Origin of the sequence: Flavobacterium sp. W21_SRS_FM6 (assembly GCF_052119645.1) — a bacterium.
Lineage (GTDB): Bacteria > Pseudomonadota > Gammaproteobacteria > Enterobacterales > Alteromonadaceae > Paraglaciecola.
Genome location: NZ_JBGQOM010000001.1, coordinates 1 through 115,343, shown reverse-complemented (window position 1 = coordinate 115,343; position 115,343 = coordinate 1). Strand labels below are relative to the sequence as shown.

The following is a 115,343-nucleotide window of genomic DNA, read 5'->3' as shown; positions in this document are numbered from 1 at the left end:
AGCGATTGAAATAGCAGCACAGCAATGCACGGAGCACGACTTTATTTTAGTCGCGGGTAAAGGACATGAGGATTATCAAATCATTGGCCACCAGAGCCAAGCTTACGACGAACGAGCGTTTGTAAAACAGTTTCAACAGGGGAAAACATCATGATCCCAGTTTCACTTTCATGGGTGGCTGAGCATATTCGAGGGCAGCTAGTTGATGCAAAAACGCAATCTATCGTGATTGAAAGCGTCAGCACCGATACCCGTAATATTGAAAAGGGTGCCTTATTTATTGCCTTACAGGGGCCTAATTTTGATGGGCATCACTTTGTTAAACAAGCCCATGATTTGGGCGCTATCGCGGCTATTGTCAGTCATCCAGTAGATGTTGATATTGCTCAGATCGTGGTTGGCGACACAAAATTGGCCTTGGGACATCTTGCAGGCGCAGTCAAACATCAGCTATCTCCCCTAACGGTGGGTATCACCGGTAGTAGTGGTAAAACCACGGTTAAAGAAATGGTTGCGGCTATTTTATCTCGCCGTGGCAAAGTATTGGCTACCAAAGGCAATTTTAATAACGATATCGGCGTGCCCTTAACCTTGTTGCGCCTTGAGGCTGAGCACGAATTCGCAGTGATTGAAATGGGTGCTAATCACCTAGGTGAAATTGCCTACACCACCGAACTTGTTAAACCTGATGTCGCCACTATCGTCAATGTCGCCGCTGCCCATTTAGAAGGTTTTGGCAGTTTATTGGGCGTAGCGAGAGCAAAAAGTGAAATTTTTAACGGCTTATCAGAACACGGCGTTGCAATATTAAATGCTGACACCCAGTTTTATGATTTTTGGAAAGGGAAATTACGCTTAAATAATGTCCAATGTTTCTCTAGTGAGAAACAGGTGGAGTTCTATGCGCAAGATACGGTCTTAGGCCTTGATGGCTGTGCTCAATTTGACATGGTTACGCCTCAAGGTCGGGTTAATGTATCTCTTTCTTTACCAGGTATGCATAACGTTAGTAATGCCTTGGTGGCGTCTGCCTTAGCCTTAGGTGTAGGGGCGAGTCTTAATGATGTTGCCGAGGGCTTGCGCAATATGCCCCATGTTGCTGGTCGTTTGCATGTCAAACAATTGAGTAACCAAGTTAAGGTACTCGATGATACCTACAACGCTAACGTAGGCTCGGTTAACGCCGCAATCGACTTACTTGCGAGTTTTGCAGGACGCAGAATTCTGATCTTAGGTGATATGGCTGAATTGGGTGAAAAGGCCCGCTATTACCATGAGCAAGTGGGCGAATACGCCCAACAAAAAGGCATAGATGAGTTATTCACTCTTGGTGTATTAAGCCAAAGCGCCAGCGCGGTATTTAATGACAGCGGTAAACATTTTAGTGAAATAAGTCAATTAACTGAGTTTGTATTACAGCAGCTAGGCACTGAAAAACGCGACATCACTATTTTGGTGAAAGGCTCTCGCAGTGCAAAAATGGAAAGAGTAGTTAAGGCATTGGAGGATTCTGGCTTGGGAAAGTTTGAAAGGGTTAGGGAGTTGATGGCATGTTAATTTGGCTAGCCGAATGGCTAAAGCAGTTTGATGCTGGATTTAATGTATTTACTTATCTAACCCTGCGGGCCATTTTGAGTACGTTAACCGCGTTATTGATTGCCTTGATTATTGGGCCAAAGATGATCCGCTGGTTGCAGCACTTGCAAATCGGCCAAACTGTCAGAACTGATGGTCCTCAAACCCATTTGGTTAAATCGGGCACCCCTACTATGGGAGGCTTATTAATTTTGGCGGCTATCATTACTAGTGTATTGCTGTGGGCCGACCTATCAAACCGCTACGTGTGGGTGACACTCTTTGTTGTAACCACCTATGGCATCATTGGATTTATTGACGACTATCGTAAAGTCATTCGCAAAGATCCCAAGGGCCTAATTGCCCGTTGGAAGTATTTTTGGCAGTCGGTGATAGCGATTGCGGTGGCGTTTTATTTATATGCTAGTCAGCAAAATCCCGCTGAAACCGCTCTGCTTGTGCCGTTTTTCAAAGAAGTAATGCCTCAAATGGGTTTGTTCTTCTTGGTGTCTACTTACTTTGTCATTGTCGGTACCAGTAATGCCGTTAATTTAACAGATGGTTTAGACGGTTTAGCGATTGTGCCGACCATATTAGTTGCTGGCGCCTTTGCTATTTTTGCTTACACCACCGGTAACGTTAATTTTTCAGCTTACTTAAATATTCCCCACATTCCGCTTACCAGTGAGTTGGTTATTGTGTGCACAGCCATTGTGGGCGCAGGGTTGGGTTTTTTGTGGTTTAACACCTATCCAGCTCAAGTCTTTATGGGTGATGTTGGCTCTTTAGCGCTGGGCGGTACCTTAGGCATTTTGGCGGTACTCGTGCGCCAAGAAATCGTATTGATCATTATGGGGGGGGTGTTTGTTGCAGAAACGCTGTCAGTGATATTGCAAGTGGGCTCCTTTAAATTACGCGGGCAACGCATCTTCCGAATGGCACCTATTCATCATCATTACGAACTAAAAGGCTGGCCAGAACCGCGGGTAATTGTGCGCTTTTGGATCATATCGTTAATTTTAGTATTAATTGGTTTAGCGACCTTAAAACTCAGATAACAGGAATTGATACTCGACATGGCAAGCATCAACTTGGCAAATAAAAACATTGTGGTAGTAGGACTGGGCCTGACCGGCTTGTCCTGCGTGCAGTTTTTATTGGCTCAAGGGGCCAAGGTAACAGCCATGGATAGTCGAAGCGCTTTGCAACATGCCTTAGATATTCCAGTCCATCTTGGTGAATTTGATGCTGAAATATTAAGCCAAGCCGACTTGATTGTCTTAAGTCCTGGCGTAAGCCTGCAAACACCAGCGATACAACATGCTATTGCCCTAGGCGTTAATGTTGTCGGCGATATTGAATTATTTGCACGTTTTAATACTTTACCGCTGATTGCGATTACTGGCTCAAATGGCAAATCCACCGTGACTCACTTAGTGGTCGAGATGTGTAAAGCATCAGGTTTACAGGTGTTAATGGGCGGTAACATCGGTGTACCTGCACTCGCGCTGCTCAATACACCGGCAGACATCGTGGTATTGGAACTATCAAGTTTTCAACTCGAAACAATGAGCTCTTTAAAAGCGGTATCGGCGACGGTGCTGAATATTTGTGATGATCACCTTGATCGTCACGGTAGCGTAGAAAATTATAAGAACATCAAACACCGGATTTATGATAATGCCGAATTTGTCGTGGCCAGCCGCGATGAATCGGCTACTCAACCTAGTAACAGAGCAGTGAATATCACCTTCGGCCTTTCGGCCAGTGAACATGATTTCAGTTGGGATAACGACACCAGCAGTATTCTTTATCAAGGTCAGCACTGGTTAAGCAGTGCCGAATGTTTGTTAGTGGGTGCGCACAATATGCTGAATATTCAAGCCGCTAGCGCCTTATCCTTGCTTGCTGGTGCCACTATGGATGGCATAAAACAAGGGGCAAAGTGTTTTGCCGGTTTGCCGCATCGCTGTCAAACCGTAGCGATACATGATCACGTGCGCTGGATCAATGATTCTAAAGCCACCAATGTAGGCGCAACACTTGCGGCTATTGAAGGCTTGGCCAGTACCTGTGCGGGTAAAATGATTCTTATTGCTGGTGGCCAAGGTAAGGGCGCTGATTTTAGTCCTCTTGGGCTAGTATTAAATGAAAAAATAGACTTTCTGATTACTCTGGGTCAAGACGGCGGACACATCGCCGCGTTGAAAGCGGGTAGTTGTCAAGTGACGAGTTTAGAAGAAGCGGTAAGCGTTGCTGCCCAGCATGCACAGAAAAACGACATCGTTTTGTTGTCTCCTGCCTGTGCAAGCCTTGATATGTTCAACAATTACCAACACCGTGGAGATTGTTTCGCCCAAGCGGTCCAGCAAGTTGTGATGCAGGAGTGCACGGTATGACAACCTTAGTGCAGTCAAAGATGGATACCCTGCGTCATCTATTTGTGAAAAAACACGATAGTGCGGCACCTTCAAAAAGCGCTGAATCGCCTAAAACTTATGATGCGGTGCTTTTACTGGTTGCTTTAGCCATACTATCGATTGGTTTTATCATCGTCACCTCAGCATCTATGCCGGTGGCTGATAGGCTTTATGACAATCCTTTTTATTTTGCAATTCGCCATGGTATCTACATTTCATTGGCTATTATCACCGCCTTGTTAGTTATCCAAATACCCATGCGCTGGTGGCGGGTGAGTAACCCCTGGTTGCTGCTTTTAGCTATCGGCCTCTTGATTGCGGTTTTGATCATAGGTCGCAGCGTTAACGGCAGTACCCGGTGGTTAGTTATCGGCCCTATTACCATTCAAGCTGCTGAGCCGGCTAAGTTGTTTTTCTTTTGCTACCTAGCCGGATACTTAGTTAGGCGATTCGAAGAAGTGACTGAAAACTTAAAAGGGTTTATCAAACCGCTTATCGTTTTTGGCGCCCTGGCGTTTTTACTATTAATGCAGCCAGATTTAGGGACTGTGGTAGTGATGTTATTTACCACTGTTGGCCTGTTATTTTTAGTCGGTGCTAAACTATGGCAATTTTTTGGCTTAGCCATTACAGGCATTTTAGTTATTGTCGCGCTGATCATCATAGAGCCCTACCGTATGATCCGTGTTACTTCGTTTTTGGACCCGTGGGCTGATCCATTTGGCAGCGGCTATCAATTAACGCAGTCACTGATGGCTTATGGTCGAGGCGATTTATTTGGTCAAGGCTTAGGTAATAGCTTACAAAAACTGGAGTATCTTCCTGAAGCACATACCGACTTCATCATGGCCATATTGGCGGAAGAGTTTGGTTTTGCCGGTGTGCTCACGGTGCTCGTTTTGATGTTTGTCATCGTGATGAAGGCCATGCGTATGGGAAATTTAGCCTTGCGTAAAGAGCGGCCTTTTGATGCCTATTTAGCCTATTCCATTGGCATATGGTTTAGTTTACAAACTGCTGTAAATGTCGGCGCAAGTGCCGGTATTTTACCCACCAAAGGCTTGACCTTTCCTCTACTCAGTTATGGTGGTTCTAGTTTAATTATCATGGCAATTGCAGTGGGTATTTTAGTGCGCATTGATTTTGAACTTCGTGTTGATGGCATACAAGCCATGAATAAGGGGTCTGGTAGTAAAGGAAATCGTAAGCCCTTACAGCAACAAGATGATCCTCAAGCCGCCGGTAAAAATCGTTTGAGCCAAGTACTTGAAAGCTTAAAAAAACCAAAGAGCAAAAAATACACTGACGGAGGCTTACATGACTAAGCGTTTGTTAGTAATGGCTGGCGGTACTGGCGGACATGTATTTCCCGGCTTATCAGTTGCTCAGCTTCTTGCTGATAAAAACTGGCAGATTCATTGGTTGGGTACGAGCGAAAGAATGGAAGCACAGCTAGTGCCTCAGGCGGGTTTTCCAATTAGTTTTATTGACGTCGTAGGGGTTAGAAATAACGGCTTACTGCGCTTAATTGCTGCGCCTTTTAAAATTATTAAATCAGTTCTACAAGCCAAAAAGATTATCAAGTCTTTTGAGCCTGATGTGGTCTTGGGCTTGGGCGGCTTTGCCAGTGGTCCAGGAGGTATTGCTGCGTGGTTAGCGAATAAACCCTTAGTTGTGCACGAGCAAAATGCAGCCCCCGGTATGACTAACCGTATTCTGGCGCGTTTAGCCAAGAAAGTGTTAACCGGTTTTGCTAATACCTTTGAAGCTCAGCAAGCTAGTAATAATACAAACGATGAAAAATACCAGTGGGTCGGCAACCCGGTGCGTGCTGCCTTTGCCACCATCCCTGTGAAGTCCGAAGTCACGTTGCCGCTTAACATCTTAGTTGTTGGCGGTAGTTTAGGCGCGCAAATTCTCAATCAGGTCGTGCCTCTTGCTCTTGTAGCAAATGCATGTGTAAACGTGCGCCATCAAACGGGTAAAGGCCACTTGGATGAGGTAACCCGTGTTTATCAGCAATCTTTGAATGGGCAAGACAATTGGCAACTTTCTGAATTTATCGATGACATTCCAGCCGCGTACGCATGGGCAGATTTAGTGATTTGCCGAGCCGGTGCATTGACCGTGGCAGAAGTTGCAGCAGCAGGTGTATGCGCAATATTTGTGCCCCTGCCGCATGCGGTGGATGATCATCAAACTAAAAATGCCCAGGTGCTCGCTGATGCTGGTGCTGCTTATCTATTACCGCAATCGGGTTTCACAGTGGATGCACTGCAGAATCTGATTACTCACTGTTTATCACAACCAGAAAAATTGATTTTAATGAGCCAAAAAGCAAAAACACTGGCATGTTTAGATGCCGCACAACACGTTGCTACAATTTGTGAACAACTAGCGGGGCGCTGTCATGACTAAACCCTCCGTAATGAATTATCATGTACCAGAAATGCGACGCATTAAGCATATCCACTTTGTGGGTATTGGTGGTGCCGGTATGGGCGGGATTGCCGAAGTCTTGCTGAATGAAGGTTACCAAGTGTCTGGCTCTGATCGTCAAGAAAACGGCATGACTTCACGCTTACAAAATTTAGGTGCGCGCATATTTATTGGTCATCAAGCCAGCAATATTGAACTGGCGAACGTGGTTGTAGTATCAAGTGCGATTGACCCTAGTAATGCCGAAGTTAGCGCGGCGATAGAATTACGAATCCCTGTTATCCGACGGGCTGAGATGTTAGCTGAGTTAATGCGGTTTAGACACGGTATTGCCATTGCGGGCACCCATGGAAAAACCACTACTACCAGTTTAATTGCGACTATTTTTGCGCAAGCAGAGCTCGATCCCACCTTTGTGATTGGTGGGCTGCTTAATAGTGCAGGCACTAACGCTCGTTTAGGGGCGAGTCGTTATTTGATTGCTGAAGCCGATGAAAGTGATGCATCGTTTATTCACTTGCAACCAATGGTGAGTGTTGTCACTAATATTGAAGCCGACCATATGGATACCTACCAAGGTGATTTCCAAAAAATGGAAGACACCTACATCGACTTCCTGCACAACTTACCTTTTTATGGCTTAGCGGTCATGTGTATTGATGATCCTGTGGTGACTAAGTTGTTACCACGCATTGGCCGTAAGTATGTGACTTACGGATTATCTGAGCATGCAGACGTACGCGCTATCGATGTCAAGCTTGGCTTTAATCAAAGTGAATTTACCGTGCTCCGTGCTGACTTAGCGCCGCTAAAAATTCGATTAAATATTCCAGGTAAACACAATGTATTAAATGCATTGGCTGCGATTGCAGTGGCCACTGATGAAAATGTGGCTGATCAGGCGATAGTTGACGCCTTGGCGAGTTTCTCAGGTATTGGCCGACGTTTTGAGCTATTAGGTGATTTCACAACGCAAAAAGGGCAGGTGGTTCTGGTAGACGACTACGGTCATCATCCTACCGAAGTCGCTGCCACCATTGCGGTCGCGCGCAATAACTGGCCCGACAGGCGCATCGTTATGGCCTATCAACCCCATCGTTACACGCGTACTCGCGACCTGTACGAAGATTTCGTGCAAATACTCTCTCAAGTAGACGTATTGCTACTACTAGAAGTGTATTCTGCTGGCGAAAGTCAAATCGACGGTGCCGACAGCAAAGCCCTTTGTCGTTCGATTCGCCAGCGAGGCGAGTTAGAGCCGATTTATGTTTCTCATGTAAATGAATTACCAAAGTTATTAGCAGAAATTCTGAATGATCAAGACATATTAATGACCCAAGGTGCTGGCAACATTGGTCAAATAGCCAAATATTTGCAAGCCAGTAAATTAGACATGGATCAACTCGCTAAGGGGAATGTGCAATGACGAATGTTAATCCCCTTGCTCCGTCAGCATACGGCAAAGTGGCAGTCATGTTCGGTGGAAAATCCGCAGAGCGTGAAGTGTCTTTGTTGTCAGGCAACGCGGTCTTAAAAAGCCTCTTGTCGTTAGGTATAGACGCGCATCGTTTTGATCCTGCTGAACAAGCCATCACAGAATTGCTTAAACAGCAGTTTTCTCGGGTAGTAATTATGTTGCATGGCCGTGGCGGTGAAGACGGTACGATGCAGGGCGCCTTGCAATTACTGGGTATTCCTTACACTGGCAGTGGTGTTTTGGGCTCCGCTTTGTGTATGGATAAAATTAAAAGTAAGCAGATTTGGCAAACCTTAGGTTTACCCACTGCTCAATATGAAATTGCTGTTAAAAGTTCCTTTGATGCGGGATCTTGCGAGGCTATAATGGCACGCTTGGGGAATGAGGTAATGGTTAAACCTGCGCAAGAGGGATCAAGCATAGGTATGACCAAAGTAAATAGTGCACAACAATTAGCAACAGCCATTCAAGATGCGTTTAAATATGATGAACACGTCTTGATCGAGCAGTTCATTCAAGGTTCTGAATTTACCGTCAGTCTGTTAAATGGTCAGGCTTTGCCTTCTATTCGCATGTCCACACCTCGCGTTTTTTATGATTACACCGCCAAATACCAAGCGGATAGCACACAGTATTTTTGCCCCAGTGGCTTAAGTGCTGAGCAAGAACAAGAATTAGGTACATTGTCGATAAAAGCCTTTAGTGCACTGTCTGGCAGTGGGTGGGGACGCATAGATTTCATGCAAGATAAAGGCGGCAATTTTTATTTGCTAGAAGCGAATACTGTGCCGGGGATGACTGAAAAGAGTTTAGTGCCTATGGCGGCAAAGCAGGCCGGTATGCGATTTTCAGATTTATCATTGGCTGTGCTGCAGACATCGATGGAACGCGGCTAAAGCCATGACTAACCAAGCTCAGTTACCAGCACCACAAGCGCGTTCACAAATGATTATAGGATTGTCATTTCTGCTGTGTTTGTCATTGGTTTTGATGCTTGGCTTGGTGAAGTTACTTAATTGGTTGGATGATGAGCAACGCGCTCCTTTGCAAAAAATTATTATTTCTGGGCAACGTCAGTTTATTGATGATGCGAACATAGAGAAGTTGGTAAGGCAGTCTCAGCCTGGCAGTTTTTTTGAGTTAGACGTGAGTCAAACTCACCAGATGATTGAAGCATTACCTTGGGTTTATCGTGCTTCAGTGCGCAAACGTTGGCCAAATGGTTTGGAAATTTATGTAGTTGAGCAAGTACCTGCGGCGCGGTGGAATGACGATTTACTGTTAAACCAGCACGGTGAAGTATTTGACGGAATAGAAGTGGCTACTCGTGAAAATATAAGCTTACCCAGTTTATTTGGGCCTGGGGGCAGCGAACAAACGGCCTTGCAAGGCTATCGCAATATGCAATCTTTGCTGGAAGTGACGCATTTACAAATTAGTGAGTTGTTTTTAAGTGAACGGTTTGCTTGGAATTTACGCTTGGCAAATGGCATAAAATTGAATTTAGGGCGCAGCGAGTTTATTGACCGCTTGCAGCGATTTGTGGATATTTTTCCACTGATTTCTACGCAAGACAAGACGGTTGATTATGTTGATTTGCGTTATGACACGGGTTTAGCTGTAGGGTGGGCAAAGGCTGACACTACAGAATCGAATAAAAAACAGCGAGAGAGCTAATTAAAGTGAGTGGAAAATACAATGTCTAAGGTCGTAGAACGCAAACTTATCGTTGGCTTAGATATAGGCACCAGCAATGTTAAAGCAGTGGTGGGCGAATTACTCGATGACAATAATATTAGTATTGTTGGCGTGGGCAGTCATTCATCAAAAGGTATGGATAAAGGCGGCGTAAATGATTTGAACTTAGTGGTTCAATCGGTTAAACGCGCGGTCCACGAAATGGAGCTTATGGCTGATTGCCGTGTGTCTTCTGTGTTTATGTCAATCTCTGGGCGTCACGTTAAATGCCAAAATGAAAGTGGCATGGTGCCGATTAACAATCAAGAAGTGACGCAAGAAGACGTTGACAATGTGGTGCATGCTGCGCGCTCAGTACCGATCGCGGCTGAACGTAAGCTATTACATGTACTGCCACAAGAATTTACCATTGATGTGCAAGAGGGGATTAAAAATCCAATCGGTATGTCGGGTGTGAGAATGGAAGCTGAAGCGCACATCATTACGTGTGCGGATGATATGGCGAAGAATTTAGTCAAATGCGTTGAGCGTTGTGAACTTACCGCTGATCACATGATATTTTCTGCCTTGGCATCGAGCTATGCCGTTTTAACTGATGATGAGAAAGAACTAGGTGTCTGTGTTGTTGATATCGGTGGTGGTACCATGGATATCGTTATCTACACCGATGGTGCAATACGCCACACAGCAGTTATCCCTGTCGCGGGAAATCAAATCACCAGTGATATAGCGAAAATATTTCGTACTCCGCTTAATCATGCAGAAGAGATAAAAATTAACTACGCCTGTGCTTTAAAAGACATGGTAAGTATGGAAGAAAGCATTGAAGTACACAGTGTGGGCGGCAGACCGGCCAGAGCCATGTCACGTCATACTTTGGCTGAAGTCATTGAGCCCCGTTACCAAGAATTATTTGAATTGGTGCATGATGAAATTCGCACAAGTGGTTTTGAAGAGCAAATTGCAGCCGGTATTGTGTTAACGGGTGGTACAGCAAAAATGGAAGGCGCGGTAGAGTTTGCTGAAGAAATATTTCAAATGCCAGTCAGAGTAGGTGTACCTCTTGGTATTAAAGGGTTGTCTGAATATGTTGAAGATAGCAAGTTTGCAACAGCGGTGGGTTTGCTGCAATACGGTAAAAATCATTTGTTAAGCAAGTTAGCAACAAAAACTAAAGCCAGTGATGGACCCTGGCAACGAATACAAAGTTGGTTTAAGGGTGAGTTTTAGCCGATTCATTTTTAAACTTTATAATTTGCAGCAACTAAGGAACAAGGTTGCCTGCTTGGATGTTAAGACCGGAGAGATAGAATGTTTGAATTAATGGATAGTCATAGCGAAGAAGCAATAATTAAAGTCATTGGCGTTGGCGGTGGCGGTGGAAATGCCATAGAACATATGGTGAAACACTCTATAGAAGGTGTTGAATTTATTGCCATCAATACCGATGCCCAAGTATTGCGTAGTTCAGCGGCCAACGTCACTTTACAGATTGGTTCTGGGGTGACGAAAGGTTTAGGTGCAGGTGCAAACCCGAATATCGGGCGTCAAGCGGCAGAAGAAGACGCAGAAACCATTCGTCAAAGTCTTGAAGGCGCTGACATGGTATTTATTACGGCTGGTATGGGCGGCGGTACTGGTACCGGTGCGGCACCTGAAGTTGCAAAAATTGCCAAAGAAATGGGTATTTTAACCGTTGCGGTTGTGACTAAACCTTTTCCCTTCGAAGGACGTAAACGAACAGAGTTTGCAGAGCAAGGTATTGCCGAATTATCAAAATATGTTGATTCGTTAATTACTATTCCCAATGAAAAATTGTTAAAAGTACTGCCTAAAGGCACGCCTTTGTTGCAAGCATTTAGTGCAGCTAACGACATCTTACGTGGTGCAGTACAAGGTATTGCAGAGTTAATCACTCGTCCAGGTTTGATCAACGTGGATTTCGCCGACGTAAGAACGGTTATGTCTGAAATGGGTACTGCCATGATGGGTAATGGTTGTGCAAGCGGCGAAGATCGTGCTGAAGAAGCGGCAGAAATTGCCATCGCGAGTCCATTATTGGAAGACATCGATTTGTCAGGTGCTCGTGGTATTTTGGTTAATATTACTGCTGGACCAAGCTTCTCTATTGATGAGTTTGAAACCGTCGGTAATGCCGTGAAAGCCTTTGCATCAGAAAATGCAACTGTGGTTATCGGTACGGTTATCGATATGGATATGACTGACGAATTGCGCGTTACTGTTGTTGCTACTGGTATTGGTACTGAGCGTAAACCTGATATCTCATTAGTTTCTAACCGTGCACCGCGTGTCACACATGAGCATAGTGAATTTCGCTTAACCGGCAACGGTGCGCCAGTCGCATCAAATAGTATTACCTCTGAAAGTTTGCGTTCTTCAGCACAAGAAGATAAACACGAAAGTGGCAGCGACTTAGAGTATTTGGATATTCCGGCCTTTTTACGTAAACAGGCTGATTAATTGGCGGGCTAAGGGAATTTTAGGATTAATTATGTTGTCTCTATATTGCATCCTTCAATAAACGGCATATGCTGGTTATTATTGAAATGTGACAGTATTTTGACAAGGCTAAGCATTTTTAGTACTATACGTGCCCATTTTTATTACGTTTTGGCAATAGAGCAAAAGGTAGATGATTAAACAACGTACAATCAAACAATCTGTTCAGGAAACTGGGATAGGTTTGCATAAAGGTGACAAGGTCACAATGACTCTCCGGCCAGCGCCGGCAAATACAGGTATCGTATTTCGCCGCGTTGACCTTGAGCCTTATGCAGATATTCCGGCGCGCGCGAACGCGGTTGGCGATACCATGTTGTGTACTTGTGTCAGCAATGAACAAGGTGTCACTATTTCTACGGTTGAACATTTAGCCTCGGCCCTTGCGGGTCTAGGCATAGATAATATTATTGTTGAAGTCGATAGTAATGAACTGCCCATCATGGATGGCAGCGCGAGTCCTTTTATCTTCTTGTTGCAGTCTGCAGGCATTGAAGAATTGAATGCGCCAAAGCGGTTTATTAAGATCACCAAACCAGTAAGAGTGAAAGACGGCGATAAATGGGCAGAACTTCGCCCTTACGATGGTTTCAGAGTGGATTTTCGCATTGACTTTGATCATCCCGTAATCAGTCAAACGCGTCAGCATATGGTGCTTGATTTTGATTCGAACTCATACGTAAGCGAAGTAAGTCGTGCCAGAACTTTTGGTTTTATGAAAGACATCGAATACATGCACGCGCACAATCTCGCCTTAGGCGGCAGCATGGAAAATGCGGTTGCTTTAGACGAATACCGAGTGTTGAACCCAGAAGGTCTTAGATACAGTGATGAATTTTTAAAACATAAAATTCTCGATGCTATCGGAGACTTGTACCTAGGTGGACACAGTATCATTGGCGAGTTGGTTGCCTACAAGACTGGTCACGGCTTAAATAACAAGCTATTAAATGCTTTGTTAAATGATACAAAAGCGTGGGAATTTGTGGGCTACGACACACCTGAAGAAATGCCCATCAGGTTTGCTTCGCCAATACTGGCAAACTAATTTCTATTTTTAAAAAATGCCGCAGCTTTGCGGCATTTTTGCTTTTAGCCACGTTTCTTTTTTCAAGTTTTGAACTATTAAAAGCTTGTGGTAATCTCAGCCAAGAACATGAAGGTTGAAATAGCTTGCCTAACTGCAAATCACTGGCTCTGACCGCGTGTTAGAGTGGAGTCTTAAGTCGGGAAATATTCGCATAACAGTATTAGTGCCAACAACGGTGATACTGCAGTACAGAGGTCAATTTAAATAATGAATATCACTTTGCTTGTTAAAAGCGAGAAAACACGACTTAAAATTAGCATTGATAAACAAAAAATACTTATCGCCCTGTTACTGATCAGTGGCGTGTTTTTGATATCAAGTCGCTCTACTCAAAGTATTGACGAAAAAGTAGATCGCATAAATTATGCGAAAGCGGGTTTTGAGCAACAACAAAAAGAAGTCACCGAGTTAAAAAATACCGCAGAGCAACAACTTATCAGCATGACAATGAAGTTGGCTGAAATGCAGAGTCATCTTTTACGTCTAAATGCGCTAGGCGCTCGCTTAGTTGAAGAGGCGAATCTGAGCCCGCAAGAATTTAGTTTTGACGAAGGTCCTGCTATGGGCGGTCCAATGGAATCAACAGAACTTGCTATTCCCATAGAAGATAGTTTAATCAATAAAATGGACGGTTTGTTGGCCCAAATTCAACATAAGACTCAACAACTTAATGCCCTTGAATCTATCATGTTGAGTCACCATATCAAGGATGCTAGCAGACTTGCTGGCAGACCCGTTACCTCTGGTTGGTTGTCGTCACATTACGGTGTGCGAAAAGACCCTTTTAATGGCCAAGCTGCGATGCATAAAGGGGTGGATTTTGCCGGTAAAGAAGGTGATGCGGTGCTTGCGACAGCAGCAGGTGTTGTAACATGGGCAGATGAGCGTTACGGCTATGGAAATCTAGTTGAGATAGATCATGGTGAAGGCTTGGTCACTCGTTATGGGCATAACAAGCTTCTTAATGTTAAGATAGGCGATGTGGTTACTAAAGGGCAGATTATTGCCGAAATGGGGAACACGGGCCGTTCAACTGGCGCACATGTTCACTACGAAGTGTTGCGAAAAGGGCAACATCTTGATCCACTTCCCTACGTTTATCGGGATTAGTGTTGATCAAAAAAGCGTTTATATAGAGCGCGACGTGGAATCATTGATAATCGGCTCCTTGTGAGCCGATTGTTTTATTTTTATCCTGTTAGTTAGTCATTGTGCTAAGTAAAACTAATAATTAGATTGGAAGCTGTAAGTTGATGTTTTCGAGTATTCTCACCAAAATTTTCGGTAGTCGTAATGACCGCATTCTCAAAAAGTTAAATGTGGCTGTTGAGCAAATTAATCTAGTAGAAAGCCAATTAGAGGCATTGTCTGATGACGAGTTAAAGGGCAAAACCTCGGAGTTTTCGCAGCGCTTAGTTGATGGTGCAAGTACCGATGACATCTTAGTTGAAGCCTTTGCTGTTGTCAGAGAAGCCAGTAAGCGCGTATTTAACATGCGTCATTTTGATGTGCAAATGTTGGGTGGTCAGGTTCTTCATCAAGGTAAAATTGCCGAAATGCGCACGGGTGAAGGTAAAACACTGACGTCGACCCTACCAACGTATTTAAATGCCGTTAGCAAAAAAGGTGTCCACGTCATTACCGTGAATGACTACTTGGCTAAGCGTGATGCTGAATGGAGTCGTCCCTTATTTGAATTTTTGGGTTTGTCTGTTGGCTGCAATGTGCCCGGCATGAATCATCAACAGAAAAAAGAAGCTTACGCCGCTGATATTACGTACGGAACAAACAACGAATTTGGTTTTGATTATTTGCGTGACAATATGGCGTTTAGTCCTGAAGACAGAGTACAACGTTCTCTGCATTTCGCCGTTATTGATGAAGTTGACTCTATCTTAATTGATGAGGCCAGAACCCCACTGATCATTTCTGGTCAAGCTGAGGACAGCTCAGAGCTTTACCGTAAAATTAATGTGATTATTCCTGAGTTAATCAGACAAGAAAAAGAAGACGAAGAAGGCAAAGAAGGCGAAGGTGATTTCACCATCGATGAAAAATCAAAGCAAATCCACCTAACCGAGAAAGGGCAATTACACGTTGAAGAAATTTTGCAACGTGAGGGTATTTTGCCTGCTGATGAATCTTTATTTGCTGCCGCTAATATATCCTTTTTACACCATGTAAACGCCGCCCTACGTGCCCACAAAATGTTCAGTCGAGACGTAGATTATATCGTCAAAGAGGGGCAAATTGTCATTGTTGACGAGCATACGGGTCGTACAATGGAAGGCCGTCGTTGGTCAGAAGGTTTACACCAAGCGGTTGAAGCAAAAGAAGGGGTTAACATTCAGAATGAAAATCAAACCTTAGCGTCAATTACCTTTCAAAATTATTTCCGTTTGTACGAGAAGTTAGCAGGCATGACAGGTACTGCTGATACTGAAGCCTTTGAATTTCAGTCTATATACGGGTTAGAAACTGTGGTTATCCCCACCAATCAACCGATGGTAAGAAAAGATAAAGCGGATTTGATTTATCTGACAGCAGAAGAGAAGTACGAAGCGATAGTCGAAGACATCAAAGACTGCGTTAAACGCGGTCAACCGGTTTTAGTTGGTACGGTATCCATCGAAAATTCAGAGCTTATTTCGGGTATTTTGAAAAAATCTAAAATCACTCATAAGGTGTTGAACGCAAAATTCCACGAACAAGAAGCGGACATAATTGCTCAGGCCGGTAAGCCGGGTGCCGTGACTATCGCAACTAACATGGCTGGCCGAGGTACGGATATTGTTCTAGGTGGGAATTGGCAGGTTGCGGTTGATAAAATCAATGATCCTAAATTGGGTACGGTTGAAAAAATCAAACAAGAATGGAAAGCTGATCATGAAGCGGTCCTAAAAGCGGGTGGTTTACATATTATTGGTACTGAGCGTCATGAGTCTCGCCGTATCGATAACCAGTTACGAGGCCGTGCTGGTCGACAGGGTGATCCTGGGTCATCGCGTTTTTACCTATCATTAGATGACGCTTTAATGCGCATTTTTGCTTCTGAAAAAATGGGCAATATGATGAAGCGCTTAGGGATGGAACGTGGCGAAGCAATTGAGCATCCTTGGGTGACACGTGCAATCGAAAACGCTCAGCGCAAGGTAGAAGGCCGTAACTTTGATATTCGTAAACAGTTACTTGAATACGATGATGTGGCGAACGACCAGCGTAAGGTAATTTACCAGCAACGCAATGAACTGCTGGATGAAGGCGATATCAGCACTACCATCGAGGCCATTCGTGTTGATGTACTCAATGGGGTTATCGATCAATATATTCCACCGCAATCGTTAGACGAAATGTGGGATATCGACGGCCTCGAAGAGCGTTTTAAAAGCGACTTTTTACTCGATTTACCGGTTAAACAATGGCTGGCAGAAGACAATAAGCTGTTTGAAGAAAAACTACGTGAACGCTTAATTGCGGAAGTAGTGGGCGCGTATAAAGCCAAAGAAGAAATCGTTGGTGCGTCGGTGATCCGTCATTTTGAAAAAGCGGTGATGTTGCAAAACCTTGATAGCCATTGGAAAGAACATTTGGCTGCAATGGATTACTTGCGTCAAGGTATTCATTTGCGCGGCTTTGCGCAAAAAAATCCAAAACAAGAATACAAACGTGAGTCATTTGAATTGTTTTCTCAAATGCTCGAAACCCTCAAAGTAGAAGTCATTACCATTTTGAGCAAAGTACAAGTCAAAGCAGAATCTGAAGTTGAAGCGATGGAAGAAAAACGCCGTATCGCCGAGCAACAACGAGCCAAAAGCTTTGAACATGAATCGCCAAGCGAGGCTAAGGTGCCAGCGCCTGCCCAGGCATCAGCGCCTGCCAGTTCTGGGTTACGCCAAGGGCCTAAAGTGAGTCGTAATGATTTGTGCCCTTGTGGTTCAGGTAAAAAGTACAAACAATGTCACGGTAAATTAAGCTAAATTTCAGTAAAAAGAGAAGTAGTAAGGCTTGATTTTACTGGCAATTGAAATGAAAGAGTCGAACAGCTAGTTCGACTTTTTTGTGACATAAATTTGGAGTTTAAAATGAAAATTGTCGACGTAGCTGTTGGGGTGATCAAACGCCAAGATATGATCTATATCAGCAAGCGCGCTGATAACTTACATCAAGGTGGTCTGTGGGAATTTCCTGGTGGAAAAAAGGAAGCTCACGAAACCATAGAGGACGCCCTATGCCGAGAACTTCTCGAAGAAGTCAATATTAGCGTATTAGTACAAACGCCTTTGATGGTCATCGAGCACGATTACGGCGATAAAAAAGTAAGATTAGATGTCAGAGTGGTTGAACAATTTAATGGAGAGCCAAGCCCGCAAGAAGGACAGCTGGCTAAGTGGGTTACTATCGCTAACCTACACGATTATGCCTTTCCAGAGGCGAATCTCGCTATCATGGCGAAAGTGGCCGAATTGGTTTAATCATCTGACAACACTGAGTGACACACATAAAGCACTAGCCTGTAGGGGTAAATGCTGCCATTGTGAGTATTTTTGTTTGTCAGATATTCAGTTTTTCCAACATCAAATTAGCAAAAACGGTGGTATATAACGATGCAATCACAACGTCATTATCCAATTGGTACGCCGGGTAAAAAGTGGGGCGAGGCAGAAAAAAAACAATGGTTGTCAGCGCAAAGTATTAAACGCTCCTATGCAGCTGATGTCCTAGCGGAAATCGAAGCAATGCCGCCATTTTTTAAAACCCAACAATATGGTGAGTTGGAATATGCAGCAGCAACGTACCCCTTAATTGCACTTACTAGTTCAGACTGGGACGACAACAAACCAATCGCCTTGATCACAGGTGGCGTGCATGGTTATGAAACGAGTGGGGTGCATGGTGCTTTGCGTTTTGCTCAAACTAAAGCACTAGATTTTGCTGATGACTTTAATTTTATTATAGTGCCCTGCGTTAGCCCTTGGGGGTATGAAACCATAAACCGGTGGAATCCTTTAGCGATTGACCCTAATCGCTCGTTTTACCCTGATAGTCCCGCGCCGGAAGCTGCAAATTTAATGAGCTTGGTTGAAGACTTAAATATATTGGTCCATATCGACCTCCATGAGACGACTGATACCGACAATTCGGAATTTCGTCCGGCCTTAGCAGCAAGGGATGCCATAGAACAACATAGCTGGGAGATACCAGATGGTTTCTATACGGTAGGAGATAGCAAGAATCCTTGTACAGGCTTTCAAACAGCCATAATAGCCGCGGTAGAGCAAGTCACTCATATCGCCCCCAGCGATGCGAAGGGAATGATCATTGGTGCACCGATGGAGCAAAAAGGCGTGATCAATTATCCCTTAAAACAATTAGGACTGTGCGCAAGTGTGAGTAATGCAGATTTTACCACTACAACCGAAGTGTATCCCGATAGTCCTAAAACCAATCCAGAAAATTGCATATTGGCTCAAGTAGCGGCAATTAGTGGTGGTTTGCGTTTTATCATTGAGCAGTTTTAATCAGGCTGGTGAAAAAATTAAGCGAGGAGAAAGGTTGAGTAACGAATTACATTATCGCTTCAGCAATGGACAAGTGGCTAATCGGTTTTTAAATGAGTTGACTCATTGGTCGTCTTCTTCAGGTAATGTCGTGGTAAAAGCAAAATTAGCTAAAGCCTCTCATACGGTGCAAGTGCGGTATGAATTTGATGGGCGGGGCTTTGACTACACCTGCTCAGAGCTTGATGTACTAGCCGCTAACTATGGTGGCGAAGAGGTGTAAACTCGGTGTGTTTTGCTTGTTTAATGAAGCTAATTGGGGATGGCAGTAACAACCTTTAACATCAGCGTTTATCTGAGAGCCGAGGTAATCCACTTGGCTCAAATTACTTATTTGCTGAGATAGGCTGTTATTGGTTAGACAGCCAAGCCCTACAGAATAAGGGCCTAAATAGAGTAATTGCTCATTGTCATTAAATACCGCCACAGCTGGTGTAGCAGGAACAAATTCAGCCAGTTGGGGCATAAGCTTTAAATCAATTAATTCGTTTTGAAATCCCAGATTTGCAAGACTCTGACTGAGTTCTTGGCTGTGATTTTCAGCCAAAGTTTCACAAATACAATCATCAGCCCTGATATGAAAGACCCTCTTTGCCAGATTAGGTGAGACAGTTTTGAGGGTCTTGGTTAATTGAGGCTCAAACTCTGCCTCTAAACTTTTCATGACTAAGGTCTGTTCAGGATCGAAAAGGCTCAGTTTGGCTGCATCTGTTACTTTCAGTAGGGCTAAAACAACAGCCAACCAAATAACCAAGCCAAACCAAAGCCTTAATCTCATACTTTAAATTGACCTATTTGCTTAAGTAAAGTCACACACATATCGTGCAAACTACTGACTTCTTGTTTCACAGAGTTCATATACTCAGATTCTTCTTTCGACAAACCATCAAGTTGTTGAGCGGCATCAGAAATAGTGGTGGATAAACTGTATTGTTGTTTTGAAGCGGTCGCTATTTGACGAACGTTAGTGCTTACCTCGCCAATAGCTTGTACGATTTCATGCATGACTTTGACGTTTTTAGAGGATTCAGCCACCGAGCTGTCAACCATGGTTACGCAGTCGTTCATTTGCGTGACTGAGTTACTTGCACTGCTAATTAACGTTGCTGTGATGGTCTCTATTTCTTCAGCACTCATTTTTGATTTAATCGCCAATTGGCGTACTTCGTCTGCAACCACAGCAAATCCTCGACCGTGTTCACCGGCTCTTGCTGATTCAATGGCGGCATTCAAGGCCAAAAGATTGGTCTGTTCAGCAACGGTTTTTATGGACTGCATTACTGTTGAAATGTTTTGACACTTCTCACTCAGTTCCTGAATAGCGCGAGAGGCTAAGGTTAAGGTATCTCTAAGGGTTTCGATACCTTTGCCAGATTGAACCACATTTTTAGCGGTATTTGAGGTTTTAGATTCAGCTTCAGAGCTCAACGTATTGGCATGCTCTGACAAAGAGGTAATCGCATTGACCGCTGAAACAATTTCCTCAATCGACTGATTAATACTGCTAACTTGTTTTACACTTATTTCGTAAGAAGCAGCGAGTTTCAACGAAGATGTTTGGACTTTGTCGGTAATATCTACTGCACTTTCACTCAACTCTCTCGATTGACTCACTAATACTTTGATAGCGTGAATGAGTGCATTGAACTCTTTTAGCTCATCATCGTTTTGCATGTCGATATGGGTAAAGTCGAGGTGATGTTTGTCTTGCATAATGGCACTTACATTTTTAGCTAGGAAGAATGACGAGCGACCCTCTGCATGGTTTTTCATGGCCATAAACATCAAAACACCACCTTCTATTAGGGCGAATACCGCATGGATAATCAATATATGAAACTGCAAACTGCTCTGTTCAAAAACATAAACGCCCGCATCGTTTATTTGTAATACATAAAATAAAATATGATGCACCGCGACCACCGCGGTACTCGAAGCAATCACTTTCCAATCACGGTAAAAAGATAAGATGGCGAGGATAGCAAATATCTCGAAATGCATTTCAGTCATACCAAAGGTCTGTTGAATATGCAGCGCAGTAAAAAGTTGTACACCGATACCAACGGCATGACGACTAATTGCTTCAGCGGGAAATTTAAAACTTAAGTACAGAGGAACAACGAGAATCAAGGTACCAATAAGCAGTGGCTCTAGCCAACTCCCATAAAATGCAGCAATCCCAATGGACGTTAACCACTGAATAACTAAAACGTACCGAAAGGTTTGATGGGCTTGCGAAATCCAAGGGTATAACATAGATATCTTCTCCATTTTTAAACATAATCCAGGACTCACAGGAGTCAGAATGACGATTTTTTAATTGGTAATGAAACTACTTAAGGGTATCGGCACAGTATCCGCTTGCCTTGATTAATTACTCCGTCGTAATAGATACTTCATACCCACTGTATTTTCGCATGTTAATGACTCGGTCATGATCGAGTAACCAATACTGGCCTTTAATACCCTGTAATATTCCACTAAAAGTTATCTCTTTATCGAGATTGATGGATTTTATTTTTTCGGGGTAATGCTCAACAGGATAATCAATTGCTACCTCAGGTGTCTCGATAAACTGGATGGCCTGAAAACCAAACTCTTGTTGAATTTCATCTAACTCAGGTTCTACTTTTGTTAATAATAGTTGTTTGAGAGCCTGTAAATCGACTTTTTCAGGCTTACCTTTTAACATGGTACGCCAATTGGTTTTATCTGCGATATGTGGCTTAAACGCGCTCTCAACTAGGCCACTAATTAACCGGTTTTGAACCCGCAAAATGGCTTGCGCCTGACTGGCTCCTTGATCAATCCAGCGACTTGAGACCCCGTCAGTGACATGCCGTGTTATGCCTACTTTTACCGTGCCAGTATTAGCCAAATAAACAAAATGGTCTTGTAAACAATTAGCTTCTCCCCAAGCCGGTTCTCGGCATGTGCCTGCGTCATAATGACACAACTCTGGCTTAATAATGCAGCTATCACATTGAGCCAGTTTGGTCAGGCAGCGATAACAATAGCCTTGATTAAAACTGGTTTTAGTTTTTGTTCCGCAATGCACACAAAGAATAATTCCTGAGTAGTTCAATGAAATTGTTTTGCCGATAAGCGGGTTCATATCAATATGTGAATCACCAATAGGCAAAACATATTGAGCCGGTGATGATGAACGAGCCGAGGCTCGCATTTTGTGAATAATCCCATTAAATTGCATTACTACTCTCTAGGCAAAACTACTTTATTAGGCTGCTAAATGTATCACAGCTGTAGGGTGAGTTCTCTTTCGGATCGTGCGCTAAAACATCCTTAGCGCCAAATGTTGTTACTGCAAATAGGTAAAAATCAGCAATAGATTTGGGTAATTTCGCGGCAACTAACATCTGGTAAAATAGTTCATCTACCTCTTGTTTCGCAAGGGGAATGCTATCTAAATACTGGTATAAGGCGTCATGAATTAAACTAGCATGCAGGGCGATTTGCCAAAATACAGTTTTTTCAACTCGTATGCCCTGAGGTGTAAGCATATTTATGGCATGTTCTTTATGCCACCAATCAGGTGTGCCAATTAATGCAATCCAATAAAACAAGCGTTTAGGCGTGCAGCCGTCCCAGGCATAAGTGCGTGGGGCCTCTAGTTGATAACTTACCGTCTTGGTTTCCCTTACTAGAGTATTGTGTCCTGGGTTAACGATAATTAGTCCGTTGTGGATCACTAGCCAGTCACTGTAAAAATATTTGTTTAGGGACAATGAGGTTTCATACACCAAGGGATAATCAATATAATTGATCCAAGGGCCTTCTCTGTCTCGACTGGCAAAGCCCCATTTTTCTAGTTCTTTCGTTTTGGCTCGAAGAGCTCTTTTTTCTCGTGTTTCCCACCCGATGTGTCTGGGGATATAAAATCCTAAACACAAAATAATACCTAAAATAACAAATGTCAGAATTAAACTAGGGTAGTTAAAAAGTAAAAATAAAATAATCAGCACACCAATAAAAAACAGTAGGCGGAGGATTTTATCTATGCGTTTGACGAGGTGGATATGATTGGTTGGTCTTTCCATGATAACTCCAACATAATGACTTGCACAAAATAAAAGTATAGAGGGCTATGATGAAAAAAACACCGCACTGCGATCTTGTTTTTCTGGATTGATAAACCATTCGTGACTCAGCTGACTTTTGGGGTGTATCCATAGCTTAAGATGCTTTATGCTACTTTTCTCACGTTTGCTGCAAGGCAGTATGCCAGTGATTTGCAATTTGGAGCTTCGCCTTATGTTAAAGAAAATATGCGTAACATACTTAAGCGTTCTGTTGGCGTTACTGATGCTCGATGGTTTATGGTTGGGCTGGCTCGCTAAAGATACCTATCAGCAACAAATTGGTTTTTTAATGCGCCAAGAAATGCCGGTGTGGCCGTGGGTCATTTTTTATGTACTTTATTCTGCCAGTATTGTTTATTTGGCCATTGTGTCTTCTGAGAAACTTAATCAAGGCCTCAGTAAAGGCTTTGTACTGGGACTAAGCGCTTATGGTGCTTATAACCTGACTAATTACACGCTGACTGAGAACTGGCCTCTTGCCATCACCTTACAAGATTGGGCATGGGGTTGTACCGTTACATCCATCACTGCATTGGTAGGTATGTGGGTGTGGTTACGATGCAAATAAACGTACAAACATCGTAACAATTTGCGTATTTTTTTTGGGCAAATAGCTGTGTTAGCCTTGTCCTCCTTCAATATCGCAGTAGCCAAGATGAGAACAAACGACCAATATTCATTTCAAGAGCACGGTAGTTTTACTATTGAGATTAAAGACAAAACGATTGAAGTCTGTGCCTTTGGCGCATGGAATGAAAAAACCTCTGAGCTTTTCAAAGAACAATATTTACGCCAAGCTCAGTGCTTGACTGCAGAACCTTGGGCGTGTTTGCTCAATTTAACAGACTGGGAATTAGGCACGGGCGAAATTTTAAGGGTGGGGCAAGACTTAAACGCATGGTCTTATGCACACAATCAGCGCTTTAGCGCCATCGTTAGTAGCTTAGCTTTACACCGACACTTAATTGAAAAAATACAAGAGCCCACTAAAAGTATTCAGCATCAATATTTTACCCAAAGCCAAGCGGCAAAAGATTGGCTTAGATCACTCAATCTCTACTCCTGATTAAGGGTTGATATAGCCACTTGCAATCTACTTAATAAGCTAGGGTCGATATTCCTATTTGCTGCTAGATAAGCGGTAATTTCAAGTTCTGGAATGTAACTAATGAACTGGACACTGTCTAAGGGTTGATTCAAGCGCTGTAGCATATCGTCTATCAAATCCACTGATTCGATAATCAAATCTACATTTTTATTGATTAACAATTGCCATGAACAACCAATATCTGCGCAAGTGATAAAATGTTTATCTTCAATAAAGCCTTGTTTTATTAGCCATAAATGCGAAATGTCGTCTCGTTGCACCACAATACGATATTGTTTAGCCTCTGCAAGCTCATTTAACACAATATCTTTTCTATCTTGCAAACTGACCCAGCCAAATTTGTACTGGGCAACGGGAGCTAACCAATAAAATAATGGGGCGCGTTCCTCGGTTTTTGCCATAGAATAAATCAGGGTGTTAGGCTCATTACTGGCTTTACGGTAGGCACGTGCCCAAGGGTAAATATCAATGGGAGCCTTAACATTGGCTTGTTGTAGTATCGCCTGTACTTTTTGGGTCGCAAGGCCGCTGACCTGCTCATTCTCGATAATTTGATGAGGAGGAGAAAACTCGGTGACAATTTTTAGCGGGGCTGTTTGTGCTCTGCTGGTGAGTGTGAACATAAGCAGAATAAGGTACAAAAATAAACAAACGCTTTGATGTCGGTTTAGGTGCATAGAAGTCCATATTTACTGCTGAGCAATAGCGCCATCATAGTTAAATCGACAATAATATCCAAAACTTACTTTGCATTTAAGGATAACATTGCTGCCATTGAAACAACTTGAAGCATTTAAATCACGGTATCTGGCATCTATTTAACTTCAAGCGTCGTTAAACTCGGTAGACTAGGTTTAATTCAATTTTGGTAGCATAATTTCTGTGAAAAAACATACAACTAAAACATTGATGGCGTGGCTTTTTGGCCAATTAAAACCCTATAAATTACAGGTGGCCTGGGCCATGTTAGCGCTAATTGTTGGGGCAATGTCGTGGTTAGTGTTGGGGCAGGGTGTAAAGTACGTGGTCGACCAAGGGTTTGTCGCCAACAATGCACAACGTTTAAACGAACTGGTTCTATTGGTGTTAGGGATCGGTTTAATTGGCAGCGTGGCTACCTATTTTAGATTTTATTACATGATTTGGTTGGGTGAGCGTGTTAGCGCTGATATTCGGCAAAATGTGTATTCACACCTACTAACATTGTCACCTGCTTTTTTTGCTGAAACTCGCACCGGCGAAGTTATCTCGCGCTTTACCTCTGATACCACGGTTCTGCAATCAGTGGTTGGAATGGGACTATCAATGGCCTTAAGGGCAACCGTTACCTTTATTGGTTCGCTCATTTTGATGATGTTAACCAGTCCCATGTTAACACTTTATGTCTTGATTGCGGTGCCTATAGTGCTGCTACCGATTCGAATTTTTGGCGCTAAAGTGCGGATTTACGCGCGTAACAGTCAAGACCGAGTGGCCGATGTGGGTGCCTATATCGATGAAAGTTTGCACGAAATTCAAACCGTTCAAGCTTACACCCATGAATCCATCGATAAACAACGCTTTTTTAGTCGTATAGATGGCGTAATGGACGCTGCCAGAAAACGCATTCAATTTAGAGCGCTGATGATCGCGACTATTATGGGCATCAGTTTGTTTGCTATCACCCTCGTGGCTTGGTTAGGTGCGCAATTGGTCTTAAATAGCGAGTTAACCGCAGGTGAGTTAACCGCCTTTATGTTTTATGCCGTGATGGCGGGAGGCAGTGTCGCGACCATTAGCGAAGTGATAGGTGAAATTCAGAAGGCCGCCGGAGCCAGTGAACGTTTGATGGAACTGTTGCACACGAAAAGTACGGTACAAACTCAAGATAAACCTGTGCTTCTTCCACAAAAAGTGAAGGGCGAACTTAGCCTCAACCACATCTCATTTTATTATCCTGTGGCTGATCATGTGCCGGTTTTAAAGGATATTACTCTGCATATCAAATCCGGCGAGCGTATCGCCTTAGTTGGGCCAAGTGGTGCAGGTAAGTCAACCTTGTTTCAATTACTGTTACGTTTTTATGATGTGCAAGAAGGCGATATCAACCTCGATGGTCAACCCATTGCTCAGCTTGACATACAGCAGCTCAGGCAACAATTTGCTTTGGTGTCACAAGAATCGGTTATTTTCGCGTGTAGTGTATTTGACAACATTGCTTATGGACGACCATCGGCGAGTTATGAGGCGGTTATTGCCGCCGCTAAAGCGGCTCGGGCCGATGAATTTGTTTGTGAATTCAGTGAAGCCTATGACACGCAGTTGGGTGAACGAGGTGTGCGTTTATCTGGTGGTCAAAAACAACGAATAGCCATAGCACGAGCGATTTTGGCTGACCGACCTGTGCTGCTACTAGACGAAGCCACTAGTGCACTTGATGCGGGTAATGAGGTTAAGGTGAAACAGGCTCTTGATGAACTAATGAAAGATAAAACCACCATTATTATTGCTCATCGGCTTTCTACAGTTATTAATGCCGACCGCATTATTGTGATGGATAAGGGACGGATAATCGCTTCGGGCACCCATCAAGAACTCATGGTAGCGAATCCTTTATACCGTGAACTAGCAGAGCTGCAATTGATTAGTTAATATTTGAGTTACTGGCAAGTCAACCGAAGACTGCGTTTTGTTTTAAGAAGAGATAATCCATGAAAATAGCCCAAATCGGTGAAGCCATTCTTCGCACCCCGGCTCGTAAAGTGACAACAGATGAGCTTGGCGGGGCAGAGCTCAAACTGTTTGCTGATGCCATGCTCAATAGCATGTTAGAGGCCAATGGCATTGGTATTGCTGCCCCACAAGTGTTTGACCCAAGAGCAATCATGATTATTGCCTCACGGCCTAATGTGCGTTATCCCAATGCACCGCAAATGGATCCCGTTCTATTAATCAATCCCATTATATTAAAGCAAAGTGAGAACAAAGTATGGGAGTGGGAGGGATGCTTGTCTGTCCCTGCGCTACGAGGCAAAATTGAGCGGCCAGACTGGGTTGAAATTGCCTATCAAACCATCGATGGTGGTGAGCACAAAGCGCGTTTTGACGGCTTTGTTGCTAGAGTGTTTTTACATGAATATGATCACTTAATTGGTCTCACCTGGTTAGACCATATTCAATCTAATGCCCACATTATGGCGAATGAGGTATGGTTACATGCCTTGGAGCAAGGCGCTCTGTAACATAAAGTCTAAGGAACAGCGTGAAAGTAACAAACTCGAATTTTTTCTCCTCTGCACTAGCGAAACCAACAAGCTTGATGTGGTTAGGCTTAGGTGCCGTATTAGCCATACTTTTTATTGAGCTGGCCTTGCGTGTCTTAGCTGGCGATACCATGGCATTTGATCGCAATATTATTTTAGCGATGCGCAACCCTGCTGATTTATCTGATCCACTTGGACCCTATTGGTTTGAAGAGTTAATGCGCGACATCACCGCGCTTGGAGGTACCGGTATTCTGAGTTTCATTGCTTTATTTACCGTCATGTACCTGTATTTGCAAAAACATCGACACATGGCGTTTTTGGTCGCTGTGATGATTGTGTCGGGCATGATATGTAGCAGCCTGTTAAAATATGGTTTTTCTCGGCCTCGACCAGACTTAGTTCCTCATGGTAGTTATGTGTACACCAGTAGTTTCCCCAGTGGACATTCTATGATGTCGGCCTTGGTGTATGTCACTCTTGCGGCGATTTATGCTCGTAGTCAGTTTAGGCGAAGCCTAAAGTTACTCATCATGGCCAGTGCGCTGTTGGTGGTTGCTTCAATTGGCTTAAGTCGTGTGTATCTTGGCGTCCATTGGCCAAGTGATGTACTAGCAGGTTGGTGTGCAGGAAGTATATGGGCGCTAATGAGTTATCGTTTAGTCAGGTACGGACAAAAACGGGGTAAATTGACCTTTTAGCCTGACTACCAAAATCCGCTGTTTGCAGCGGTGCAGGCGGGTAACACTTTATTTCAATTATCCTGCTGCTTATTTTCATCGCTTTCGTTAGCATGTTTTTATTATTTTTTGAGTAAGGTACTTATGCCATTGATTCCTTCGCTTCACCGTATTATTTCGTACAGTACCTTTTTGTTGTGCTTTATTGCCACGCCCTTATTGGCGCAAGAGCCCGTAAGCAGCAATCAACCTGAAACACCAGTTGAACCGCAAAGCTTTGCACAATGTGTGGTGGGGTTGCAGCAACGGGCTCTAAAGTCAGGCATTTCAGCCAATACCGTAGAGCAGGTTTTGGGGCAAGCGCGCCATCTGGCGAAAATTTTGGAATATGACCGCAATCAACCCGAATTTGTGCAAACCTTTCCTGGCTATTATTCTGCTCGTGTTAATGACTGGCGCATTAACAAAGGGCGAGAAATGCTGGCTAAACACCGAGATTTTTTAGCCAAGCTAAGCAAAGAATATGGTGTTCCAGGTCATTATTTAGTCGCTTTTTGGGGCTTAGAAACCAATTTTGGCAATTACAAAGGCAAAATGCCAATCATCGATTCATTAGCCACCTTAGCCTGTGATGAACGTCGAAGTCAGTATTTTTCAGCGGAGTTATTACAAGCCTTACGCTTGTTAGAACGAGAACAGCTAAATGTCATTGACATGGTTGGCTCGTGGGCGGGGGCAATGGGGCACACGCAGTTTATGCCCACCGCATACCTCACCTATGCCCGTGACGGTGACGGTGACGGTAAAATGGATTTATGGAGCAGTGAGTTAGATGCTCTCGCATCTGCCGCTAACTTTTTAAAAGCGTTAGGTTGGCAAGCTGGGTACCGCTGGGGTAGGGAAGTACAACTGCCAGCCAACTTTGACTATCAGCTAGCGGGTAAAAGCAATCCTCAACCATTGTCATTTTGGCGTGAGCAAGGCTTAAGCACAACGGCAAATAAACAACTTGAAAACAGTGATCTTGCCGCAGCCTTGTTAATCCCTGCGGGACATGAAGGCCCTGCCTTTTTAGCTTACCAAAACTTTAAGGTCATCTTACGTTGGAATAATTCTGAATATTACGGTATTGCAGTGGGTCAACTTGCTGATCAAATTGCTGGTGGTGCTGGTTTGTCAAAACCGTTGCCTGACCTACCAAAATATACCTTGGCGCAGATGCAGCAGTTTCAACAAAAGCTTAATGAGCTGGGCTTTGATGTTGGCAAGCCTGACGGCATTTTGGGGCCAGCGACACGAACAGGCGTTCGCGCTTTCCAAAGTGCTAAAAACTTAATTGCTGATGGTTATCCAAGTAAAGAAACCGTGGAATTGGCCCTACAAATGTAAGGCTACAGTAGGCTGTGCGTCCTTGTGGGTCACAATGCTTGTATTCAAGCCGCATCATCACTACCTTTTTACTATCTTACGGATGAAATATCTTGTGGGATGATAATCACAAACTCAGTGGTCATAAGATCCTGCGCTCTTTTTCCAGAGCTAAAGCGTAATTGTCCAAGCAGAAGTTTTGTCACCCACTGGTTAACCATGTGCAACCCCAAACCGATATTGCCGCTGCTACGTGCTGAGGTGACAAAGGGCTCAAAAATTTTGCTTTGTAAGGCTTGTGGTATGCCTCTGCCATTATCAGCCACCACAATTTCTATTTTATTTTCACTTGTTGTATACGCTTTTATTTCGATAATGCCGGGTTCTTGTGGGGAAAAAGCGTGGTTAATACAATTCATAATCAGATTTTCAATGACCTGAGAAATGGTTCCAGGTCGACTTTTCAGTTTCATGTTTTCTTCAATACTGACCTTGATTTCAATATGTGTCTTTTTTAATGTTGGTCTTAAACTAATGAGTAAGTCGCTGACAATGTCATCTATGGTACACGCTATGCAGTCAGCACTAACGCGGTCAATAGCAAGGCGTTTAAAATGTTTTACTTGTTCTACCGCCTTATCTAAATTGATGCTTGCTAAATGTAGGCTATCAGTAATAACGCCAATACTCGTATTAAACTGAGTTTTAGTGATGCCTTCTAACATCGCTTTTTTAAGCTTTTCATTGGCATGTTCCGCATTAGTGACAGAAATTAAAGCCCCGCCTAAGGGCGTATTCAATTCATGAGCAACCCCCGCTACCATTAAACCTAGCGCTGATAATTTATTTGATTCAACCAGTTCATCTTGCAATATTTGTTGGCGTTCGATGTTTTGTTGCAAAGATTTATTGGCCTGGGTTAGCTCTTGTTGTTCTGCGCGCAGTTTAATGCTCAAAGAGATAAGTTCAGATTGATAGCTCGCTGCTCGCCAGTTAAATACAAGGCCCACAGATGCCAACGCACTAAATAACAACAAAGAAAACAACATGGCGTTTAATTTAACCGCAGATAAAAAGGCAGGTGCACTTGAGGCGTAGATAATTAACTTGTTGTCATTTGAGGTATCTAATCCAAGTAAATAATCTAAATGTGCAAAGCTGGTTAAAATATTCTCTGCAATAAAATCCCCGGTTTTGTTTTGTGTTATGTCGTTCCATAAAACAGGAGATTCTTCGGCTAAAGTTAATTGTGGTTTATCAAATACAAAGCCCCATTCCTTTTCGGCTTGTTGATTCAGTAACCAATAACCCTGAGCATTAACAAGTTGAATATTCGCTTTGTCGACACTGATATTTTTAAGGGTGGTAAATAAGCTATCTAAACGGAAATTAATAACCAGTAATCCCTCAATTAAATGCGTTGCTGCTGTGGTTCTCATTGTTGCTCTGAGTGTGGGTTCAAAGGGTAGAACCACTTCGCCGTGTTCAACATTCAGGTCAATGGGAGAAAAATAAATACTGGATAAATCAGAAGCAATACCTTGCTGAAAGTAGTAGCGAGCTTGTTTGTTTTGCAGTTCATCTTTCGGGGTCACCGTCGCTAGGCCGTCTTTAAAATTAACCCGAATTAATTCTTGCCCACTGTTTTCAATCCACCTTATTTGCGCAATATTCGTTGTTGACTTGCCAAATTGCTGAAAAAAAGTGCTGATTTGCGTTGTTTGATTAACTTCATCCTGTTTTTTGCTTGGCGTTTTGGCTAAGGCGGGGCTGTTTTTAATCAGTAACAAAAAATCCCGAATGCTGCCTAGTTCTCGGCTAAACAGCACTGAACTGGTGATTAATTTTTGATCGTGCAGCGTTTTTAATTCGTCGACTTTATTTTGATATTGTAGGCTGTAAGCAAGCCAAGCAATAATCGCTGAAACGATACACACGGCTATGTGTTTTAAAACACTTTGGCGTTTTAGTTGTAATAAGTGTTCTAGGCTTAAATCCATTTCTTCCTCACTCTAAGCGTTATTTTGTAAGGGTAACCAATTAACGATATGTTCTAAACACATCGGTTTTGCAAACAAATACCCTTGGCCAATATCGCAGCCCATAGACCTCAACCAATTTTTTTGAAACTCTGTTTCAATGCCTTCTGCTACGATTGTGAAATCACACTTTTTACCTAAGGTTAAAATCATATTGACCACATGTTGTGAAACATCATCTTGTTCTAACTGATTGATAAAACTGCGATCTATTTTAATGCAATGCGCGGTGATATTAGATATTCGTGACAGTGATGAATAACCAGTGCCAAAATCGTCAATACTAATTTTGATGCCTGAGTCGACAAACTTTTGCAGTGTGGCTTTTATTTTTTCATAGTCGGTAATGGTTTGAGTCTCTGTTACCTCAAGCTCTAACAAATGTGGTGAGACGCCAGCTTGGGACAAACAATTGAACACTTTACTGAAGTAGTCTGTGTGCAACAAATCAAAAGACGAGGCGTTAAATGCAATCGGTATTTGGTAGCCCAAGGCGCAGAGGTGCTGCAGTGCAGCGATGGTTTTTTCTACTATTAAGGTGTCGAGCTTAGTGATCAGGCCTGAGGTTTCAGCAATAGCGATAAATTCATCAGGGCGAACAAAACTACCATCATCGCGCTGCCATCGTGCAAGGGCCTCAAAGCCGACCACCTTATTACTACTGAGTGCTAATTTGGGTTGTAACATCACGGTTAATTTACGTTCTCGAATGGCCTTTCGGAGTTCTCCCATTAAATGATAGCGGCGGGACATTTCATCAATCTGTCGTTGGGTATTTTGGATATAGCTAAGGTTATTAACAACGGCCTCTTTTAGAACTGATTCTGCAGTGCTTATAAGCTTGGCAGGCGTCGTGTACTGAACAGAGTCTAAGCGCATATCTAATAAGGTAAAGGACGTTGAATGCACGACTTCGTCTTTTTTAAACTCACCGAAGGTCAATGCATGAATTAGTGCTTGAGTAATGGGAATATCGGTCGCAATGAGAATTGAGAAATGCTTATGCCCTGATAGGGAAATACGCGCCGGGGGCGGGAAAGTAGCACATAACCCAAGGTATACCGCTTTAAGTAAGTTGAGAATAAATTCATAGCCAAATGTAAACTTCATTTCATCAAAGTATTTCACTTCAATCATTAATAAACGCGTTTCTTGGCGCTCCGTGATACTCATGTTTTGAATTTCTTTTTTTAGCCAGTTTAGGTTGGGAATATTCAAGTCTAAGTGAGTATAGGCGAGCTCGGTTACCCGGTTCAGCAGAGCAATATTGGTAAAGCCACTGCTGATATTCTCACTAAAGACTCTTAGCAAATTAATGTGGGCCTCGGTTATAGGAGCGTCAGATGTGACAACTATCACATACACTTTTTCATTAATGTGGCTGGTTTCGAAATAGAAAACAGAGCGTATAGCGCCAATCTTGTGTTGTTTTTGCTCAAAAGCTTGGTTGATGTCATCACGAATATCAACGAGTTGACTATCTGTAATAGCCACGCCCTCAAAGGCGGTATAACAGCCCGATGCAGTGAGTACATGGGTGTCTTTGTATGGATTTTCATTATTGCCAATACACAGTAGCCCGCCTTTTTTGACCCCCATAATATTACCTATTTCAGTTAATACCGCGCGAGTAAATGAGGGTAAGTCGTAACGGCTGTTAATACTTTTGGCTGCGTCCAACACTAGTTGTAGGCCTTGTTTAGCTTCAGCAAGCTGCGACGATACATTCCAAGTTCGAAGATTGCTTTTGACGATGGAATGCAATTTATCAAGGGTTAAATCTGCTTTATTCCAATATTCATCAATGTCTAAGGCTTTCATCACTTCTTTTTCGGGAGCAAAGCCGGGTTGACCGGTAAGTAAAACAATTCTGACTAAGCCATTGGCTAATTCATCTCTGATAATTTTGACTAGCTTTAAACCTGAATCATCCTCTTCCATAACGACATCTAACAGGATAAGCGCAATATCCTTGTGCGCGTTTAAAATAGATGAGGCTTCATAAACGGATGCTGCTTTTAGAACAGTTAATTCCACACCGTCTGGAAGCTCGATTGAGGCCAAACTTGAAGTGAGAGCCGCTTGATAATTTTGGTTGTCTTCAACGCTTAAGATTTTCCACTGCTTAAAACCTGTTGAAAGTTCAACGTCTTGGTTGTTTTCTTCGTTAAATTCAAATCGGTCTGAAGATTCTGCCACGAGTTTACTCCGCAATATCGAGGGTTTAGGCCAAGGCGCTGATATACCTAAAGTACGAATTCGTGATGTGACTGTGGCGTGTCGTTAAGCCCTTTCTGTCAGCCATAAAATTCGTATCTTCTTCGATAATGAAAGGCCTAATTAAAAACACAAAACAAAGCGCTTTCATACACATACTAGTTTGATTAAAACTAGAACATTATTTTATTTTTTAACAAATATTTTTTGTTTTAGATCAATTAAACACTCAGTAAATATATGATCACTAAGCACAATATCAGGCTGACAGATTGCCAAAACGCAACAGGGTCACGTTCTGCCAAAGGAGGGCGGGTTTTCGCGAGATAAGATTTATTGGGGTAACGTAAGTCATAAATAAATTCAGATAATTCGTGATAACGATTAAACGGATTAGGATGCAGGGCTTTTTTTAACGTGGCGTCAACCCAGGCGGGAATGGCTTTTTCATCGTGTAAAACGCTTTGATATCGCAGTTTTCTTTGCGCCGCGCGGGTATTGGCTTGCGCCACTTTTGCGCCATATGGCAAGTTGCCTGTTAACATCTGATAGGCAATTACTGCCAGAGAAAACTGATCTGATTGCTCGCAACCTGCCTCACCTAAGAAGTATTCCGGTGCGCTATATTGAGCGGTGCCCAACAGAAGTTGGTTATTAAAGGGCGAGTTAATTTCTGCAAGTCCCGCCACTTTGGTCGAGCCGAAGTCAATTATTTTTACCATGCCCGATGTATCGATCATGATATTTTGGGGCCTAAGATCTTGGTGTAGCATCTCAAGTCTGTGAAACGCACTGATGCCTACGGCTATTTGCTCGATAATACCGCGCACTATTTCAAGAGTAGGGCTAGGATTATCCAGCATCCATTGATAAAGAGTTTGTCCTTCAACATATTCAAAAACAGTATACAGGTACTGTCGTTGTTTAGACTGTGCGTGAGGCTTAAGTACATGAGGATTATTAATGCGCCGAGCAATCCATTCTTCTTGTAAAAATCGTTCGAGATAAGCCACATCATCGCTTAAATCGATAGAAGGTGTTTTTAGTACCAGTAACGGCGAGCCTTTCTTGTTTGCTAATGGCCGAGCAAGGTAAACATGACTGCGACTACTGGCATGAATATTTTTTACGATGAGGTAGCCGTCAAATTCGTCTCTGACCTGCAGAATAGGAGGTTTTGTCAACTCGGTGAATTCGTGTAGTTTGTCGTTTACCGAAAGCTCTGGTATCGAGTTTATACACACCACTTGGATGCTTAGATTATCATCACTATTATGTTTATAAGCCAGTTCTGCAATCTGCTGTGCTGCGGTAGATGGTGAGTCTGGACAGTAAGTGATTATGTCAATGATGTGCTGCTCGCTAACAAATTCATACACACCATCAGTCATCAGTAATAGCACGTCATTTTCTTGCAGGGCGAGCTGGCCATAATCAATCTCTAGCTGATATTGTACGCCCATGGCTCGGCTCAAGTAACTGTCTTTTTCATTGTGCCACTGGCGGTGGTCGCAGGTTAGCTGCGTTAGCTCGTTGTTGCGTAGTAAGTAAATTCTGCTGTCACCCACATGAAACCAATGGGCCGTAGTGGATTTTAAAATGACAGCACTTAAGGTGCAGACATAGCCTTTTTCTCGCTCAAAACGAAATTCGCTTTTTTGAGTTTGTGAAAAAAGCCACGCATTTAGCGCGGTGATAACGTGTAAACCTGACTTTTTCACTGACCATGTTTCAGCGCTACAAAAGTAGTCTTCTGCTAAGCCCTGAGTGACCGCTTGACTCGCCACTTGGCTGACTGAACTGGTGCTAATGCCATCGGCAATAGCACATACAATGCCTTTGGAATTTAGCAGAGTATCATTAGGCACAGTAAAACTCAGGGCGTCTTGATTTATTGCCTTACGCCCTTTATCAGAGTATTGCCCTGAGCTGACTGTTAATTTAGGAACCATGCAGACTGCTAATAACTTTTATAAGGTAAAAACTTGCCAGACAGGGTTATTTTTACTCTGTCGCCTTTTGCATCGGCAAGGCGTTGTAAGTCCATATCAAAATCAATGGCACTCATAATCCCATCACCAAATTCTTCATGAATAAGAGCTTTAAATGTGCTGCCATAAACACTGATGAGTTCGTAAAAACGATAGATTAATGGGTCGCTCGGTATGGCGGTAGGCAAAGAGCCTTTGTAGGGCACGACTTGCAACTGAATAACCGCTAGTGGCGGAAGTTCAAGCAAGTCGCCGATTGTAGTAGCTTGCTCAGCGCTTAGGGTCATTTGGCCAAGTAGGGCTGCCGTTGTCCATTCTTTACTTTGTCCTATGGCTTTGGCTAATTGCGGCCAAGTCACTTGTTTCATCAGTTTTTGCGTAATAATTAGCTCTGTCACTTCGTTGCGTGTCATAAGGTTTTCCTTTGCTGTTTTATTTGCTTTGGAGCCTCGCTCAAAGGAGCGAGGCTCCAAGTAGATGATTAAGCCACCGCTTTGACAGGGCGTTTAGCACCCGTTCTGACGTGAGTGCTATACAGCGTTAAGCCAGTAAAAGCTAAACCACCGACCAAATTGCCTAAAGCCGTGGGAATTTCATTCCAAATAAAATAATCCATCACTGAAAACTCACCGCCCATGATGATGCCGAACGGAAATAAAAACATGTTCACGACTGAGTGTTCAAAGCCCATATAAAAGAACAAAAAGATCGGCATCCACATGGCAATCACTTTGCCACTGACGTTGGTTGAAATCATGGCGCCAACCACACCCAATGACACCATCCAGTTACACAACATGCCGCGAATAAAAATGGTAAACCATCCCGCTACACCATACTCGGCATACCCTAGGGTTCGAGCTTCACCGATAGTGGCAATTTTGGCCGCAACCGCTCCAGGATCAGTGTTAAAGCCATAACTGAAGATAAATGCCATCATGAACGCTACTGTTAAGGCGCCAGCAAAATTACCTAAAAACACTAAACCCCAGTTTCGCAAAACGCCTTTTACCGTAACCCCAGGGCGTTTATCTAATAAAGCAAGGGGACATAACACAAACACCCCGGTTAACAAATCAAAGCCCATTAAATACAGCATACAAAACCCAACTGGAAATAAGATGGCTCCCAGCAGAAATACCCCTGTTTGTACGGCGATAGTAACCGCAAATACCGCCGCTAGAGCTAAAATTGCCCCGGCCATAAATGCGCGTATCAGGGTATCTTTAGTGGCCATAAATATTTTTGACTCACCCGCGTCCACCATTTTGGTGACGAATTCAGACGGAATTAAATAGGACATAGCCTTACCTCATGTTGTGTAATGTGTTGTTAATTGCATCTGCAGCGATGCCCCAATCATACTTATCTAACCAACTGTTGTGCTTGTCAGAAAATCGAGACCAAAAAAAACGGCGTCCTTCACCCCATCTGCCATGCAGATTAGTGAAGGACGCCGTTATCCAATTCGCTTTTTGTATTGTTAAAGTCATCGTTGACTTACAAGCAAGTAAGACAAAGCAAGGACTGAGCCACAGCGTTAAGGTGGTAGTTTTATTGGCTTTGGGCTGTAAAATATCTCAGCACCCTGTGAACTATGCACTGCAGCAGTGCGCACTTGCTTGCGAAAGGTTCATTTACCCCTCCATAAGACAGGGTTGCGCACCATACCTGTCAGCAAATAGTGCTCTTAACTAGGGTTTATTTGATTTTGTTACCAAGGGCAACAAAATCCTGCTCATGTGTCTCACCATTCTGTTATAATGCCGCCGATTTTTTGACCACCTGTTTTTAGAGATATTATGCCCACTATCCAACCAGCTAGCCGTGTTAAGCCCACTGAAAGAATGAAAGCCGAACGAGGCTTATTCTCGTATCCCAAATATTGGGCTGAGTGCTATGGACCTGCGCCTTTTTTACCAATGTCACGCAAAGAAATGGATGCGCTTGGCTGGGATAGTTGCGACATTATTATTGTGACGGGCGATGCCTACATTGACCATCCTAGTTTTGGTATGGCAGTGATCGGCCGCACGCTAGAAGCTCAGGGCTTTAGAGTGGGGATTATTAGTCAGCCCAATTGGCACTCAAAAGATGACTTTATGCAGTTGGGCGAACCTAACCTATTTTTTGGTGTGACGGCTGGCAACATGGACTCCATGATCAACCGTTATACTGCGGATCGTAAATTGCGCCATGATGATGCGTACACCCCAAATAATGAGGGCGGCAAGCGCCCTGATCGTGCAGTAACCGTTTATACCCAACGTTGTAAAGAAGCCTATAAGAAACCCGTCGTAATAGGTGGCATTGAAGCCAGTTTACGCCGTATCGCCCATTATGATTATTGGTCAGATAAAGTGCGTCGTAGTGTGTTATTTGATTCAAAAGCCGATATGTTGATGTTTGGCAATGCTGAACGTCCCTTACTTGAAATGGCCCACCGTTTTGCTGCGGGTGAAACCATTGAGCAGATGCAAGATATTCGTGGCACCGCGGTTATCCGAAAAGAGCCCTTGCCCGGTTGGCAGGGCGTTGATTCGACTCACGTTGATGTGATTGGCAAAATTGATCCTATCACCAGTCCCTACGAATATATCGAAGATAAATGTGCCATTTCTTCTGAAGCAGAAAAACAAGCCGCCATTGACGCACAAAAAGCCAAACCCGTGGTGGTGCAGCCATACAAAGCAGGCACAGAACGGCGTAAGCCATGGGAAAATACTTATGTATTATTACCCCCATACGATGTAGTGCGCGCTGAAAAAACCCACTATGCCCATACCTCACGTATTTTGCACCAAGAAACCAACCCCGGTTGTGCTCGCGCCTTAGCCCAGCGCCACGGTGATCGTATTGTGTGGATTAACCCGCCGGCCTTCCCCCTTGAAACCGAAGAAATGGATGCGGTCTTTGATTTACCCTACGCCCGTGTACCACACCCGAGTTATGGCAAAGCGAAAATTCCTGCCTATGACATGATAAAAACCTCAGTAAATATTATGCGAGGTTGTTTTGGAGGCTGTACCTTTTGCTCTATTACTGAGCATGAAGGCCGGGTAATTCAAAGCCGTTCTGAAGAGTCTATTATTCGCGAAATTGAACAAATTCGTGACAAGGTCCCTGGTTTCACTGGGGTGATTTCAGATTTGGGTGGCCCAACCGCCAACATGTATAAACTGCGTTGTAAAAGTCCAAAAGCAGAGCAAACCTGTCGGCGTTTGTCTTGTGTATGGCCCGATATTTGTGGCCATTTAGACACCGATCAAACCCCAACCGTGAATCTTTATCGCAAAGCACGCGAAGTTGAAGGGGTAAAAAAAGTCTTAATCGCCTCAGGTGTGCGTTATGACTTAGCGGTAGAAGATCCAAACTATGTGCGTGAGCTTGTTACTCACCACGTAGGTGGTTACTTAAAAATTGCCCCTGAGCATACGGAAAAAGCGCCGCTGGATAAAATGATGAAACCGGGCATGGGCAGCTACGATAAGTTTAAAGCCATGTTCGAAAAATACAGTAAAGAAGCAGGTAAAGAGCAATACCTAATTCCGTATTTTATTTCGGCCCACCCGGGCACTGAGGATATGGATATGCTTAATTTGGCTCTGTGGTTAAAAGAGCGTAATTTTAAATTGGATCAGGTGCAAAACTTCTATCCATCGCCCATGGCCAATGCCACGACGATGTATCACACCGGCAAAAACCCTATTCATAAGGTCAATCATAAAAGTGAAGTGGTGAATGTACCGAAAGGTGAAATTCATCGTCGTTTACATCGTGCTTTTTTACGTTATCACGATCCGGCTAACTGGCCTTTGTTGCGTAAAACCTTACAAGAAATGGGTAAAGCGCATTTAATCGGTAACGGTCCGAAGTGTTTGGTGCCAGCAGAGAGTCGCAACGAGTTAAAAGGGCGTGAGCAAAAAGAGTACGCTAAGCGTTCAGTGAATAAAGCGGTGGCGCGGGGTAAAAATCCAAATGCCGCCAAAGCGCAGCAAGGCTTAACCCGCTTCAGTGATAACCAGCCCCACAACAAAGCGGGTAACACGGCGCAAAAGCCTAATAAATTTAAAAATAAGGGCTAAACAAAACAAGCTTCTTTTCAATCACTTTTAGATTGTGATTAAATGTTGACAGAAGTTGGTGGTTTTCAGGTAATAATGATTAAGTAATCAATCACTGTAGTTTGCTAGGAAATATGATGTGGCTCGCTTCCCTGAAATGGTTTTGTTTATTGAAAATATCAAACCTAAAACTTAAAAATAAAGGACGTTACAATGGGTAAAGTTAGTAGAAAACTAATTGTTTTAGTGTTGATTGTTTGTGTCGTGATTATTGCGTTTTTTCTTTACCAAAAGTCTCAACAACCCGATTTAATGTTTGATGATGACTTTGTTATTGAAATGTTCGAGAAAAATAAAAAGCTGACAACAGAGTTGCAAGAAGCCTCTACAGGTACCTTAGCGCAGCAGCAAAGCGTAAACGATCTGAAAGAAGAGCTATCAGCGGCGCTAATGGAGAAAAATCTTCAGGTCGAAAATCTGAATATTTGTGAAAATCAGAAAAATGCTATCGTGGCGTCGCTCAATGAGAGTCAAGACAAGTTTGAAAAAGACGTAGCGTCGGCAAAACAGATCAGTCAGCAATGTAGCCAAAATATGAAAAAGCTACCAATACTCATGGCTGATGTTGACGCGTATAAAAAACAACTTGAAATCAGTCGAGCAGAAAACAACAAGCTTGTTGCTGAACTGGAAGCGTTGAGCAGCAAAGAGCAGGAGCTAAATAGCAGCTACCGAGTATTACAGAAAAAAATGGATTTGATTTATTCTGAAAGTGTTCAGATGAGAGAAGACTTGTTTAAACCCATGTATTTAAAAGAAGTCTTTGTCACTCCTAAGTTTTGCAACCAAGTGATGAGTGCAGATGAAGTGTGTTTAGACAGTGTCTTGGTTTTACCAAAATTCAGTAAGATCCCTTATACCAAGGTAGTGATTAAATTACTCGATCCGAGCGACAATGTGATTGGAAATACCGTTTATAATCAGCAAGAAAATAAGATCACTCAGTTTGAAATGCAGCGCCGTAAAGAATTTGCTGCAGGTGAATTTACTATCGTTGTTGAAGCGGATAATCAGGCTTTACGTTCTAGTCACTTTATCGGTGAAAAACCATAGCGTTGTAGGTGATATAGTTGCGCCTAGGTAGGTAAGCCTAGGCGCTAGTTTTACGTAATAGGTTTATTTAGCTTGTTTTAATTCCTTCGTTATCCATTCATCAATCACGTCATCTAATACATCCATAGGCAAAGAGCCTTGACCTATCACAGTGTCATGAAATGCCCGTAAGTTGAATTGATTACCTAGTGCTTTTTCTGCTTTGGCGCGCAACTGGCGTATCTTAATTTCACCAATTTTGTAGGCTAGTGCTTGGCCTGGCCAACTGATGTACCGGTCGATTTGATCATTAACCGATTTTTCAGTCAGCGCGGTGCGAGCCGCTAAATAATCAACCGCCTGCTGACGAGTCCAGCCAAAAGCATGAATACCCGTATCAACCACTAATCTGACTGCGCGCCACATTTCATAGCCGAGCCTGCCAAAATCGCTGTAAGGGTTTTGATAAAAGCCCGCTTCTTTACCCAAACGTTCTGAATACAGGCCCCAACCTTCAGAAAAGGCGGAATGATTTAAGGTACGGCGAAACTCAGGCACGTTTAATTCTTGGGCGATGGCGTTTTGTAAATGATGGCCAGGAACCGCCTCGTGCAAACTTAAGGCTTCGAGATTGTACAAGGGCTGTTGCTTGGGATCAGCGCTCAAAAAATAGGTGCCAGGGCTTCGGTTATCCGGTGGCGGCATATAAAACGCACCTCTGGAAGCAGAGCCTTTGATGGTAAAAGTGTTGCGCGGTAAGTGACCAAAAAAGGCGGGTAATTTACCGTACATCTTTTGTGTGATAAAGGCGGTTTTTTCAAGCACGTCTTGGCGGTCACTGGCATAAAATTGCGGATCTGTAGCTAAAAATTGTAAAAATTGGGCATAGCTTCCTGAAAATTTCACTTGTTGAATGATGGCATCCATTTCTTGCTGAATACGCGCTACTTCATTGACACCCAGCTCATGAATTTCTTTAGGACTGAGAGTTGTAGTGGTGTAGTAATTGGCGGTGTATGCGTAATACTCATCACCGCCTTTAACGCTGCCAATACCCGCTTGTGGTCGGCACTGCGGCATATATTCATCTTGAAAATAGTCATAAAACTGCTGATAAGCAGGTACAACTGCATCGTTGATGACTTTTTTTGCTTGAGCAATATAAGCTTGTTTCTGTTGCTCACTGAAGTTGGCTGGCATACGAGTAAAAGGCTCAAATAACGCGCTGTCTTGTGGTCTATCCACAATATGCAGCTTGATGCTGTCGCCATAGTCTTTAAAGCTTTCGCAGTAGTGCACAAAACCCGTTAATGCCCCAGCTTTGAGCAAGTCGATATTCTCTTGATTAAAGCGCGGATAGTCAGTCAGGCTGATCAAAAAGTTGTCGTAATCAGCGGCGTTTAAAAAAGCCATGTTGGCAGGTGCTTCAGCAAAATAGGTGTGCCAGCCACTTAAAAAATTAATGGGAAAGTATTTGTCTTGGTAAGTGTAACTGGCCTTTTCGGTTTCGCGCTCATACAAAAATAAGCGGTAACTCATTTGATTGTCAGCGTCTAACTCTCCCTTGGGTATCGTCTTTAGCGCCTTGAGTATATCGTTGTTGTAGGCATCACGCCTCGCCATGGCTTGAGGAGACCACTGGGCAAGTTTACCCTCGGGTTTCCAAGCGTCTGGATCCGTGCGAAAAAAGACTTTTTCTTGTTGGGCGTTTTGCCAATGTCTCGCCAATAAAGCGCTAAAATCGCGATTAGCATCAGCAAAGGTTTGGCTACTTGTAAGGGCTAATACGCCAAGTAAGCTGCAGGTTTTTATGTTCATGATGGACTCGTGTTATTCGTTGACTAAGGCGGCAAGTTTACCGATGGGCGAGGTCAGTGATTCAGGTGGTACGGTAAACCACTGCGGGCCTTTTTCGGTCATGTAAATGCAGTCTTCTAAGCGCACGCCAAAGTCGCCTGGAAGATAAATACCAGGCTCGTTAGAAAAGCACATACCTGCTTTGAGTAAGGCGGTTTCGCCGTGCACGAAGTTCACGCTTTCATGGCCTTCCATACCGATACCGTGCCCTGTGCGATGCGATAATCCGGGGAGTTTATATTCAGGCCCCAAACCTTGAGATACATAATACTGGCGCACAGCATCGTCTACTTTGCCGGCAGCCACTCCAAGTTGTGCGGTTTCAAAAGCGATGGTTTGCCCTTGGCGTACGGTGTTCCAAATTTTTGTTTGTTGCTTACTGGGCTCACCAACAACAAAAGTACGGCTGATATCAGATTGATAACCTTCTACCGCGCAGCCACAGTCCATCAATACAATTGAGCCTTCGCGGATCGTTTGACTCTGACGTGTGCCATGCGGATAAGCACTGGCTTCATTAAACAGGGCCATATTCCATACGCTACTGCCGCCTAATTGAGATTGGGCCGCCGACATTAACGATTTGACATCGTCTTGACTCATGCCCAACTCAAGTTTTGACCATACATGGGCATATGCCTCAAGGGTAATTTCATTGGCTTTATGCATCAGCGCCAGTTCATGGGCCGATTTGTACATACGACAGCCCAACGTAACCGGCTCGGCCCGAACATCAACCATATCGTTGGCCAGTTCCATGACCCCTTTTAACACAAAATAGCGCACGCTGTGCTCGAAGGCGATACTGCCATTGGCTTTGGCCACACCCCGGTCGACTAAAATTTGTTTCACTAAGGCAAAGGGACTCTCGTGTTCTTGCCACACTCTGACGTCTTTACCTACTTTGAGTGATTCACGAATACTGGGCTCTTCAAAAAACGGGCAAACCACGGCAATGTCACCTTCACGAGGCAGCACCACCGCAGTGAGTCTTTCACTGCGCCACCATTGAATTCCCGTAAAGTAATCCATAGCTGCGCCTGGCTCTAATATCAACGCGGCAATATTATGTTTCACCATGAGTGACTGAGCTTTGGCGATTCTTTTCTGACGCTCGGCCACCGTGATGGGTTTTACTGTATCTGTGATGGATCTCAGTACATTCTCACGTTGATTTTGTAGAGTCTGAGTTTCGCCACTTGCCATCACGGGGCGAATTGATAGGGATGCGATAGCTGCACCACTGACTTTTAAAAACTGTCGTTTATTGATGTTCATGTAAGTGATTTTCCTGTCAAAGAATCGTTGTTGTTATCGGGCTTATGCTCGCTTTTTTATGAACTTGAGCCTATTACATTTATTCTTCCTTTTACAGCCCATTGCGTTAAATGCGGGTAAAGGTGAGAGGAGGGGCAAACGTGAGCAGTAAGTCGCTATCGTCAGTGGTGAATACGGGTATATTGCACCGGGCAAAGGGGCATTCCCCTAATCACGCCAACGGGCTTTGGCTTTTAGTTGCGCGCTTTATTAGTGGTATTGCGATAAACGCTTTATAGTGTTCCTCCCTACGTAGCGGATCTTACTTGAATCTGGCGAGTTGCGTTTTTTAACCGAGCCAAACTTATGCCTTTACGTGTACGCTATCAAACCATTGAATTTGATTCGGTGGATATTCATTTATGCACGCTTCGCGACAAACAACAGTTCAGTGATCATCTCGGTGAAGCCGAATCCATGGGGATTTCTTCTGCACAGTGGTCGCTGTTTGGCGTGGTATGGGAGTCGAGCGAGGTATTAGCCACCGAGATGCAACACTTTGATATTAAGAACAAACGTATTCTTGAACTGGGTTGTGGGATCGGTTTAGCCAGCTTGTTATTAAATTCTCGCCACGCGGATATTACCGCAACGGATATTCATCCATTAGCAGGGGAGTTTTTATCAAGCAATGTACGCTTAAATCGCGGTCGGCCTATTCCTTTTTTGCGTACAGCTTGGGATGAAAACCGTAAAGGCTTAGGCCTGTTTGATGTCATTATTGGTTCAGATGTTTTATACGAACATCAACATATCGCGTTATTAACCCATTTTATAAGCCTACACACCAAGCCTAGCTGCGAGATTATTTTGGTCGACCCTGGCCGTAAAATGCATGCTCCTTTTAGCAAAGCCATGGTGGCCTTAGGTTTTAGCCATAGCCAACGTAAAGCCTGTGGTAACAAGGGCGAATTGAGCCCATTTACTGGGCAAATCTTGGCTTACAGGCGAGTGGAATAAACCCAAATTTTTCATGCTTTTAAGGCCAGTTTTTGCTATCTTCGACTGGTAGTTTGTTGTGGTGAGGACGACCTCATCAAGTGGCCTTTGGTTGTATGTACACCGGCCACACAACCTTAATTTCTGGGGACGACCCCATCAACTAAGGGGCAAGCTATGTCTTGGTTTATTCTATTATTAGCTGGTGTATGTGAAGCTGGTTGGGTGCTGGGTTTGAAACAATCTGACTCACTAAGTAAAACGCCTTATGTGGCGCTGGCCGTCATTAGTATGGTGTTAAGTCTCTATTTATTTACCCTAGCACTGCGAGATATCGCCATCGGGCATGCTTATATCATATGGGTGGGCGTGGGCGTGATCAGTATATCTGTTCTTAATTCCTGCTTTTTTTCAGAGCCTATCTTAAAACAGCATTATGTGTTTTATGGTTTTATATTAGCAGGCGTAGTGGGTCTTAAATTTTTGTAAAGTAGGAGTGAGTATGTCAGGCGAAAAAGAGTTAAAGGTGTTATTGACGTCAATGGCACCAAGCTTAGGAGTCGAAGAGTTTGTGTTTTGCACAGTCGCTCACGCTCAAACGGTATCAAGTTTGGGCGTCTCACCTAAAGGTCTGTTTGAGGAGTCAGAAGGGACAACCTTAATTTTGCAGAGATCACAAGCAGAGGCTGCACAATTACACTATTCGGGCATCTACCGCTGTATTACTTTGAACGTGCATTCTAGCCTTGAAGCGGTGGGTTTAACCGCAGCAGTATCAAAGGCATTAGCGGATGCAAACATCAGTGCCAATGTGGTCGCCGCTTATTATCACGATCATATTTTTGTGCCGAGTGAGCAAGCCCAAGAGGCCATTTCTGCTCTGAATGATCTGACTCAAGCTAGGCATTAAGCCAATGCCCAATGAGACAAAATGAAGCAAAGCATATCTTATGCATAAAGAGTGGGGGCACTTCACTAGTAAGTGAATTTTCTAATGGCTTATGATGGTGAGCAAATACCATCAACACCAAAGGAAACATTGTGCGCATAGCGGTGCCAAACAACATCTTAGCCTTAGATAATATTTTACCAGACGAACCTCTACTGATGATGGGAGCAGGCCCTGTGCCTATTCCAGCCAAAGTAGCGGCCGCTAACGGTATTGTTATTAATCATCTGGGTGATACGATGGCACATATCATCGAGCAGGTTAAAGTGATGTCGCGCTATGTGTTTCAAACCCAAGATGGGCGCATCTTAGGTGTTGCAGGCCCAGGCTCAGCGGCCATGGAAATGGCGGTGGTTAACTTAGTGTTACCTGGCAGTAAAGTACTTAGTATTTGTAATGGTTTTTTTAGTCATCGTTTGGCGCAAATGGCTCAAAGAGTCGGCGCTGAAGTTGTACAGTTAGCCATAGAAGATGGTGAAGGTGCCGACGCACAACGTGTTGAGCAATACATTATTCAACATCAACCTCAGGTACTGACCATCGTGCAAGGCGAGACGTCAAATACGGTGTGTAACAACGAGCTTGCCGCCATTGCCGCCATAGCCAAACAACATGATTGCTTAGTGATTGTTGATGCTGTGTGTACCTTAAGTACTATGGCATTTGATATGGACGAGTGGGGCGTTGATGCAGTGATTACTGGTGGACAAAAAGGCTTGTCGTGCATTCCCGGTATCTCCTTGGTCGGTTTTTCTGCAAAGGCGTGGCAGCACATTGAGGAGCGCAAGGATCAACTTAAACATTGGTGTTTGGATGCTAAATTAGCCGATCAGTTTTGGTACAAAAAGTCTTATCACTATACCGCACCTGTCTCGGGCATCTTGGCTATTCATGAGGCTTTACGCTTAGTGTGCAGCGAAACACTCTCAGTACGGTTCGACCGTCATTTGCGTTGTTCACAGGCTTTGCAAGCAGGGATAGAGGCCATGGGTTTGAGCTTATATGTTAAACCTCAAGCGCGTTTAAACTCCGTTGTGGGTATTACGATGCCACGCGGTGTGGAGTCTAAAGTCTTACTCAACACGATGTCCAAACGATTTAAAGTTGAAATATCCGGCTCATTTGGACCGAACATTGTTCGTATTGGGCAAATGGGCGAGCAGTGCCGCGCACACAATTTATTTAGAACCTTGCACGCCTTTGGTGCCAGTTTTAATTTACTGGGTCAAAAACTCGATTTACCAGCAGGTATGGCCGCCCTTGAAAGCGCACTAAATAAATTTCAGTTCAGTGAAGGCTTGTAAACTATTGGTACAACAGGTGATTAAAAATAGTACTAGGCAGTGCGACGCTTGTAGTTCATTATTTAATCATATTGAGGCACTTGTCATGCCGCCTCAATCATGATTCTGTAACTTTGTTTTATTCTAAGTTTTGAGTTTAATCACTTGTTGTTGAGTAGCAGTAACGAAAGTTATCGGATTTAACGTCAGCCAATTTAACAGGGCATAATGATGAATAAAGCGATAAAATTTCAACACGAGGTCATCAGACCGGTACTGGAAAAAATGCATGCAAGTAACCTAGCTGCGGAAGAGCTTTTGCTCGGTACTGCTGTGCAAGAGAGCCTTAATTTTAAATACCGTCGCCAAATGGGTAACGGTCCCGCTCGCAGTTATTTTCAAATGGAGCCAGCCACCCATGACGATATTTGGAATAACTATTTAAAATATAACGCAAAACGTGCCGCTCAGGTGACATCATTTTTATCCTCGCCTGATGCCGATAAACATCATGAGCTAGAAAACAATGATCAGTACGCCACCGCCATGGCAAGAGTACATTATATGCGTGTATCTGAAGCCTTACCTAAACAGGGTGATATTGAGGGGCAAGCCAACTATTGGAAGCAGTATTACAATACTCCTCTAGGTAAAGGCAAGCCTAGCGAATACATCGAAAAATGGCATCATTATGTGCTGGGCAGCGAGGACTAATGATTAAATTGAGAATACTGCTGGGTTCATGCTTTGTATCCTTATGCGCACTTGCTTGTAGCTCTGCGATAACTGAGCCTGAAACGGCAGTCGTCTTAACGCAAGCAGCTAAGCCTTTCGTGATCAACCTAGGTGCAAATGGCAAGCCTTATTATCACTTGATGTTTAACTTAACAGCTCAAAATGTGACTGGTATTGAGCACAGCAGCGAAGCGGAATTTCGTCAAAATGGCGGCCAGTTTTCACTCACCATTGACAAAAATGCCTTTCCGATTGCTGCACCAAAGTGTAAAAGCGATATTATTTTACGCATGCCGTGGGTTGCATCAAAAGTAGATGTGAGTGAAAAATATCAGCTTTACTTAGCGATTCTCAGGGTCTTTGAACAAAATAAAGGGCAACTGCCTGTGGCGATAGAGTTGAATCCTTATGTGAGCGAGACACAAGACAAGCTGGTGCTAGAACAATGCAATGTGTTTTTTCGGCACAGTCACAACCACTACATTCCTAATATTAAGCCTCTTTGACCTTATCTAAATAATCAACTAATTGCTTACTTGCCTTGGCAATATGCGACTTCAAAAGATGTTGTGCCCTTAGGATATCGCATTTTTTAATAGCAGCAAGCAGTTGGCGGTGCTCTTCTTGGCTGGTACTGGTGTATTTCAGCTCTATGGCGTGATAACCAATATAGCGTGAACAAAGCTGATGTAAATTTTCAATGACGGTAAAAAGGGTAGGCCGTTGAGCTGGCTGATATAAACTGGCATGAAATTGCCAATTTAGCTCGCCATATTCAGCCACGCTCAAGTGATGGCTATCAAGTAAAACCACTATGTCTTCCGCCATACCGAGACGTTGATTGGTTAGATTGGGCAATGCATATTCTAATATCAATGGCTCTAAATATTCTCGCATCAAACTCAGATCTTGCACTTCTTCTATACTTAAAGGTTGAACCATCACCCCTCTTTTTCCACACTGAGTCAGCCAACCCTCTCGTTTGAGTTGTTGTAAAACATCACGAACGGGGATGCGGCTCACTCCATATTGACCCGCCAAGGTTTCTTGTTTGAGTGCTACCCCCACAGGTAATTTATGCTCCCGAATATCTTGTTTAAGTCTGGCGTATAGGCTTTGTATAATAGAGGTGTCAGGCATATTAAACTCGCTTGTACTGTCGTAATGCAAAATGGGTGCACAAACCAAAAATTAGCCCCCAAAATGCTGAGGCGATACCTAGAAACGACACGCCAGAAGCCGTCACCAAGAAGGTCACTATCGCTGAGTCTCGATATTGAGGTTGCTCGGTGGCTGTCACCAAACTATTTCCAATGGTGCTCAGCAACGCTAAACCAGCCAGTGCAGCAATAAGGGCTTGTGGAAAAGCGGCAAACAAACTGACAACGGTTGCCCCGCCAATGCCAGCTAATATATTGAAAAAACCAGTCGACACGCCTGCGATGTAGCGTTTATGCGGGTCAGGATGCGCTTCTTCGCTGGTGCAAATTGCCGCAGTGATTGCAGCAAGGTTAAAGGTAAAACCACCAAAGGGGGCAAAGAATAGGTTAATCAAACCTGTGCCACTCAACAGTGGTGAGATGGGCTGCGCACCATAACCACTGGACTTTAATATGGCGACGCCTGGAATATTTTGTGAGGTCATGGTGACAATATACAAGGGAATGCCAATACCAATAATATGACTCAGGCTAAAAGTAGGGGTAACCCAAATGGGGCTGGCTAACGACAGTTCAAGTACCTCAAAAAGTAAGCTTTTTTGCCAATAAGCGGTACCCACCCCAGCTAATAGTACTAGCATAATGGCATATCGGGGCAGCAGCCGTTTACTCACAATAAACACCAAAAACATGATACCAACCAACAACGGGCTGGCTTTTAATGCACTGAAAATGCCCAGGCCAAACTGCAATAAAATGCCTGCTAACATGGCTCCAGCAATAGGTAAAGGGAGGCGCTTCGTCAAGGTATCGAATAAACCTGATAGGCCAGTAATAAGAATCAGACAGGCCACAAACACAAAGACACCAATGGCTTGTTCGATATTGATGTTGGTCAAACTGGTGGCTAAAAGCGCAGCCCCTGGGGTTGACCAAGCAATAATAATGGGACGCTTGTAATACAGTGAAAAACCAATGCAGGCGATCCCCATACCCCAGCCCAAGGCCCATACCCACGATACAATCATTGCTTGACTCGCACCTGCAGCTTGTGCGGCTTGAAAGACAATGGCCATCGCACTAGCAAACCCTACTAATACCGCAATAAAGCCGGCGCTAATGGCTGGTAGACTTACATCAGATAGAAATTTATTAAACATGGTTATCGATTTTTTGTATACATAATTCCAAATGTATACAAAATTTGCAGTGGACGCTATTGTTTAATGCGAGACGCAACGTTGAAGCGCGTGGCATTTGCCAATGTGATTATTCCGTGGTTGGGGAGTGAATTTGATTGCGGCCTGATTTTTTTGCAAGGTATAAGTGTTTATCTGCGTCTTCTGTGGCATCGCAGTTATGTTTTGCGCTGTTTAAAATAGTTGATATGCCGATACTGACACTCACACAATGCTGCGGTGAATGAGCATTTTCAATTTTTTCATTAAAGACGTTTTGTCGAATTCGCTCAGCGACTATTGTTGCGCCTTCAATATCGGTATCGGGTAAAACAGCAATAAACTCTTCACCGCCATAGCGACTAACAAAGTCGGCGGGGCGGCTGAGCGAACGTTGAATAATTAATGCCACTTTTTTTAAAGTGTCGTCACCGGCAACATGGCCATAGTTGTCGTTAAACAGTTTGAAATAATCGATGTCTATCATCAATAGGGCGGTATCACGCTGAGAACGCTTGACCTCGCTGCGTATTTTCTCAAAATGTTTATCGAAATAGCGCCGATTAAAAATAGAGGTTAAGCCGTCCACGTAAACCAATTTTAACAAGATGTCTTTTTGATATTTAAGGGTTAAATGGGCTTTTACTCGGTTTTTTACCGTCATGGGGTTGACGGGTTTAGTAATAAAATCAATTCCGCCACTGCGCCAGCATTCGTCTTCTTCTTCTTGTTCGTTAAAGGACGTCACGAATATTACCGGGATATCTTTGGTATCAACCTTTTGTTTTAATATTTGGCACAGTTCTAAGCCTGTCATTCCCGGCATTAATACATCAAGCAATATAAGATCAGGTGGATTGGCTTGGCACACTTCTAATGCATCGATAGCACTGGTGGCCGCTAACACTTCATAGTCTTCAGCTAAGATGTTGTAAACGGTTTGAATATTGATCGGTTGATCGTCAACCACCAGAATTTTACTGTGGCTTAAATCAACTTCTGCATCCTCATTAAATTTTTCTAAGGGCATGCTATTCCTTATTTAAAATTGAATCGAAACGCATCAGAATTGTTTTAGCCTCTTTGAATTTGAGTTTATTGAGTACGGCAATCAGCTCGCTCGCAAGGTCCAATGATTGAGAGGACAATGTACCTGATATGCTCTGAAAAGTATCTATGGCACGCATATTAAAGCATTCAACCTCGTTTTTAAGTTGTTGGTAGGTGGCGTTGAAATCTTCTGCTTCATCTTGAGGGGAGTCAAACAGCTCCTGCTCGTTCTTTAACAATGTCATCAGTTGTGCAGTGGTTTGTGCTGCTTCTTCACACACTGCTGAAAATTCAAAATATGCTGAAATAACAAAGTTTTCAAGCCCATCACTTAACAGTTGTTGTTCATGGTGTTTAGCTTGTTCAGTCAATGAGGAGAATCCGAGAGCGCCAGCTGTGCTTTTAAGCGTGTGTAAGGTAAGTTTGGTTTGCTCAAAGGTGGCGTTGCTGTCAGTAAACTGCAGCGAGTAATTTTTCAGATCAGTAAAAAACAGTTCAAGTGATTTGAGATAGATAGATTCTTGCTGATTAAAACGTGTTAAGGCTTCTTGTATATTGATGTTTTTGGTCACACAAAATTGAAAGGCCTTAGGATTTACAAGGGGGGATGCAGGGCTTCCCTTAGGTGTTTCTTGTTGGGTGTTTTCAAATCGGTTAGTAGTCAATAAAATTTGTTTAACGACATCATTTAATTCAAAAGGTTTGCCTATATGACCATTCATACCCACAGCAAAACACTTTTCTTTATCTGAGGGCATGACGTTGGCAGTCATTGCCAATATAGGCAAGAGGGCAAATTTATTCATATCTCGGATACGTTTGGTGGTTTCATAGCCATCAATCCCAGGCATTTGTATATCCATCAGCACCACATCAAAGGGCAGTAAACTATTTTCTAATTCTGTTAAGGCATCAAAGCCACTGCTACAAAGGGTGGTAATGGCTCCCTGACTTTCAATAAGCGCTTTGGCTATATTCTGATTAGTAGGATTATCCTCAACAATTAAAATGCGCATTTTAAGTAGCGGTTTGTGATTAGTTGAATTGCTTGGCGCTTGTTCAGTTTGTTTATTCGAGGCCACTGCATCATAAAAGGCATTGATGAGTTGAGCGCGGGTAACCGGTTTGGTAATAAAACCATTCAGCAACTTCGGGTTTTTACTGTGATTTTGGGTAAACATTTCATTGCTGTGTGCGGTGACCATCACCAGTAGAGGCAGCTTGTCTACGGGGGCAATTTTTCTAATCAGTTCAGCTAGTTTCCATCCATCCACTCCCGGCATCTTCCAATCAATTAGGGCTAAATCGAACGTGCGCTGTTGTACCATAGCTGATTGAAACTCGGCTAAGGCTTCATCCGCATTTTGCGCCTTAGTTACCTGCCAACCTAGTTGTGACATTGTACCGCCTAATATACTTAGGCTAGTTTGATTGTCATCCACTAGTAGCACGTTGATAGGCGCTTGTAAGGAAAAAGACAACTTGGCATTTTCTGTTTGAGTCGCGGCTTGAACCAAAATGCTGAAACGAAACTCTGAGCCTTTGCCTAATTCGCTAGCAACGTCTATTTTACCGCCCAAGAAATTGACGTATTGGTTGGCAATAGTCAATCCAATGCCTAAACCGCCATATTGCCTATTTGATGAATTGTCTGCTTGAGTAAACATTTCAAAAATATTATTGAGTTTATTTTGGCTAATACCAATGCCGCTATCTTTTACTTTTACCGCTAGGGTAATATGAGAGCCGTTATTTTTGGGGACGGAAAGTTCTATGAGTACTTCGCCAGTATTAGAAAACTTAACGGCGTTACTGCCTAAATTGAGTAAGATCCGCTTAAGTTTATTTTTGTCCCCGTGTAAGGCGATAGGTAAATCTGGAGCCACTTTAAAATGAATTTCTAATGCTTTGTTGCCAGCCATTTCATATAAAAATAAGCCAACTTCGGCTAAAAGTTCATCCAAAACAAAGTCACTTTGCTCCAGTCTTAGCTGATTTTGCTCCGCAAAAGTGACTTCTAAAATTTCATCAACGGTTTGCGTTAAAGACGAAATAGCCATTTTAGTTTGTTTGATGTGCTTATGTTGAATCTCGTCTAATTGACTTTGTTGTAGCAACTGCAGAAATCCATTGGCGGCATTCAAAGGGGTTCTAAGTTCATGACTCATGTTGGCGATAAACTCGGTTTTGGCTTTATTTGCGGTATCTGCTTTGGTTAATGCTGTTTTAAGCTCGTTTTCTTCTTTTACTCGCTGTGCAATATCTTTGGCTGCAAGATAAATTAATTGTTGATCGTCAACGTTAATAACACAGCCTGATACCAGTGTTTGTAACCAGCCGCCTTTGGCATTTCTAAAATTAACTTCAAAAGTGTACTGCTGCTTCTCTAATATTTCATTCACCACTCGCTCCCAAGAGCCCGAGGCTTTAAAGTTGACGACATCACTTATTTTAAGGTGCTTGAAAGCGAGGTCAGAGTAATTTAGACGTTGAAGCGCATAAGGGTTTGCTTTGTAAATAGAGCCGTCAATATTAATCCACAACAATAACTCTTTAGCATTGTCGATGGCCGCATTGACAATAGCGATGTTATTTTCAAGGTATTGTTTTTCGCTTAGGTCATGGGCGACTAACACGAACCCTTCAGATTCGTTTAAACTCGCTATGGTTAATTTAACTTTGACTTGTTCGCCGTTTTTTCGCCGCAATAAACTAACCTGAGGAATGTATCGTTTGTCGATGGCGATTTTCATCGCTTCTTCAAACTGAAGTTCAGACAAAACGTTGGCGGAAAAGGCTTCAATAACAGTATCACGGTTAAAAAGTCGCAAGATACTTTCTTTACCAATAAGTTCTTCGCCAGTATAAGACAGCAATTTAATGGCACTGTTATTGACCAGCGATATGGTGCCTTTACTATTAAAGGCAATAATTGCAGAGTTATCACTTTCAATAATACTGTGTTGAAAACTCAATTGTTTATTGATTTGCGCGGTTGCGTCGATAACTTTTTGATTCAATTCTTTGTTGGTCAGTTCTAACTTACTTTGTAGTTCATTGATTTCTGTCACGTCATTGATGTTGATGGTGGCTCCCCAAAATTCCCTTTTTTGAAACAAAGGAGAAATATTAAAAATGAGCTTTTTATCACGCTGACTGATGGGTGACTGATAAACAAAATGGATTTGTCTGATGGACTCGCCTTGGGCCACCTTTTTAAAATAATTAATGAGTTTGTCCGCTGATATTCCAGCAGTGAGCCACGCTGACAAGGGTTTACCACGGGCATTGGCCTCGGTAAAACCAAATAGACTGTTTGCTGCAGCATTCCAATGTACGATAGCAAAATTTCTGTCGACCCCAATTATGCCATCCGAAGCATTATTGACCACGTTAGCGAAAGCAGCTTGTTCTCTGAGTTTTTGTAAACGAGCGGCAGTGAACTCCAATACAAGATAAATAATCAGCATGATTAAACAGACAGACACTACAATTAACCAAAAAATGCGTTCAGCGTCGTCTAGGTAAAGTGATGCTATAAATTCCTTACTTGGCGTAATCGTAATTTGCCAATTACGACCAAATACTTCAGTCAAGGTGTGAACTTGGTAAAGCGTATTTAATGGATCCTGCTCTGACTCTTTAGCTAATGAAGTGTAAAAATTGATGTGGCTTTGGGTGGTGGCATCAGCTATCTCAATCTTCAAGTCATCATTCACCGCAGATACAGCGTCGACTATTTCAGAAATAAGCAACGGGGCAAATACCCACCCTTGCAATTTTTTTTCAGTCTGATTTGCATTTTTTTCATACACCGCTAACAGTAACAAAAAGCCATGTTTAATCCTTTCATCTGCTTGTACTAGGGTAATTGGTCCTGTTAATTGCGACTTTTCAGTACTTGCTGCTTTTAGCGCGGCAACTCGGCGAGTGGGTTCTGAACCGATGTCTAAGCCTAAAGCAGCAACATTGTCTGACTCAGGCTCAATGTACTGGATGATGAATAAAGGATTTTTTGGTGCGCTCAGCTGTTTGAGTTCAAAGGCTCCATGGCGTTCTGCTGCCGCTGATGCTAAAAATTGAGGCAACTGCTCTTGCTCAACGTATTTGATTATTCCAAAACCGCGAGCACCAGGAAACTCAGTAGGATAATCTCTATTGTTAAAGTAAATCAGCTGTTTTTCGTAAGTAAATTGGTCAAAGCCATTGGTTTTAACCGCTGCCAATAAACCGTGTAATCCAGAGTTGTATTGGGTCATTGCGCTAACGATATCATGGCTTATTTTATCGAGTTGCTCTGCCATTGCCGCTTTGATTAGTGTGTCATTTTCTTGATGAATGGCATCTTTAACCTGCTTTGCAAGAAAAATACTAGATAGTAAAAGGACGCAGAGTATCAACCAAGCAACTGTTTTTTTCATGAACGGCGTTAAACCTCATTGTTCTATTAATCAAAGCTTACAAAGTAACTATTATTAACCCTATGAATTTAGGTTAATTTTTATATTCTTGTAGGTAAATGACAAAAGTAGTGCGTATTATTTAGTCTTACTCTATTTTTATAAGCTAAACGGCTGTTAATTTATAGCGAAAATTCAAAGGAGTGACATGTTTTTACCGGACATAAAATTACAAAACAGTAAAATCCTAATTGTTGACGATAACTTGCAAAACGTAATGATACTAAAAGAAGTCATTGCTGAATTTGGGCAAGTTTTTTTTTCGAGCTCTGGGGCCGATGCCTTGGACTTGATCCCTAAAGTCAATCCTGATTTGATTTTGCTGGATATCGAAATGCCTTCGATGGATGGTTGGCAGGTATGCCGTACCCTAAAACAACAAGCCCGTTTTGCCGACATCCCTATCATATTTATTACCGGGCACAATCAACCAAGCTTTGAGCAACTTTCATTAGAGTTAGGTGCCGTTGATTTTATTACCAAGCCTTTTGATGCCGGTATTTGTAAGTTGAGGGTGCGAAATCAACTCAAACTACAACAGCAAACACGGCAAATTATCCAGGCTAGAGAGCAAATTCAGCATTTAGTTAAACAGGTTCCCGTACTGATTACTTACTGGAATAAAGACTGGCAACTGAAGTTTTCAAATGACTTCAGTGGTTCATGGTTTGCCGTGCAAGACCCAAGTGAGCGGCAGAATAACAAGCATTTAAAGCAGTTCTTTCCTGAAGCATTAAGTTCAGCTATCCAGCATTATGAACGTATCGATGGTAATGAAAAACAATTTGTTGTCGAAGTGAATGAAGGCAAAACAAAGTTTTACTACCAAGTATTTCAAACCGCTTTAACCAGCAGGAATGAGGACAAGGGGTATTTAGTCACCATTGTTGATATTTCAGAGGTTAAATTAGCCAAAGATGCGCTTTACTCAGAAAAAGAACGACTCAGAGTGACACTAAGTTCTATTGGCGATGCGGTGGTGGCTACCGACATAGAAGGCCTCATTACCTTCATGAATCCTGTTGCTGAACGATTGACCGGATGGCGGTTTCGCGACGCGCGCAATTTAAAAATAGAAAACGTGATGCCATTGCGCGATGCCCACAGCAAACATGAATTGAAAAATCCACTTTATATTGCACTTAGCGAGCAGCGAATTGTATCGATGGCCTTAAATAGCCAGCTGATAAGTCGCTATGGGGCAAGCTACTTAGTTGAAGATTCGGCCGCACCCATTCGCGATAAAAATGGAGAAATGATCGGCGCAATTATGGTGTTTCATGATGTCAGTGAAACGATGGCGATGTCGGTGAAAATGAGTCACCTTGCCAATCACGATCAACTGACTGATTTGCCTAATCGTTTATTATTACGAGACAGACTGGATGTCGCGTGTGCGTCTGCCACCACAAATAATCAAAAAGCGTGTATTTTATTAATTGATATCGATCACTTTAAGTATTTGAATGACACGCTTGGGCACCAATACGGAGATGAACTCATCATTCAGGTCTCTAAACGACTTAAAGCGTTGTTACCACCTGCTTATACTTTGTCACGCTTAGGGGGCGACGAGTTTGTTGTATTAATGAGCGGTATTGTAACGGTAGATACAGCGTCGCAATTAGCGCGTAGGTTGTTGGATGCGATGCACGAACCTTTTATGTTGGCAGGTAATTTACACAATGCCTCAGTCAGCACTGGGATAAGTCTTTACCCTGATGATGCGCAAGATGCGGAGCAATTGATGCGTCACGCGGATGCTGCAATGTATCGGGCAAAGCAAGAGGGCCGAAACCGTTTTTGTTTTTTCTCGGACGAACTAGAAGAGGCCTTACTGCAACGTCATCAACTTGAAAAAACCTTGCGCCATGCGCTGAAACACGATGAGCTGGTGGTGCTTTACCAACCTAAAATTAATATGCACAATCATCAGGTTGTAGGTGCTGAAGCGCTGGTAAGACTACCTGATGGTAATGGCAGTTTTATCTCACCTGCCGAGTTTATCCCCCTAGCGGAAGAGTCTGGTTTAATTATCGAATTGGGCCGCCAAGTCCTGTTTAAGGCTTGTGCATACATCAAACTATTATTAGACCAAGGTTTACGGGTGCCGATATCGGTTAATGTGGCTGCTGCACAATTTAGTTCAGCCGAACTAGAATTGCATATTCAGGAAGCTTTGACGGTAAACGAGTTGCCAGCAGAGCTTTTAGAACTTGAAATTACCGAAACTGCTTTGATGGTTGATGTGCTTAATACGCAAAATAAACTGGCCCAGCTAAAAGCCTTGGGGATTGCTATTTCAATTGATGATTTTGGTACGGGGTATTCTAGCTTGTCTTATCTAAAAACATTCAATGTCGATATCATGAAAATTGATATGTCATTTGTGCGAGATATGCTGATCAACCATCATGATTTTGAAATTGTTAAAACGATTATTTCACTTGGTCAGTCGATGGGGCTAAAGTTAGTGGCAGAGGGGGTTGAAACCAAAGAGCAGCAGAAGGCGCTACTTGAACTTGGGTGTGAAACAGGGCAGGGATATTTATTTAGTAAACCCATTGCCGTTGAGCCATTTTTGACTTTTTTAAAGTCGTAGTTGCTTTTTGTGATGGATTTTGCCGTACATGCAGGAAATGAATATTGAAAAGTAGAAAGAAAAAAGGATCTATCCCCGTTCTGATCTCCTTGGCGGTAATCTTAATGGGTGTGATGTTTTACGGGCTTGGCCAGTACTTTTTGCAACAACAAATCCTCACAAAAGAGCGAGTCAAGCTCGCTAACATGAACAAAAAAGCGGTCGGCTTAATTGAATCGCACATTGCCCAAAGCCAAAATAAGTTACAATTTTTGTTTTCAACTCCGCCGATAGCAGGCATTGCCCGAGCCATAAATAATGGGGATATTGACCCGCTGGATGGCACAACGACTGTGCAGTGGAAAGATCGGCTCCACACCATATTAAAAGCGTTCATTAAAACTAATCCTGAAATTAGGCAAATACGACTGATTGGTCAGGCTGATAATGGTAAGGAATTAGTCAGGGTTGAAAAATTTAACAATCAAGTTGTTGTTACACCAGAGGGCTTATTGCAAGAGAAAGGGCTGGAGGGCTACTTTCAGGCGGTAGCAAATCTAGAGGCGAATCAAAATTATACTTCTGATATTACCCTCAATCGGGAATTTGGCGTTATCGATACGCCGGTATGGCCCACCTATCGGGTTGCCCAGCCGGTTTATGGTGAGAGTAATGTGTTTTTTGGCATGTTGATACTCAATGTTGATGTGTCTGAGTTAATTCGCATGGTGCAACAAGATATTGTGCAGTCCGGACTTGATTTTTACCTATTAAATAGCCAGGGCTTTTTCATCAGTGCACCTGATAAGTCGTTATTATTCGGCTTTGATTTGGGTCAGCCACAGGCGACATGGCAAACCTTAACAGACAATAGCTTACTGCCTAGAAACGATACCGTCGCACCCGTGTCAATTGCGGGGGAGCAAGGTCACGTATCGAGTCACAAAATAACGCTTTCAACGCCAGAAGAACGCGTTCTTTATGTCGTTACAGTCTTATCAGAAACCACCTTATCTGAGTTGTGGTTACAACAACGCTTTGTGTTTGTGATGCTTCTAATATTTTTATTTAGTGTTGTCATACTGGTTATTTATGCGTATCAGCGTTACGTCAATAAATTACTCAACTTGTACAATGATCAGTCCCGCTATGAAGCGGTTATTGCAGGTTCATCAGACGCAATTGTGGTGCTTGACCGTTTGGGCTTCATACAAGAATGGAATGAAGCCGCGGCTTTTTTGTTTGGAATGGATGATACGCAGGCAAAAGACCGGAGTTTATTTGAATTACTCGTTGCCGAAGATGCCAGTGAAATGTTCAGTGTTGAAACCTTGGCAGATGTCATTGATAAAAAGACGCCGACTTCTCTTGAAATAAAAACCACTAATTTCGCCTCAAATACCAACTACCTCGTAGTCAGTCTGTCTCCGGTTATTCCGAAAAATAAAGGTATGACGGCCCATGTATCCGCCATCATTCGAGACATTACCGAGAAGCGCGTAAATCAACTGCAAATTGTTGGCTTAAATGCATCGCTAGAACAGCAAGTACAAGACAGAACCAAACAATTGGAAGCGGTGTCGATTGAAGCGAAAAGAGCGAATCAAACCAAAAGTCATTTTGTTGCGAACATTAGCCATGAGATCCGTACTCCGCTGAATGGCATCGGCGGCATGCTTGAGTTACTGACACGTGAGCCTCTATCAGCAAAACAAGAGGCTTACCTGAAGATGGCTAAGAATAGTGTTGCAACCTTGACAGTGCTCATTAACGATTTGCTCGATCTGAGTAAAATGGAATCAGGTAAATTAGATATTGAGCCTGCTTCTTTTAACTTGCTTGAAACAAGCAGTGTTGTGATATCGAGTTTGGCGCTCAAGGCTCACGAGAAAGGCTTAAATTTAATGCTCGATTGGGCCGAGGTCAGGCATGAGAATATTATTAGTGATGGTTACAGGATTAAACAGATCTTAGTAAATTTATTGGCTAATGCCATCAAATTTACTGAGAAAGGTCAGATAGTCGTGAGTTTATCAACACGATTAGCACCTGATAATGAACATGTTTTTATCGAAATAGCAGTCAAAGATACGGGGATAGGCATTACCGAAGAGCAACAAACAAGATTATTTCAACCTTTCAGTCAGGCCAATTCGTCCATTGAAAAAGATTTTGGCGGTACAGGGCTCGGTTTGTCTATTTCTAAACAGCTAGCCAAATTATTAGGGGGTGAAATCGCCGTTTCAAGTGAAATTGGTCGAGGTACCACTTTTACTTTAATGCTAACCGCGCCCCTAGAGCAGCAGGTTAAAAATAAAACGATTGGCTCATTATTAAGTGGCCGTCGATGTTTGTTGGTCATGGCTGAACAAGATGAAAGCGATACGCTAATTAGGCAATTGCATGCTTGGGGTGCACTGGCCCTTGCGAGTTATTCAATTGAGGATTTGTATACGATTGACCCTGAGTCTTTACCCGATTTAATTATCGTAGATTCATCCCTGATAGATGGCGCTTTTGAACGCTGGTTTGATTTAATTAAAGCAAGCCATCGATGTAAGTTGATGTTGTTGTTGCCTACTGCAGATGCGCCAATCACAATCAAAGAAAGTGATGATTGCCAACACCTCATTAAACCCATTTTACCTGCGGCTTTTTTGATGGCGTATCAAGGCTTACGTCATCCCGAACAAAAATTCAGTCATCGCCAGCTAGTGAATAAAATAGCCCCTTTAGCGGTGCACACAGAGCAAAGTTACACTGTACTGATTGTTGATGATAACGAAATAAATCGTTACGTTGCGCAGGGCATACTAGAACGTTTGCCTATTCAGTTTTATACCGCGACCAACGGGGCAGAAGCCATTGAATGCTTGCAGAGTTTACCTTCAGAACACCATATCGATCTGATATTAATGGACTGCCAAATGCCTATATTAAATGGATTTGAGGCAACGCAAGCAATTCGTCGAGGAGACGCCGGTGAACAAGTACAAGATGTCACTATTATTGCGATGACAGCTGGAGCCATGGCGGGCGATAGGGACGCGTGTTTACAGGCGGGCATGAATGACTTTGTATCCAAGCCCCTTTATGCGCCTCAATTTGAGCGCAAAGTGCTAGAGTATCTGCAGCGAGGAACACCTGTAAACTTGGGCCCGTAGCAGCTGTAAGTTAACTCATTTTAGCGAGCCAACTTAAGGGAGCAATTCGAGCAATATAACGAAACAGTGCCCAAGGCCACGTTGGTACAAAACTACTTGCCACTTCTTTTTCTATGGCTTTTACCATAGCGTTACAACCCACTTCTGTATCAACAATAAACGGTACCTTTTTTACCTTTTCGTTTATTTCGCTACGAATAAATCCAGGGTGAATAGTGGATACCTTAATGGGAGTATTCATGACATCAATGCGAATACCTTCTGTCATGGAGCTTAGACCTGCTTTGGTGGCGGCATAAACAGTCATCGCTCTTCTTGCACCGCGCACAGCACTGACTGAGGATATGGTGACAAGGTGCCCTGCATTTTGCGCTCTGAATATCTGCATGGCGGCTTCGCATTGGGCGAGTGCCGAAACAAAGTTGGTGATGGCAGTTTGTTTGTTGGCATAAAAATACCCGGTGCCGATTGCCGCACCTTTACCCATTCCCGCATTAACAATAACTCGGTCTATTTGACCAAACTCATCAGCAAAACGTTTAAATACTTCGAACACTTGCTCATGCTTGTCCACATCCAAAGGCAAAATACTGATCTTAATAGTAGGATTGATACTCAGCAGCTCGATTTTAAGCTCTTCAAGGCGATCGATACGCCGAGCGCATAAGGCCAAGTTGCGCCCCATTTGAGCAAATTTAATGGCCATCCCTTTACCTAGTCCTGAGCTAGCACCGGTTATGATTATATTTTGTCGAAGCATAGTGTTCTCGTTATTTTAGCGTTTGAAAACGAAGCGAATTTGAGAATACGCTCCGAGTATTGATAGAAGAAAGTGAATATAACTGGGTGGTCATAACCATTCCACTATGTTTGATTTTAGCGGATTGTAGGCCTAGCAAGCATGGCTTGGCAGATTGAGTGTATGGCTTGGCGCACCGCAACCTCAAACTGACGATTGTGCAGATAAAATGGCATAATAACCTTGGGGGCGAAACGCCTAAATCAGATCGTTAACTACGCAAAATTCTCTTATACCTGCTATATCGAGTTAGCTGTTACTCACTTTGTTCTCGGACCAAAACCCTGTAATTTTTTAATCATCATTTTTAAGTAGTAATCAGTAGGTAGATAGCGTTTAAGCCGATAAGCGCTTCGACCTTCTTGGTGACTCAATATCATAAACTTTCCCTTATCGGCCTTGTTTATGATGATTGTGGCGACGTCGTCTGCGGTAACAGTAGAGCGAGTTAGCAGCTTTTTAATGAGTCCATCAACACCCGGTTGTTTGCTGCGTATTGATTCATCGAGATTGGTGTCAAAAAAGGAGGGACAAACCACACTGACCTTTATCCCACGTTTTGCCATCTCTAAATGCATGGTTTCTGAAAAACTCACGACTGCCGCTTTACTGGCATTGTAACTGCCCATGTAAGGAATAGGTGTAATACCTGCTTGTGAGGCAATATTAATTATTTGGCTCTGTTGCTGTTGAGCCAGTAAAGGGCTGAAGGTTTGTGTCATACGTACCAGGCCCAGCAAATTAATGTTTAATACCCATTGCCATTGTTCAATGTCTTCATATTCAAGCGCGCCGCCTGTGGCGACACCTGCGTTGTTGATGAGGACATCTAATTTACCCCAGCGTGAGACCACGGCTTCATGTAAGGTCTCAATATCTGCGTCATTGGTAATATCGCAGGGCTGAAAAAATATATCACTGGCTTGGGCTGCATTGTCTGCAATAACAACATTTGCACGCTGCTCATTAAGATCTGCAATGCAGATTTTAGCGCCGCGTTTGGCATACTGTTTGACTAAGGCGGCGCCTAAACCAGAGGCGCCGCCAGTAATGATAACGTGGAGAGTCATCGCTTAACGGGCCTGATATTTACGTAGTTCTAAGCGAGTGACCATGCCTTTGTGCACTTCATCAGGGCCATCCGCTAAGCGCAAAGCTCTGGCTGCAGCAGCAAAACGTGCGAGCGGGAAATCGCCACACATACCCGCACCTCCGTGGATTTGCACGGCCATGTCGACCACTTGTTCTAACATTCTGGGTACTGCCACTTTAATGGCTGATATCTCGGTCATGGCATGTTTTACGCCCACAGAATCGATTTTCCATGCTGCATGTAAGGTGAGTAAACGTGCCTGGTCAATAGCTATCCGGGCATCAGCAATACGTTCTCCGTTGCCGCCGAGCTTAATTAAAGGCTGGCCAAATGCAGTGCGACTTAAGCTGCGTTGCATGGCAAGCTCTAACGCTTTTTCAGCCATACCGATCGACCGCATACAATGATGAATACGCCCCGGCCCTAAGCGACCTTGGGCGATAGCGAAGCCTTTACCTAAACCTACAAGCAAGTTTTCTTTGGGCACGCGTACATTTGTAAAGTGCATTTCACCGTGACCAAAGGGGGCATCATAATCACCGTAAGCTTGTAGCATGCGTTTTATTTCAACTCCTGGCGCATCAAGAGGCACAATGACCATGGAGTGTTGACTGTGTTTTTCATTTTCTGGGTTTGACAAAGCCATAAAGATAGCGATTTTTGCATTGGGGTGTCCCAAACCAGTGGTCCACCACTTTTTACCATTGAGTACCAGTTCGTCACCGTCTAACTCAACAGTCGCTTGCATGTTGGTGGCATCAGAACTGGCTACATCAGGCTCCGTCATACCAAACACAGAACGAATATCACCCGCTAACAATGGTTTCAGCCACTTGTCTTGCTGTTCTTGATTACCAAAATGATAAAGCACTTCCATATTTCCGGTATCCGGGGCGTTACAGTTGAAGATCTCAGAGGCAAAGACACAGCGACCCATCTGTTCGGCTAGTGGAGCGTATTCTAAGCAGCTTAGGCCTTGACCTAATTCAGTGCTGGGTAAAAATAAGTTCCATAATCCTGCGGCTTTGGCTTTTTGCTTGAGTGGGTCAATTAAAGGGTGACTCTTCCAGTTACGCCAATTGCCATCAGGGTTTAGCTCGTGAGTTTCAGCGTAAATTATATTTTCTACTGGATACACATGTTCATCTAAAAAGGCGCAGAGCCTAGTTAAATAGTCTTGAGTTCGTTCGTTATGGGTAAAATTCATGTTATTTCCTTGAGCGGACAGCACTGAGTGCTAAGAGCATACTGCTAATAATTGATTGAATGAAATGAAAAATAGTATATAAGTACTGTGAATTTGATTCATAGGCGGGACGATGGCAGACAATAACCAAATCGGTAAACTAGATCTCAATCTGCTTAAGGTGTTTGAAAGCATTTACCAAGAACAAAATATGTCGCGTACCGCTGAGTTATTGCATATCACCCCATCTGCGGTAAGTCATGCGTTAAAACGTTTGCGTGAAGCCCTAGACGACCCTTTATTTGTGCGCAGCAATAATCAAATGCTGCCAACGACAGTGTGTCAGCGAATGGCCCCGATGATTATTGATAACTTAAGTCGCTTGCGCCAAATACTGCAACATTGGGGCGTATTTAATCCGCAAACGAGCGCCCATCATTTCAGGCTCGGTATGCATTACGCACTCGAGCCTTCTATTTTGCCTTTATTGGCGCGAATGTTGGCTGCTGTTGCCCCTAATACCACCTTTGCTAGCATTAAAGTTGAACGCGCGAATCTAACTCGAGCCTTAGCTGCAGGGCACATCGATGTGGCTTTTGATGTGGCCTTGCCAATAAAACCTCCGGTGTTGCATAAAAAACTATTAATTGACGAATTTTGTGTGATGATGAAAGCCAATCATCCTCTTGCGCAATCGATGACAGAGCAGAGCTACTTAGCGGCTAAACATATTGGCGTATCCAATCGTCCAAGTGGTGCTGCTGTAGAAGACATACTGCTGCAGCAGCAGGGGTTTGCTAGGCAAATTGGCATTCGATGTCAGAATTATTATGCCGCTATTGTTATCGTTGCTGAGTCAGACTATTTGCTGACAATGCCAAGACGTTTAGCGACACAAATGCTTACCCAATTTGCCGCAAAAAATGATGTGGTTTTACATGAGTTGCCTCTTGTGCTTACGGGCATAGAGACGCATCTCTATTGGCATGCTCAAACTGAACAAGATGAAGCGTTAAGTTGGTTTAGACAGCAAATGAATCATTTATTTGATTGATTTGAAAACAGTTTCTACAGTAGTGATATAAATCGAAAACGAATTACTTTTTATTGGCGCGTAACTGAGTGAACGCTTAAATTGATGATAAAAATTGGAATGTAGACCCTATGACTGATCTTTTTACCCCTATTACCTTAGGTAAAGTAGACCTTGCAAACCGAATTATCATGGCACCCTTAACCCGTTGCAGGGCGACGGTTGATCATGTGCCGACCAATCTAATGGTTAGCTACTATAGCCAGCGAGCGAGTGCTGGATTAATTATCGCGGAAGCGACTATGGTGGCCAAAGGCAATAGTGCATTTTTTCATGAACCCGGTATTTACTCAGAAGAACAGGTCGAAGGGTGGCGTAAGGTAACGGACGCCGTACACGCTAAAGGGGGCAAAATATTTTTGCAACTGTGGCACGGAGGCAGGGCATGCCATCCGGCGTTAAATAACGGCAGTGTGCCTGTTGGCCCTAGTGCAATTGCCATTCAGGGTGAAGTGCATACCCCAGAAGGTAAAATGCCTTATGTTGTGCCCAAAGTATTAAAAGATTCTGACATGCCTGATATTCTGGAGCATTTCACCAAAGCCGCTAAAAACGCTAAAGAAGCGGGTTTTGACGGAGTAGAAATTCACGGTGCAAATGGTTATTTGATTGATCAATTTTTACGTGATGGGTCAAACCATCGCGATGGTGAATATGGCGGCGACATGGAAAATCGTGCTCGCTTGCTGTTTGAGGTCATTGATGAGGTGGTTAACGTGTGGGGTCGAGGGCACGTAGGCCTGCGTTTATCGCCATTAAACAGTTTTAATAGCATGAAAGACAGTGATCCTCTTGGCTTATTAGAATATGTCTTAGAAAGACTGAGCGAATATGATCTGGCCTATCTACACTTGATGAGAGGGGATTTTGAGCAAAAACAAGAGGGCGATGTCATACAAACAGCTTTGGATAGTTATGATGGAAATCTAATTGGCAATATGGCTTATAGCTTTGCCGAGGCGACTCAAGCTATCGAAGACGGGCAGGTAGATGCCGTGGCATTTGGTATGCCCTTTATTGCTAACCCTGATTTAGTTACTCGTTTTGAAAAGGGGATTGCATTGGCTCAGGCCGATACAACAACCTTGTATACCCATGATGCGCGAGGATACAGTGATTACCCTTGTAGCAAATAGCTAGTTTGCATGCACTGAACTGGGCGTGGCGGGAATAACTGCCTCTACGCCTTGTTTTTCAAGCAGGCTCTTTAGTTTTCCCGATGCTTTTATTTGTGCTATCGCCTGATTAATCTGCGGCATCAGTTCACGTTTTTCATCCCTGAGGCGAATCAACATTGAACCATGGGTGTGTAAAGCAGTAAAGACGATATCAATCTCTAATAAATTTGCCCAGTACTTGGCTGTCTCTTTTTCCATAATGATGGAAGTAAATCTTTCGTGTTGCAGGCCAAGCAGCAATAGTTTTTCATTCAGAAAATCCATTCTAGTAAAGTGCTTATCATCAAAATAAAAATAGCCAGAGATGGTACCTACAGGGTGACCGTAAATAGCGCTTCGCTGAGGCACTAATGCTGCATTTTTTCTCAAAGTGACGACATATTCAGACACATCAAATAGGGGGGCACTGTAAACAAAGCCGGGTAGGCGTTCATCTTTAAGCCATTCTAAGCATACAAAGTCAAAATCCACTAAGCCGTCCAGTAAGGCTTTCTCGGCTCGTTTTGGGGGAAAGTGGACTGCTTCAAATTCAAGGTCTGTAGTCGCTTGAATAAGTGTGGTGATTTCTTCAAATATACCAGGACGGCCAATTTGTGCGCTTTGCTGGTAAGGGATCCAGCCTCCTTGTTGGCCAAGATCATATTTTAACAAAACAGGGTGGGGATGTTGCTCTTGGGCGACAACCGTAATGGGCACTTGGCCTAAAGTGAAAAGTAAGAAAAGAGTGCAATACCGTCGAATAAATTTCTGCTGATACATATAACTCACCCCCCAAAGTGCGATGAAGCGCGCTTCATCGCACGGCTAAGTGTTCCCTAAAAATTAGTGCTAATTAGATAGAAGTTATATACCACAAAACAAGCGAGTAAGGCCCCACCTTCAAGTCTATTTAAACGGCCTTGCTTATTAATACCTAAACAAAAGATCAACAGTGCCACGGTTACGCCGAGCATTAACAAGGCATCACGATAGAAAAAGGCTGCATCTACTGCCACTGGTTGAATCACGCCAGCTAAACCAACAACAGCAAGGGTATTAAACATGTTTGAACCAACCACGTTACCAATTGCCATCTCATGTTCGCCTTTTTTTACTGCGACTAAGGATGAGATTAACTCAGGTAATGATGTACCAATACCAATAATGGTTAAGCCAATGATCACATCACTCACACCAAAATAGGTGGCCACTTCGACAGCGCCCCAAACCAACAAACGTGAGCTGGCAATTAATACCACCAAACCAAGAATAAGCCACAGTACATGGGGTTTTAATTGGGTTTTGTCACCTTTAATCGATTCTGTCACCTCATCGGCTAGTTTGTCGCCTTTGTCATTTTTGGCGTGCCATGCACTCCAAGCCAAAAGCAGAACAAAAATACCGAGTAAAGAAATGGCATCGTCGTGGGACAACTCAAGGTCCATTAATTGCCACACAGAGAAAAATGAGATGGCGAGTAGCAGAGGAAGCTCTTTACGAATGATGCCCGATTGAACCGCTATGGGGCTGATCAGGGCTGTTAGGCCTGCCACCAAGGTGATATTTGTAATATTAGAGCCATAGGCATTACCTAATGCTAGACCACCATTACCTTGTAATGCCGCAAAAACCGAAACAATTATCTCGGGTGCTGAGGTACCAAAACCAATGATAAACATACCGATAAATAAGGGCGAAACACCAAAATAACCTGCAGTGAATGAGGCACCGTGGATGAATCTCTCGGCACTCCAAATAAGCAGGGGTAGGCCAAGCAAAATGGCAAGGCTAGCCAAAATCATATACATCTCCATTTGAAAAACTAAAGGCCCCTATATTAGCAGAATTTTGCAACCAGCTGCTGTTATTCTAAAGCTCAGTATTACTTACTTAATTAACCACCTAACAGTTCTCTGAGTTTCTTTTCGGCCAACTCTTTTGGAGTCAATGGTTGATCTGTTTGGTCTGTTACCGGCACAGGGTCGCTAAAGAGTGCTGCTAATTTGGCTTTGGCAGCTTGTGACTTATCCTCAACAGGACGCTCAAAAATAACAAATGAAGGCTTAAAGTAATCGCAAAAATTGGCTTTTTCAAGATCGCTGACCTCTTCTGCGCGTTCCTCATCACAGCCTTTTTTTGAGTCAAAATACGTACACATCTTACATACATGCTGGTCTGCACCACAGTTTGCACATTCTTCTCGCCGAGACATTGGTAGAATTACGTTTGTTAATAATGAATGACACTTCCAGCAATACAAGGGCTTCATGGCTTTTTCCGTTTTATTTTAGCTTAATAGGATCATCGGGCATATCGCTGTTTTGATCAAACATTAAGCGCGATAACAAAAATTAAAATAGAAAAACTAGTTTGGCAGGGGGATTAAAACAGTAAAGGATACAGAGCAAAGCACTGCCGTAAGGAAATGGTCGGCAGTGCTTGTACGTTCTTAGTCGTGATTAGTTGAGCCAATTTTATGGATGCTTAAGTCTGCACCATGAAATTCATCTTCCTGACTCAGGCGTAAACCACTAAGCATGTTGACGATACCATAAATGATTGCACCGCCAAGCAGTGCAACAAGTATACCCGCTAGAGTGCCCAGAAGCTGTGCCATAAAGCTAACGCCACCTAAACCGCCGAGTGCTTCTAAACCAAAAATACCTGCTGCTAGCCCCCCCCAAGCGCCACACACACCATGCAAGGGCCATACACCTAGCACATCATCTATTTTTTGGGTCTGTTGCATGATGGTAAATAACTTAACAAACAACCAGCCTGCCACAATACCCACGACTAAAGCCCCTATCGGGTGCATGATATCTGAACCCGCGCACACCGCGACTAAGCCTGCTAGTGGCCCGTTATGAATAAAACCCGGATCGTTTTTACCGAAAAACAGGGCCGCAATAATGCCGCCAACCATGGCCATTAATGAATTAACCGCTACCAAGCCACTAATACCATCGAGTGTTTGAGCTGACATGACATTGAAGCCAAACCATCCAATACACAGTACCCATGTGCCTAACGCTAAGAAAGGAATATTTGAGGGGGCAAAGGCTACTAATTTTTGGTCTTTCACGCGGCCATTTCGTAAACCTAAGAAAAATACCGCTACTAGCGCTAACCACCCACCCATGGCATGCACCACCACTGAACCAGCAAAATCATGAAAGCTCGCGCCAGTTGTTTGTTCAAGCCATGTTTGCAATCCGTAATTTCCATTCCACACGATGCCTTCGAAAAATGGATAAACAAGGGCGACAATCAATGCTGAAGCAATTAAAAAGGGATAAAACTTCGCACGTTCAGCAATACCACCAGAAATAATCGCTGGAATCGCAGCGGCAAAGGTGACTAAAAAGAAAAATTTTACTAAATCATAACCATTATTGGTGCTTAACTCTGACGCGGGACTTAAAAACGTAACGTCGTAGGCTATCCAATAGCCAATAAAAAAATAGGCGAGGCACGACACGGCAAAGTCAGTGATGATTTTCACAAGGGCGTTCACTTGATTTTTGTGTCTGACGGTACCGACCTCCAAAAAAGCGAAGCCAGCGTGCATGGCAAACACCATAATGGCGCCCATCAATAAAAAATACGTATTTGAGCTTTGGACGAGGGTAGCGATAGCATTATTGATATCTAGCATGGGGGTTTCCTGAATACAAATAAGAACGTTGGTGAATTAAAGCTGAGTATAAATGGATCGCTTAAATAGCATCTTCGTTTTCTTCGCCAGTTCGAATTCGAATGGCACGTTCAACGGTAGTCAAAAAAATTTTGCCGTCGCCAATTTTGCCGGTCAGGGCTTTTTGCTGAATGATTTCGATACATCGCTCAGCGTGTTCATCGCTTAACACTACCTCTAATTTGACTTTAGGCAAAAAATCCACGGTATATTCAGCACCACGATAGGTTTCTGTGTGACCTTTTTGGCGGCCGTAGCCTGTGACTTCAGTCACAGTTAAGCCTTGAATGCCTGCTTCGCTAAGCGCTTCGCGAACGTCTTCCAGCTTAAATGGTTTAATAATCGCTTCTACTTTTTTCATTATATTCTCAGCTAAGTGCAAAATTTTGTAGAATGATACAACGACTTAGTAAATTTAAGGTCGAACAAAGCTATAACTAAAAAGGATATGAAATTACATTTCATTAACATCATGAAGGCTGATTGCTTTAAATAAAAGCAGTTGGTGGTGGGGCTGCCTAAATATTGTGTTTAGTGGTAGCCAAGGTTTTTTTAATTGGCATAATCTTGCCATTGTATGCGGTATTTGTCTTTTTAACGTTTAGGAAACCATATGTCTGCTTGGCTTAGATTTCGTCTTGTTTTTATTATTAGTTTTATCAGTGTGGTGCTCGATCAATTGAGTAAAGTGTGGGCCGACCGCTATCTCACTCATTTTGCGATGAATAGTTATTTGTCTGATACGGTCAGGATTGGATATGTAGAAAATCACGGGGCTTTTTTAGGTTTAGGTAGTGGCTTATCTGAAGGCTTACGCTTTTGGATATTTGTGGTAGCGGTGGGTGTGGTCCTCGGCGCTTTATTGGTTTATATGTTCAAAAGCCAGCAGCAAAATGTCTATAGTCTGGTGTGTTTATCGTTGATATTTTCTGGTGGGATCAGCAATTTTTATGATCGGGCAATGAATAATGGCGCAGTGATCGACTTTTTAAATATTGGTATTGGGTCCCTGAGAACAGGTATTTTCAATATTGCCGATGTGGCTATTATGCTAGGGGTATTTATGTTGTTATTCGCTAAAACCGACAACGGTTCAACAGATAAACAAGCTTAAATAACAAGCTCGTAGCTTTTACTCACTCGTAATCGCCAATAGTAGACATAAAAAAACCGGCAAGCGCCGGTCTTTTTGTATTCAGCTTAAAACTGAACTTAATCTTTTGGACCTCGACCCGCGCGTTTACGGTCGTTTTCCGTTAGTAGCTTTTTACGGATACGAATGCTCTTTGGTGTTACTTCAACCAATTCATCGTTATCAATAAATTCTAACGCTTGCTCCAGTGCCAATATGACTGGCGGGACTAGAGATTGAGCTTCGTCAGTACCAGAAGCACGTACGTTGGTTAACTGTTTACCTTTCAGGGCATTAACTGTTAAGTCGTTGTCGCGGCTATGAATACCGATGACCATACCTTCGTAAACTTCAACACCATGGCCGATAAACAAACGGCCACGCTCTTGTAAATTAAATAAGGCGTTAGTTAAGGCTTTACCTGTTGCGTTGGCAATCAATACGCCGTTTTTACGCTGACCGATAGTGCCACCTTTGTGCGGACCATAATGATCAAATGTATGATACAACAAGCCAGAACCAGAGGTCATAGTCATGAAGTCTGTTTGGAAACCAATCAAACCACGGCTTGGAATGATGAAATCTAAACGCACACGACCTTTACCATCGGTAGTCATGTTAGTAAGCTCACCTTTACGTAAGCCGATTTGCTCCATGATAGAACCTTGGTGTTGCTCTTCACAGTCAATCGTTACTGTCTCAAAGGGTTCTTCTAATACGCCATCAACGGTGCGCAAAATTACTTCTGGGCGTGATACCGCTAACTCGTAGCCTTCACGACGCATGTTTTCAATCAAAATACCTAAGTGTAATTCACCACGACCCGATACACGGAATTTGTCGGGATCTGGCATTTCTTCAACTCGCAAGGCAACGTTATGAATCAGTTCGTCATTCAAACGCTCAAGAATGTTACGTGAAGTAACATACTTTCCTTCTTTACCTGCGAAAGGAGAGTTATTCACTTGGAAAGTCATGGTTACAGTTGGTTCATCAACTGATAGTGGTTTAAGCGCTTCAACCTTCGATGGATCACAAATCGTATCAGAGATTTTAAGTTCTCCTAAACCTGTGATAGCAACGATGTCGCCTGCATTAACAACGTCTACTTCCGTACGCTCAAGTCCCATATAACCAAGTACTTGACCAACTTTACCAGTACGAGTTTTACCATCAGCACCAATAATAGTCACCGGTTTACCCGTTTTAGCAGAACCACGAGTAATACGGCCTACACCGATTACGCCAACATAAGAGTTGTAGTCTAATTGCGAAATTTGCATTTGGAATGGACCAACTGCATCTGCGTCTGGTGCGTTAACGTGTTTTACGATGGTTTCAAACAGAGGAGTCATGTCTTCTGTTTTAGTGTCAGCGTCTAACGAAGCCCAACCATTTAATGCAGAAGCATAAACAACTTGGAAATCTAATTGGTCATCGGTTGCACCAAGGTTATCGAATAAATCAAATACTTGGTCAATTACCCAACTTGGACGAGCACCAGGCTTGTCAATTTTGTTGATAACCACAATTGGCTTTAAACCTTGCGCAAACGCTTTTTGAGTAACAAAACGTGTTTGAGGCATAGGGCCTTCTTGCGCATCAACCAGTAGTAAAACTGAATCGGCCATAGACATTACGCGTTCTACTTCACCACCGAAATCAGCGTGTCCAGGGGTGTCGACGATGTTAATACGGTAATTGTTCCAACGAATCGCGGTGTTCTTGGCAAGAATGGTGATACCACGTTCTTTTTCAATGTCATTGGAGTCCATGACGCGCTCAGTGGCTGCACCACGGCTTTCTAACGTACCTGACTGTTGTAAAAGCTTATCAACCAAAGTAGTTTTACCGTGGTCAACGTGGGCTATTATTGCTATGTTCCTCAAATTGTCGATTGAGGTTTGCGATGCGCTCATTATATTATCTCTATAGGGGTGACACACTAAACGTTGTGCTTCACCGATTAACTGAAATTTACTGGGCGCGGATTGTACAGGCTTATCAGCAATATAGCGAATGACAAATAATATTTGTTAAAAATTAAGTTTTTAAGCTGAATTATTTTTCCGCGGTGGGATTATTGTGGTGCATAAAAAGAGGTTGTGGATCTTATTGGTGCATGTTTGATTGTTTTTGGTGCGCTTTCTAATAACAAAGCAGCATGAATTTCAAAAAAATACTGTAATAACGGGCATTCCATTCTTTTTAGTATGTGGCATGATAATAGCTTCACTATCTCCATAGCTTAAATCTTAAGTTAGTGACCTATTCTTATATACTAATCCGGAGGATACAATGTCAGCACAAAAGGCCTTAGACCTTATCAAATCAAGCGAAGCAAAATTCGTTGATTTACGCTTTACCGATACTATTGGTAAGGAACAACACGTTTCAATTCCTGCTCATCAAGTAAATGACAGCTTTTTTGAAGATGGCAAAATGTTTGACGGCTCTTCGATTGCTGGTTGGAAGGGCATCCAAGAATCTGACATGGTATTAATGCCTGATGGAGACACTGCGGTAGTTGATCCGTTTGCTGAAGAAACTCAAGTTAACATTCGTTGTACTATCCTTGAACCACACACCATGCAAGGTTACGACCGTGACCCGCGTTCTATCGCTGAGCGTGCTGAGCAGTACCTAATCTCTACTGGTATCGGCGACAAAGTATTAATGGGGCCAGAGCCTGAATTCTTCATGTTTAACGACATCCGTTTCCATACCGATATGTCGGGTTCAATGTATAAAATTGATGCAGTTGAAGCTAAATGGAATTCTGGTACTGAATACGAAGAAGGCAATATGGGTCACCGTCCTGGCGTTAAAGGTGGTTATTTCCCAGTTCCTCCAGTCGATTCAGCTCATGATATCCGCGCAGCGATGTGTTTAGTTATGGAAGAAATGGGCTTAACAGTTGAAGCACATCACCACGAAGTTGCTACAGCGGGTCAAAATGAAATCGCGTGTTTGTTTAACACCATGGTTAAAAAAGCTGATGAAGTGCAAATCTACAAATATGTAGTGCACAACGTGGCTCATGCTTATGGTTTAACTGCTACCTTTATGCCTAAGCCAATTGTTGGTGATAACGGTTCTGGTATGCACGTTCACCAATCAATTAGCAAAAATGGTAAAAACGTATTTGCTGGTGATAAGTATGCTGGTTTGTCTGAAGAAGCCTTGTTCTACATTGGTGGAATTATCAAGCATGCTAAAGCGATCAATGCTTTCACTAACCCCGGGACCAACTCTTATAAGCGTTTAGTTCCGCACTTTGAAGCACCGGTAATGTTAGCTTATTCAGCACGTAACCGTTCGGCGTCTATACGTATTCCTTATGTTACAAGTGAAAGAGCGCGTCGTATCGAAGTGCGTTTCCCTGATCCATCTGCTAACCCTTACTTAGCTTTCGTTGCGTTATTAATGGCTGGTCTTGACGGTATCAAAAACAAAATCCACCCAGGCGATGCGATGGACAAAGATTTGTATGATTTACCTGCTGAAGAAGCGGCAGAAATCCCACAAGTTTGTACCTCATTAGAAATGGCCTTAAATGCGTTAGACAATGATCGTGACTTCTTAACGGCTGGTGGCGTTATGTCTGATGACATGATTGACGCTTACATCGAACTGAAAACCAAAGAAGTGCAGAAATTGAATACAACAACTCACCCTGTTGAGTTTGATATGTACTACAGCTGCTAATACATATATAAATGCATAACAAGCCCGCAATTGCGGGCTTTTTTTTGCCTTATTTAAGGTTACACTGTTATAAAGCTAATCTCTGTTCGCAACAAATTCGGGGGAATGATGAAAAAAGTAAGGCTATTACTTGGTGTATTCTCGCTATTGTTTGCTGCGTTACTATGCGCCAATACTATTTATAAGACTGTCAAGCCTGACGGCACGATAGTCTTCAGTGACGTGCCAAGTCCTGGCTCGGTGGAAGTTGATATAGTGCAAGACAAGAATGTTGTTATTCCCAGTTTGGCCAGTCCACAGGTCCAGCAAAACGTAAACAAAAAAACACAAATCCTTCGTCAACAATATCAAATCGCGATTCTGTCTCCTGCCCCAAATGAAACCATTAGAAATAATCTGGGAGAAGTTAATATTCGCTTTGAAATCCAACCTGAGTTTGTTGGGATAATATATTTATTGCTTGATAATCAATTGGTTAATACGGGCGGGAAAAAACAATTAAAATTAAATAATGTCGAACGTGGCACCCATTCAATCGAAGTTCAATTACGTGACAACTCAGGCAAGATCTTTGCATCATCAGGACAGCAGACCTTCTTTCTGCACAAAGCCTCGGCACTTATTAATGCTAATTAGCTATAAATTATAAAGTTAGTACTAAAGTCTCGGCAAAACTAAACCATACTGCACCGAAACAGTGCTTGATGAAAATGAGTCTATGTCAACATTTCCCAACTTGGACAATTTATTAGATAACCTCTCGACGGCGGTATTGTTGCTCGACGATAGCTTACAAATAATCTACGCCAATCATGCTGCCCAATCGGTTTTTGACCGAGGTTTAAACTTGTTAGTAGGTTGTTCGGTCTTTCAATATATTGTGCACAGCAGCTTAGACCTAAATCGCTTTGATCATAGTACGCAACATGGTGAAGCATTTTCGGATGGTGAGGTGCAAATCTCCTTCGCTGATGGTCGTCATATCTTGGCGGATGTCTCAGTCACAAATATGCTTGAAAATAATGTTCAGCAGATATTGCTTGAAATTCGCTTAGTACAGCAACAAAAACGAATTAGCCAAGAAACCCATCAATGGGCGCAGCAACAAGCGGCCAGGGAATTAGTGCGTGGTTTAGCTCACGAAATTAAAAACCCGTTGGGCGGGATCCGTGGCGCAGCGCAGTTACTTGAAAAGGAACTGGCGTCCCCTGATCAAAAAGAGTTCACCGCTGTCATTATTGAGCAGTCAGACCGCTTAAGAAATTTGGTTGACCGTTTACTGGGCCCCAATGTGAGACCTAACTTCACTTGGCAAAACATTCATCAAGTATTAGAAAAAATATGTACTTTGGTCAGTCTAGATTTAAGTCACAATATTAAAATTGTGAGGGATTACGATCCCAGTATTCCTGATTTATATATCGATCAAGATATGCTGCAACAAGCAGTACTCAATATTGTCAGAAACAGCGTTCAGGTGCTCACTGACAATATCCATATTGATGATTCACAAATTACTTTGGTAACACGAATAGAAAGGCATGTGATCATTCACGGTACCACCTTTCCCTTATGTTTAAAGATCCAAATAATCGATAATGGTCCAGGCGTACCAAATGAATTAAAAGACACACTTTTCTACCCCATGGTAACCAGCAAAAAAGACGGAACTGGGCTGGGCTTATCTATTTCACAAACATTGATTGGCCATCATCGCGGAAAAATTGAAGTTGATAGTTGGCCTGGCCACACAGAATTTACCCTATATTTACCCATTGATAAGAAGGAAGCAGATAAATGAGTTCAGAACCCGTATGGATAGTGGATGACGATAGTTCAATTCGCTGGGTGCTTCAAAAAGCTCTACAAACTGCCAATCTCGGTTGTGTTAGTTTCGAAAACCCCCAAGACTTATTGCTGCAGTTAGAGACAGGACAAGCCCCCGAAGTTATCGTGTCAGATATTCGTATGCCGCAAATGGACGGTATGACCTTGCTTGGCAAAGTCCATAAACTGTACCCCAATATTCCGGTGATTATTATGACCGCTCATTCAGACTTAGACAGTGCGGTTAATGCCTATCAAAGCGGTGCGTTTGAATATTTACCCAAACCCTTTGATATTGATGAAGCCGTTGGATTAGTCCGCCGTGCGTTAACCCATGCCAGAGAACAAACTAAACAATATCAATCTCCTGAATTGATTAAAGCCACTGAAATCATTGGTGAAGCACCAGCCATGCAAGAGGTGTTTAGAGCTGTTGGACGCTTATCTCGCTCTAGTATTAGTGTGTTAATTAATGGGCAATCAGGTACAGGTAAAGAGTTGGTGGCACAGGCATTACATAGACACAGCCCACGTTCAAAACAAACCTTTATCGCACTCAATATGGCGGCTATTCCGGCAGATTTAATTGAATCAGAGTTATTTGGCCATGAGAAAGGGGCTTTTACAGGGGCACAAAATGCTCGCCAAGGTCGCTTTGAACAAGCCAATGGCGGCACCTTGTTTTTGGATGAAATTGGGGATATGCCTGTTGGGGTGCAAACCCGCTTGTTACGTGTTTTGGCTGATGGTCAGTTTTATCGGGTTGGCGGTCACAACCCTGTATCTGTGGATGTCAGGATCATTGCTGCGACTCACCAAAATTTGGAACAAAGCGTTGCTGAGGGGAAATTTAGGGAAGACTTATATCATCGTTTGAACGTCATCCGTATCCATATACCAAAACTCAGCGAAAGACGAGAAGATATTCCTTTGTTAGCCGGCCACTTTTTACAAAAAGCGGCAGCTGAGCTGGGGGTTGAAAGTAAATCCCTTAGCAAAGATACCAAGAAAATTTTACAACAGCTCCCATGGCCTGGAAATGTTCGTCAACTCGAAAATATGTGTCGCTGGCTGACAGTTATGGCAAGCGGTCAGGAGGTATTGCCTCATGATTTGCCACCAGAAATCCATCAACAACCTATAGTGACCGAGCACTCTGCAAAAGGTAATGATTGGCAGACTTTGCTTGCCAGTTGGGCTGACGTGCAACTGCAATCAGGGCAGAGTAATATTTTAGATGAGGCAGTATTAAACTTTGAACGTATTTTGCTGGAACGTGCGCTACATTACACCCATGGTCATAAACAGGAAGCCGCCAAGTGTTTAGGATGGGGCAGAAATACCCTGACTAGAAAACTCAAAGAGCTTAATTTAAAACAATACGAATAAACCAAATGTAAAGAGTGATAGAAAGCCTTACTTACTACAGTGTTTTTCTATCATTCTGAACTGCTGTATTCGCTTCAGGTTCTGAGTTAAGGCTTGGTGCTAGCGTCACGCAAAAGTAATTTTTCACGTAGTTTTTGTTCTATTTTGGGTAATAGCTCAGCATGCTTTTTATGTATGAGGTGATACAAAGAAATGTCTTTTAAGGTGAATTGTTTGAAGGGTTTAAAAATCTCAATACTGTCATCGACAACAAATATGGCATAGTTTGTACGTTTTAAACTTAGCATTTTAGCGATGTTCTCGACGATTTGAATGGTTTCTAAAGTGGCTTGAACGTTGTACTTATCTAAATAATTTAATATTCCCTCAGTAGTCAGCAACACTTCTTTTTTATCTTCCAAAACCGTAGAGTCACATACTACGTTTTGCGTACACAAAAGGACTAATTTGACGATCTTTAACGGTGGTTCAACTACGATTAGATTAGGGTACTCTCTTGCTGACTTGCTAAGACGCATTATATCAGCGTCTACTTTGCCTTCATTTGCTAGTTTTAATCCACGAGTGGCAGGCGTGGGTATTAACGAAATAGTAATTCCTAGCTCCTTATAGACATCAGTAATAAGGCTTAGGTAAGGTTCATTTTGTGGATAGTCCATATATGAAACCGAAAAGTTTGTATTGGCTTCGGCATGGGCATAGGCATAGGCATAGTCAAGGTGGCTTAGTAGGGTGAACAGAGTGCCCGCTATGAGTGACTTTAGGCTAATTCGACGATTACATTCTGTCATATTACTGTGAGCCGTATTGTAATTGAGAGGAGGACTGCATTTAACAGGAGTGCGTTACACTAATGGGCGCGCCATTAACTAATTGGTATGCGACTACATAAGAGGGGTTCAAAGGTAACCTACTTTTGGTTGTAACCCCTTTACTGTTTATAATATATAGGCGGCTATTTGCAATAATGCTACCTATTGCAAACTAAGAACTCAGACATTCCCTTGTGAGGAAGTTCAGGTCGTTATTTTGTAAGTAAAGCTGCCATACCGTAGTTAAAGGCTTGCATCCACTTGGTACTAAATTGCCCTTTGGCAATACGGTTTATTTCAATAACGGCTTTTTTCTTGGGTCGTTGTAAGTGGGCTTCGTGAGCTCGAGCATGGGTAATGGCATCAAAAGTATCCAGTATCCCAAGGAGCAAAGCACCATCACAAATATCGTTCTCTTTTAAACCTAAAGGATAACCTGATCCGTCAATGCGTTCATGATGTTGCATAACAATTTTACGCGCATCGTTCCATTGAGTTAAATATTCCAGCAAACGGGCACTTTTATACACATGCGACCGCATCAAATTAAATTCTTGATCCTCTAATGTACCTTGTTTATGCAAGAGGTGAATTGGCATAAAAGCCATACCAAAGTCATGCATGTAGCAAGCAACGGCTAGCTGGTCTTCGTCAATGGGGGAACCCGCAATTTTATTGATGTAAGCGGCTAATTTTGCAATGCGATCACCCCGGCCTTCCCAATACATAGAGCGTTTTTCAATGGGTTTCATCAGCTCTCGAAAAAACAAAATATCCGTTCGTTTTTCGTTACTAATGGATTTTGGTATACCCGTGGTGGCTATGCTAATCGGAGAATTGGTAGTGGTTTCACTGGCAGTATTATTGTCGCCAGGATGTAAATCTAAACTGGGGTCTAGCAGCAATACAGCCTCGGCGAGGAGCTTTTCATGTTGCTCACTGTTTTCCGGTGAAATACGCATTATTTGGGTGACGAGTTGAGAATAGAGTACGTCATCATATTCTGCGCGCCCTTCACTAATACAACTTTGCACGAAACCTTTGACCCTATCCATAGTCAACAGCACTAAGTCACTCATATTACTGGTGTATTCAATCTGACCTTTACGCAAAAAGTCTAGAAGATCTTCAACATGTTGTAATAAGGGAATTAAAGGCGTGAAACTCACTAAGCCTAAATCACCTTTTATCGTGTGTATGGAACGAAATAAGGCACGTTGCATTTCGTTATCGTGGGGCTTTAATTCAAGTTCAATAAGCGTTTGTTCGCTGGCTTCGTAGAGTTCGTTAATTTCTTCGAGTAAATCCGTCAAGATGTCTTCATCAAGATCTTCATGTTGAAATGTCTTCATTATTATTGGCCTTTTGGGGTCAGCATGATTGAGCGATAGAAAGTTAAAAGAGTATCGGCCAATTTGGCCAATAATTCACAAATTACTTACACCTTAATGGGATATCTTGTATCAAACAAAATAAAAACGATAAGTGGTAGGAGTTTAGGCGAACATTAAAAGTCGGTATACTGTGCCGATGTTCTTATCTTTCGGATACACCGTGTTAGCCTTACTTCGCATTGTTATCATCTTTTTCTATTTTTTATTGATCAATCTTGTGTTGATTCTAGTGTGCCTGCTGCGTCCATTCCACCGCAATAACGTTTATGTTGCAGGAAAACTGTATAGCAGTGTGTCATTTTTTCTGGGTTTAAAGTTAGATGTTCGAGTTCCTGATAGTGTTAAGCAAGGTGGGCCATTTGTTTTTATAGCCAACCATCAGAACAGTTATGATTTACTCACTATATGTGCTGCAGCTCAGCATGGAACGGTGACAGTAGGTAAGAAAAGCTTGAAGTGGATCCCGATATTCGGTCAGGTTTATTGGTTGTCAGGCAACATTATGATTGACCGAGATAATTCAGGTAAAGCCCAAGATACCTTAACCACAGCGGCCAATAAAATTCAGAATAGAAAGCTATCAGTGTGGTTTTTTCCAGAAGGCACCAGAAGTTATGGCCGAGGTTTACTGCCTTTTAAGTCAGGTGCTTTTCGATTGGCTAAAGTGGCAAACGCACCAGTGGTAACGATTGCAGCGAGTAATTTACATAACAAGGTGAAACTCAATCGTTGGAATAACGGCACATTAATTATTGAAGTGAGTGAGCCTCAATTGATGGATAGTTCAAAAGGTACTAAAGCATGGGTCGGTTATTTTCATCAACAAATGACTCAACAAATTGAAAAACTAGATGGCGAATTGGCTGAACATCTGTAAGCGCTAACTACCCACCCCCTATCGACAGGAATAACTATGAGCACCGAATTACAAGAGTGGTACGATTTTAACCAAGAAACCATAGAAGCGTTAATTGAAGATGGCAGTGACAGCAAACAAGCACATACCATCGAGTATCATTTTGCTAGCGCCAATTTTGAAGCCCTCGAGAAAGCAGCAGTTGATGCGTTCAAGGCCGGATTTGAAGTGGGTGACGCTGAAGAACTGGAATTAGACGATGGTGGTGAAGTATTCTGCTTCGATGCCGTTGTAGAGCGCATGCTAGAACTTGATTTAATTAATACCGATACTGAAAAATTGTTGGCAATTGCGACTAAACACAAGGTGCATTACGATGGTTGGGGTACGTATTTTATAGAGATAGAGGAGAGCTAATGTTGGTTTGCGTCATATAGCGTCGCTCGTTCATTTAACAATATGGCCCTAGATACATTACGTACTACTCAAGCTTCACTAAGTAGTACTTAATGTAAGCGAGATGTTAAACAGTGCAGGTGATGAAATAGGGCAATCGGATTTTCGCTTATTGATCAGACCCTGAACCCGCTAAAAGCGGTGACGCGATTCTAAATAGGGTGAATGCAGTGCCAATTAAGCTGCTGCTCGATGATTGACTTTCTCCTTCTTTAAAGCCTTTCAAGCACCCTGCGAGAAACACACATAATAGGGTGTCCTTACGTCTGAAAAAAGACTGCGTTTGTTTTTTCAATAACCACTTCTGTGCTACGACTTGCTGCTGCGTCTTGAATAACTCAAGTTCAGCTTGTTTGACGGCTCGCATATCTGTAGATACTAACCAATTCGCTAACATACCTTATATCCTCATGATTATTTACTAAATAAGGCGGAAATGCTGCGTGAAAAGCCTACCCGGTCTGCCAGCGAGTTAATGGTTCGCCATAACACAAATAGTAGTAGCAGATTCAGTACGATTAAGACTGAACTTAGTAGGTACAGTGGCCAACCCGCATTGTGCATCACCGAGCCCAATGCTACGTTAAACAATATCCATAAACTTGCTAAAACTGCAGACATGAACATGGTAAGCATTAATAGCATGGAGAGAGATTGTTTAGACAGTTTCCACTCCTTGCTTGCTAAATTGACCTGAGCGGAATACTTATCCTTGTAGCCATCAATTAACAAGTCAGCTGAATCCAGCAACTGTTTCACATCAGCCCCCATGGATGGTTGGGGGCCTTGTGGGATTGATGTATTATCCGAGTCAGACATCAGTGGCTACTATTTATTACGGAGTAAAGAAGTTAGCAGTGCACCAGCAGCGAACGCAATACCCGCAGTGGCGAGAGGATTTTCTAGAGCAAAGCTGCGAACCTTCGAAGATTGCCACTTTTCCTCTATCATTTTTTGCTGTTTGGCCATTGATTCTGCTGACTGAGATAGCGTTTCACGCAGTTTCTCCTCTCCTCCAGAGGCTTTTTCTGAAAGTGAATCCACTGCTTTGTGCAAAGCCTCAGTGGTTTTCTCAGTAACAGGTGAAGCTGATTTAGCGTGAGTTGTAGTCGTATTCATAGTTGCTGTAGCCATAGTAAATCTCCTTTTGATGACAATTATTTAAAAAGTTAACTGCAATTAGGAAGCAACTCAGATAGCACCCTTGGTATCATCATTGTTCCTCTTGATGTAACTGCAGCAAGAGCTAAGCCATAAAATAAAATGCATTAAATTCAGTAGCTTAAGGCCTGGTTCGAATGGCTGAAGTTTATGTCATAGGTAAATTGTACGGATGGCAGGTAAATATTACAGGGCTGTAAAACAAACAAAATGCATTTAATGAGGAGAGAGTTACAGTGTGGGGTAAATCTATTCGATGCTTTTAGGAAGTAAGACAGGAAAACCTTTTTCCTCAAGCCAATTACAGGCTGCTGCCGATTCTTGAGTAAAGAAATGATATTCTTCACTATAATTTGATACATCCCCAATGATGCTTTTTTGCAGTTCAAAGCGACAAACCGTTGCTTCATGCGTTTGGCCGTTAGCCCAGCACCAGTCGTATATTTGCTGAAACCCTTCCATCGCCTCTAATGAAGGCATAACCCAATCACGAATATCTACATAAGCAGCCCAAGGAAGATGTTTGATCTCTTGTACCTGATTTTGGCAATCAGCCAAGACTTCTCTCACAGTATTCTTAGTCCAAACACCGCGTAATTTAACGCACAACACTTGACCGCTCACTTCCATTGAACAAGTATTTTTTCTAATCATTAGCTCCTCCCTTGTCTAAAGTATCGAATTTTAAGTACTTAATATACTTTTTCTTTTGATTAAATAACTTATTCGAGTAAGGAGCCTGTCTGTTGTAAAAAAAGTGTCGCAAAAGCATAAACTAAGCATCATCAAATATCTATCTAACTGTCATATAACAACGTCACATTAAGCCGCCCTAAAATAACTATCAGGAAAACTTTGTGTATAGACCTAGATTCTCAAAATTAACTCAGGCGATGACCTTAGCCATCGGAACACTTAGTCTTTGTAATACAGTCATAGCTGAAGAAATCTTAGAAACTGCAGAGACAATGGAATCAATTACGGTTGTAGGAAAAAGTGTGTCTTATGCTAATAATCAAACCTCTGACGAGATGCTCAAACAGCAAAGCGCCTTAACAAGTGCTTTAGCGGTGATCGATAATTTACCAGGTGTATTGGTGAACGAAGGTGATACCTTTGGCTCTGATGACTGGTCAACCACTGTTTCAATACGCGGTTTCCAATTGAGTTTAGACGAACAACAAATTGGTATTACGATTGATGGTATTGCCAATGGTAACTCTAACTACGGTGGTGGTGCTAAAGCCAACCGATATATAGACACAGAAAATCTGGGTAGGGTAGAAGTGTCTCAAGGTACAGGGGACATCGCATCACGTTCTAACGAGGCATTAGGCGGTACGCTCAACTTCACGACTAAAAATCCTGATTCAGATGAAAATATGGTAGTGAGTGTGTCTTTGGGGAATTTCCAAGCACAAAAATACTTTGTACGTTATGAAACCGGTGAAGTTGCCAAAGATACCTATGCCTGGTTTAGTGCTTCCAGCAGTCAAAACAGTGATTGGATTGACCAAGCAGCAGAGAATAAACGTGATCATTTAGCGGGTAAAATGGTTAGTTTGATGGGTGATGTTGAAATAAAAGCCTATGTTTCTTGGGATGATACGCATGAAGATAACTATCAACGTATCACCCTTACTGAATTTGAGCAAAACCCAGAGTGGGATCGATTGACTTCAGACTGGACAGGCGTGCCTTATGTTGATCAATTATATCGTCTTGGCTGGTCTACCTTGCGAGAAAATTTATTTGCCTATATCAGCGCTGATTATAAAAAAGACAACTTAGAATTCTCCGCCAACGCCTATTATCATAAAAATGAAGGACGTGGTGATTGGGTTCCTCCTTATATTGTTGATGTTAAGGCCGACGGTGATAATGTCGGGCATTCAGAATTAGTATCAGGTAATACTGTATTGGGTGGTTCTGCTTTGGGCACCCTTTTCTTTGTTGACAACAAGGGGAATGCCCTCAGTCCGGATCCTTCCTGTACTAGCTCTATTACCTTTCCTTACGGCGGAGCAGGCAGAGAATATGATTCAGCTTGCTATGTATCAAGCGCTATTCCGGTCAGTTCTTATCGTACGACTAATTATAAAAAAGAACGTATTGGCTTTAATGCCGATTTTGCTTGGTTTAGTCAAATTGGTGAAATGGAAAATACCTTACGTGGCGGTTTGTGGTACGAAAATTATCAACGTGATGAGACCCGTAGTTGGCAAAAAATTATAGATGCTGAAGTAGGGTATGAATTTGATCATACGCCTTACTGGATCCAGTATGACCGCTCTTTCCCAGTCGAAACTGTGATGGCTTATTTAGAAAATGAAATAAACATGAACTGGGCAACATTGCGTTTTGGAGCTAAACAGTTTTATGTCGACTTAGAGCGCAACGATAATTTTGCTGTAGATGCAGACTTAAAGGTTAACTCTGATTCGGATTTGTTGTTCTCTGCTGGTATTGTTGTGCCGATGCCAATTAATGGTTTGGAGTTGTTTGCTGGCTATGCGCAAAATTTTGCCGCCATTAAAGATGGTGTGCTAGAGGCAGATCCCTCCAGATTTACCAATGTTGAGCCTGAAACGGCAGACAATATCGATTTAGGTTTGCGTTATGTATCAAATGATTTAAGCCTGAGCTTGACCTATTACGATATCCAATTTGACAATCGTTTGACCTTCATCGCGCCGGGTTCTGCCTCTGGAGTGGATTATTTATCGGGTGAAAACGGTAATTATTTGAATGTAGGTGGGGTTGAATCCAATGGTATTGAAGCGTCTATCACCTTAAGTATTACAGATAATTGGCAAGTGTATGCATCTTATACTCATAACGAAGCGACCTATGTTGACAGTAGTATAGATTTGCCAGATGGCAGTTCTACTGAATTAAGTTTCCCAGCGGGAAATACGGTTTTCGGTTCACCCAAAAACATGGCGGTGGTATCCCTTGATTGGATAAAAGATACCCGCTTTGCTGGTATGTCGACTAAATGGGTTGATGACCGTTTTATCGATGCAGCCAATACTCAGGTGGCAGATGCCTATGTTATAAGTGATCTATATGCCGGAATAGCGGTAGATAGACCTGTGAGCGGTATAGAAACTGTAGAGTTAAGGTTCACAGTCAATAACGTTTTAAACAAGAGTTACTTAGGTGGCATTGCTGGTGGTTGGGGGGCTTGGATTGGCGCCCCTCGCACAGCGGCAATCAATCTAATGGCTAAATTTTAAACTGCGTGTTAAGCATGTGATTGACCTTCGGTTGATTAGGTGTTCCCTGGTTGGGCGAGCGTAAGCTCGCTCTTTTTTATTTTGACAAGGTAATTGGTATTCCTATAACGCTAGCAGTTTGGTTTTGAAACTTCGTCGTCGTTTGTCTTAGGTGTTGTTGCTGAACTTGGTGATATCCTTTGTCCACTCCAACATCTCTTGATGCGTTAGGTCATCAGGTTTATCGGTTTGAGGCTTCTGGTAACTGTAATAGCTGTGACTTTGTACACTCAGTAGTCTGCACATTAGTCGCACAGGCCAGGTGACGTGGTTAAATAGATACGACTACGTTGTAGTGATACCTTATCCGATTAATGCAATTAATACCGAACAAGAAAAACCGCGCTTTAGCGCGGTTTAACGAGGGTATCACTTACTACGAAACAACTTAATCGTTACTATGCAAACTGGCGTTTAAGCCGCCCCAACTTGAAGAATCAGCGACGATGGCTTCTACTGCACCCGATTGGCTGTTACGTCTAAACAGTAAACCATTCATGCCTGATAACTGGCGAGCCGCGACAATTTGTCCATCAGGTGTTACTACCTTGGTGCCAGCGGTAATATATAAACCTGCTTCAACAATACAGTCATCGCCTAACGAGATGCCAATACCCGCGTTTGCGCCTACCATACTGCGCTCACCAATAGCGTTAATGGTTTTGCCTCCGCCTGATAAGGTACCCATGGTTGATGCACCGCCACCGATGTCTGAACCATCACCAACAATAACGCCTTGTGATATACGGCCTTCGACCATCGAACTGCCTGTAGTGCCGGCATTAAAGTTAACAAACCCTTCGTGCATAATCGTTGTGCCAGAGGCTAAGTGAGCACCTAAACGTACGCGATCAGCATCACCAATACGCACGCCTTCAGGGATCACGTAATCAACCATACGCGGAAATTTATCAATGGAGTAAACCACTAAATGGTGATGTTCAACGGCGATGGCGCCTTTTAGCTCTTCCACTTTATTGGGCAATACAGGGCCCGCAGAGGTCCAAGCGACATTGTTAAGTTGACCAAACAAGCCCTCAAGGTTGATGCTATTGGGTAGTACGGCACATTCAGATAATAAATGCAGGCGTAAGTACGCATCTTCTGCAGACTTAGGTGCTTGATCCAGTTCAATGCTTAATTCAATGAATTCACATTGAATGAGTCCTACTTTTTTAGCAAGACAACTACGTTCGATTTTTTTATTGCTACGAGCAAACCATACATCCAATGTCTTGCCGCTTTCTACGTCGAAATAGCGATGGCCTATACGAGTTGTTGTCATGATGTTTCCTATTTCAAATCAAAAAATTTTGCAGATTATGGCCTGTATTGCGCTTCATAGCAGCCACCTTTTGTTTATAGTTTACAACCAAAGTGTCTAGATAGTGTTGGGCTGAGTGCCAATCTAGACTCATTGTTTGCCTAACTGATTTCGCAACGTTAGCTTTTATTTGTCGAATGTTTTTCCAACCACAACTTATATTCATCGGAGTGCAGAAAAGTATCGCTTTCATCAAGTTCTGCAATAACACCTTGCCCCATCAAGAAATTAAATTTACTGCTTAGTACGTCCATAAGTTCGATACTTAAGGCGTAGTCTTTAGCTAATAAACTGACCTGAAGTAACACGATATACGCTTCATTCTCGTTAGGTCCGGCCATAATAGACTGGCGGCCAAATAATATTGCAGACCTAAAATCTTGATTGTAGGCATGTAAAATAGCTAATTCGCTAAGCATCTTACTGTCTTGGCGAGCGTATTGGGGTAAGCCTTCAACCATTTTTATTGCTTGGTTGAAATTGTCTTGTTGAATGTAAAGCGATTCGAACAACAGTGAACTTAAACCTTGTTGCTCAAACGCGCTCATCAACACGTTAGTAAACTGAGGATTGTCGCCCTGCATCTGGCTGTATTTGCGCAGCAAAAAATCGTTCAGCGCAGGCTCTGCTTTTATATCTGCATCAATAGCCTGATACAAACTGATGGTTTTATCCCATTGGTTTTTTTGGATGGCTAAAATTAAGTTACTTAATTGCCCTTGTTTATGGCTATATTTGCTAAAAAGCTGAGTAAATTCACCCACAAAGTCTAGGGCAGAATAATAAAATGACACCGGATGAAAGTCATAAATTTTGTATGAGTCCTGCTCCAGCCAGAAAGTAACATAACTGTAGCCTCCTTCACTTTCAATCCGGTAGTAAGCGGCTAACTTATTGTCAGCCTTTTCCTCTGAATGCAAATAACGCCAAGTGAATGACGTTGATAGTTCAAGCATGCCTGAGACCAATTGTTGTTTTAAATCAGCCGCTGTTTTGGCTGTGACCAAAGGGTTTGAAAACTGAGTCGACTGAATATTACGCAATTGCTTAGCAATGCTAAGTACGTCGATTTTGCTTTGTAGACCCGCACTGTTGTTATTGTTTAAGTCCTGCTGTAGGCCCTGATTAAACTGAAAAGGACTCAATGTATTATCAATAATCTCTGCTGGTGTTGTTTGATTTTTGATGGGGTTGGCAGTCTGGCTTGTGGTACTCGAACAAGCGCTCAAAGCGAAAAAAAAGACTATGCTACTGCAATGTGAGACGATAAAACGACGCTTAACCATACTACTGTCCTGCTTGCTCTGATTGCATTAAACGACGTTTATTTAAACTCAGCAGCAGTCTTTGCAGTTCTGTGTTGCCTGGCTCATTGATGACGTTGGTAATACTGTTGGAATAATTCATGGTGTTTGCTATGTCTGATAGCAAACGTAAATGCTCTGTCACACTCTGTGGGTCAACCGATTCTGCTTTTGCTTCATAGATGTTTTGAAAAGAGAGTACGCGATTATCATAAGCGATTGTTGAAGAATATTTAATATGGTTATCTTCAAATAATTCACTTCCTTCATCTGCGCTAAAATCGATATGCTCAGGCAATTGTAAGCTGACCTTATGGTCTACCGTTATATTGCTGTAGACCGCCAGCGGTTGCTCTCTTTTAATCGAACTTGGTAAGCGAACATATTGGTCAGGGTAATCCGCTTGTAACTCAAATTCAGCATGTTGTTCTTCGTTTAATTGCCAGTAATCAGGCACTAAATAGTGTTCAATAACCGTTAGGGCATTGTTGCTAGGTTCGTCTACAACACTTAGCGCCGAAAGTACTTCAATTTTAACAAAGCGCTTTGCGTAATAATTTAAGTACGACTTCGCGAGTTTCACCTTGCCTTCAGACTTAAGCCGATAACGCAGATTATCTGCTTCACGGCCGGTCATGGTTGTGGTAACAGTCAACTCAACAGGTGAGAAATAATCAGCGGCGAGGATAAACTCTTGCACGTTAATGGCGCTTTTGAAGTTTACTTGCGGTTTAGCCATGCTTAAATTTGTGGTGTTAGGGGCGACAACAAGGGCTAAACCATAGTCAGCCTGATATTTACTGTCTAAGGTTGACCCTTGGTGAGTCATGGTCGGATCTATCCAATAATCCACCTTATTTAATTGGATTTTAACGATAGCGTGGTCGAACACCGCATGGGTAGGCAGATAATCATCGACATGTGCCCGTCTCGTCGTAGACACTAAGGCAGGGGAGGCATCAACACCGAGTTGCTCCAACAATAGACTCAGTAACAGAGATTTATCTTTGCAGTCTCCCTGACGATTTGCAAAGGTTTCAGACGGACTGTGGGGACGGTGGGAGTTTTCGCCAAGCTCTAATCCCAAATAACGGATTTGATTTTGAGTAAAATTAATTGCTGCATTAATGGCTTCGTTTAGCGGTAAATCTTGTAATTGCGAAATGTATTTGGCTAAGTCAGGTGAGGCCAAGTGGTCAACATCAAACAGGGTATTGGCCCATTGTGCCACGTCTTGCCAAGTTTGGTACTCGCTGAACTGAACGTAGGGATAAGGGTTGTACCACGGGGGGAGATTATCTTCTTCATAAATTTCTGCTGTAGTGGTTAATACCATGGTGTAGCGCGTGCCGAACTCTTTGTTTTCAATACTCACTGGCGCATTACTTTTAAATACTTTGTATTGAATGGGCCGATCTTTTGGCATGACTACTGCCACGTTAACCTTATCAACCGGAATTGACCAACCAAGGGAAGCGCCGCTCGAGAATTTATCGCCAAACACAGGGTTATTGCCCACAAGCGTATAGCTGTAATCGATAACGTCACCCACTCTAATATCTTTCAATAAAACGACCGCCTCGACTTCTCCTGAATAAATATTGCTACTTTGCCTGTCTTCAACATTAATCACTTCCACGTCAGCACGTGTGATTGAGTTAACCGTTTTGCCAAGGCGGTTAACCGCTATGCCGTGCAGTTGCAATTTTTCATAGGCCGGGTTGAATCGAATGCGAATGTTAGAATTTGACTCAATACCAGAGGGGTCGGTCAAGGAATAAACATAGCGTGAATAGCTATGCTTTCCGTCTAAGCCACTTACTTGTTTATCAACTAAGTGATAATGAGTTGGGCTGAGTAAATCTACAAAATCGCCAACCTGATAGTCTTGTATTTCTATCCACTTGGCTGGAGCAACCAAGGTAAATTCTGGTTCATGGGCGTTTAAACGGCTCACAGCGTGGCTGGCAAACGCATTGCACAGTAAACCCATTAACATAAATAAACGTGGTAACACGTAAAAATGGCGTATTTTTAGACTAGGCATATCCCTTTCCTAATAATAGGGTGGTGATGAAGAATAACAGTGAGGCAGTATATCCTTTCTTAAAGGATTTTATTACGCCTGATTAGCATGAACTGTGAGTACACTAAAGGTGTGTTTACAAACTTAATTTAAGCTGCTCAGCAGGCTTAATTTGATGTTCAGCAATAACTTGTTTGATTGGAAAATTCACTAACTCAAACTCTAATCCCCGATTATTGGCATTGGCTGCCCCAGGGGCAAAAGCGCAAAGACTCAGTATCTCAGCGTAATTGTTTTTAGGCCATAGGTAGCATTCATCAAAACCATTTTGAAATAAAGCGATGCCCCGCTTGTCGGCGCTTATTTTAGCGTTTCTGGTTATGCTTAATTTTTTAAAGTAGGCCCGGGCCTCTTCAGATAAGTTGGTTATACCCGCGCTAAAGTCGTTTATGGTCACTCGCTTGGTTTTTCCTGCAACATCTTGCACCGCTTGCATGGTCAGCGGCGAACCGTATTTGCTAATGGCTGATTGCAATACTTGGTCTCGAATTAAGTCGATACTTAAATAGGCGCTACTGAGCAAATAACGTAAATTCACCGCGTCGATAAACCCTGAGTTTTTGTCAAAATGTAAATCAATACGTTGCTCCAAGGTGGACTCTTGAAAGGGTTGAAAAAAGCTAAATGTCACTTTGTCACTGCGGCTTCCGCCGGTGATGTTGTGGATCTCACCGCCTTTTTCATTCAATTCTATGGCTTGAGAAACCACATTTTGACCAATTTTTACTTCTTTAATATCTAAACTTGATACAAGTTGTACCGCGGTGTTTTGTGGGTCAAGCAATTGGCTCGAGCGGTTAAAACGTTTCAATCCTTCAAGTTGCTCTAGAGGGTGGGCCTGCGCCGGCAAAGCCAAAACAAACAACAGCTGAGTAAATATAATTACTGTAGCGATAAAAAAACGGTTTTTATTAGCATAATGCTTAATCAGCATGAAGAGCCTCAGTTACTATGATATCTGCGATATTCCAATTCAAATCCTAACACATAAGCTGTTGAATTAAATATTGAAAACGAATTGCTTGCGTTAACTTTCCTGAATTAAAACTTTACACTTTTTGACAGCATGCTTTTCCGATTTTGATATGCTGTGTTTCTCGAGTTAGCGCTACAGGAAAGCATAATGATACATACGTACAAACGAGCAAATTTGATCGTTAGAGCAAAAAACGTAGTGAGCTTTTTACTGCTAACTTTGTTGGCCTTACCGTCATATGCGCAAAAATCGCCTTTGTTTTCTGAGTATGCTATCACCTTACCCTTTAATCTTACCCAACCTGTGTTAGCCCTAAATATTCTGGAAAATCCAGGTAATGAATTAGTCGCAATTGGCCTTACTGCAGAAGGTCAGCGCCAATTGGCGGTTTACGCCTTTAATTCCTTACACGACAAAATGCAATTAATTGACTTACTGACCTTAGGCCAGCAATTTTTTGCTTACGATCAAGGTGTCGCCCAACCCAGTGGTTTGCAATCCTTGTATTTTTTGAGCAGTGAAAGAATCTTTGAATATGTGTACGTTGCGCCAACACCAGAAACAGATGAATACACGGGGCCAGCAATGGCCGCTCCTCACATACCGGCAGTTGTCAATGATTTGCAATCAAACTCGTATCTTAAACCTCTGCACACAGTTTCTACCATGTACTTTGGTACAAAATCAGATGCTTTATTGCAGTCAAATTTTAGCCAAGATATCAATGATGATCAGCAAGACGATTTTATCTTGTCGCAATTTGAAAAGGTTGATTTATGGCTGTCAAAGCCAGGCACTAAGGAAAGGGTTACCCAGTCTTTAAGCATACCCGCTTTGATGATCGTTGAAGGTGAGGCGCTAACTTTTAAGCCCCATGAGCTGTTTTTGGCAGATATGAATCGTGATGGCAGAAGTGATCTGGTTTTGGTGGAAACAGGTCAGTTGAAGGTATTTGAGCAAAATTCGCAGGGCACTTTTGATATTCAGGGCAAACCTGTTCACTTGGCAGAAGATATCGAAGGTATCAATTGGTGGGATAAAATAGACGCCGATGGCCAGCAACTTAGTCAAAGTAATTTAAAACACAAAATGGTAGAACTCATTACCGATATCAATGGGGATGCCGTCGCTGATCTTGTGGTGCGTTTTGCGCAAAGCTCCGGTGTATTAGATCGAACCAATGATTATGAAGTGTATTATGGCCAACTTAAATCACAAGGTTTGATGTTTGCAAAGACGGCCGATACCCGTATTCAATCGAGTAGCACCTTATCTGATTTCAGATTAGTTGATTTGGACAATGACGGCCGTCAAGAAGTGATGGTATCGGCTTTTGAGCTAGGCGTGTCGCAGATTATCAGTGCTTTATTATCCAGCAGTATTGAGCAAGAAATATTGCTGTTTAAAATGGACGACAATCAAGCTTATCCCGCAAAACCCACCGAAAGCCAAGAGGTTGAAATTACCTTTAGTTTGTCATCTGGTAGCAGAGGTGAGCCCATGGTCAAGCTCATCGATCTGAACGGTGATGGTTTGAAAGATTTCGTTTTTTCAGAAGAAGACGAACAAATCAGAGTCAATATGGCGGTGAATGACGCGAAACGTTTATTCAATCGCCGTTCTGAAAAATACTCAGTACAAGTGCCTAAAAATGCCAAGGCGATTACCCACAGCGACATTAATTTGGATGGTAAAACAGACTTGATTTTACACTACAGCCGAGTCGATCCACCTGAACTGCTAAATAAAGTGATTGTGCTGATCGCTAATTAATGGAAACTATGTGAAAATTTATTCCAGCAGCGACCTCTAAGAATGTAATTTCAGATTGCGAGGGCATTCAGGTTTAGGCACACTCTGCAATAATTTGCTTAGCTTTAGTAGCTGACTCTATAAGGAATCCATGAAAACCCCCAAACGAATTCAGCCCTTAGTTGACGATGGATTAGTCGACGAAGTGTTATATCAATTAATGAGTGGAAAAGAAGCAACAGTATACGCGGTGCGCTGCGGTGAAGAAATTCGCTGTGCCAAAGTATACAAAGAGGCTATGCAGCGCAGTTTTAAAAAAGCTGCTCAATATCAAGAAGGGCGTAAAGTTCGCAATACTCGTCGTGCACGAGCCATGGAAAAAGGCTCGAAGTTTGGCCGCAAACAGCAAGAGGATGCGTGGCAAAATACCGAGGTTGACGCCTTGTTCAAATTAGCTAAGGCTGGTGTTCGTGTGCCGCAACCGTATGGCTGTTATGACGGCGTTTTACTCATGGAACTGGTAACGGATGAGCAAGGCGATGTGGCGCCTCGTTTAAACGATGTCAGCATGAGTGCTGAACAAGCAATAGAAGACCACACACAAATCATGCACTACGTAAAACAGATGTTGTGTATTGGTTTGGTACATGGCGATTTATCTGAATTTAATGTGTTAGTGGATGACTATGGTCCAGTGATCATCGACTTGCCACAAGTGGTTGATGCTGCTGCCAATAATAACGCTTTTAGCATGTTGCAGCGGGATGTGCGCAATATGAGTGAATATTACGGTCAATTTGCCCCTGAGTTACTGCAAACCCATTATGCAGAAGAAATGTGGGCCCTGTTTGAAGCTGGTGAATTAACGGCTGAAACTGAACTAAGCGGCCACTTTGAGTTTAGCGCTGAAGACGCCGATGTAGACTCAGTGCTAGAAGAAATAAAAGCGGCCTTTGCCGAAGAGCAAGCCAGACAAGAACGTATCAAAGAGGCCAATGAAGCTGACTAGTGTTTTGATGTGGTTTACACCTACCTCAATGTGAACACTTTGGCATATTGTGTAGCGATATTTTCTAATCGACGAATTTGTTTTTCACTGTAAACACCTTCATACAAAGAGCGCATGGTGCCATCTTGATAACTTTGGTTAATGCATGCTGCCAACGCAGCACTCTTTGTGGGTCGACATCATTTGAAAACGCTAAATAGAGTTTTACCTCGCCTATATTAAAAACAGGAACAATATCAATATTGGGCTCATTTTGGGCTATCCATAATGCTCTGACCCATGGAAATAAATCAATTTTTATATTTTCATTCAAACGTTCACTAAATTTTATAATTAATTCAACGGTGACCCCAGTGACTTTACCATTTTTATCTAGGTGGCTACCGGGTGGACTTTGTTCAGTGAGAATAGAAAGTCTTTGATCTGGGTTTTGGGTATAGGTTTCTGCTAGTTTTTGCGAGGTCACTTGAATTATGTCATTTGGCAAGGGGCTGGCAGCAAAAAAACAACTTAAGCAAGAAATTACAATACCACTGCTCCGCTTGGCAACTACTGTCATTCGCGTTATTCTAGTGGTAAAAATTTTACTCTTTCAAGTGACGTTACGTATAATGAACTACTCGATACGTGATAATAAAGAGTGACTATTCGCTAGTTAAAAGTCAGAAATTAAGAGAGATAAAGCGATTAACCCTCGAGTACGTGATGCAAAACGAGGGCATGGTTATCTTTGAGGGTAGAATTTATTCAATCTAGGAGCACGCACTTAAAAAATCGTTAGTGAGTACCCATACCGATTGAGGTTATTAACCTTTTATTCTTTGCAAGCTAATTGAGATTGCGCGAAACAACGTGTTTCAGCTTCTTCTCGTGTTTCGCCCCCCATACAAAAATCTAATCTCAGTATTTTTTCTTCTGGGGCTGCGATTCTGTCTTCGGCATTGGTCCATTTCCAGCTTTTTATGACTTTGGAAGCAGGTTTAGCGATGTGCTTCTGGGGTACGGCACTGACCAAGGTAACGTTATCTGTATTACCATCTTTGTCGATAGTGACTTTAAATACGCCGCAACCTACCACTCCTTTTGTAGCTAATTCGATAGGATACATAGGTGTAACCGGTTTTTCTCTAAGCCAGATGGATTCATCTTGAATCGGCGATAGTTGCGTGAGTTGAACATCAGCAAAATTTTGAGCATATGTTGTAGTAGAGAGCAGCAAAGTACTACAAAAGGTTAATATTTTTTTCATTTGACTTCCTTAGAATAGTCTTTTTAAACGGCTTTATTAAGGGGTTTTATCATAAAGAGGTAAATATTGTATAGGTTAAATTTATACTCTTTTGTAAGATTTCTTGTAAAGCCTTCACCTGATTGTGTTGTTTTTAGCTTGTTTAGTTCTCAAAGCTCAGCCGTCTACTAGTTTTGCAGCGGAATTCTTCCCGTCTTGACCGCGTTTTTTATCAACTTTGGTTCTGGGGCGATGATAAAAAGATCACCATTTAAGCCGGTTAAACTTCTCGGCACATGGCACTGACTGGCTATGTCGGCATTGGCTTTAAGGTGCTGCGGCTCGCCATGAGTGGGAATAGCCAACTGTGGTTTGACCCAGTTGTACATGAGTATTAATTCTTCTTGGCAAGGATGACCCGAGGCGTGAATGGGTTTTGGGTTATCTTCTGCTAAAATCGTGCGGATCTTACGCTGATGAAATAGGTCTATCATTCTGTCGATAAGTTTTTCATTGCCCGGAATGATGATCGAACTAAAAATGACCAGATCATCGGCCTCTAAACTTAAATTGCGGTAGTTATCTTGTGCTATCTGACTCAGCGCTGCTCGGCTCTCGCCTTGGCTACCTGTTGCTACAGCCAAGACTTCATGTTTTAACAAATAGCCTGCATGAAAGGCATCGATGACTTCTAGTTCTTGAGGCCAGTGTCCGGTAGCTCGCGCTGCGCTGACGGTGTTTTCCAAAGAACGCCCAAATAAGGCTAAATAACGTCCGGTTTTTTGTGCAATTTTTGCAAGGCTGATCATGCGAGCAATATTACTGCTAAAACAGCCCACCACAACTCGACCTGTTGCTCCCTCAACCAGCTCCAATAAACCTTGATAACAGTCACTTTCAGATATGGAGTGACCAAGACGCAACGCATTAGTGGAGTCACACACCATGGCATTTACGCTTTGTTTGGCGAGTTGTTTAAAGATGCTGGCATTGAAAGGTTGGCCGGTAATGGGTTTAGCATCAATTTTCCAATCTGCAGTATGAAACACGCTGCCCGCTTCGGTGCGGATCATAAGTGCGTGAGGCTCTGGAATAGAATGAGTAATACCAATCCATTCAACATTGAAGGGGCCGATATCGACTTTTTGCTGGGTGCTCACTTCGATAATGGGCATTCGCTGCGCTAAGCCGTCTCGTGATAGTTTACGGCGCAAAATCTCTGCGGTATAAGCCGTTGTGTACACAGGGCATTTAAAGCGTTGCCAAAGGTAGGGGAGAGCACCAACGTGATCTTCATGAGCATGGGTGATGACAATACCCGCGAGCTTATCTTTTTGAGCGGTGATAAAGCGTGGATCAGCGCACACCACATCAAAAATATCCCGTGCCATAACTGATGAACCGGAAGCTTGGGTATATTCTGGTTTTAAGGGGCTTTGAAATGTCACCCCACAATCGACCATTAACCAGCTATCGGCATGACCGTATAGATTCATGTTCATGCCGATTTCGCCGGTGCCTCCTAAGGGTAAAAACCAGAGGTCGTTAAAGCTGGGTGTGAGGGAGTCGATGGGCTTTCCTTATTTTTACTCAACGGGCAATTTAATTACTGCCACGTATTACTGTTTAGATAGTTCGTTTTTGGCTAAAAGGTTCACATCGGTATTGCTCAACTTTAGGTGTAACAGCGATACAAGTAACAGCAGTTACACCTAAGGTACTAGCAGTAATCTTGCTTGACGTTGATCGATTTTAAAATCGAATTCACGTAAAAAATTCATTCCTAACAAACCATTAATATTGGCGGTCGTCTCCATGGGGATGACCATAACCGATATATTACTTACGCTAACATGATTTAACCTAAGTTCGGCAAATTGATACATCGGAGCGGATACCCTTCCAGCGGCAGTATTAACATTAAACCGTCCCACATAATTCACCTTAAAGCGATGTGACAAGCCTTGAAAATAGTCTTGCGAGATAGACGTTATTGACGCACCTGTATCAACTAATAAAGCGACTTGGTTGCCACTTAGGTGGGCATTAACGACATACTGATCTCCTAGCTGCATTAACTCAATAGCCGAACTGCTCGGAATACCAGTGTCAATCTCAGGGATGTCATCGTTTTTATTGGCTTGCCCGTTATCATGCGCAATAAAGGTAAGTTGCCGAATACGCATGGCATTGGGGTCATTGTAATCAAGGGCTGCGAGAATGTTTTCCATTAAATTGATTTGTTGTTGCTGGGCATAAGCCTCAGCTAGGGCCAAGAGGTACAGTCGATTTTCAGGTTCGAGTTGCAATAGGGGCTCAACAAAAATAGCTAAGGTATCCCAAGAGTGGGCCTTTTGTAGTTGTAATATTGTTTGCTCTGACAATGTGCGTATTCGCTCGTCAATTAACTGGTTTTGTTCGTCACTCATGGGCTGTTTTTTCAAACTATAGAAATGCGCAATGGCGTCACTGGTTAGGTTGGTTTGCACAATTAAATCCGCTTCAAGTAGCAAAAAATCCATATCCAAAGGGTACTGCTGTAAATAGTCTCGTAAAAACAACTCTAAAGCTGGGTAGTTCTCGTCACGTAACCATTGTTGTGCCTTTGCAAGTAGCTCGCTGCGTTCTGGTACAGACGTGGCATGAAAGTTGGTTGAGGCGGGTTGGTGACTAGGTGCATGTGTAGTTTGTTGAGAATCTGCATTGTTTAGCGGAAGTGCATGTAACTCTGATTTCGCTTTTTCCGAAAAAGGGGCTTTGTCAGAATTCGGAGTCTGCACCTGCTGCGTGCTTGTAGTTGCGGTTTGTAAGAGCTGCAGTATTAAAGCAAAGTTCACCAGTAGTGATACGGCAAGTGATACAACCAGTATGCGATGCCAAGTCATTTTGTAACCACGGTAATTTGTGCTTGGCTGTAAGGGGTAGAAAATTCCGCAGGCATGCGTTTAGGCCGTCCGCTTGATAAGGCGATACATATAAACTCAGTACGCGCTGTTAGCAAACAGGCGCCATCAGCGGGCCGAATAAATTGGAATTCTCTGGCAAGTTTGAGTTTACTGTCGCAGGCTACAATCCATGTTGCACACGCTATTTTGTCATGCAAATAGGCGGCAGCTAAATAGTTAATTTCATGGCGACTGATTGCCATACCTCGATCGAGTTCTTGGTATTTTTCAATGCTTAAACCCAAAGCATTTGAATGTGCCCAAGCGGTTCGTTCGAGCTGACTCACATAAGCGACATTATTGGCATGGCCATAATGATCGATGTGTTGTGCAGTAATGTGCCAATGAGAAATAAACGGCTTGTGGTACTGCCATGCAAGTGCGGGTAATTCAGGCTGATTTGAGTGAGAGCTTGGCGTTGACATTAAGGTATTACACATCTGGTAAAGGGTTGGGTTGATTAGGAGCAAACATCAGTTTCATCAATCTTTGTTCGTGATAAACAATAGGCAAAATAAAGTCTTCAACCTTGCCAATGCCTTTAAAGGCCTTAAATCCATCACTAACAAAGGTATGCAGCGCGTCGAGTCCTGCGTATTTGGCAGGCTTGCGCGATAGCAGTAACAGAGCAGAAATACCTCGGATTTTAACCACTTCAGCTAAGTGGTTTCCCAGTACTTCTATCAAATAAATCTGTTGTTGGCGCCCATGAGAATTATTACAAGCACGATAAGCCTCAAGATAGCGAGCTCGGTTTAAGTCTTGGTCTGATAATTTTTTGACCATTTCGAAATCGAGTTCAAAAGATAACTCGTATAGTTGTAGCGCAGTGGCAAGCGTTTGTAAGGCTTTATCTGGCACCACAGTCGACAGTTTATTCACCACTCGTGCAATGTCCTTGTCGCGCTGACTAAAATCCTTAGGCCCGTATAATTCATTCACAAAAAAGGTTATTGCGGGTTTAAACTTTTCATTGGCATAGCTGGTTTGATGGCTAATCATCAAGCGCTGGCATTGCCATGCTTGTAAGCGACGAATGCGCTGTAACCAGCCACCTTTTTGCGCGATGTCTTGCATTGTTTTCACGCCATGTAAATGGCGAATAATTTGTTTAGTATGTTCACTCATTTATTAACATGATTTCCGTTTTGCACTGATTGATCAACGTTGGAAGCAAAGATGAAGGAACAAGTTACTCATGGCTAAAAGGTGGTTTTCATCAGGCTATTTAGTCTTAAAATTTACCATAGCTTGGCGTAAACTGGTTTTGAAAACAATAGGTGGAAGTCAGCTGTGCTTCAGTCTAAAATGCGCGCCCTTATGAAAAACACTCACACTCAGCTTATTTCTCCTGGCTTGTCAAAGACCTTATCGTCAGCAAACGCCGAGGCTGTTGCGCAGTTTAACTATCGCGACCTCATTGTTTTGTTCGACCAACTGTTTAGCCGCAGTGAAAATACCCGTTTAATCAAAGGTGAAAGTGAGCCTGTTTATTTGCCAGCCGATACCGAGGTTACCTTTCATCGCGTGATTTTTGCTCACGGTTTTTTTGCCAGTGCTCTTCATGAAATTGCCCATTGGTGTTTAGCCGGTAAGGCTCGTCGTTTAGTTGAAGATTATGGGTACTGGTATTGCCCCGATGGCAGAAATACTCAGCAACAAGCTGAATTTGAATACGTTGAAATAAAACCTCAAGCCATTGAGTGGGCCTTTTCTGTGGCATGCGGCAGTCTATTTAGGGTCAGTACCGATAATTTAAACGGGGCGCCGGTGGATACCCGAGGTTTTACGCGTAATGTGCGTTTGCAAGTTTTACAGTACTTACAGCACGGCTTTCCACCTCGAGCCCAACAGTTTATTGCTGCATTGCAGGCTTTTTATCAGACTCCAGCATTAACAGAGCGAGATTTCCATGCTTAAAAAACTGTTCAAAATTGGCCTTATTGTCAATCCTTTTGCCGGTATCGGTGGTGCCTTGGCATTAAAAGGCAGTGATGGGGCAGAAATTAGAACCAAAGCCTTAGCCTTAGGCGCAGAAAAAAAGGCCGGAGATAAAACCCGTTTAGCGCTGTCGGAAATACTGGCTTTAACGTCGCAAGTGCATATTTACACTGTAGCTGGAGAAATGGGAGAAACACTAACCAAAGAAATGGGGTTTAATTATTCAATTGTGTATCAACCAAGTAGTGAACAGAGTGAAGGACATGACTCTGAAGCAGCAGCTAAAGCAATGCTCAATGAGCAAGTCGATTTATTGTTATTCGCTGGCGGTGATGGTACCGCTCGCAATATTTGTCATGCTATCGATACCGCTTTACCGGTATTGGGAATCCCTGCGGGTTGTAAAATTCATTCCGGCGTATATGCGATTACTCCGCAAGCGGCAGGCAGAGTGGTAGCGCAAATGGTTCAAGGTCAAATCGTAAGTTTAACCCAAGCTGATGTGATGGATATTGATGAAGCCTTGTTTCGACAAGGGCGGGTAAACACCCGTCAGTTTGGTGAAATGCGAGTGCCGACTGAGCTGCAGTATATTCAGGCAGTGAAAATGGGGGGTAAAGAATCTGATGAATTGGTGTTGGCGGATATTGCTGCCTACATTATTGAGTTAATGGATGAATATCCTGAGCACTATTTTGTAATGGGTTCGGGCTCTACTGTTGAGTTCATCATGCAAGAACTTAACTTAGATAATACCTTGTTGGGCGTTGACCTACTTAAAGGCGGTAAATTGATCGCAAGAGATTTAACCGCCGAGCAGCTATATCAATTTATTCATCAGCAAGCCACCAAGCTGGTCATTACCTTAATTGGTGGGCAAGGCCATGTATTTGGTCGTGGCAATCAACAATTAAGTCCTGACGTATTGCGTGCTGTGGGTAAAGAAAATATTCTACTGGTGGCCACCAAAAATAAGTTAAACAATCTTGCTGGCAAACCGCTGATTTCAGACAGTGGTGACATTACCTTAGATGCTGAATTAGCGGGTTTAATGACCGTAATCACCGGCTATCGTGATCAGGTACTTTATCCGCTAGCAAATTTAAATTAAGGTAAAAATTCCAACTATGCAGTTAAGCCATCTTATCAGTAAAGCCGAGCAGTATTTTGTAGACGTAGTGGATAGCGGTAGTGATCAAGACCTATTTATCGCTGGTTATGTTCAAGGACACTTTAGTTTGGCTTTGGCAAAATTGCAGTCCTGTGATGACAAGTCTGCAGAGCAATTAACCATTATTCTTGACAACAGCTTGACTCAAGCGTTTGCAGATAATGAGTTAGACCTTGACGATCAGGCGCAGTGCCGCAAGCTTGTTGAGCAATTAGTTAGTCGCTAAGGTTTGGTAAGCCACTTGCTGGGTTTAGTGCTTTAATCCCCCCTTATCATCAACTCTGTTCACGACGTATGAGCCCACGTATTAAAAAACGATTAGGGTTTAAGGCATCCAGTAGAGACGCAGGTAAAGGCAAAGGTTCATGGCAAATCTGACTGGCTAACACCTCTGCTAACAGGGGGGCGGTTGTTAAACCTCTCGAGCCTAACCCATTCAATAGATATAAATTAGCAAAATCACTCGCTAGGGGATAATGCTGAGCTGGGAGGGCTTTGTATAGATCCCAAAATTGCTCTTTTTGCTTAGGAATATTTGGCACGGCGCCCACCATTGGCAGGTGATCCGCTGTGCTACAGCGAGTGGCTGCCCTACCTTTACCTTGGCCGACTAACTTATCTACCCAAGGGCAATTTGCCAACGCTTTTTGATGCATAGTGATGTTTTCTGTTTCTTCACTTTTACGATATTCGGTTGAAAAGTCTTGTTTCTTATAGCTTGAGCCCAGAGCGTGCAAGCCTTGATGAGCAGGGGTTAAATAGCCTTTATGACAAATTACCGTGGCTAGCTTACCGAGCTCAACACTGCTATCGATATACTCTACTTGCCCTCGTACCCCGCGCAAAGGCAATGGTGTTAGTTGCTCAATATTCGCAAATTGACTGCCGGTGGCCACAATCACAATATCCGTTTCGATCCTGCTTTGCGTTTCAAACTGCAGTTGCCAATGCATGCCAGTGTGGCTGAGAGAGGTTAGTTTATGACTAGTATGCAGACGGCTTGCGGCGCTGTTGAATAAGGCATTCACTAGCTCTGGCGGATTGATCCATGCTCCTTGTGGAAAATACAAACCGCCAAAAGGCAGGTTAAGCCCTGCAAGCTCTGACGCTTGTGCTGGAGTAAGTGAAGTAATGAGCTCCTTGGGCCATATATCGTGATCAATGAGCTTTTGTTGGCGCTCAAGTACTTTGTCATTAAACGCGGCTTGAAATACGCCGCACCATTGATGAGCAAACTGAATATTATCTTTGACTAAGCCCTTATAAAAGTTACCCGCATACAAATACGCTAAAGCATGAAATTGACTGCTGTGATTAGCGATTGCATTTAATTGTGGATACAACGCGCCTTGATGATTGCCTGATGCCCCTTGTGCTAGCGTGCCATCTTGGCAGTATACATCCGCTATTAGCCCTCGTTTTGCTAAAGCATAGGCACAATTAGCAGCGGCTAATCCGCCACCGATAATAGCGATCCTGGTTTGACTATTTGTTGTTGAGGCGTCACTAGACTGGATAGCAGGGCGAGCAAAATAAGGTTTTGGCCAAGGTACGGGTGTTTTCTGTGGTAGCGTACCACTCAAATTATGTCTTTTTTGGCCATGACCGGCTACTTTTTTAACACTAAATCCCGCGGCTTCTAAGCCTCTTTTTACGCTACCTGCGGCGGTAAACGTGGCATAGTGGCAATCTTTTTTCGCCAAGCGCGCCATTTGGCTAAACAGTGCCTCTGTCCACATTTCAGGATTTTTACTTGGCGCAAAGCCATCTAAGTACCAGCAGTCAACCAAGCCTGTTGGTGTTGCATATATCTGAGGTAATATTTCATGTACATCACCGAACCACAAATCGACAATCACGCTGTCATTTAAGAATTTTAAACGATGACAGCCCGCGACGTTCGGCGGATATTGCTCAATTAATGCATGACTATAAGCTTGTAAACTAGGATAACGTTGTAAGGCCAGTGCTAAATCAGCCTTTGTGAGAGGATATTTTTCGACGGTACTAAAGTGCAAATTGAACAAAGGTATACTTTGGGTGTCGCGCAGTTGTGCAAACAAGGCGAGGGTAACAAGAAAGTTAAGTCCGGTGCCAAATCCTGTTTCAGCGATGGTAAAGTGCGAATCTTGCCAGTTGAGCCAACGCTGGGGCAGTTGATTATGTTGGATAAAAACATGCTGAGTTTCTTCTATACCAGAGGCATCGGAAAAATAAAGATCGTCAAACTGCTTGGCAAAAGGGGTGCCGTTTTCATTAAAATGGATTTCAGCATTAGTTATTTTCAAAAACAAATTTCCCCTAAGATGCAAGTAAATAATATTCAGATACCTAGCATAGTGAGCTAGTGTTCAATTCGCGGATAGTTTAAGGTAGCGAACGCTAGGTAACAAATTCACCTTACTGGTTTTGGCCTTTTTATTGCAAATATTCAGTATATTGAATCGTGGTAAAGAGCAGACCAGTTTACACTGTAAAATCATTAAAATGTGCGACAAATTTTTGTTGAAGGGTTTAGCATGAGAAGAGCGGTAATCACTGGCTTAGGTATAGTTTCCAGTATCGGTATCAATAAAGAAGAAGTCACAGCGTCGTTGCGAGAAGGACGCTCTGGCATCACCTTTTCTGAAGAATTCGAAAAAGCAGGCATGCGCAGCCATGTTTGGGGTAAAGTCGATATTAATTTAGACGACGTCATCGACCGTAAAATTAAACGTTTTATGGGCGATGCTGCTGGCTATGCTTATGTGGCTATGCAACAAGCGGTAGAAGATTCAGGTTTGACTGAGGACATGGTGTCTAACGTTCGTACTGGCATTATTGCTGGCTCTGGCGGTGCATCTTCACAAAACCAAGTTGAAGCCGTTGATATCCTACGCGAAAAAGGTGTGAAGCGAATTGGGCCATACATGGTGACTCGCTGTATGGGCAGCACTGTGTCTGCATGTTTAGCCACGCCCTTTAAAATCAAAGGGGTTAACTATTCTATTAGTTCGGCGTGTTCAACCAGCGCACATTGTATCGGTAATGCATTAGAGCAAATTCAATTAGGCAAGCAAGATATTATTTTTGCCGGTGGTGGCGAAGAGCTGCATTACACCTTGTCAGCTGAATTTGATGCCATGGGTGCACTCTCTACTAAGTACAATGATAATCCAAGTAAAGCATCGCGTACCTATGATGCAAATCGTGATGGATTTGTAGGGGCAGGCGGTGGTGGTATGGTTGTGGTTGAAGAGCTTGAGCACGCCTTAGCACGTGGCGCGAAAATTTATTGTGAAATCGTAGGTTATGGGGCCACTTCTGATGGTGCTGATATGGTTGCTCCTTCTGGTGAAGGCGCAATGCGTTGTATGCAACAAGCCATGCAGGGTTTAGATAAGCCTATTGATTATATAAATACTCACGGTACCTCTACGCCGGTGGGAGATGTAAAAGAACTCTGGGCGATTCGCGAAGTGTTTGGTGACAAAGTGCCACCACTAAGTGCGACCAAAGCGATGACCGGCCATGCCCTAGGTGCCGCCGGTGTTAACGAGGCGATATACAGTATATTAATGATGGAAAATGGCTTTATTGCACCGTCCATTAATATTGAAACTCTCGATGAGCAAGCTGCTGGTATGGATGTGGTGATGACAACTCGTGAAACAGAGCTTACGACAGTGATGTCAAATAGCTTTGGTTTTGGCGGAACCAACGCTACCTTAGTTATGCAAAAGTACAAACCGTAGCTAGTTAACTACTATCAAGCGTTTATGAAAAAGCCGTTCTTATGAACGGCTTTGTTATGTTAAAGCAAACCACGATATGCTTAGTTTTCTATTACCTTGAACTGAATGGCGCTAGGATAGGTTTGACTGTGAAACAACTTGTGTTGTGCTTTCACAAAATCTTCAGGCTTGGCTTCAAAGATATTTTCAACGTAACTTTGGGGATTCATGTCGATAAAAGGAAACATACTGCTTTGGATTTGAATTTGCAGTTTGTGACCCCGTTTGATGGTATGTAATACGTCTAACAACTGAAATTTGACCAAGGTTGGCTCATTAGCTACAAAGGGTTCTGGCTGACTCATGCTATTTCTAAACCGACCGCGCATGGCATGCCACCGCACCAATTCATGGCGATTGCCCGTTTCTTTATCGATCTCATTGGTATTCACATCCTTACCCGGAAATACATCCACTAACTTAACGATAAAATCAGCGGCGGTTTGGTTGGTCGAAACCCACAGGTCTAAGTCAATGGCGCCCGCAATAGTTTGATCTTCTGTAGCAGGCTCTGTATTAAAGACCAGCACATCTGGACGTCTGGCTGCAAAACGCTGATCTTCTGCCATGTAAGGTCTGTCCCAACCTCGGCTGATTTTAGCTGAGTGTGGTACTGGCTTTTTAGGATCGCTGACATAATCACTAAACCCGCCACGGCTTTCTTGGCTGGTAAGCAGTTTTTCATCGGCACCAAAATACAAGATGGTCTCTTTTCCTGCTTTGGGTGGCCAACTAGAAAACTCTCTCCAGCGATTTGCCCCAGTCTCGAAAATAGTGGCAGAAGACAGGGCAGTCTTTGTCTCATTTTTCAGGTTCTGCTTGAAAAAAGGCAGCAAGATATGTTCTTGAAACCAAGCGCTGGTATCAAATCCTAGCTGTGCCTCACCCATTTTATCGCCTTCTCCGCGGTTCCATTGGCCGTGATACCATGGGCCCATAACCAAATGAACATTATCTTTTTTGTTATTTTTAGACATGGTTTTATAGGTTGATAAGGGGCCGTATAAATCTTCTGTGTCATACCAGCCGCCAACAACTAAAGTCGCTGGCTTAACGTCATTAAAATGCTGTAGTACATTGCGTGCCTGCCAGTACTCATCGTAATTAGGGTGTTGGGTTAATTCATTCCAAAACGGTCGTTCGCCCTTAAAATACTTGGCGTTAACATTGCTAAGTGGCCCTAAGTCGCGATAAAACTGGTAACCGTCTGGTGTGCCTAAATTTCGGCCTTTAATGCCAGTGGCTTGTGGCCCTTCACGGGGGGCATCAAAGGTATCAAAAAAGATAAATGCCATTGGCACTACGAAGGCCCCGTTACGATGAAAATCGTCAAAAAACCAGTCAGCAATCGGTGCCTGCGGTGAGATTGCTTTTAGCGCCTTATGACTATTAATGGCACCAACCGAGGTATAATAGCCGGGATATGAGGTCCCCCACATACCTACGTTGCCGTTGTTGTTCGGCAGGTTTTTTACTAGCCAATCAATGGTGTCATAAGTGTCGGTGGCATCGTCTGCATTGTTGCCGCCTTTTTTGTAAGCGTCCTGAGGGCGCATGTTGATAAATTCACCCTCTGACATGTACTTGCCGCGTACGTCTTGAAAAACAAAGATAAACCCTTCTTTTTCAAAAATTTCACTGGGGCCAAGTTTGGTTTTGTACTTATCAACGCCATAGGGTGCAACCCGGTATGGGGTGCGTTGCATTAACATAGGCCATTTTTTGGTTTTGTCGTATGGCAGATAAACGGATGTGAAGAGCTTCACTCCGTCGCGCATCGGGATTTGATACTCATATTTTGCGTAATGGGAACGGATATATTCCGCTCTTTTGTCTTGTTCTTTGCTGTCCGCCGCTTGTACAAATGCTGAATGCATTAAAATACAAAGTAGGGCAAACAAAGCGGCAAATGACGTGGTTTTCATTACCATTCCTTTTTTATTTGTTCGATGGTTAAGGTTTACTGCCAATTCAGCCTACTATAAACGCAAGGTATGAACGATAAACATGAGTTGAACACCACATAAAATAGGTTTATTGCGTGAATGCGTGAATGCGTGAATGCAGGAATGCTGAGTAATGACTAAATTTGGCTTAAGCTTAGCAACTTCGTTTTACTAAATACGGTGATGTGGCCATAGTGAATGTGAAGTATGCCTTGTTTACTAAGCTCTTGAAGAATTTTGTTCACCGTTTGGCGCGAGCTATGCAGCATCAAAGCCAAAGATTCTTGTGAAATTGCTAGCTTGAAGACTTGGCTATCATGCTGCTCGTGTTCAGTATATGAAAATTCCAAGCCGTCAATTAATAGCAGTAAACGACGACACAATTGTCCTTTTAGTGACAGGCTCGCCATTTCGTCAATAAGTTTAAAACTGGTGCGCACTCGTTGGCAAAGTAGACGAATAAAAAACGGATAGAGTGTAGGGTGTGCCGCAAGTAATTGCTCGAATTGCTGATTTGAAATTTTCAGCAGGCTACAGTCATGCTCGGCAATGGCATCATGAGTGCGGGGTAAGCCATCAAACATTGATATTTCGCCAAACCAATTGCCCTCTTGTAGCCACGTTAAAATCAGTTCTTGCCCATTTAGGCTAAGATTACTCGCTCGTAATTTGCCGCTTAGTAAACAATATAGCCCATCGACTTTATCGCCTTTGCGATGCAAGTATTGCCCAAGGTGGAGATACTTCATGGTTGCTGAACCGACAATAGCATGCTGTAAGTGCAGGGGTACCTGGCTAAACCAACGACTTTTTTGCAGGCTGGGTTGAAGTAAATCGAAATCTATTGGCATGTGTTTTAGCAAATGTCTAATTGGCGACAGTTCAAAAAGAGGCTTTAGCTTATGTTGTTGACAACAAATTAACAATCAGGCGAGTAAATAAAATGCAGTCAGTTAAACAACAGGTTTCAAGTGAAGAGTGGCAACTGAGAGTGGATTTAGCTGCGTGTTATCGTATAGTCGCGATGCACGGGTGGGATGATTTGGTGTTTACTCATATTTCCGCCCGGGTGCCTGGACCTGAGCACCATTTTTTGATTAATCCTTATGGCTTGATGTTTGAAGAAGTAAGCGCCTCCAGTTTGGTTAAAGTGGATTTACAGGGTAATAAGGTCATGCCCTCTGATTATGACATCAACCCAGCGGGCTTTGTTATTCATAGCGCGGTGCATGAAGCCCGAGATGATGCTCAGTGTGTACTGCATTTACATACCGCGGCAGGTATCGCTATTTCTGCTACCAAAGACGGTTTATTGCCCTTAAGTCAGCAATCCTTATTTGTCTTGTCATCATTGTCTTATCATGACTACGAAGGGGTTGCGCTTAATCCAGAAGAAAAAGTGCGATTGGTAGCTGACTTGGCAGAAACTAATTTTATGATTTTGCGTAATCACGGCTTGTTAACCTGTGCCACTAACATTCCAGACGCCTTTTTGTTTATGTATCTACTTGAGCGCTCTTGTGAAATTCAACTCAAAGCGCAATCAACAGGGGGGGATTTACTGCCTATCCCAAATGCTATTTTAAGGGGTATTCGTGCTCAAGCTGAGCAAGTGACCCGCTCTGCCGGCGGAGGTTTGGCATGGCCAGGGCTTTTGCGTAAATTAGATCGTATCAATCCTGGTTATGATCAGTAAATTTTGACCGATATCAGCCTCAAACGTTATAAACAACTAACTCAGTACAACTACTTATGTGACCACAAAATAGCGTATTGGCAATCATCTGATCTTAGCAGAGCACAAGGGCTGGAAACCATTTTGTTTATACATGGCTTTCCGAGTGCATCGTGGGATTGCAATATAAATGGAAGTATTTAGCGCGGATTACAGCTTGCTGTGTGCCAATATGTTGGCTTTGGTTTATCAGAGAAACCAAAGCAATACCAATATCGCTTAGTAGAGCAAGCCAATGGGCCCTGGATCGTTAAATTTTTAAATAAAAACAAGCTTAACAAAAGCTTTACAAGGATATTCGGCAAAGATACTCAACCACAGTCAGCGCATGTCGACATTTTATGGCAATGACTTCAAAACAATGCAGGCCACATGGTTTTACCTGAGCTCTTAGTTTACATGGATGAGCGCCAGCGTTTAGGGAAAAGATGGATTGAGGCAATGATTGAGACAAGCATCCCTCTGTACTTCATCAACGGCGCACAAGCCCCGATTTCTGGTAGACAACTGTTAGACCGATACATTGATATCGTGCCAAATGCCCGAACGGCTTTATTGGATGTAGGACATTAACCGCAACTTGAGGCACCGCAAGCAGTGCTGCATTTATATTAAGCTTTTTTACATTTAGTGCTGAGTTCTGACACTGGCTCAGTGGGTGGTACACCATAAAAAATCACTTAGTTTATTTGTTAAATATATACAGTGCGGCGCTTTACCTCATCTACCTTCATGGCATACTAAGGTCCTTTATTTTTGTGTAAACAAGAACCCTATTAATGAAAATTTATTTTGAAGACAGTATGCCTTATGGCTCAGAATTTTTTGCTGAACTAGGTGAGTGTCAGGTGTTTTCTCATAAAACTGTCGATGCCGATATGATTGCCGATGCCGATGTACTTTTAGTGCGCTCTACTACTAAAGTGAATGAGACATTATTAGCGAAAGCTTCTAAGCTAAAATTTGTTGCAACCGCAACAGCGGGTACCGACCATGTTGATATTCCTTACCTAGTGCAAAGGGGGATTCATTTTCAGTCTGCAGGAGGCTGTAATGCCGTAGCAGTGGCAGAATATGTATTAAGTGCTTTATGTGTCATGGGCAAAAAATTAGGATGGCATTTAGGCGATAAAACAATCGGTATTGTAGGTGCAGGCCATGTTGGTAGCGCCTTGCAAAAAAAGTTAGATACTCTCGGTATAACCTATTATCTTTGCGATCCGCCTTTGCAGGAAGCGGGAGATCCCCGCCAGTTTGTTGACATGCAAAGGATAATGCACTGCGACATCATTACTCTACATGTTCCTTTTATCAGTGAAGGCAAACACCCAACAGAACACCTATTTGATGTAGCCCGCTTGAATGAACTTACCGAGCAGCAAGTATTAATAAATGCTTGTCGCGGTGAAGTGATTGATAATGGCGCGGTGCTGAGTTTGTTTGAAAGCGGTAAAAGGTTGAATTTAGTGTTAGATGTTTGGGAAAACGAGCCAGATATCAATTTAGCGCTTGTTCCTTATGTCGCATTGGCAACAGCTCATATAGCAGGCCATACGATAGAAGGTAAGGCCCGTGGCACGGAAATGCTTTATCAAGGCTTGTGTGATTTTTATCACTTGCCTAAATCTAAAACATTAAGTGATTATTTACCTCGGGTTGAAACACAATTGAATATAAATCCAAGCTTGGACGTTCAGCAAAATATTGAAAACTTAATCTTAGAGGTTTACAACATCGCTGACGACAGTAAACACTTTAAGGATAATATGCACAATGCAGAGCAATTTAGATATATCAGAAAGCACTACCCTATAAGAAGAGAGTTTTCTGCAATAAAGGTTAATACTGGAAATTTTTCGCAATCAAAGGCAATCTACGCCCTCGATTTTTTAAAGGCCTGATAGGCTAATCATTTTATTTTTATAGGAGTACTTCAAACATGTCTCGGTCTTTTGATGTTGCTGTGCTAGGCGCTACCGGATTGGTAGGGCAGCATATGATCGAAATTCTTGAACAACGGAATTTCCCGGTCAATACACTTTATCCTCTAGCGAGTTCACGCTCTGCTGGCGGTACAGTATCGTTCAAGGGTAAGGATATTACGGTACTTGACGCAGATACGTTTGATTGGTCAAAAGTACAACTTGGCTTTTTCTCTGCTGGTGGCAGTGTATCAGCTAAATACGCCCCCATCGCGGCAGAAGCAGGTTGTGTTGTTATCGACAATACCTCTCATTATCGCTACGAAGCCGACATTCCATTAGTTGTGCCTGAAGTGAATGCCCATGCTTTAGCCGATTTTAGAAATCGAAATATTATTGCTAACCCCAATTGTTCCACAATTCAAATGTTAGTTGCCTTAAAGCCCATTCAAGATGCAGTTGGTATTTCACGTATTAACGTCTCTACCTACCAATCAGTATCGGGTGCAGGTAAGTCAGCAATGGATGAATTGGCGCATCAAACCGCTGCATTGCTAAGCGGAAAAGAAGTTCAGGTAAAAGCTTTTAGTCGTCAAATCGCTTTCAACGTCATACCTCAAATCGATGTGTTTACTGATAATGACTACACCAAAGAAGAAATGAAAATGGTGTGGGAAACTCAGAAAATTATGGGCGATGACAGTATTTTGGTTAATGCCACTGCGGTCCGTGTACCTGTTTTCTTTGGTCACGGTGAAGCAATTCACTTGGAAACGCGTTCTCCGATAGACGCGGAAGAAGTAAAAGCCTTGTTAGCCAACGCGCCAGGCGTAAAGTTGATGGAACAGCGCGAAGATTTTCCAACTCAAGTCGGTAACGCTAGCGGTCATGACGAAGTATTTGTTGGGCGTATCCGCAATGATATTACCCATCCAAATGGTATCAATATGTGGGTTGTATCAGACAACGTGCGTAAGGGTGCTGCGACCAATAGCATCCAGATAGCCGAAGTATTGATCCGCGATTATATGTAATTTAGTTTTATTTCCATTCTATCTTAAGGGCTATTCAGTTACAGCGAATAGCCCTTATGTTTTCTGTTCCTGTGCCGATGATTCTCATACCACCATCAACCAGTTTTTAGTGGTCAAAGCGAGTGCATTCTAGATCCGTTTTCGCATCTGGTTTATAGTGCTAGAGTTGCATGTTATTGACATAAAATGTTGGAATACCAATTGCTAGGTTAGTGTAATTAAATTGGTTTTTACCTACTAAAGTCTAAAATTTGACACCTTCTTAGTCATTTTCAAGATCAACAGCATGGTTGTCTGATTGAGTAAAATGCAACTAACATAATTGGGTTAGCTGGCAGGTTATTGCAAGATAATTAATTTTTAGGTCGAAATGGAACCGCAGATCACATGACACAACCACTATTGGGGCAAGCCGTTTGACAATCAAAATGCTAAACAAGGCGAAATTATTTGTCGTTTGTTGCTGTTTCGCTATCTCGACTTTATATGCAGCCGTACCCCAAAGTGTGCAAGTTAAGGGGCCTAAAAACAATTCCGCTCAGTATTCTGGCGTTAATTATGGTCCAATAAAATCATCTGATACGCTATGGCAAATTGCTAGCCGTTATAGACAAAGCAAAGAGTTGTCTATTTACCAGGTCATGTATGCGATTTACCAACTGAATCCCGACGCTTTTGAACAAGACAATCTTAATCTAATCAAAAATGGCTCTATCCTAAAGTTACCCTCTGAGCGTTATGCCTCTAGAGTTGATAAAACTGCCGCGCTTGATCGTTTTCAAAGCGATGAACAGATCCTCAAAACTGCAGCGCCTACCAACAGCGAAGCAGTTGCCAGTCAAAGCCTCAGTAGTAGTGCAAAAGTCAGTAAAAACGAGCTAGACGAAACCAAGGCGCTAATAGAAGAAAAATTGGGAGCGTTAAATGAGGCACAATCACGCCAGTTTCTTGAAATTCGGCAACAATTTGCCGAATCAATCAGTCAAGTTCAAGCGATCTTAAATAAAAATCAACAACTGGTTGAGCAGCTTGATAAGGTCAATACTGATATTGATCAAATGCGTTCAGAGGAAGTCGTAAAAAACCAGCAGATGGAACAGATGGGTCAAAGCATTGAAGAGCTTCTGGCTCGTTCGCGCCTAGAAGATGAGCTGAAAGCCAAAGCGGCTGAAGACGAGGCCAATGCAAGTTGGTTAGACAGTCCTTGGATGCTGGCAGCAATTACGGTTCCTTTGACCCTGTCGCTTCTTGGTGGCTTGGCGTATTTTTTCTTGATGCGCCGTAGTGCAAACGATAAGCCAAAAGAATTTGATTTAGTAGAAGACGATGACATTAGTCTTGATCCCCACAGTTCAGCGTTAGACGACTTATCTGATGCCTTAAGTAATGAGCTTTCTGATGAACTAGGGGATGACCTCGATGATGATAATCTGTTTGGCGATGACGACCTACTGGATGATGTGCTTGCTGAAGAGCTACGTGAGTCTCTAGATGATGCCCTGGATGACTCCTTAGATAACGCGTTTGATGATGAATTAGATTCTTTTGATGACTTAGGTGAAGACCTGCTTGAACCTACCACCGCTTCGGAAGAATTTGAGGAAGGTGACTCTCAGATTGGACAAAATGAACTCGATAGTCTGTTCGATGAAGACGACGATGAGGATAACTTACTTGCTGGTATCGGCGATGATGCAGAAGCCGAGCTCATTGATAGTGACATCGACGATGTACTAGCAGAAATAGAGCCTACGCCTCAACCGGAAGTAGCTGAAGCTATCCGAGAGCCTGAAAGTGACGCGGCAGAGTTTGAAAAAGAGTCGCCTAGCATTGAAACGGTCGTTGACCAAGACGAAGCACCAGAAATCAGTATTGATGAATTATTTGACGGTGAAAATACGCCTATTGTCACGCCAGATATTATTTCTGATGAAGATGAAGATATCAATGAAGACGTTTTACAAAAATTAGACAAAGAAATCGCCGAACAAAATGCTGAGATAGATAATATTACGGGCAATTTGCTTGATGAGTTAGAACAAGTAGAGCAGATGCGAGAAATGCTTGGTGATTTTGGGGACGACGATGATGAAGACGAAGCTCCGCAAAATACTGTCGCTCAGCCAAGTATCCAAAAACTAGACGAAGAAAGCCTTGCTGCGGGCTTTGATGAAAACGCCGGTTTTGAGCCTGAATTTTTAGAAATAGATAACGAGCTGGACGAAAACCCAGAAGATGATTTTGGACTTGCCCTAAGCGCTGAAGCCGAGGAAAGCGCTGAAATCGGACAACAGGCTGACATTAAAGAGACAGCAGACGCTGACATCGAAGAGCCAGCTGACATCGAGGAACAGGCTGACATCGAAGAACTGGCTGACATCGAAGAGCCAGCTGACATTGAGGAACAAGCTGACATCGAAGAACAGGCTGACATCGAAGAACAGGCTGACATCGAAAAAATAGCTGACATCGAAGAGCCAGCTGACATCGAGGAACAGGCTGACATCGAAGAACAGGCTGACATCGAAGAACAGGCTGAAATCGAAGAAATAGCTGACATCGAGGAAATAGCTGACATCGAAGAACAGGCTGACATCGAAGAAATAGCTGACATCGAGGAACAGGCTGACATCGAAGAAACAGCTGACATCGAAGAACAGGCTGAAATCGAAAAAATAGCTGACATCGAAGAGCCAGCTGACATCGAAGAAACAGCTGACATCGAAGAAACAGCTGACATCGAAGAACAGGCTGACATCGAAGAAATAGCTGACATCGAGGAACAGGCTGACATCGAAGAAACAGCTG

Annotated in this window: 99 protein-coding genes (1 of these 99 running past the window's edge); 54 read left to right on the top strand and 45 right to left on the bottom strand. The window is 42.9% G+C overall.

The genetic code is table 11. From position 1 onward, the window contains the following. The 17 genes from murE to ACEN2L_RS00415 all read left to right on the top strand — a co-directional run. Window positions 1–154, top strand: partial view of a UDP-N-acetylmuramoyl-L-alanyl-D-glutamate--2,6-diaminopimelate ligase gene (gene murE / locus ACEN2L_RS00495; protein ID WP_441741140.1) — the 3' end only. 1,400 nt of this gene lie to the left of the window's left edge; only the last 154 of its 1,554 coding nucleotides appear in the window; its start codon lies off the left edge, out of view; its stop codon occupies window positions 152–154. Then, entirely contained in the window at window positions 151–1,557 is a 1,407-nt protein-coding gene (locus ACEN2L_RS00490; RefSeq protein ID WP_441741137.1) for a UDP-N-acetylmuramoyl-tripeptide--D-alanyl-D-alanine ligase, read from the top strand. The genes murE and ACEN2L_RS00490 overlap by 4 nt, the downstream gene beginning before the upstream one ends. Further along, on the top strand, window positions 1,551–2,633 hold the full coding sequence (gene mraY / locus ACEN2L_RS00485; protein ID WP_306020923.1) for a phospho-N-acetylmuramoyl-pentapeptide-transferase: 1,083 nt from the start codon (window positions 1,551–1,553) through the stop codon (window positions 2,631–2,633). The genes ACEN2L_RS00490 and mraY overlap by 7 nt, the downstream gene beginning before the upstream one ends. Window positions 2,634–2,651: 18 nt before the next feature. Then, the gene (gene murD / locus ACEN2L_RS00480) at window positions 2,652–3,974 is read left to right on the top strand and encodes a UDP-N-acetylmuramoyl-L-alanine--D-glutamate ligase (protein WP_441741133.1); all 1,323 of its coding nucleotides are present in this window, start codon (window positions 2,652–2,654) and stop codon (window positions 3,972–3,974) included. Beyond that, window positions 3,971–5,320, top strand: a complete 1,350-nt coding sequence (gene ftsW / locus ACEN2L_RS00475; protein ID WP_441741130.1) for a cell division protein FtsW — start codon at window positions 3,971–3,973, stop codon at window positions 5,318–5,320. Before murD ends, ftsW begins: the two co-directional genes overlap by 4 nt. Continuing rightward, window positions 5,313–6,413: an undecaprenyldiphospho-muramoylpentapeptide beta-N-acetylglucosaminyltransferase gene (murG, locus tag ACEN2L_RS00470; RefSeq protein WP_306020920.1), complete on the top strand. Its 1,101-nt coding sequence runs from the start codon at window positions 5,313–5,315 to the stop codon at window positions 6,411–6,413. Before ftsW ends, murG begins: the two co-directional genes overlap by 8 nt. After that, window positions 6,406–7,860 carry a UDP-N-acetylmuramate--L-alanine ligase gene (murC, locus tag ACEN2L_RS00465; protein ID WP_441741127.1) on the top strand — a complete coding sequence of 485 codons (1,455 nt, stop codon included), beginning with the start codon at window positions 6,406–6,408 and terminating at the stop codon, window positions 7,858–7,860. Before murG ends, murC begins: the two co-directional genes overlap by 8 nt. Beyond that, on the top strand, window positions 7,857–8,807 hold the full coding sequence (locus ACEN2L_RS00460; protein WP_441741124.1) for a D-alanine--D-alanine ligase: 951 nt from the start codon (window positions 7,857–7,859) through the stop codon (window positions 8,805–8,807). Before murC ends, ACEN2L_RS00460 begins: the two co-directional genes overlap by 4 nt. A gap of 4 nt (window positions 8,808–8,811) precedes the next feature. After that, complete coding sequence (locus ACEN2L_RS00455; protein WP_306020917.1) at window positions 8,812–9,588, top strand: cell division protein FtsQ/DivIB; 777 nt, start codon at window positions 8,812–8,814, stop codon at window positions 9,586–9,588. 21 nt (window positions 9,589–9,609) lie between these two features. Beyond that, window positions 9,610–10,839 (top strand): cell division protein FtsA, encoded by a 1,230-nt coding sequence (gene ftsA / locus ACEN2L_RS00450; protein WP_306020916.1) that lies wholly within the window; start codon window positions 9,610–9,612, stop codon window positions 10,837–10,839. 81 nt (window positions 10,840–10,920) lie between these two features. Next, complete coding sequence (gene ftsZ / locus ACEN2L_RS00445; RefSeq protein WP_306020915.1) at window positions 10,921–12,090, top strand: cell division protein FtsZ; 1,170 nt, start codon at window positions 10,921–10,923, stop codon at window positions 12,088–12,090. A 172-nt stretch (window positions 12,091–12,262) separates the two neighbouring features. Further along, window positions 12,263–13,177 carry a UDP-3-O-acyl-N-acetylglucosamine deacetylase gene (gene lpxC / locus ACEN2L_RS00440; protein WP_306020914.1) on the top strand — a complete coding sequence of 305 codons (915 nt, stop codon included), beginning with the start codon at window positions 12,263–12,265 and terminating at the stop codon, window positions 13,175–13,177. 249 nt (window positions 13,178–13,426) lie between these two features. Then, on the top strand, window positions 13,427–14,329 hold the full coding sequence (locus ACEN2L_RS00435) for a M23 family metallopeptidase (protein ID WP_441741118.1): 903 nt from the start codon (window positions 13,427–13,429) through the stop codon (window positions 14,327–14,329). Window positions 14,330–14,472: 143 nt separating this feature from the next. After that, window positions 14,473–17,196, top strand: a complete 2,724-nt coding sequence (gene secA / locus ACEN2L_RS00430) for a preprotein translocase subunit SecA (RefSeq protein ID WP_441741115.1) — start codon at window positions 14,473–14,475, stop codon at window positions 17,194–17,196. 105 nt (window positions 17,197–17,301) lie between these two features. Continuing rightward, window positions 17,302–17,691, top strand: a complete 390-nt coding sequence (mutT, locus tag ACEN2L_RS00425; RefSeq protein ID WP_306020911.1) for an 8-oxo-dGTP diphosphatase MutT — start codon at window positions 17,302–17,304, stop codon at window positions 17,689–17,691. 132 nt (window positions 17,692–17,823) lie between these two features. Then, on the top strand, window positions 17,824–18,738 hold the full coding sequence (locus tag ACEN2L_RS00420; protein ID WP_441741111.1) for a M14 family metallopeptidase: 915 nt from the start codon (window positions 17,824–17,826) through the stop codon (window positions 18,736–18,738). 34 nt (window positions 18,739–18,772) lie between these two features. Continuing rightward, the gene (locus tag ACEN2L_RS00415) at window positions 18,773–19,000 is read left to right on the top strand and encodes a hypothetical protein (protein WP_441741108.1); all 228 of its coding nucleotides are present in this window, start codon (window positions 18,773–18,775) and stop codon (window positions 18,998–19,000) included. Here ACEN2L_RS00415 and ACEN2L_RS00410 read toward each other — a convergent pair. From ACEN2L_RS00410 to ACEN2L_RS00395, 4 genes are all read right to left on the bottom strand, one after another. Beyond that, window positions 18,968–19,555, bottom strand: coding sequence for a DUF6436 domain-containing protein (locus tag ACEN2L_RS00410; RefSeq protein WP_441741105.1), 588 nt, complete (start codon window positions 19,553–19,555; stop codon window positions 18,968–18,970). The genes ACEN2L_RS00415 and ACEN2L_RS00410 overlap by 33 nt on opposite strands. After that, window positions 19,552–21,033, bottom strand: coding sequence for a methyl-accepting chemotaxis protein (locus ACEN2L_RS00405; protein ID WP_441741103.1), 1,482 nt, complete (start codon window positions 21,031–21,033; stop codon window positions 19,552–19,554). Before ACEN2L_RS00405 ends, ACEN2L_RS00410 begins: the two co-directional genes overlap by 4 nt. 118 nt (window positions 21,034–21,151) lie before the next feature. Beyond that, complete coding sequence (locus ACEN2L_RS00400) at window positions 21,152–21,988, bottom strand: DUF2797 domain-containing protein (RefSeq protein ID WP_441741100.1); 837 nt, start codon at window positions 21,986–21,988, stop codon at window positions 21,152–21,154. Window positions 21,989–22,007: 19 nt separating this feature from the next. Then, window positions 22,008–22,835, bottom strand: a complete 828-nt coding sequence (locus ACEN2L_RS00395) for a hypothetical protein (RefSeq protein WP_441741097.1) — start codon at window positions 22,833–22,835, stop codon at window positions 22,008–22,010. Between the two features lie 214 nt (window positions 22,836–23,049). Here ACEN2L_RS00395 and ACEN2L_RS00390 point away from each other — a divergent pair, with 214 nt between their 5' ends. Both ACEN2L_RS00390 and ACEN2L_RS00385 read left to right on the top strand, forming a co-directional pair. Continuing rightward, complete coding sequence (locus ACEN2L_RS00390; RefSeq protein ID WP_441741094.1) at window positions 23,050–23,445, top strand: DUF2177 family protein; 396 nt, start codon at window positions 23,050–23,052, stop codon at window positions 23,443–23,445. An 87-nt stretch (window positions 23,446–23,532) separates the two neighbouring features. After that, window positions 23,533–23,943, top strand: coding sequence for a hypothetical protein (locus ACEN2L_RS00385; protein ID WP_306020903.1), 411 nt, complete (start codon window positions 23,533–23,535; stop codon window positions 23,941–23,943). Here ACEN2L_RS00385 and ACEN2L_RS00380 read toward each other — a convergent pair. Next, complete coding sequence (locus ACEN2L_RS00380; protein WP_441741091.1) at window positions 23,934–24,662, bottom strand: substrate-binding periplasmic protein; 729 nt, start codon at window positions 24,660–24,662, stop codon at window positions 23,934–23,936. The two genes, ACEN2L_RS00385 and ACEN2L_RS00380, sit on opposite strands and share 10 nt — an antisense overlap. Before the next feature lie 205 nt (window positions 24,663–24,867). On the opposite strand from ACEN2L_RS00380, the gene ACEN2L_RS00375 reads away from it, so the two are divergent. The 4 genes from ACEN2L_RS00375 to ACEN2L_RS00360 all read left to right on the top strand — a co-directional run bounded on the left by ACEN2L_RS00375 (window position 24,868) and on the right by ACEN2L_RS00360 (window position 29,296). Next, window positions 24,868–26,616, top strand: a complete 1,749-nt coding sequence (locus ACEN2L_RS00375; protein ID WP_441741089.1) for an ABC transporter transmembrane domain-containing protein — start codon at window positions 24,868–24,870, stop codon at window positions 26,614–26,616. Window positions 26,617–26,675: 59 nt separating this feature from the next. Beyond that, window positions 26,676–27,206 (top strand): peptide deformylase, encoded by a 531-nt coding sequence (gene def / locus ACEN2L_RS00370; RefSeq protein ID WP_441741086.1) that lies wholly within the window; start codon window positions 26,676–26,678, stop codon window positions 27,204–27,206. A gap of 20 nt (window positions 27,207–27,226) precedes the next feature. After that, window positions 27,227–27,928 carry a phosphatase PAP2 family protein gene (locus tag ACEN2L_RS00365; protein ID WP_441741083.1) on the top strand — a complete coding sequence of 234 codons (702 nt, stop codon included), beginning with the start codon at window positions 27,227–27,229 and terminating at the stop codon, window positions 27,926–27,928. Between the two features lie 123 nt (window positions 27,929–28,051). Then, entirely contained in the window at window positions 28,052–29,296 is a 1,245-nt protein-coding gene (locus ACEN2L_RS00360) for a lytic murein transglycosylase (protein ID WP_441741081.1), read from the top strand. 71 nt (window positions 29,297–29,367) lie between these two features. Here the strand turns inward: ACEN2L_RS00360 and ACEN2L_RS00355 are convergent, their stop codons facing one another. The 6 genes from ACEN2L_RS00355 to ACEN2L_RS00330 all read right to left on the bottom strand — a co-directional run bounded on the left by ACEN2L_RS00355 (window position 29,368) and on the right by ACEN2L_RS00330 (window position 37,015). Next, complete coding sequence (locus ACEN2L_RS00355; RefSeq protein ID WP_441741078.1) at window positions 29,368–31,275, bottom strand: sensor histidine kinase; 1,908 nt, start codon at window positions 31,273–31,275, stop codon at window positions 29,368–29,370. 12 nt (window positions 31,276–31,287) lie between these two features. Continuing rightward, window positions 31,288–33,513, bottom strand: a complete 2,226-nt coding sequence (locus ACEN2L_RS00350) for an EAL domain-containing response regulator (protein WP_441741075.1) — start codon at window positions 33,511–33,513, stop codon at window positions 31,288–31,290. Between the two features lie 239 nt (window positions 33,514–33,752). Continuing rightward, complete coding sequence (locus tag ACEN2L_RS00345) at window positions 33,753–35,483, bottom strand: protein kinase domain-containing protein (protein WP_441741072.1); 1,731 nt, start codon at window positions 35,481–35,483, stop codon at window positions 33,753–33,755. A gap of 8 nt (window positions 35,484–35,491) precedes the next feature. After that, window positions 35,492–35,935, bottom strand: a complete 444-nt coding sequence (gene cynS / locus ACEN2L_RS00340) for a cyanase (RefSeq protein WP_306024258.1) — start codon at window positions 35,933–35,935, stop codon at window positions 35,492–35,494. 68 nt (window positions 35,936–36,003) lie between these two features. Further along, window positions 36,004–36,825 carry a formate/nitrite transporter family protein gene (locus ACEN2L_RS00335; RefSeq protein WP_306024259.1) on the bottom strand — a complete coding sequence of 274 codons (822 nt, stop codon included), beginning with the start codon at window positions 36,823–36,825 and terminating at the stop codon, window positions 36,004–36,006. Between the two features lie 4 nt (window positions 36,826–36,829). Next, window positions 36,830–37,015 carry a hypothetical protein gene (locus tag ACEN2L_RS00330; RefSeq protein WP_441741068.1) on the bottom strand — a complete coding sequence of 62 codons (186 nt, stop codon included), beginning with the start codon at window positions 37,013–37,015 and terminating at the stop codon, window positions 36,830–36,832. A 309-nt stretch (window positions 37,016–37,324) separates the two neighbouring features. Here ACEN2L_RS00330 and ACEN2L_RS00325 point away from each other — a divergent pair, with 309 nt between their 5' ends. Both ACEN2L_RS00325 and ACEN2L_RS00320 read left to right on the top strand, forming a co-directional pair. Then, complete coding sequence (locus ACEN2L_RS00325) at window positions 37,325–39,607, top strand: YgiQ family radical SAM protein (RefSeq protein ID WP_306024261.1); 2,283 nt, start codon at window positions 37,325–37,327, stop codon at window positions 39,605–39,607. 192 nt (window positions 39,608–39,799) lie between these two features. Further along, complete coding sequence (locus tag ACEN2L_RS00320) at window positions 39,800–40,699, top strand: hypothetical protein (RefSeq protein WP_306024262.1); 900 nt, start codon at window positions 39,800–39,802, stop codon at window positions 40,697–40,699. Between the two features lie 63 nt (window positions 40,700–40,762). On the opposite strand, the gene ACEN2L_RS00315 is transcribed toward ACEN2L_RS00320, so the two are convergent. Together ACEN2L_RS00315 and ACEN2L_RS00310 are read right to left on the bottom strand one after the other, a co-directional pair. After that, a complete protein-coding gene (locus tag ACEN2L_RS00315; protein WP_441741065.1) occupies window positions 40,763–42,496 on the bottom strand; it encodes a DUF885 domain-containing protein in 1,734 nt (577 codons plus the stop codon). Window positions 42,497–42,508: 12 nt separating this feature from the next. Then, the gene (locus ACEN2L_RS00310; RefSeq protein ID WP_306022529.1) at window positions 42,509–43,813 is read right to left on the bottom strand and encodes a M24 family metallopeptidase; all 1,305 of its coding nucleotides are present in this window, start codon (window positions 43,811–43,813) and stop codon (window positions 42,509–42,511) included. A 345-nt stretch (window positions 43,814–44,158) separates the two neighbouring features. On the opposite strand from ACEN2L_RS00310, the gene ACEN2L_RS00305 reads away from it, so the two are divergent. The 6 genes from ACEN2L_RS00305 to ACEN2L_RS00280 all read left to right on the top strand — a co-directional run bounded on the left by ACEN2L_RS00305 (window position 44,159) and on the right by ACEN2L_RS00280 (window position 48,264). Further along, window positions 44,159–44,812 (top strand): class I SAM-dependent methyltransferase, encoded by a 654-nt coding sequence (locus ACEN2L_RS00305; RefSeq protein ID WP_306022528.1) that lies wholly within the window; start codon window positions 44,159–44,161, stop codon window positions 44,810–44,812. 156 nt (window positions 44,813–44,968) lie between these two features. After that, a complete protein-coding gene (locus ACEN2L_RS00300) occupies window positions 44,969–45,280 on the top strand; it encodes a DMT family transporter (protein ID WP_441741061.1) in 312 nt (103 codons plus the stop codon). Between the two features lie 13 nt (window positions 45,281–45,293). Continuing rightward, window positions 45,294–45,701, top strand: coding sequence for an ACT domain-containing protein (locus tag ACEN2L_RS00295; RefSeq protein ID WP_306022526.1), 408 nt, complete (start codon window positions 45,294–45,296; stop codon window positions 45,699–45,701). Window positions 45,702–45,832: 131 nt separating this feature from the next. Next, the gene (locus ACEN2L_RS00290; protein ID WP_441741058.1) at window positions 45,833–47,044 is read left to right on the top strand and encodes a pyridoxal-phosphate-dependent aminotransferase family protein; all 1,212 of its coding nucleotides are present in this window, start codon (window positions 45,833–45,835) and stop codon (window positions 47,042–47,044) included. A 210-nt stretch (window positions 47,045–47,254) separates the two neighbouring features. Continuing rightward, window positions 47,255–47,737 (top strand): hypothetical protein, encoded by a 483-nt coding sequence (locus ACEN2L_RS00285; RefSeq protein WP_441741056.1) that lies wholly within the window; start codon window positions 47,255–47,257, stop codon window positions 47,735–47,737. After that, window positions 47,737–48,264 (top strand): hypothetical protein, encoded by a 528-nt coding sequence (locus ACEN2L_RS00280; protein WP_441741053.1) that lies wholly within the window; start codon window positions 47,737–47,739, stop codon window positions 48,262–48,264. Before ACEN2L_RS00285 ends, ACEN2L_RS00280 begins: the two co-directional genes overlap by 1 nt. Here ACEN2L_RS00280 and ACEN2L_RS00275 read toward each other — a convergent pair. From ACEN2L_RS00275 to ACEN2L_RS00260, 4 genes are all read right to left on the bottom strand, one after another. Continuing rightward, window positions 48,251–48,898, bottom strand: a complete 648-nt coding sequence (locus ACEN2L_RS00275; protein WP_441741050.1) for a GntR family transcriptional regulator — start codon at window positions 48,896–48,898, stop codon at window positions 48,251–48,253. The genes ACEN2L_RS00280 and ACEN2L_RS00275 overlap by 14 nt on opposite strands. A 1-nt stretch (window position 48,899) precedes the next feature. Beyond that, window positions 48,900–50,078: a benzoate/H(+) symporter BenE family transporter gene (locus tag ACEN2L_RS00270; protein ID WP_441741047.1), complete on the bottom strand. Its 1,179-nt coding sequence runs from the start codon at window positions 50,076–50,078 to the stop codon at window positions 48,900–48,902. 109 nt (window positions 50,079–50,187) lie between these two features. Next, window positions 50,188–51,126, bottom strand: coding sequence for a diguanylate cyclase (locus ACEN2L_RS00265; protein WP_441741045.1), 939 nt, complete (start codon window positions 51,124–51,126; stop codon window positions 50,188–50,190). 1 nt (window position 51,127) lies between these two features. Beyond that, a complete protein-coding gene (locus tag ACEN2L_RS00260) occupies window positions 51,128–55,567 on the bottom strand; it encodes a response regulator (protein WP_441741042.1) in 4,440 nt (1,479 codons plus the stop codon). Window positions 55,568–55,754: 187 nt separating this feature from the next. Between ACEN2L_RS00260 and ACEN2L_RS00255 the strand changes: the two genes are divergently transcribed. Both ACEN2L_RS00255 and ACEN2L_RS00250 read left to right on the top strand, forming a co-directional pair. Beyond that, window positions 55,755–58,208 (top strand): two-component system response regulator, encoded by a 2,454-nt coding sequence (locus ACEN2L_RS00255; protein WP_441741039.1) that lies wholly within the window; start codon window positions 55,755–55,757, stop codon window positions 58,206–58,208. A 44-nt stretch (window positions 58,209–58,252) separates the two neighbouring features. After that, window positions 58,253–61,351 carry an ATP-binding protein gene (locus ACEN2L_RS00250; RefSeq protein ID WP_441741036.1) on the top strand — a complete coding sequence of 1,033 codons (3,099 nt, stop codon included), beginning with the start codon at window positions 58,253–58,255 and terminating at the stop codon, window positions 61,349–61,351. A gap of 10 nt (window positions 61,352–61,361) precedes the next feature. Here ACEN2L_RS00250 and ACEN2L_RS00245 read toward each other — a convergent pair whose 3' ends face one another. From ACEN2L_RS00245 to ACEN2L_RS00235, 3 genes are all read right to left on the bottom strand, one after another. Then, window positions 61,362–62,111: an SDR family oxidoreductase gene (locus ACEN2L_RS00245; protein WP_441741033.1), complete on the bottom strand. Its 750-nt coding sequence runs from the start codon at window positions 62,109–62,111 to the stop codon at window positions 61,362–61,364. 299 nt (window positions 62,112–62,410) lie between these two features. Next, window positions 62,411–63,220, bottom strand: a complete 810-nt coding sequence (locus tag ACEN2L_RS00240; protein WP_441741031.1) for an SDR family oxidoreductase — start codon at window positions 63,218–63,220, stop codon at window positions 62,411–62,413. Window positions 63,221–63,223: 3 nt separating this feature from the next. After that, complete coding sequence (locus ACEN2L_RS00235) at window positions 63,224–64,450, bottom strand: acyl-CoA dehydrogenase family protein (protein ID WP_441741029.1); 1,227 nt, start codon at window positions 64,448–64,450, stop codon at window positions 63,224–63,226. Between the two features lie 112 nt (window positions 64,451–64,562). Here ACEN2L_RS00235 and ACEN2L_RS00230 point away from each other — a divergent pair, with 112 nt between their 5' ends. Further along, the gene (locus ACEN2L_RS00230; RefSeq protein ID WP_441741027.1) at window positions 64,563–65,483 is read left to right on the top strand and encodes a LysR family transcriptional regulator; all 921 of its coding nucleotides are present in this window, start codon (window positions 64,563–64,565) and stop codon (window positions 65,481–65,483) included. Window positions 65,484–65,593: 110 nt separating this feature from the next. Next, window positions 65,594–66,658, top strand: a complete 1,065-nt coding sequence (locus ACEN2L_RS00225; RefSeq protein WP_441741025.1) for an alkene reductase — start codon at window positions 65,594–65,596, stop codon at window positions 66,656–66,658. Here the strand turns inward: ACEN2L_RS00225 and ACEN2L_RS00220 are convergent, their stop codons facing one another. The 5 genes from ACEN2L_RS00220 to ACEN2L_RS00200 form a co-directional block, all read right to left on the bottom strand. Continuing rightward, window positions 66,659–67,459 carry a substrate-binding periplasmic protein gene (locus tag ACEN2L_RS00220; RefSeq protein ID WP_441741022.1) on the bottom strand — a complete coding sequence of 267 codons (801 nt, stop codon included), beginning with the start codon at window positions 67,457–67,459 and terminating at the stop codon, window positions 66,659–66,661. It lies immediately after the preceding gene. 56 nt (window positions 67,460–67,515) lie between these two features. After that, window positions 67,516–68,481: a calcium/sodium antiporter gene (locus tag ACEN2L_RS00215; RefSeq protein WP_306022511.1), complete on the bottom strand. Its 966-nt coding sequence runs from the start codon at window positions 68,479–68,481 to the stop codon at window positions 67,516–67,518. Window positions 68,482–68,573: 92 nt separating this feature from the next. Continuing rightward, window positions 68,574–68,948, bottom strand: a complete 375-nt coding sequence (locus ACEN2L_RS00210) for a hypothetical protein (RefSeq protein WP_441741019.1) — start codon at window positions 68,946–68,948, stop codon at window positions 68,574–68,576. A gap of 180 nt (window positions 68,949–69,128) precedes the next feature. After that, window positions 69,129–70,337: an ammonium transporter gene (locus tag ACEN2L_RS00205; protein WP_441741016.1), complete on the bottom strand. Its 1,209-nt coding sequence runs from the start codon at window positions 70,335–70,337 to the stop codon at window positions 69,129–69,131. 61 nt (window positions 70,338–70,398) lie between these two features. Next, window positions 70,399–70,737, bottom strand: coding sequence for a P-II family nitrogen regulator (locus ACEN2L_RS00200; RefSeq protein WP_441741013.1), 339 nt, complete (start codon window positions 70,735–70,737; stop codon window positions 70,399–70,401). 252 nt (window positions 70,738–70,989) lie between these two features. Between ACEN2L_RS00200 and lspA the strand changes: the two genes are divergently transcribed. Further along, window positions 70,990–71,490 (top strand): signal peptidase II, encoded by a 501-nt coding sequence (lspA, locus tag ACEN2L_RS00195; RefSeq protein WP_306022507.1) that lies wholly within the window; start codon window positions 70,990–70,992, stop codon window positions 71,488–71,490. 98 nt (window positions 71,491–71,588) lie between these two features. On the opposite strand, the gene typA is transcribed toward lspA, so the two are convergent. Then, window positions 71,589–73,427, bottom strand: coding sequence for a translational GTPase TypA (typA, locus tag ACEN2L_RS00190; protein WP_306022506.1), 1,839 nt, complete (start codon window positions 73,425–73,427; stop codon window positions 71,589–71,591). Between the two features lie 379 nt (window positions 73,428–73,806). Here typA and glnA point away from each other — a divergent pair, with 379 nt between their 5' ends. From glnA to glnG, 4 genes are all read left to right on the top strand, one after another. Further along, a complete protein-coding gene (glnA, locus tag ACEN2L_RS00185; protein WP_306022505.1) occupies window positions 73,807–75,216 on the top strand; it encodes a glutamate--ammonia ligase in 1,410 nt (469 codons plus the stop codon). Between the two features lie 108 nt (window positions 75,217–75,324). After that, window positions 75,325–75,852, top strand: coding sequence for a DUF4124 domain-containing protein (locus tag ACEN2L_RS00180; protein WP_306022504.1), 528 nt, complete (start codon window positions 75,325–75,327; stop codon window positions 75,850–75,852). Window positions 75,853–75,934: 82 nt separating this feature from the next. Then, a complete protein-coding gene (gene glnL / locus ACEN2L_RS00175) occupies window positions 75,935–77,017 on the top strand; it encodes a nitrogen regulation protein NR(II) (RefSeq protein ID WP_306022503.1) in 1,083 nt (360 codons plus the stop codon). Continuing rightward, window positions 77,014–78,432, top strand: a complete 1,419-nt coding sequence (glnG, locus tag ACEN2L_RS00170) for a nitrogen regulation protein NR(I) (RefSeq protein ID WP_441741008.1) — start codon at window positions 77,014–77,016, stop codon at window positions 78,430–78,432. The genes glnL and glnG overlap by 4 nt, the downstream gene beginning before the upstream one ends. An 86-nt stretch (window positions 78,433–78,518) precedes the next feature. Here glnG and ACEN2L_RS00165 read toward each other — a convergent pair whose 3' ends face one another. Both ACEN2L_RS00165 and ACEN2L_RS00160 read right to left on the bottom strand, forming a co-directional pair. Beyond that, window positions 78,519–79,223 carry a hypothetical protein gene (locus ACEN2L_RS00165; protein ID WP_441741005.1) on the bottom strand — a complete coding sequence of 235 codons (705 nt, stop codon included), beginning with the start codon at window positions 79,221–79,223 and terminating at the stop codon, window positions 78,519–78,521. 233 nt (window positions 79,224–79,456) lie between these two features. Next, on the bottom strand, window positions 79,457–80,596 hold the full coding sequence (locus ACEN2L_RS00160; RefSeq protein ID WP_306022500.1) for an HD domain-containing phosphohydrolase: 1,140 nt from the start codon (window positions 80,594–80,596) through the stop codon (window positions 79,457–79,459). Between the two features lie 178 nt (window positions 80,597–80,774). Here ACEN2L_RS00160 and ACEN2L_RS00155 point away from each other — a divergent pair, with 178 nt between their 5' ends. Together ACEN2L_RS00155 and rraB are read left to right on the top strand one after the other, a co-directional pair. Continuing rightward, window positions 80,775–81,515, top strand: coding sequence for a 1-acylglycerol-3-phosphate O-acyltransferase (locus ACEN2L_RS00155; RefSeq protein ID WP_441741002.1), 741 nt, complete (start codon window positions 80,775–80,777; stop codon window positions 81,513–81,515). Between the two features lie 36 nt (window positions 81,516–81,551). Further along, the gene (gene rraB / locus ACEN2L_RS00150; RefSeq protein WP_306022499.1) at window positions 81,552–81,911 is read left to right on the top strand and encodes a ribonuclease E inhibitor RraB; all 360 of its coding nucleotides are present in this window, start codon (window positions 81,552–81,554) and stop codon (window positions 81,909–81,911) included. Between the two features lie 148 nt (window positions 81,912–82,059). On the opposite strand, the gene ACEN2L_RS00145 is transcribed toward rraB, so the two are convergent. The 4 genes from ACEN2L_RS00145 to ACEN2L_RS00130 form a co-directional block, all read right to left on the bottom strand. Then, complete coding sequence (locus ACEN2L_RS00145; protein ID WP_441740999.1) at window positions 82,060–82,347, bottom strand: hypothetical protein; 288 nt, start codon at window positions 82,345–82,347, stop codon at window positions 82,060–82,062. Window positions 82,348–82,364: 17 nt separating this feature from the next. Continuing rightward, the gene (locus tag ACEN2L_RS00140) at window positions 82,365–82,769 is read right to left on the bottom strand and encodes a hypothetical protein (RefSeq protein WP_306022497.1); all 405 of its coding nucleotides are present in this window, start codon (window positions 82,767–82,769) and stop codon (window positions 82,365–82,367) included. Window positions 82,770–82,778: 9 nt separating this feature from the next. Continuing rightward, window positions 82,779–83,084 carry a DUF883 domain-containing protein gene (locus ACEN2L_RS00135; protein ID WP_306022496.1) on the bottom strand — a complete coding sequence of 102 codons (306 nt, stop codon included), beginning with the start codon at window positions 83,082–83,084 and terminating at the stop codon, window positions 82,779–82,781. Between the two features lie 276 nt (window positions 83,085–83,360). Beyond that, on the bottom strand, window positions 83,361–83,765 hold the full coding sequence (locus ACEN2L_RS00130) for a hypothetical protein (RefSeq protein ID WP_441740996.1): 405 nt from the start codon (window positions 83,763–83,765) through the stop codon (window positions 83,361–83,363). Window positions 83,766–83,968: 203 nt separating this feature from the next. On the opposite strand from ACEN2L_RS00130, the gene ACEN2L_RS00125 reads away from it, so the two are divergent. Next, window positions 83,969–86,350 (top strand): TonB-dependent receptor, encoded by a 2,382-nt coding sequence (locus ACEN2L_RS00125; protein ID WP_441740993.1) that lies wholly within the window; start codon window positions 83,969–83,971, stop codon window positions 86,348–86,350. Between the two features lie 427 nt (window positions 86,351–86,777). Here the strand turns inward: ACEN2L_RS00125 and ACEN2L_RS00120 are convergent, their stop codons facing one another. The 4 genes from ACEN2L_RS00120 to ACEN2L_RS00105 form a co-directional block, all read right to left on the bottom strand. After that, entirely contained in the window at window positions 86,778–87,674 is an 897-nt protein-coding gene (locus ACEN2L_RS00120) for a DapH/DapD/GlmU-related protein (RefSeq protein ID WP_441740991.1), read from the bottom strand. Window positions 87,675–87,832: 158 nt separating this feature from the next. Next, window positions 87,833–88,999, bottom strand: coding sequence for a tetratricopeptide repeat protein (locus ACEN2L_RS00115; RefSeq protein WP_441740989.1), 1,167 nt, complete (start codon window positions 88,997–88,999; stop codon window positions 87,833–87,835). Window position 89,000: 1 nt separating this feature from the next. Beyond that, window positions 89,001–91,064 carry a DUF3857 domain-containing protein gene (locus ACEN2L_RS00110; protein ID WP_441740986.1) on the bottom strand — a complete coding sequence of 688 codons (2,064 nt, stop codon included), beginning with the start codon at window positions 91,062–91,064 and terminating at the stop codon, window positions 89,001–89,003. Between the two features lie 115 nt (window positions 91,065–91,179). Then, on the bottom strand, window positions 91,180–92,037 hold the full coding sequence (locus ACEN2L_RS00105) for a hypothetical protein (protein WP_441740983.1): 858 nt from the start codon (window positions 92,035–92,037) through the stop codon (window positions 91,180–91,182). Between the two features lie 189 nt (window positions 92,038–92,226). On the opposite strand from ACEN2L_RS00105, the gene ACEN2L_RS00100 reads away from it, so the two are divergent. Both ACEN2L_RS00100 and ACEN2L_RS00095 read left to right on the top strand, forming a co-directional pair. Continuing rightward, the gene (locus ACEN2L_RS00100; protein WP_441740980.1) at window positions 92,227–93,852 is read left to right on the top strand and encodes an FG-GAP repeat domain-containing protein; all 1,626 of its coding nucleotides are present in this window, start codon (window positions 92,227–92,229) and stop codon (window positions 93,850–93,852) included. A gap of 130 nt (window positions 93,853–93,982) precedes the next feature. Further along, window positions 93,983–94,840, top strand: coding sequence for a PA4780 family RIO1-like protein kinase (locus tag ACEN2L_RS00095; protein WP_306021009.1), 858 nt, complete (start codon window positions 93,983–93,985; stop codon window positions 94,838–94,840). A 64-nt stretch (window positions 94,841–94,904) separates the two neighbouring features. Here ACEN2L_RS00095 and ACEN2L_RS00090 read toward each other — a convergent pair whose 3' ends face one another. The 6 genes from ACEN2L_RS00090 to ACEN2L_RS00065 form a co-directional block, all read right to left on the bottom strand. Beyond that, the gene (locus ACEN2L_RS00090; protein ID WP_441740976.1) at window positions 94,905–95,399 is read right to left on the bottom strand and encodes a hypothetical protein; all 495 of its coding nucleotides are present in this window, start codon (window positions 95,397–95,399) and stop codon (window positions 94,905–94,907) included. 255 nt (window positions 95,400–95,654) lie between these two features. After that, window positions 95,655–96,089, bottom strand: a complete 435-nt coding sequence (locus tag ACEN2L_RS00085; protein WP_441740973.1) for an energy transducer TonB — start codon at window positions 96,087–96,089, stop codon at window positions 95,655–95,657. Between the two features lie 167 nt (window positions 96,090–96,256). Further along, window positions 96,257–97,570: a ribonuclease J gene (locus tag ACEN2L_RS00080; protein ID WP_441740970.1), complete on the bottom strand. Its 1,314-nt coding sequence runs from the start codon at window positions 97,568–97,570 to the stop codon at window positions 96,257–96,259. Window positions 97,571–97,780: 210 nt separating this feature from the next. Then, entirely contained in the window at window positions 97,781–98,953 is a 1,173-nt protein-coding gene (locus ACEN2L_RS00075) for a retropepsin-like aspartic protease family protein (protein ID WP_441740967.1), read from the bottom strand. Beyond that, a complete protein-coding gene (locus ACEN2L_RS00070) occupies window positions 98,950–99,438 on the bottom strand; it encodes an acyl-CoA thioesterase (RefSeq protein WP_441740965.1) in 489 nt (162 codons plus the stop codon). The genes ACEN2L_RS00075 and ACEN2L_RS00070 overlap by 4 nt, the downstream gene beginning before the upstream one ends. A 7-nt stretch (window positions 99,439–99,445) precedes the next feature. Further along, complete coding sequence (locus tag ACEN2L_RS00065) at window positions 99,446–100,141, bottom strand: FFLEELY motif protein (protein WP_441740962.1); 696 nt, start codon at window positions 100,139–100,141, stop codon at window positions 99,446–99,448. A 192-nt stretch (window positions 100,142–100,333) separates the two neighbouring features. Here ACEN2L_RS00065 and ACEN2L_RS00060 point away from each other — a divergent pair, with 192 nt between their 5' ends. From ACEN2L_RS00060 to ACEN2L_RS00050, 3 genes are read left to right on the top strand one after another with little or no spacing between them, the layout of a single operon-like run. Continuing rightward, complete coding sequence (locus ACEN2L_RS00060; protein WP_441740959.1) at window positions 100,334–100,933, top strand: elongation factor P hydroxylase; 600 nt, start codon at window positions 100,334–100,336, stop codon at window positions 100,931–100,933. Continuing rightward, window positions 100,926–102,065 carry an ATP-NAD kinase family protein gene (locus ACEN2L_RS00055; RefSeq protein ID WP_441740958.1) on the top strand — a complete coding sequence of 380 codons (1,140 nt, stop codon included), beginning with the start codon at window positions 100,926–100,928 and terminating at the stop codon, window positions 102,063–102,065. The genes ACEN2L_RS00060 and ACEN2L_RS00055 overlap by 8 nt, the downstream gene beginning before the upstream one ends. A 16-nt stretch (window positions 102,066–102,081) precedes the next feature. Next, window positions 102,082–102,351 carry a YfcL family protein gene (locus tag ACEN2L_RS00050; RefSeq protein WP_441740955.1) on the top strand — a complete coding sequence of 90 codons (270 nt, stop codon included), beginning with the start codon at window positions 102,082–102,084 and terminating at the stop codon, window positions 102,349–102,351. Between the two features lie 49 nt (window positions 102,352–102,400). Here ACEN2L_RS00050 and mnmC read toward each other — a convergent pair whose 3' ends face one another. Beyond that, a complete protein-coding gene (gene mnmC / locus ACEN2L_RS00045; protein ID WP_441740952.1) occupies window positions 102,401–104,413 on the bottom strand; it encodes a bifunctional tRNA (5-methylaminomethyl-2-thiouridine)(34)-methyltransferase MnmD/FAD-dependent 5-carboxymethylaminomethyl-2-thiouridine(34) oxidoreductase MnmC in 2,013 nt (670 codons plus the stop codon). A gap of 231 nt (window positions 104,414–104,644) precedes the next feature. Between mnmC and fabB the strand changes: the two genes are divergently transcribed. Beyond that, window positions 104,645–105,859 carry a beta-ketoacyl-ACP synthase I gene (gene fabB / locus ACEN2L_RS00040; RefSeq protein WP_306021023.1) on the top strand — a complete coding sequence of 405 codons (1,215 nt, stop codon included), beginning with the start codon at window positions 104,645–104,647 and terminating at the stop codon, window positions 105,857–105,859. An 80-nt stretch (window positions 105,860–105,939) separates the two neighbouring features. Here fabB and ACEN2L_RS00035 read toward each other — a convergent pair whose 3' ends face one another. After that, complete coding sequence (locus ACEN2L_RS00035) at window positions 105,940–107,823, bottom strand: CocE/NonD family hydrolase (RefSeq protein WP_441740950.1); 1,884 nt, start codon at window positions 107,821–107,823, stop codon at window positions 105,940–105,942. Between the two features lie 158 nt (window positions 107,824–107,981). Then, window positions 107,982–108,695, bottom strand: a complete 714-nt coding sequence (locus tag ACEN2L_RS00030) for a Crp/Fnr family transcriptional regulator (RefSeq protein ID WP_306021025.1) — start codon at window positions 108,693–108,695, stop codon at window positions 107,982–107,984. A 92-nt stretch (window positions 108,696–108,787) separates the two neighbouring features. Between ACEN2L_RS00030 and ACEN2L_RS00025 the strand changes: the two genes are divergently transcribed. From ACEN2L_RS00025 to ACEN2L_RS00005, 5 genes are all read left to right on the top strand, one after another. Beyond that, the gene (locus ACEN2L_RS00025) at window positions 108,788–109,540 is read left to right on the top strand and encodes a class II aldolase/adducin family protein (RefSeq protein ID WP_441740947.1); all 753 of its coding nucleotides are present in this window, start codon (window positions 108,788–108,790) and stop codon (window positions 109,538–109,540) included. A gap of 411 nt (window positions 109,541–109,951) precedes the next feature. After that, window positions 109,952–110,152, top strand: coding sequence for a hypothetical protein (locus tag ACEN2L_RS00020; protein ID WP_441740944.1), 201 nt, complete (start codon window positions 109,952–109,954; stop codon window positions 110,150–110,152). 206 nt (window positions 110,153–110,358) lie between these two features. Further along, window positions 110,359–111,480, top strand: coding sequence for a 4-phosphoerythronate dehydrogenase (locus tag ACEN2L_RS00015; RefSeq protein ID WP_441740942.1), 1,122 nt, complete (start codon window positions 110,359–110,361; stop codon window positions 111,478–111,480). Window positions 111,481–111,518: 38 nt separating this feature from the next. Beyond that, on the top strand, window positions 111,519–112,535 hold the full coding sequence (locus ACEN2L_RS00010) for an aspartate-semialdehyde dehydrogenase (RefSeq protein WP_306021169.1): 1,017 nt from the start codon (window positions 111,519–111,521) through the stop codon (window positions 112,533–112,535). Window positions 112,536–112,951: 416 nt separating this feature from the next. Next, on the top strand, window positions 112,952–115,343 hold a 2,392-nt coding region (locus ACEN2L_RS00005; RefSeq protein ID WP_441740937.1), incomplete at its 3' end, for a FimV/HubP family polar landmark protein.

Excerpts from the sequence above, each read along its gene's own strand:
- ACEN2L_RS00490 (WP_441741137.1), top strand. The coding sequence starts at position 151 with ATGATCCCAGTTTCACTTTCATGGGTGGCTGAGCATATTCGAGGGCAG.
- mraY (WP_306020923.1), top strand. The coding sequence starts at position 1,551 with ATGTTAATTTGGCTAGCCGAATGGCTAAAGCAGTTTGATGCTGGATTT.
- murD (WP_441741133.1), top strand. The coding sequence starts at position 2,652 with ATGGCAAGCATCAACTTGGCAAATAAAAACATTGTGGTAGTAGGACTG.
- ftsW (WP_441741130.1), top strand. The coding sequence starts at position 3,971 with ATGACAACCTTAGTGCAGTCAAAGATGGATACCCTGCGTCATCTATTT.
- murG (WP_306020920.1), top strand. The coding sequence starts at position 5,313 with ATGACTAAGCGTTTGTTAGTAATGGCTGGCGGTACTGGCGGACATGTA.
- murC (WP_441741127.1), top strand. The coding sequence starts at position 6,406 with ATGACTAAACCCTCCGTAATGAATTATCATGTACCAGAAATGCGACGC.
- ACEN2L_RS00460 (WP_441741124.1), top strand. The coding sequence starts at position 7,857 with ATGACGAATGTTAATCCCCTTGCTCCGTCAGCATACGGCAAAGTGGCA.
- ACEN2L_RS00455 (WP_306020917.1), top strand. The coding sequence starts at position 8,812 with ATGACTAACCAAGCTCAGTTACCAGCACCACAAGCGCGTTCACAAATG.
- ftsA (WP_306020916.1), top strand. The coding sequence starts at position 9,610 with ATGTCTAAGGTCGTAGAACGCAAACTTATCGTTGGCTTAGATATAGGC.
- ftsZ (WP_306020915.1), top strand. The coding sequence starts at position 10,921 with ATGTTTGAATTAATGGATAGTCATAGCGAAGAAGCAATAATTAAAGTC.
- lpxC (WP_306020914.1), top strand. The coding sequence starts at position 12,263 with ATGATTAAACAACGTACAATCAAACAATCTGTTCAGGAAACTGGGATA.
- ACEN2L_RS00435 (WP_441741118.1), top strand. The coding sequence starts at position 13,427 with ATGAATATCACTTTGCTTGTTAAAAGCGAGAAAACACGACTTAAAATT.
- secA (WP_441741115.1), top strand. The coding sequence starts at position 14,473 with ATGTTTTCGAGTATTCTCACCAAAATTTTCGGTAGTCGTAATGACCGC.
- mutT (WP_306020911.1), top strand. The coding sequence starts at position 17,302 with ATGAAAATTGTCGACGTAGCTGTTGGGGTGATCAAACGCCAAGATATG.
- ACEN2L_RS00420 (WP_441741111.1), top strand. The coding sequence starts at position 17,824 with ATGCAATCACAACGTCATTATCCAATTGGTACGCCGGGTAAAAAGTGG.
- ACEN2L_RS00410 (WP_441741105.1), bottom strand. The coding sequence starts at position 19,555 with ATGAGATTAAGGCTTTGGTTTGGCTTGGTTATTTGGTTGGCTGTTGTT.
- ACEN2L_RS00405 (WP_441741103.1), bottom strand. The coding sequence starts at position 21,033 with ATGTTATACCCTTGGATTTCGCAAGCCCATCAAACCTTTCGGTACGTT.
- ACEN2L_RS00400 (WP_441741100.1), bottom strand. The coding sequence starts at position 21,988 with ATGCAATTTAATGGGATTATTCACAAAATGCGAGCCTCGGCTCGTTCA.
- ACEN2L_RS00395 (WP_441741097.1), bottom strand. The coding sequence starts at position 22,835 with ATGGAAAGACCAACCAATCATATCCACCTCGTCAAACGCATAGATAAA.
- ACEN2L_RS00390 (WP_441741094.1), top strand. The coding sequence starts at position 23,050 with ATGTTAAAGAAAATATGCGTAACATACTTAAGCGTTCTGTTGGCGTTA.
- ACEN2L_RS00385 (WP_306020903.1), top strand. The coding sequence starts at position 23,533 with ATGAGAACAAACGACCAATATTCATTTCAAGAGCACGGTAGTTTTACT.
- ACEN2L_RS00380 (WP_441741091.1), bottom strand. The coding sequence starts at position 24,662 with ATGCACCTAAACCGACATCAAAGCGTTTGTTTATTTTTGTACCTTATT.
- def (WP_441741086.1), top strand. The coding sequence starts at position 26,676 with ATGAAAATAGCCCAAATCGGTGAAGCCATTCTTCGCACCCCGGCTCGT.
- ACEN2L_RS00360 (WP_441741081.1), top strand. The coding sequence starts at position 28,052 with ATGCCATTGATTCCTTCGCTTCACCGTATTATTTCGTACAGTACCTTT.
- ACEN2L_RS00355 (WP_441741078.1), bottom strand. The coding sequence starts at position 31,275 with ATGGATTTAAGCCTAGAACACTTATTACAACTAAAACGCCAAAGTGTT.
- ACEN2L_RS00345 (WP_441741072.1), bottom strand. The coding sequence starts at position 35,483 with ATGGTTCCTAAATTAACAGTCAGCTCAGGGCAATACTCTGATAAAGGG.
- cynS (WP_306024258.1), bottom strand. The coding sequence starts at position 35,935 with ATGACACGCAACGAAGTGACAGAGCTAATTATTACGCAAAAACTGATG.
- ACEN2L_RS00335 (WP_306024259.1), bottom strand. The coding sequence starts at position 36,825 with ATGTCCTATTTAATTCCGTCTGAATTCGTCACCAAAATGGTGGACGCG.
- ACEN2L_RS00330 (WP_441741068.1), bottom strand. The coding sequence starts at position 37,015 with ATGACTTTAACAATACAAAAAGCGAATTGGATAACGGCGTCCTTCACT.
- ACEN2L_RS00325 (WP_306024261.1), top strand. The coding sequence starts at position 37,325 with ATGCCCACTATCCAACCAGCTAGCCGTGTTAAGCCCACTGAAAGAATG.
- ACEN2L_RS00320 (WP_306024262.1), top strand. The coding sequence starts at position 39,800 with ATGGGTAAAGTTAGTAGAAAACTAATTGTTTTAGTGTTGATTGTTTGT.
- ACEN2L_RS00315 (WP_441741065.1), bottom strand. The coding sequence starts at position 42,496 with ATGAACATAAAAACCTGCAGCTTACTTGGCGTATTAGCCCTTACAAGT.
- ACEN2L_RS00310 (WP_306022529.1), bottom strand. The coding sequence starts at position 43,813 with ATGAACATCAATAAACGACAGTTTTTAAAAGTCAGTGGTGCAGCTATC.
- ACEN2L_RS00305 (WP_306022528.1), top strand. The coding sequence starts at position 44,159 with ATGCCTTTACGTGTACGCTATCAAACCATTGAATTTGATTCGGTGGAT.
- ACEN2L_RS00300 (WP_441741061.1), top strand. The coding sequence starts at position 44,969 with ATGTCTTGGTTTATTCTATTATTAGCTGGTGTATGTGAAGCTGGTTGG.
- ACEN2L_RS00295 (WP_306022526.1), top strand. The coding sequence starts at position 45,294 with ATGTCAGGCGAAAAAGAGTTAAAGGTGTTATTGACGTCAATGGCACCA.
- ACEN2L_RS00285 (WP_441741056.1), top strand. The coding sequence starts at position 47,255 with ATGAATAAAGCGATAAAATTTCAACACGAGGTCATCAGACCGGTACTG.
- ACEN2L_RS00280 (WP_441741053.1), top strand. The coding sequence starts at position 47,737 with ATGATTAAATTGAGAATACTGCTGGGTTCATGCTTTGTATCCTTATGC.
- ACEN2L_RS00275 (WP_441741050.1), bottom strand. The coding sequence starts at position 48,898 with ATGCCTGACACCTCTATTATACAAAGCCTATACGCCAGACTTAAACAA.
- ACEN2L_RS00270 (WP_441741047.1), bottom strand. The coding sequence starts at position 50,078 with ATGTTTAATAAATTTCTATCTGATGTAAGTCTACCAGCCATTAGCGCC.
- ACEN2L_RS00265 (WP_441741045.1), bottom strand. The coding sequence starts at position 51,126 with ATGCCCTTAGAAAAATTTAATGAGGATGCAGAAGTTGATTTAAGCCAC.
- ACEN2L_RS00260 (WP_441741042.1), bottom strand. The coding sequence starts at position 55,567 with ATGAAAAAAACAGTTGCTTGGTTGATACTCTGCGTCCTTTTACTATCT.
- ACEN2L_RS00255 (WP_441741039.1), top strand. The coding sequence starts at position 55,755 with ATGTTTTTACCGGACATAAAATTACAAAACAGTAAAATCCTAATTGTT.
- ACEN2L_RS00245 (WP_441741033.1), bottom strand. The coding sequence starts at position 62,111 with ATGCTTCGACAAAATATAATCATAACCGGTGCTAGCTCAGGACTAGGT.
- ACEN2L_RS00240 (WP_441741031.1), bottom strand. The coding sequence starts at position 63,220 with ATGACTCTCCACGTTATCATTACTGGCGGCGCCTCTGGTTTAGGCGCC.
- ACEN2L_RS00235 (WP_441741029.1), bottom strand. The coding sequence starts at position 64,450 with ATGAATTTTACCCATAACGAACGAACTCAAGACTATTTAACTAGGCTC.
- ACEN2L_RS00230 (WP_441741027.1), top strand. The coding sequence starts at position 64,563 with ATGGCAGACAATAACCAAATCGGTAAACTAGATCTCAATCTGCTTAAG.
- ACEN2L_RS00225 (WP_441741025.1), top strand. The coding sequence starts at position 65,594 with ATGACTGATCTTTTTACCCCTATTACCTTAGGTAAAGTAGACCTTGCA.
- ACEN2L_RS00220 (WP_441741022.1), bottom strand. The coding sequence starts at position 67,459 with ATGTATCAGCAGAAATTTATTCGACGGTATTGCACTCTTTTCTTACTT.
- ACEN2L_RS00215 (WP_306022511.1), bottom strand. The coding sequence starts at position 68,481 with ATGATTTTGGCTAGCCTTGCCATTTTGCTTGGCCTACCCCTGCTTATT.
- ACEN2L_RS00210 (WP_441741019.1), bottom strand. The coding sequence starts at position 68,948 with ATGAAGCCCTTGTATTGCTGGAAGTGTCATTCATTATTAACAAACGTA.
- ACEN2L_RS00205 (WP_441741016.1), bottom strand. The coding sequence starts at position 70,337 with ATGCTAGATATCAATAATGCTATCGCTACCCTCGTCCAAAGCTCAAAT.
- ACEN2L_RS00200 (WP_441741013.1), bottom strand. The coding sequence starts at position 70,737 with ATGAAAAAAGTAGAAGCGATTATTAAACCATTTAAGCTGGAAGACGTT.
- lspA (WP_306022507.1), top strand. The coding sequence starts at position 70,990 with ATGTCTGCTTGGCTTAGATTTCGTCTTGTTTTTATTATTAGTTTTATC.
- typA (WP_306022506.1), bottom strand. The coding sequence starts at position 73,427 with ATGAGCGCATCGCAAACCTCAATCGACAATTTGAGGAACATAGCAATA.
- glnA (WP_306022505.1), top strand. The coding sequence starts at position 73,807 with ATGTCAGCACAAAAGGCCTTAGACCTTATCAAATCAAGCGAAGCAAAA.
- ACEN2L_RS00180 (WP_306022504.1), top strand. The coding sequence starts at position 75,325 with ATGAAAAAAGTAAGGCTATTACTTGGTGTATTCTCGCTATTGTTTGCT.
- glnL (WP_306022503.1), top strand. The coding sequence starts at position 75,935 with ATGTCAACATTTCCCAACTTGGACAATTTATTAGATAACCTCTCGACG.
- glnG (WP_441741008.1), top strand. The coding sequence starts at position 77,014 with ATGAGTTCAGAACCCGTATGGATAGTGGATGACGATAGTTCAATTCGC.
- ACEN2L_RS00165 (WP_441741005.1), bottom strand. The coding sequence starts at position 79,223 with ATGACAGAATGTAATCGTCGAATTAGCCTAAAGTCACTCATAGCGGGC.
- ACEN2L_RS00160 (WP_306022500.1), bottom strand. The coding sequence starts at position 80,596 with ATGAAGACATTTCAACATGAAGATCTTGATGAAGACATCTTGACGGAT.
- ACEN2L_RS00155 (WP_441741002.1), top strand. The coding sequence starts at position 80,775 with ATGTTCTTATCTTTCGGATACACCGTGTTAGCCTTACTTCGCATTGTT.
- rraB (WP_306022499.1), top strand. The coding sequence starts at position 81,552 with ATGAGCACCGAATTACAAGAGTGGTACGATTTTAACCAAGAAACCATA.
- ACEN2L_RS00145 (WP_441740999.1), bottom strand. The coding sequence starts at position 82,347 with ATGTTAGCGAATTGGTTAGTATCTACAGATATGCGAGCCGTCAAACAA.
- ACEN2L_RS00140 (WP_306022497.1), bottom strand. The coding sequence starts at position 82,769 with ATGTCTGACTCGGATAATACATCAATCCCACAAGGCCCCCAACCATCC.
- ACEN2L_RS00135 (WP_306022496.1), bottom strand. The coding sequence starts at position 83,084 with ATGGCTACAGCAACTATGAATACGACTACAACTCACGCTAAATCAGCT.
- ACEN2L_RS00130 (WP_441740996.1), bottom strand. The coding sequence starts at position 83,765 with ATGATTAGAAAAAATACTTGTTCAATGGAAGTGAGCGGTCAAGTGTTG.
- ACEN2L_RS00120 (WP_441740991.1), bottom strand. The coding sequence starts at position 87,674 with ATGACAACAACTCGTATAGGCCATCGCTATTTCGACGTAGAAAGCGGC.
- ACEN2L_RS00115 (WP_441740989.1), bottom strand. The coding sequence starts at position 88,999 with ATGGTTAAGCGTCGTTTTATCGTCTCACATTGCAGTAGCATAGTCTTT.
- ACEN2L_RS00110 (WP_441740986.1), bottom strand. The coding sequence starts at position 91,064 with ATGCCTAGTCTAAAAATACGCCATTTTTACGTGTTACCACGTTTATTT.
- ACEN2L_RS00105 (WP_441740983.1), bottom strand. The coding sequence starts at position 92,037 with ATGCTGATTAAGCATTATGCTAATAAAAACCGTTTTTTTATCGCTACA.
- ACEN2L_RS00100 (WP_441740980.1), top strand. The coding sequence starts at position 92,227 with ATGATACATACGTACAAACGAGCAAATTTGATCGTTAGAGCAAAAAAC.
- ACEN2L_RS00095 (WP_306021009.1), top strand. The coding sequence starts at position 93,983 with ATGAAAACCCCCAAACGAATTCAGCCCTTAGTTGACGATGGATTAGTC.
- ACEN2L_RS00090 (WP_441740976.1), bottom strand. The coding sequence starts at position 95,399 with ATGACAGTAGTTGCCAAGCGGAGCAGTGGTATTGTAATTTCTTGCTTA.
- ACEN2L_RS00085 (WP_441740973.1), bottom strand. The coding sequence starts at position 96,089 with ATGAAAAAAATATTAACCTTTTGTAGTACTTTGCTGCTCTCTACTACA.
- ACEN2L_RS00080 (WP_441740970.1), bottom strand. The coding sequence starts at position 97,570 with ATGAACATGAATCTATACGGTCATGCCGATAGCTGGTTAATGGTCGAT.
- ACEN2L_RS00075 (WP_441740967.1), bottom strand. The coding sequence starts at position 98,953 with ATGACTTGGCATCGCATACTGGTTGTATCACTTGCCGTATCACTACTG.
- ACEN2L_RS00070 (WP_441740965.1), bottom strand. The coding sequence starts at position 99,438 with ATGTCAACGCCAAGCTCTCACTCAAATCAGCCTGAATTACCCGCACTT.
- ACEN2L_RS00065 (WP_441740962.1), bottom strand. The coding sequence starts at position 100,141 with ATGAGTGAACATACTAAACAAATTATTCGCCATTTACATGGCGTGAAA.
- ACEN2L_RS00060 (WP_441740959.1), top strand. The coding sequence starts at position 100,334 with ATGAAAAACACTCACACTCAGCTTATTTCTCCTGGCTTGTCAAAGACC.
- ACEN2L_RS00055 (WP_441740958.1), top strand. The coding sequence starts at position 100,926 with ATGCTTAAAAAACTGTTCAAAATTGGCCTTATTGTCAATCCTTTTGCC.
- ACEN2L_RS00050 (WP_441740955.1), top strand. The coding sequence starts at position 102,082 with ATGCAGTTAAGCCATCTTATCAGTAAAGCCGAGCAGTATTTTGTAGAC.
- fabB (WP_306021023.1), top strand. The coding sequence starts at position 104,645 with ATGAGAAGAGCGGTAATCACTGGCTTAGGTATAGTTTCCAGTATCGGT.
- ACEN2L_RS00035 (WP_441740950.1), bottom strand. The coding sequence starts at position 107,823 with ATGAAAACCACGTCATTTGCCGCTTTGTTTGCCCTACTTTGTATTTTA.
- ACEN2L_RS00030 (WP_306021025.1), bottom strand. The coding sequence starts at position 108,695 with ATGCCAATAGATTTCGATTTACTTCAACCCAGCCTGCAAAAAAGTCGT.
- ACEN2L_RS00025 (WP_441740947.1), top strand. The coding sequence starts at position 108,788 with ATGCAGTCAGTTAAACAACAGGTTTCAAGTGAAGAGTGGCAACTGAGA.
- ACEN2L_RS00020 (WP_441740944.1), top strand. The coding sequence starts at position 109,952 with ATGGTTTTACCTGAGCTCTTAGTTTACATGGATGAGCGCCAGCGTTTA.
- ACEN2L_RS00015 (WP_441740942.1), top strand. The coding sequence starts at position 110,359 with ATGAAAATTTATTTTGAAGACAGTATGCCTTATGGCTCAGAATTTTTT.
- ACEN2L_RS00010 (WP_306021169.1), top strand. The coding sequence starts at position 111,519 with ATGTCTCGGTCTTTTGATGTTGCTGTGCTAGGCGCTACCGGATTGGTA.